The sequence below is a fragment of the Cryobacterium sp. N22 genome (assembly GCF_002929555.1).
In the GTDB taxonomy this organism is placed as follows: Bacteria; Actinomycetota; Actinomycetes; order Actinomycetales; family Microbacteriaceae; genus Cryobacterium.
This window is the reverse complement of sequence record NZ_PJJP01000037.1, coordinates 115,344-228,048: the sequence shown is the minus strand read 5'-3', so window position 1 is coordinate 228,048 and position 112,705 is coordinate 115,344. Positions and strand designations below refer to the sequence as shown.

The following is a 112,705-nucleotide window of genomic DNA, read 5'->3' as shown; positions in this document are numbered from 1 at the left end:
AACCCGCCTCGCCCAGCGCCGAGCGGCTACGCCTGCTGGCCAGTTGGGCGGCCACCAGCGTCACCGCCGGCTGACGCCGGGCGTCGGCAGCGCAGCCCGCGCCGGCTCAGCCCTCGATGGTGAGGTGCGGCATCCGCTTCTCGAGCCAGGCCGGCAGCCACCAGTTGGCCCCGCCGAGCACCGTCATCACGGCGGGCACCAGCACCCCGCGCACCAGCGTCGCGTCGACGAGCACCGCCACCGCCAGGCCCACGCCGAACATCTTCACCACGGGGTCGGGGTTGGGCACGAACGAGATGAACACGCTGACCATGATCAGAGCCGCCGAGGTGATCACCCGGCCAGTGCTGCCGATGCCGTGCACCACGGCGCGGCGGTTGTCGCCGAAGCTGTGCCAGGACTCCTGGATGGCGCTGAGCAGGAACACCTCGTAGTCCATCGACAGCCCGAACAGCACGGCGAACAGCAGCAGCGGTACGTACGCCTCGATGGGCACGGGCGCGTCAAGGCCGGTGAGCTGGATGCCGTTGCCCTCCTGGAAGACGAACACGAGCACCCCATAGGCCACCAGGATCGACACCACGTTCATGGCCGCCGCCGTGAGCGGGATGGCCACCGAGCGGAACGCGAAGAACAGCAGCACCGCGCTGGCCGCGATGACGGCGATGATCACCGTGAGCAGGCTTGAGTCGATGATGCCGGCGAAGTCGGCCTTCGCCGCCGTCTGGCCGCCGACGAGCGGATCCAGGTCACCCTGGGCGCCGGGGATCACGGTGTTGCGCAGTTTCTCGACCAGTTTCGCGGTTTTGGGGTCGCTGGGGGCCGTCGTGGGGATCACCGACCACTGCGCGGCCGTGCCGTCCTCGCTCACCGTCGCCCCGACCACGCTGGCCACGCCGTCGGTGGAGCCGAACGCCGTGGTGAGATTCGCCAGGGCCGGGTCGGCGGGTACCGACTGGCCGCTCGGCTCCGGCGTCGGCAGGGTGGCGATCACCAGCAGCGGGCCGTTGACCCCGGCCCCGAAGGCGTCGCTGAGCACGTCGTAGCTCTGCCGGGTCACTTGGCTCGTCGGCGCGTTGCCGTCGTCGGTCTGGCCGAGCTGCAGGGCGGTGACCGGGAACGCCAACGCCGCGAGCACCACCAGACTTCCGGCCAGGGAGAGCCAGGGCCGCTTCGAGGTGGCCGCGCCGATCCGGTGCCAGACGCCCGGCTTCTCCCGCCGTGCGGAACGTTTGGGCAGCGCCAGACGCTCGATCCGGTCGCCGAGCAGACCCAGCACGGCTGGCAACAGGAACAGGCAGGTGAGCATGGCGCAGGCGACCCCGGTGGCGGCGACCCAGGCCAGCGAATTGAGGTACGGCACCCCAGCGAGAACGAGGCCGGCCAGGGCGACCATCACCGTGACCCCGGCGAACACGATGGCGGAGCCGGAGCTGGCCATGGCGCGGCCGGCCGCGACCGGAACCGGCGCTCCCGTGGCCCGCACCGAGCGGAACTTGGTGACCAGGAAGAGGGAGTAGTCGATGCCCACGCCGAGGCTGAGCATCGCCGCGATGGTTCCCGACACCGTCGGGATGGCATCCACCAGGCTGAGCAGGGCGATGGCACCGAGCCCGAACACCAAGCCGAGGAGCGCCGACAGGATCGGCAGTGCCATCGCCACGGCGGTGCCCAGCGACAGCAGCAGGATGATCGCGGCGGCGATCAGGCCCACCACTTCGGCACCGTGGGTGGGCTCGGCCGCGAGGGTCTTGGCGATCTGGCCGCCGGGCAGCACCGTCGCCCCGGACGGCGCCCCCTTGGTGGCGGTGTCCAGCACCGGCTGGGCGATCGCCGGCGTGACCTCCCGCGTTTCCACGTCGAACGACACGCTGATGTAGGCCACACTGCCGTCGGAGCTGATGGCCGTGGGCAGCAGCACTGCCTGGGTCACATGCTTGTCGGCGGCGATGCTGGTGGCCAGGGACTGCACGGCCGCGGTGCCGTCCGGTGAGGAGAACGCCCCGGCGTCGCCGGAGAGCACGATCGTGCCTGATCCCTTCGCGGTGTCGGGGAACGCCGACTGGAGCAGGTCCTGCGCCGCGGTGCTCTCACTGTTGGGCAGGGTCACCGTGTCGTCGGTGGATTGCCCGATGCCGAGACCGAACCCGGCCACGAGGGCGATGGCCGCGAGGCAGAGCGCGATGACCCGCCATGCATGGCTGGCCGCGAAGACTCCGTACCGCTCGAGCAACGTGTGCATGTCGACGGCCTCTCCCGACCGGCTGATGGATGCCGCTGGCGACGGTACGCGCGTCCGGCACGACCGGCAACCCGCAAGCCCCGGCGACGGTCAAGCCGGCGGGAGCGGAGCCTCGGGCGCCGCGGCATCCGCTTGCACGGTCTTGGTGTCGGCCGGGTCGTTCTGGCGCCGGCTGGCGAGCATGATCGGCACACCGATGAGCTCCACCAGGCCGCCGATCATCAGGGAGGCCCCGTAACCCCAGAGGTCGGCGGATCGGCCCAGCGCCGGCTGGATGAACACGCCGCCCAGGCTGCCGAACAGCGAGTCGAACGAGAGCACCGTGGCGCGCTGCTTGGACGGGATCATGTCGTTGAGGTAGGCCTGCCGCACCGGTTCGGCGACCGCGAACACGAACCCCCAGACCATCAGGAACACCACCGCGAGCCAGAACAGGCTGTTCAGGCCGAGGACGACGAGCGAAATGACGCTGAGCAGCGAGGCGCCGATCACGGTGCTGGTGCGCTTGGCGAACAGGGTGCGGATGCGGGGCGCGACGACACCGCCGACAATCTGCGCCAGCGAGAGGATCGCGGCCGCCAGCCCGGCGATGGAATACGCCGACGGGTCGCCGTACAGCTCGAGCAGGTAGGGCTGCAGCGCGTAGAAGGCGTAGATGCCCACGCCGGAGGCGAACGGTGCGGAGAGGATCATGTAGCGCACCGACCGCCGTTTCAGCCCGTGTTCGATCGACTCCGACAGCACGAGCCGGGTCGCCTTCACCGGGCCCCGTGAGCGGTCAGGGGTGAAACCGAGGTCCCTCATCACGACGAACGCGTAGATGAACATGACCACGAGCACCCCGGCGCGCACGAGGAACGGCACGCCGAGATTGGTGGCCTGGGCGATCACACCGCCGAGCACCGAACCGGCGAACATGGCGATCCCGGTCACCACGAGCCCGCGGCCGAAGACGGCCTCCAGGCTGCCGGTGTACCCGGTCGACGTGAGCGCGTCGACCAGCCAGGCCTCCACCGCGCCGGAGAAGAAGGTGAAGCCCAGGCCCAGCAGTACCGACACGACGGCCCACCAGACGAACGGCGAGTGCCAGACCCAGAGCATCCAGTACAGCGCGGTGGTGACGGACAGGGTGATGGTGCCCAGCAGGTAGGAGGCCTTGCGTCCCACGGTGTCGGCGACCACGCCGGTGGGGATCTCGAAGATCACCATGCCCGCGGTGAAGAACGCGTTCGCGGCGAACGCCTCGAAGTTGCTCAGCCCGGCGTCGAGCAGGAACAGCGTGTTGATCCCCCAGATGAACGAGGCCGCCAGGGTGTTGCCGAGCAGCAGGATCAGGTAGATGCGCTGCACGCGCCGGGACGCCGGGTTCACGACCCGGGTCCGATCAGCGCGCCCCATCCCGTCACGATGCAATCATCGACCCGGGCGGGGCGGATGGCTAGGTCGGAAGTGCCGGACCGGGCCACCCTGGTCGTACCTCGCACGGGGACACCCCGCCATGGACTGTGCCGGCGGTACTCGCCCGCCGCGTTGACCGGGCGGCGGCCCCGGGCAACACTGGGCAGCACATGCCCGAAAGGGCGCTCGACGAGGAGGCCCCGTGGGCGACAAAAAGAAGGACCCAGAGACGAAGAGGAACGCAGACAAGCCCGGCGACGGCAAGCTGGGCCGCAAGGAGTACGAGGCCGAGCTCGCCACGCTGCAGGGTGAGCTGGTCGCCCTGCAGGAGTGGGTGAAGCGCACCGGCGCCAAAATCTGCATCGTTTTCGAGGGTCGCGACACCGCCGGCAAGGGCGGCACGATCAAACGCATCGTCGAGCGGGTCAGCCCCCGGGTGTTCCGGGTGGTGGCGTTGCCCTCCCCCACCGAGCGGGAGAAGACCCAAATGTACATCCAGCGCTACCTGGCGCATTTCCCCGCGGCCGGCGAGGTGGTCATCTTCGACCGCAGCTGGTACAACCGGGCCGGCGTCGAACGGGTGATGGGCTTTTGCACTCCCCAACAGACCGAGGAATTTCTCCGGATGGCACCGCTCGTCGAGCGGGCCATGGCCGACTCCGGCATCATCCTGCTCAAGTACTGGCTCGAGGTGAGCGAAGCGGAGCAGACCCGGCGTCTGGAGAGCCGCATCAACGATCCGCGGAAGACCTGGAAGCTCTCGCCCATGGACGTGGAGTCCTACGGTCGCTGGTACGACTATTCCCGGGCCAGGGATGTCATGTTCCAGGCCACGGATGTCGGCGGGGCGCCCTGGTACATCGCCAACACCGACAACAAAAAACGCGGCCGCCTCAACATCATCAGCCACCTGCTCGGCCAGGTGCCCTACGAGCCGCAAGCCGCACCCGACGTCAAGCTGCCCAAACGCCAGGAGCCTGGCGACTACCAGGAACCGAAGCTGACCCTGCGGCACATCCCCACCCCGTTCTAAGGCTTGACCACGTGATGAGGAGAACGTCATGACCGGCAGCTCCCCCGCATCCCACGCATCCGCCGCCCCCGCCACGCCTGAGGCCTGGTACGCGCTGCCCGTCGCGGAGGTCGCGATCCGGCTGGGCGTGCGCCCGGCCGAGGGCCTCAGCACCGCCGAGGCCGGGCAGCGGCTGCAGCAATACGGCCCGAACGCCCTGGACGACACCAAGGCCGAGCCCACCTGGAAACGATTCCTCAAGCACTACCGCGACTACATGCAGATCGTGCTCGTGGTCGCCGCCGGGGTGAGCCTGCTCATCGGCGAGACCGGCACCGCGATCGGGCTCTTCCTGCTCACGCTGTTCAACGCCTGGCTGGGCTACCACCAGGAGAGCAAGGCCGAGGCCGCCGCGGCCACCCTGGGCAGCATGATGCGCTCGGTGGCCAAGGTTCGCCGTGGCGGCGACATCGCCGAGATCTCCGCCGATGAGATCGTGCCCGGCGACATCGTGGTGGTGGATGCCGGTGACCGGGTGCCCGCGGACGGGAGGGTGATCCTGGCCGCGACACTGCAGATCGAGGAGGGTGCCCTCACCGGCGAGAGCGTGGCGGTGGAGAAGGACACCGAGACCATCGACCGGCCAGACGTCGCCCTCGGCGACCGGGCCAACATGGTGTTCATGAACACCAACGTCACGCGTGGCCACGGCGAGGTCCTGGTGACCACCACCGGGATGGGCTCGGAGGTGGGCCACATCGCGAACCTGTTGTCTGAGCAGAAGATCGAGAAGACGCCGCTCACCAAACAGGTCGACCGGCTCACCCTCTTCATCATCTTCGCGGCCCTGTTCGCGTTCCTCGTCATCGTGGTGCTGGGCCTGATCCAGGGCGAATCGTTCACGGTGCTGTTCGGCATCGGTGTGGCGCTCGCCGTGGGCTCGATCCCCGACGCCCTGCCCGCCGTCGTCACCACGATCCTGTCGGTGGGGTCGGTGAACATGGCCAAGAAGAACGCGATCATGAAGGTGTTGCCCGCCGTGGAGACGCTGGGTTCCACCTCGGCGATCAACTCCGACAAGACCGGCACCCTCACCCTCAATCAGATGACGGTGCGGGAGATCAGCACCGTCGCGCACCGCTACACCGTCACCGGCGAGGGGTACAGCTTCGACGGCCAGGTGCACCGCACCTCCGGCGACGCCGAACGCGACCTGGACTACGTGATGTTCTCCTGCGCGCTGTGCAACGACTCCGACATCCAGAACGGTGAGGTGATCGGCGACCCCACCGAGGCGGCGCTGTATGTGCTCGCGCAGAAGGGCGGTGTCGACGTTCGGGAGTTTCGCCGGAACAACCCGCGGGTGGCGTCGGTGCCGTTCGACTCCGACTACAAGTTCATGGCCACCTTCCACCGCATGCCCGGCGCCGACGGCGTTCCCGTCATCCGGGCCTACGTGAAGGGGGCACCCGACGTGCTCCTGGGCCGGTCGGCCACCGCTCGGATGGCCGGCGGCCGCGCCGAACCGCTCACCGACGAGGGCCGCGCCACGGTGCTCGCCGAGAACGAGCGCATCGCCGGTCAGGGCCGGCGGGTGCTGGCCCTGGCGCAGCGGGAGTTCGATCCGGCCACCTTCGACCCGGAGGGCGATCTGATGGCCCTGATGCGGGATCTGGAACTGTGCGCGCTGATCGGCGAGGTCGACCCGCCCCGCGCCGAGGCCGTCGCCGCGATCGCGACGGCGCAGCACGCCGGCATCCGGGTGCGGATGATCACCGGTGACCACGCCGTCACCGCCGCGGCGATAGCCGACGAGCTGGGCATCCCGGGCAAGGCGGTGACCGGGGCCGAGTTTGCGGCGATGAGCGACGCAGAGGCCGACAGCCGGGTGGACGGAATCGGCGTGATCGCCCGGGTGGCGCCCGAGCACAAGGTGCGGCTGGTGCAGGTACTCAAACGCACCGGCAACATCGTGGCGATGACCGGCGACGGCGTGAACGACGCGCCCGCTATCGCCGCCGCCGACATCGGCATCGCCATGGGCATCACCGGCACCGACGTGGCCAAGGGCGCGGCAAAGATGATCCTCGCCGACGACAACTTCGCCACCATCGTCAGCGCCGTGGAGCAGGGCCGGCTGGTCTACGACAACCTGCAGAAGTTCATTCGCATCCAGGTCGCCAACCTGTACATGTTCATCCTCGCGTTCATCGGCTCGTCGGTGTTCGCCATCGCCGGCACCGCACTGCTCAGCCCGGCCCAGGTGCTCTGGATCCACATGGCGATCGTCGCGCCGATCGGCGCGGTGATGGGCCTGGACCTCTCCACGCCCGGGATCATGGACAAGAAGCCCCGCCCGTTCAACCAGCCGATCATCGTGCGGTCGATGATGGTGCGCCTGTTCATCACCGGCCTCTACATGGCCGCCGCGACCCTCATCCTGGTGCAGATCGGCAAGACCGGCTACGACTCCCTCGTGCTCGGCCAGAGCATGGCCGTGGTGGGTCTGGGCCTGATGAACATCAGCGTGGCACTCAACCTGCGCTACCCCACCGAAAGCGCCTTCGGGCCCTCCACGTTCTCCAACCCCAAGCTGCTCTGGGCCTTCGCCTGGGCCGTGGTGGGGTCGATGTTGGTCACCCAGCTCGGTGTGCTGCAGGACCTGTTCGGCACCGTCCCGCTCACCGGCATCCAGTGGGCGATATGCCTGGTGCCGGCCGTGCTGCTGCTGATACTCGGCGAGCTGGTGAAGCTGGTGCTCAGACGGATGCGTTCTCGGCGAGAACCATCGCCCCGGTTTGTCGAAGGAACACGATCAGCCAGCTGAAGATCATCAGAAATGCCACAAGTTCGACGGCGGTGAGCGTGTAATAGCCGGTCAGGAACCACACGGCCAGAACGACCAGGACTCCCACGTAGACGTAGCCGAGGATCAGGAACACGCTCGCCATGGTGGGGATCCACGATCGGAGGCGGATGACGACGGTTATGAAGACCACGAGCATTCCGGTCGCGGACACATTGTGGGCCGCCATGTTTTGATCAAGCGGGAAGATTCCCACGCAGGCCAGAAGCACGCCGATCAGAACCAGCGCCCCCCGCACGAGCGCGCGGCCCCGTACTGCATCTGGCGTGGTGGCCGGGATGGCCGCGGTCGCGTAATGAGCGAGCGTTGTGACGATGATCCCCGCGATCAGGACGGTGAGGTTGAAGGCCAGCGCCGAAATGTCGTCGGAAATGCCCAGGGTGCTGAGGTTCTCCTGCCACCACAACGGGTCGCTGGCGCTCAACATGCTCGCAAAAGTTCCCACCACCACGAACACGGCGAGGATGACCGACATCAGGATCGGGGTCAGGCCGACAGCGGAGAGGAAGACGCTGTACGCCGTGACTGCGATGGCCACCGCCGCCAGCAGCGTCGCGGGAACGGGGAAGACGACGGCGCCGATGAAACTGCGACTCAATAGGCTCGCAACCGCGAGCCACGCCAACAGGGAGATCACTCCGTGCGCCAGCGCAATCGCACCGATGTCATACCACCGGAGCTGCCCGCTGCGGCCGGGTGGCCCAGGGTCCAGCAGCGTGCCTGCTGCCCGGCTGGCGTGCATGACGACACGCGTTGCCACGAAGATCACGACCGCCGCCGCGGCGCTCGCCAGAGCGACGAACTGCCCGACCGAGCCGGGGCCCGCGATAGGCACGTCGTGACCCCGAAAGGTGATCGCCGACACCAGGGCGCCCACCGGGAACACGGCCGCACCCACCAGCAGCGCAGCTGATTCCCGCGACTCCGCGTTGGCGACCGGGTGGCGAAGCAACCAGCTGATGGGTGCGGGCCGGCTCATCCGAGGTCTCCTGTCGCTGCGCCACCGGACCGGTGATCGAGTCGGTGGCAGCGACAATATCTCGTCTGCACCGATCCCGAAACCAACAACCCCCTGAGATCGAAAACGGCACTACGCTGCCGCTGAACGCCGCGAGGTTCGCCGGCCGGAATCCCCGATGAAGGGTCACAGCATGAGCAATGTTGACAGGGCAACACTCGAGAAGGCCGCCGCGGTGTCGATCGACGGCCGGCATTTCCAGTTCGTCGGCGCCACCGGCTCCCGGTTCGAGCCCGGCAGCCTGGTGGTCCTGCGGTCCACCGATGAAGGCGAAGAGGAGACGGACCAGCTGGGCCAGGTTGAGGAGGTCACGATCACGATCGGCGGCGCCCCGCACGGTTCCGGCCGCATCCTGGGTCTGCTCAATGGGGATGGCCGGCACCTCGATGTTCGGCGCTCCGTCGCGTTCGGGTCGGCCACGCTGCAACCGGCGGATGCCCGCACGACCGAACTGCTCTACGGCGACACCACGGCCTCCCTGCCCATCGGCTCCTTCCTGGCCTCCCAGCACATCCCGGCCCGGCTGATCGCGAATCGCTTCAACCGGCACACCTTCTGGTGCGGGCAGAGCGGATCGGGCAAGACTTACGCCCTGGGCGTGGTGCTGGAACAGCTGCTGATCCACACGGCCCTGCCCATGGTGATCTTCGACCCGAACGCGGATTTCGTGCACATACGGCAGGCCCATCCGGCGGCTGCCGCCACGGAGGAGCAGCGGGCGCTGGCGGAGCGGGACATCCGGGTTCTGCGCTCGTCGACGTCGAGCCCGGATGCGCTCCGGGTGCGATTCCTGGACCTGTCATTGCGTGCCAAGGCGGCCGTCCTTCGGCTTGATCCGCTCGCCGATCGGTCCGAACACAACGAACTGATGCACATCGAAGAAACCGTGGGGCTCGTCAGTCCCGAAAAGATCGTCCCCGGCCTGCTGGACCGGGGTACCCCGGCGGCGCGGGACCTGGCGGCGCGAACCGAGAGCCTCCGGGTCACCGATTGGCGTGTCTGGGCGCAGGGGCTGCCGGCCGTCACCGAAATCCTGGAGACCCGGCCCGACGCGACGGTGCTCGACCTCGGTGGCTTCGCCGATCCGGAGGAGTCGCTGGTCGTGGCGTTGGCGGTACTCGACGACCTCTGGGACAAGCGGGAGCAGCGCCGTCCGCTCCTGATCGTGATCGACGAGGCGCACAACTTCTGCTCACCCGATCAGACCAGCCCGTTGCACGTGGCGGTACGGGAGAGGATCGTGCAGATCGCGGCGGAAGGACGCAAATTCGGTCTCTGGCTGCTGCTGTCGACCCAACGGCCGTCCCGGGTGCACCCCAGCATCATCTCGCAGTGCGACAACCTGGCGCTGATGAAGATGACGTCACCGGTGGACCTCGACGAGCTCGCCACCATCTTCGGTTTCGTGCCGCCCGCCATGCTCGCCCGGGCGTCGCGGTTCACGCAGGGCGAGGCCCTGTTCGCCGGCGGTTTCGTGCCCGCCCCCACCATGGTCAGGATGGGTCCGCGGCTCACCCGGGAGGGCGGGGCCGACGTCGGCGTGCCCCTGCGCCCACCCCGCGAACTGTGAGAAAAGCCCCAGAAACTCGAAGTTTTTGGGGCTTTTCTCACAGTTCGCGGGCCAGGTAGTGGGCTCTTTGGGGTTTGTCGAGCTTTTCGGTGGCGGCACGGAGCGTCAGCTTGGGTAGGCCGGCAGCGTTTTCGTCGAGGAAGCCGAGGAGCGCGTCCCGGTCGATGTCGCCGAGGTAGCGCAGCATCCAGCCGGTGGCCTTCTGCACGAAGTCGTTCTCGTCGTCGCCGAGCAACCGCGCAAGCTGCAGGGTGTCGGTGATGTCGCCCCGGCGGAGGAACGCGGCGGTCGCGACCATGGCGGTGCGGCGCTCCGGCCAGAACGACGATGCCGCGAGGGCGTAGAGCGGGTCACGCGGTTTGTCGACGAGCCAGCCGCCGACCACCTGGTGCGCGCCCAGGTCCACGAGGTCCCAGGTGTCGATCCGGTCGTGGCGGCGCAGGTACAGCTCGTAGAGCTCCTCACGCCGTTCGACGCCGGTCTTGCGCTGCGTCGCCGCCTTGCCCATGATCGAGCAGGCGCCGGCCCGTACCTCGTGGATCGGGCTCTCCAGCAGGGTCTCGATGTCGCGCAACGGCATGGCGAGCGCCCGGCCGGCCAGGGCGAACACGTCGCCCATTCGTACGCCGATGAACGAGTCGTCGCCCGGGAAGTACCGAGTGTACTTCTGCCGCTGCTCCGGGGTGGCCAGGGCCACCAGGCTCCGCTGAAAGTGGGCAGCGGTTCTCTCGTCCGTCATGCAGTCAGGATGCCACCGGCCTCGGCGGGCCTCAACGCTCGCGTTTGGCCCGGCGGCGTTCCCGCCAGGTCATGGCGGCGAGCGCCGCCGCATGGCGTTCCCTTTCCGCGTCCCGCTCGATCCGTGCGGCGTCGCGGCGTTCTTTCCAACGGGCGACCTCCGCGTCGACATCGCGGAGCGCCGTGACGACGGGCGGGCCGCCGCGCAGCTGTCGGCGGGCCTCGATGACCCGCCGGTTGAAATCGTCGAGGATCTCGCGCACCGCTCGCTCGGAGACCACCTCATCGAGGCGGGCGTCGAGCCCGGCGCCCTCGGAGCGCAGGGTGAGGGCAGCCGGTCCCAGTCCGGTGATCTGCTCGCGCTCGATCTTCTGGCGGATCCACCAATCCGGGTCGTACGGGGCGGTGAGCCCCGGGATCGGCTTTCCCGTGCCGGGCAGGTTGTCGAAGTCGCCGCGACGCATGGCCTGCTGAATGGAGATCTCCACGTTCTGCGCGCGGGCATCCATCATCGCCTGGCCGGCCTCGTTGGTGTCCGGCTCGACCTCCGCGCGCTCGGATGCGGGAGTCTCACGGTTGATCTTGTACCGCGCGACGTTGAGCGGCGTATCGCTGGGTTCACGTGGGCCAGTCATAACACCAGCCTAGGTTCACCCCCACGGTGACGGGCCGCTCCGCGTACACTGACCGGCATGTTCCGACACCCGCACCGCGCGCTCGAACGCGGACCACTGTGAAGGCCGTCGTCTACGACCGGTACGGGCAGCCCGACGTGCTCAGGGTCGAGGAGATCCCGAAGCCCTCGCCCGGCGCCAACCAGGTGCTGATCGAGGTCGCCGCGACCTCCCTCAACCTCTCCGACTGGGAGGGACTGACCGGAAGCCCCGGGTACGCCCGGATCGGCGGGCTACGCGCCCCGAGGCGCCGGGTGTTGGGCTCCGACATCGCCGGACGGGTCGCCGCCGTCGGCTCCGGCGTGACCCGGTTCCGCGTGAATGATGAGGTGTACGGCGACAACATGGGCCTGTTGGGCGGGTTCGCCGAGTTCGCCGTGGCGCCCGTCACGGCTCTCGCCCACAAGCCCGCTGAGCTGACCTTCGCCCAGGCGTCGACGCTGCCCCAAGCTGGAGCGATCGCGCTACAGGGCACCGCCCGCGCTCGCCGCGGGCAGCGCGTGCTGATCAACGGCGCGGGCGGCGGGTCGGGATCGTTCGCGATTCAGCTGGCCAAACGCTCCGGTGCTCACGTGACCGGCGTCGACAACGCGGCAAAACTCGACTTCATGCGCGGGCTCGGCGCCGACGAGGTCGTCGACTACACCACCTCAGACTTCACCCGGCTCGAACCATTCGACCTGATCCTCGACCTCGTGGCACACCGGTCGGTATTCGCCTACCGGCGTGCGCTGGCCCGCGGCGGCCGCTACCTCTGCGTCGGCGGCACTGTGCGCAGCGTCCTGAGGGTCGTGACCGTCGGTGCTGCGCTCGGCCTGGTCACCGGGCGCCGGCTGGGACTGCTCATCGCCAGGGAAGGCCCGGCCTACTTCCAGCCCGTCGCCGAGCGTTGTGCCACGGGCGAGCTGAGCATCAACATCGACCGCACCTTTCCGCTGCACGAGGCGGCGCGGGCGCTCACCTACCTCGGTGAGGGACGTGCGCTCGGCAAGGTTGTCGTCACCGGATAGGGAGGCCGCATGGAATCGTCGGAGAGCATTCGTATCGTGGTCGAGGACGGCACGGTGTCGGGAGCGTTCGCCCGGCCGGCAGACGCGTTCGCCACGCTGGTGGTGGCGCCGGGCGCTGGGTCCAGCTACGACCATCCGTTCCTCGTCGGGTTCAGCGAAGCGCTGAACGCGGCCGGGGTGGCGACCCTGCGGTTCAATTTCCCGTACCGGGAGGCCGGCCGGCGGCTCCCCGACCGGGCTCCCCGGGCGATCGCCACCTGGCGGGCGGTCATGGACGCTGCGGCCGCCCGCTCCCCCGGTCGGCCCGTCTGGGCGGCCGGTAAGTCCTTCGGCGGGCGGATGGCCTCCATGGCCGTTGCTGCCGGCATGCCGGCAGCGGGCCTGGTCTTTCTCGGCTACCCGCTGCATCCGCCCGGCAAGCCGGACACGCTACGCGACGAGCACCTCTACGGGATCGACCTGCCGATGCTCTTCGTGCAGGGGACGCGCGACCCGTTCGCCGCCCCGCACGAACTCACGCCGGTGGTGGAGAGAATCGGCGCGGCGACGCTCCGCTGGATCGACGAGGGGAACCATTCCTTCGAGGTTCGGGGAGCAAAACGCCCGCCCGCCGAGGTGGGCGGTGCGCTTGCCGAGATCGTCGCCGGGTTCGTGCGCGCCAGCGTGGCGTAACCGGCGCTACTCAGCGGATGGCCGCTGCCGTTGCGCCTTCGTCGCCGAGCGCTGCTGCTTGGCGGCGAGGTGCCGCCGGCCGGAGCCCTTGGTGGGTTTGGTCGCCCGGCGGCGCGGCCCGTCGGGGGCGAGGCCCTCGGCCACGAGCTCCGCGAGCTTGGTCAGGGCGATCTCACGATTACGCAGTTGGGAGCGCTGTTCGGAAGCGGCCATGGTGACCACCCCGTTGGTCAGGCGACGGTCGAGTCGGCTGAGCAGCAGCATGCGCTGCTCGTCGGTGAGAACCGCAGACTCGACGACGCTCCAGGACACCTGCACGCGGCTGTCCGAGGTGTTCACGTGTTGCCCGCCGGGGCCGGACGACCGGGAAAACCGCCAGCCGAGTTCCGTCGCCGGAATCGTGAGCGCGGGCGATACCTCTAGATCCATTCCTCAAGGGTCCCACGATGTGGGCGCGGCCGGTGCCGTTCTGCGGGAATCGGTGACCGGGACCGTCAGAACAACGGCCAGGGCACCGCGGGCATCTGACCCTCCGGGGCCGGGAAACGGCCAACGGTGCGCAACCGGTCGCAGCGGGCAGCCAGGGCGACGAGCTCGGCAGGAGTGAGCAGGCCGGCGAGCTCGGGCCCGAGCCCGGCGGCGAGGCCGGCGCTGACCCGGTCGATCCCGGCCAGCTCGTCCATGCTGAGGTCCTCGCCCAGCCAGCCCCAGAGCACGGTGCGCAGCTTGTGGTCGGCGTGGAAGGTGAGCCCGTGGTCGACGCCGTGCCGGTGCCCGTCGGGCATGGCCAGGATGTGGTCGCCCTTGCGGTCGGCGTTGTTCACGATGATGTCGAACACGGCCATCCGGCGCAGCGCCACGGAGTCCTCGTGGATGAGCGACACCAGCCGGTCCCGCTCGTCCTGGCCGTCGAGCACGTGCCGCCAGCCCTGCTCGGGCATGGCCTCGGCGGGGATCAGGTCGACGGCATCTTGGTCGGGGTCCCGCTCCTGCCAGAGTTGCGCCATCCCGGGGCCCATCGGGCCGTCTCGCAACCAGGTGCGGGGCACGACGTTCCAGCCGAACGCCTCAGAGACCAGGTACGCCGCGGCCTCCCGGCTGGCCAGATTGCCGTCCGGGAAGTCCCACAGCGGGTTCTCCCCCGCGATCGGCTTGTAGACCACCGTGACACCGTCGATGGTGCCCAGGAACGTCGCGTTGGACGCCGTCGTGATCCGCCCGGTGAGTTCGAGGTCACCGTCGAGAAGGTCGGCGTCCGGCACGATCACGCGCCGGGGAGGGTGCAGGTGTGCCCGTCTGCGTCAATGGGATGACCGCAGAGCGGGCAGATGGGCCGGCCGGCGCCCACCACCTCGCGGGTGCGGGTGGCGAACGCCCGCGCGGTGCCGACGGGCATCCGCACCAGCAGCATTTCGGCCGGTTCGATGACGGCCACCTCGAGCAGCTCGTCGTCGTCCTCGTCCACGAGAGGGAAGGCCTCGAGCACGATCTGCACGGTCGTCGGGTCCCAGCCGAGGCTCATCGAGCCGGTGCGGAACTCCTCGTCGACGGGCTCCAGCGGGTCGTTGTCGACCAGTTCGATGGGGGTGACGGTGGGGATGCTGAACGGGTTGCCCTCGTAGGCGATCAGCTGGTCGAGGATCTCATCGATCTTCTCGGCGAGCAGCGCCGATTGTTGCTTCTCCAGGGCGATACTGACGATCTGGGCGCCGGTGCGCACCTGCAGGTAGAAGGTGCGGGAGCCGGGCAGGCCAACGGTGCCGACGACGACCCGATCCGGCCAGGCGAACTCATGGACGATTGTAGGCATGCAGGTATTTTAGGCGCGCGATGCGTGTGGCGCCTGATGACCCGCGCCGCCGCCGACCGAAGCGTCCGCCGAGAGAGCGCTCGCCGCGAGCCAGGAGAGGTCCCCGGCGTCGGTGTTGGTGGCGTGCACGCTGGGCCGGCTGGCGCCGTACCGCACGATCGAGACGGATGCCGGGCCCACGTCGATGCGCTGGAACAGGTCCAGATGCATGCCGAAAGCATCAGCCAGGATCGACTTGATGATGTCGCCGTGGCTCACCGCCACCCAGACGGCAGCGGGGCCGTGCTCGGCTTCGAAGGCGGCGTCAAGGCGGCGGATGGCGGCGACCGACCTGGCCTGCATCGCGGCCATCGCCTCGCCACCCGGGAAGGTCACGGCGGACGGCTGCGCCTGCACCACCGACCACAGTTTCTCTTTCGACAGCTCTGCGAGCGTGCGGCCCTGCCAGTCGCCGTAGTCGCATTCGGAGAGTTCGTCCTCGATCGGCGTCAGCACGGTGCCGGTCTGGCGGTCGATGATGTGCTGCGCGGTTTCCCGGCAGCGCTCCAGCGGGCTGGAGACCACCCCGACCAGCGGTACCGCGGCGAGCCGCTCCCCCGTGACGACGGCCTGGTCCCGGCCGGTCTGGTCGAGCAGAACGCCGGGCGTGCGCCCGGCCAGCAGGCCGGTCGCGTTGGCGGTGGTGCGGCCGTGCCGCACAAGAAGAACTGTGGCCATGGCTACAGCCTAGACAGCGGGCAGGGTGGGCGGGGTGGGCACGGCGCCCGGCCAGTCGCCGAGATAGTCCGCCGGCGCATCCAGGTAGGCGCTGAACGGGTTCACCGATTCCAGGTTTGCGCCCCCGGTGAGTTCCTGTGCCTGGGACTGCAGGTCAAGGGTGGTGCCGTTGTTCCGCACGGTCAGGCTGAGGATGGTGGGCTCGTTGGGCAACTCGGTAGCCCAACCGACCCGCAAGACGTAGTCCAGCACCCCGGGGGCCAGAATCGACGCAGCGTCGTCAACGGAAACCTCCACGATGACCTCATAGCTCAGACCGGAGATTACCGACCCGACAGTGCCCGTCTGGAGTCCCGGTACGGCGTTGAGGAGCTCCCCGGCGGCTTCGCGGCTGATGCCGGGCTCCGCCGGCGGCTCGGAGGCCTGGGGCCTGTTTGCGGGGAGGAAACACGAGGACAACATCGTCGCCACGCCCAGCGCCATGCCGACGGCGACCAGCGAACGCCGCATAGCTGTTCTGCGCTGTCGTCTCGCCCCTGATGTTGCTTCCGACTCCATGCGTTCCCCCGTATGTTGACCCACAGCCTACCGAGGCTCGCCGCCTCACCTTTGCGGCCGGGCGAGATGCAGGCCCTGGGCCATGGCTTGGAGGATCTCGGCCTCGACGCGTGGCCAGTCGAAGAGGATCTGTCGGTAGTCGTAGCGCAGAACCGTGTAGCCCAGCAGTGCGAGCCGCCGATCGTGAGCGATGTCCGCACGCCGCTGCTCGGCCGAGGAGTGGAAGCTGAATCCATCGGTCTGAAGCACCAGCCGGTCCCCGATCAGCCCGTCGACTCGGTGGCCGTCGAGCATGACCTGCTGGTCGACCCGGATGCCGCTGGCCGCCAGCCGGGACACGGGCAGCGTCTCCAGGCCAGAATCGGCGAGCCCCGACGCTACCGCTCGCACGGCGCGGGCCGCGGCGCTACGCAGGGGAAGCCTGGCGAGCGAGCCGAATGTCACCAGCTTCTTGTTCAGGGCGGAGTCCCAGACGACGAGGGCGTTTTCGAAGGGTTGGCACCCGGCAATATGCACGAGGGCGTTCTCAATCGGTTCGACGAGGGCGAACCGGGCAACCGCAACCGGCCCGGCACCCCAGTGCACCCGCAGGGTGTTCGATGCCGGTACCACTGCATTCCTCACCACGCTGACGTGGTTCATCCCATCGGCGAGGTGCCACAGTTCACGTCGCCGGGCCAGGCTCAGGCACGCCACCCGTCCGCCGAGCGCAGCCGCAGCGCGCAGATCGGCCGGGGCCGTCGGCAGAGCCAGCCAGTTCCGCCGCACACGGGCGCACTCACCTCTGGCGATACTGTGCCGAATCGCATAGCGGGTGAATCCAGCGCGCTCGGCCTGCTCGGAGTGCGCGATGCCACCGTGCTGGGCGAGCCAGGTGCCAAGTTCCATGCGCCCAGTGTTGTAGCCCGCATCCCCCCGCCCGCCCGGAAAGTCCTCCCCTGTACACAACTACCCGCGCGGCGCCCCTGTGCACACCGCCTCGCGGCCGACGCCCGCACCTCGAAATAAGGAAAAAGTGAGGTAAAAAGGACAGAATTTGGCTTATCGTCCTTATTTGGGCACTTTGTCCTTAGTTCCGTGCGGCACGGCGCTGGATCTGCCGTGACCGGGGCCGTCGGCTGCGGCTGAGATTCTCGGCCGGTGGCGTCTATCCGGAAACCATGAACCCGCGTACGGTCGCTCCATGGCGAACCTCATCGAGAAATTGGCGGAATCGGTGCCCTCCTGGGGCGCAAAGTTGGCGTACGGCGAGAAGAGCACGTTGGGCGGGCACGACCTGATCCCCGTCGCGCTCGTCGGCTTCGGCTTCGGCGGCGGCGAGGGCTCCAGCGAGATGCCCGACGGTGGCCTGGGTCCGGCGGGCATGGGCGTCGGCGAGGGCCGGGGCGGCGGTGGCGGTGGCTACGCGGTGCCGATCGGCGCCTATGTCGGCGGGCCGGACGGCCTGGAATTCCGGCCCAACCGCATCGCCCTGATGGTGGTCGCCGTTCCCGTGGTCACTGCGGTGGGGCTGGCACTCGCGCAGATCATCCGCGCGTTCCGCGGCAGCACGCAGAGCTGAGACGCTCCGGTGTTGAAACCACATCACCGCGTGTACCGTCACCGTTAACGGGAGGCCCGGTCGAGTCGTGAGGTAAGAGCGGAAGCACAGGGTTTCAGGCGGCTTTGTCCAAGGTTGCGCCAAGCAGACCGCGACTGGTCCCGTCCGCCGCCGAGCGCCCCGGAACGATAAGACCACATCGCCCAAACGGTCACACCTGGGCGGCCTATCCGGTCATAGCTCTGTGACGGCCGCGGAACACCCGCGCCGCACCGACGGAAGGTTTCGCTCATGTCCAAGATCGTCGTCATCGGAGGCACCGGCCTCATCGGCTCCAAGGTCGTCGCCAAGCTCACCGCCCACGGCCACGAAGCGATCCCGGCCTCGCCGAACTCCGGAGTGAACACCCTCACCGGTGAGGGCCTGGCCGAAGTCCTCGCCGGCGCCGACACGGTGCTCGACGTGTCGAACTCACCCTCGTTCGCCGACGACGACGTGATGACCTTCTTCACCACCGCGACCACCAACATCATCAGCTACGCCAAAGAGGCCGGCGTCGGCCACTACGTCGCCCTTTCCGTGGTGGGCGCCGAACTGATGACCGACAGCGGCTACCAGCGCGCCAAGGTCGCCCAGGAGAAACTGATCAAATCCAGCGGTATCCCCTACTCGATCATTCACGCCACTCAGTTCTTCGAGTTTGTGAAGAGCATTGCCGCGACCGCGACGGTCGGCGACGAGGTGCGCCTGTCCCACGCGCTGATCCAGCCGATGGCGGCGGAAGACGTGGCGACCGCGGTCGCGCGCGCAACGGCGGGCAAACCGTTGAACGGCACCATCGAAGTGGCGGGCCCCGAAGAGCTCGGCCTCGACGACCTCATCCGCACCGGCCTGGCCTTCGCCGGCGACCCACGCACGGTGGTGACCGACCCCGAATCCACGTACTTCGGCCAGAAGCTGGGCGAGCGGATGCTGTTGCCTGGCACCGGCGCCGTCATCTTCGACACCCGGTTCGACGAGTGGCTGACCACCGCCGCGTCCACCCCCGCGAGGTAGACCCTCCAACGAGAGAAGAGACACCATGACCGAACCACTCGTCATCGTCGGCGGCGGGCTCGCCACAGCCGGCGCGGTCCGGGCCATCCGGGAGGCGGGCCACGACGGTGACCTCGTGGTGTTCGGCTCCGAACCGCACCACCCTTACGAGCGCCCGCCACTGTCCAAGGACTACCTGCGTCGGGAGGTCGACCGCACGAGCCTGTTCACCCTCGCCCCGTCCTGGTACGCCGAACACGGCGTCGAGGTGCGCACGGCGACGACCGCGGTTGGACTGAACGTGGCGGATCACCGCCTCACGCTCGCCGACGGCCGGCAGCAGCTCTACTCCCGGCTGCTCCTGGCGACCGGATCCTCGCCGCGCTCCGCCGGCATCCCGGGTGAGGACTTACTCGGGGTCCTCGCCCTGCGCACAGTGGAGAGTTCCGACCTGCTGCAGGCCACTCTCGACGCGGCCCGGACCGCGGGCGGAGGGCAGCTCGTGGTGGTCGGCGACGGCTGGATCGGCCTTGAGGTCGCCGCCTCGGCGCAGAGCTTCGGGCTTGATGTCACGGTGCTCGGCCACGGCCGGCAGCCGCTCGGGAAGGTTCTCGGCGACACGATGGGCGCGTTCTACGCCGAGGCCCACCGCGAGCACGGCGTCACCCTCCTGGAACAGGTGGAGGTCGCGTCGATCGACGGCCTGGCGGGCAGGGTCACCGGGGTCACCGTGCAGGATGGCCGCGTGCTGCCGGCCGATGTGGTCCTGATCGCGGTGGGTGCCGCACCGAATACCGGGCTCGCTGCATCAGCGGGAATCGCCCTGCGCGCCCGGGAACTCGGCGGTGGCATCGCCGTGAACGGCAGCCTCGCCACCAGCGCGCCCGACGTCTTTGCGGCCGGCGACGTGGCGAGCATCCCCTCCCCCGTCTACGACCGTCCGCTCCGGGTCGAACACTGGGACACCGCCCTGAGAACCGGCCCGCACGCCGGCGCCGGCATGCTCGGCGCGACGGCTGCCTACGACCACCTGCCCTATTTCTACAGCGACCAGTACGACATCGGCATGGAGTACACCGGGTTCGTCGCCGGGCCAGGCGACTACGACGACCTCGTGGTCAGCGGATCGCTGGAGACGCGCGAATTCGTGGCGTTCTGGACCTCCGGCGGCCGGGTACGGGCCGGAATGGCGGTGAACAGCTGGGACCGGATGCCCGACATCGAGGCCTTCATCCGGTCCGGCGCCGTCGTGGTCGCGGAGGAGCTCGTCGCCTTCCACGGGTAGACCGCCCGCCGCCTGACCTGCGCACGACGGGGCCGAGCCGGTTTTCGGGTCAGTCAGCGTTCCAGTGCCGGAGCTTGTCGGGGTTGAGGACGATCCAGACGTCCCGAATCGTCCCGGTCCGCACGCTCACACTCATCACGCCCACCACTCTCTGGTCCCGGCGGAAGACCAGCCCGGCCTGGCCGTTGACCGATTGCTCGGTGACCGCCAGGGCCGGGACCCCCGAAATCACGCGAATGAGCAGCCGGGCGGCCTGTTCCACCCCCCGCGTCGGGGAGGGCGCCGCGCTCACCTTGCCCCCGCCGTCGATGATCACGGCGATGTCGGGGTGCAGTCTCGACCGCACCTGGGCTTCGTCCTGAGCCGCGCAGCCGGCGAGGAAATCGAGCACGAGCGCTCGATGACGCTCCCCGGGCGCGTCGTGTTCCCGGCGATGGTGAATCTCCCGGCGGGCGGAGCGAGCCAGCTCCCGGGTGGCCTCGGGAGAGCGCCCCACGACGTCGGCGATCCCGCCGAAGGGCACACCGAACACGTCGTGCAGGATGAAGGCCACGCGTGCCTCAGGCGTGAGCGATTCCAGCACCACGAGCAACAGCATGTTCAGGGACTCGTCCAGGGAGATCCGGTCGACCGGATCCGTGCCGCCTGGCGTGCGGGGCGCACCCAGGTGGGGAAGGGGTTCCGGCAGCCAGTCGCCGACGTACTGGCCGCGGTCGAGCCTGGCCTGCCGTAGGGCGTCGACACAGGTGCGCGCGAGGATTTCCGTCAACTGATCCCGCAGCGAGACGCCCGCGTCCCGCTCGGCCGCCGGCGCCTCGCGCCACAGGGTGAACGTGCGCTCCACTGCCCGGTCGGCCTCCGCGATGGATCCCAGGATGCGCAGGGCGATGTCCAGGAGTCGTGGGCGCTCGGCCGACAGCGCGTCGGAGGCCGGCTCGCCGGATGTCAATCCACCCCAGCGGACACGCGACCGAGCTTGTCGGGATTCATCATCCACATCAGCTGCTGGATGCCGTCGTCGCCGACGGTCAGCGTGAGCGCGGTGGTCACCGTTCGGGCCTCGGTCAAAGTCACGGCGTGCTGACCGTTCAGCTCGACCCAGTCGATGGTCTTGCCGGCCCAGAAGTGGCCGGAGAACGCGGCGACGAACGTCGCCACCCTGCTGCGGCCGTTCACGGGGATGCGGGCGGCCAGTTTGACGCCGTTTCCGTCGGAGTAACTGACGACATCGGAGGCGAAAAGATCTTCAAGCGCGGTGACATCGCCGCTCTGGGCGGCCTGCAGGAACGCGGCGAGCAGACGGCGTTGTTCGGCGGACACCACGGGCGCCCGGCGCTCGGTGGCCAGCTTCTTGCGAGCCCGGCTGACGAGCTGACGGGTGGCGGGTTCCTTGAGCTGCACGATTTGGGCGATCTGCTCGTAGGGATAGTCGAAGGCCTCGCGCAGGACGTAGGCGGCGCGTTCGGTGGGGGTCAGTTTTTCAAGCAGCAGGAGCATCGCGAACCCGAGGGCTTCACCGCGCTCGGCACCGAGCGCCGGGTCGTCGCTGGTATTGACCGGCTCGGGCAGCCAGGGACCGATGTAGGTCTCGCGGCGGGAGTGGGCGGACTGGAGGACATTGATCGACAGGCGGGTGGCCGCCGTGGCGAGAAACGCGGCCGGGTCACGCACCGCGCTGCGGTCACAGGTCTGCCACCGCACCCAGACATCCTGCACGATGTCCTCGGCTTCCGACGCGGTGCCGAGCATCCGGTAGGCAATGCCGAAGAGGCGCCGTCTGACGGCGGAGAACACGGCCACCGCGTCATCCAGGCCGTCACTCATCGATCTCCACCATAAAAAATCCTCCTGCGGGGTTCATAGTCAAAAGACGATCCATTGAGAACTATGACCGCACAGAACCCCGATCTGTGACACGGTGTCACAAAATCGCGTCGAAATCGGTCCTAGCTGATCAGACGCTGCTCACCGAGCCGCGCGCCAGGAGAGGAACACCATGAGAATCGTCGTCGTCGGAGGCACCGGCCTGATCGGCACCAAGGTTGTAGACCGGCTCCGCCGTGCCGGGCACGATGTGGTGGTCGCTGCGCGGGGCACCGGGGTCAACTCGTACACCGCTGAGGGTTTGGACGAGGCGCTCGACGGCGCCGAAACCGTCGTCGATCTCTCGAATTCGTCGTACACCGACCAAGCCGGCGCCCTCGACTTCTTCTACGCGTCCACCCTCAATCTGCTCACCTTCGGGAAGGCGGCCGGGGTGCGCCACCACGTCGCCCTGTCCGTGGTCGGCACCGATCGCCTCGCCCAGACCGAGCGGGGATATTTCTTCGCCAAGGACGCTCAAGAGACCCTGATCCGCCGGTCCGCCCTGCCCTATTCCCTGGTGCACGCCACCCAGTTCTTCGAATTCGTGCGCAGCATCGGCGATGCCGCCGCCCGGGACAACCTCATCCACCTTGCTCGGGCTTCCGTGCAGCCGATCGCCGGCAACGACGTGGCCGCCGCCGTCGTGCAGACCACGTTGGGTGAGCCGACGATGTCGACCACGGAGTTCGCGGGTCCAGAGGTCTTCGCGATGACCGACCTGGTGCAGCTTGAGCTCCACTCGCGCAACGACCCGCGCCAGGTGGTGGCCGATCCGCTCGCACGCTATTTCGGGACGACCTTGACGGCCGACGAACTCCTGCCCGGCGCGGATGCGTTCCGCTTTCCCACCCGCTTCGAGGATTGGCTGCAGCAGCAGACCGAAGCCGACTGATGGAAGGTCTGAACGCACGGGACTAATTCCTGAGGTCGACAGGCATCCTCTTCGGGCCGGAGGCCAGTATCAACGATCCGGGCCGGATCCGCTCTCGTCGGGGCGAACCGGTCGCGAGGAATGTGCAGACGAATTCCTTCACCATCGCCCCGGGCCGACCGGTGATGCGGATCGCCAGCGGCCGGTCCGCCTTTGTGAGGAGCTGGATGATCCCGCTCTTGCGGCCGATGCTGATGCACTGGGCGCTGAAACCGACGTCGAGCTTCGTCAGGCCTCCTCCGCGCAAGACGGCCAGAACGTTATCCGCCGCGTGGCCGCCGAGGGGCATGGCGATTGCACAGCCCATCCGCAGGTGCGATCCGACGGAGGAGGGCGGATGCACGGCGTCGCCGGCACCGAAGATTTCAGGGTAGCCAAGCGCACGGAGTTCCTCGTCGACCAGCAACCGGCCGATCGGGTCGACGTCGAGCCCGCTGCGACGGGCGAGATCGGGGACGGCGAAAGAGGCGGTCCAGACGGTGACGTCGCTGGGAAGAAGCGCGCCGTCCAGGAGCTCAACGGCATCGGCCAGGACCCGGCCGGCGCCGCTGCCCTCCATCACATTGACGCCGAGCTTCTTCAGCGAACGGAGGACGGACTTGCGGGACGCCGCGGGGAGATGCGCGAGCACGGCGCCTCTCGACACCAGGGTGACCGACGCGCCCGGGTGCTGTTCCGCGAACTCAGCGGCGGCCTCCACACCCGTCGCCCCGCCCCCGACCACCACGATGCGCTGCTCGTCCGGGCCGGTGGCGAGCGCACGGCGCGCGGTCTCCGCCCCGTCAGCGTTGCTGAGCAGGTGCGCGAACTCGTCCGCACCGGGCGCTCCAAGCGCGGCCGTGCTCCCCACGGCGTAGACGAGAGTGTCATAGGGCTCCTCCGTGATCCCGCTGCGTGTCGCGACGGAGAGCACACGGGCAGGAGCGTCGATCCGCAGCACCGTGCCCAGGACGATCTCGATGCGGTCATGCAGCATGTCGCCCAAAGGAATCGCGGCGTGCGTGCGCACCCCCGCGGCCACCTCGTGCAGGCGCACACGCTCGATGAAATCGGAGGTGGGATTCACCATCACGACGCGCACGCGTCGGCTTTCGTCAGCCGTCAAGGACGCTTGCACCCGGTTTGCCGCGAGGATTCCGGCATAGCCGGCCCCGATGACGACAACCCTGTGCTCGGAACGTGTGCTCATGCGGTCTCCTTATCGAAAATGGGCGGTTCATAAGTAATGACCGCCGCCTCCGCCGAAACGTGACACCACCTCGCGCGCGGCCTGTCACGAATCACCATCCGCACCGGGCGACGGTAAGTTGAAGCCGGATCGTACAGCGAGCAACGCCGACCAGAGGATGCCGATGGGAGTTCCCAGTCGCGAGGTGACCGCAGCAGAACTGGATGAGCTGGCGGCAGGGTTCGAGTCGATGCGCCCACGGCTCTTCGGTATCGCCTACCGCATGCTCGGCAGCGCAGTGGAGGCAGAGGATGTCGTGCAGGACGCCTGGGTCAAGTGGCAGACGACCGACCGATCGGGCATCCGCAGCCATGGTGCATTTTTGACGACGATGACGACCCGCCTCACAATCAACGTGGCGACGTCGTCGCGCCTGCGCCGGGAGACCTACATCGGCCCGTGGCTACCGGAACCGGTCTTCACCGCCGCCGATCCGGAACTGGGTGCGGAAAACACCGAGGCCCTCGAGGTCGGGCTCCTGCTGCTGATGGAACGACTGACACCTCAGGAGCGTGCCGTCTATCTGCTCCACGAGGCCTTCGGCTACACCTTCGGTGATATCGCCGCGGTCGTCGAGACCACGGAGGCCAACGCCCGCCAACTCGCCCGGCGTGCCCGCCTGCACCTCAAGGAGCACAGCGACAACCGCGTGACCGTCGCGCAGAAGAACCGTCTGCTCCGCTCCTTTCTCGCCGCCGCTCAAGCCGGCGACCTGGAGGGCCTACAGGCTCTGCTCGCCGACGACATCGTCCTGTACTCGGATGGTGGCGGCAACGTGACCGCCGCCCGCCGGCCCGTCGAAGGTCGCGACAACGTGGCACGGTTCCTCCTCGGTACAGTCCAGAAGCTGCAGGTGCAGGTCGAGCTGAACGTCGCCGCAGTCAACGGTTCCGACGCCTTCGTACTCCGGATGGATGGCGAGCCGTTCCTGGTCGGCGCCATCGGGGTCAGCAGCCGCGGCATCAACCGGATCTTCTTCATCATGAACCCGGTGAAGCTCGGCGCCGTGCGCGCCGTCCCACCCGAGGGTCACGCGTCGTAGGCTGATTTCACGGGATGGACAGGAGGCGGCGATGGCCCAGACGACAGCGACAGCGACAGTGACGGCAGCGGCAGAGGTGATGGCCGAGTTGACCGCCCTTGAGGATCCGCAGATCCGCGCGGTGAACGCCAACCACGGTGACGACCACGGCGTGAACCTCACCAAGCTGCGGGCGGTTGCCAAGCGGCTCAAGACCCAGCAGGAGCTGGCCCGCGAGCTGTGGGCGACCGGGGACACCGCGGCGCGTCTACTCGCGGTGCTGATCTGCCGGCCCAAGGCATTCGAGCGCGATGAGTTGGATGCCATGTTGCGCGAGGCGGGCACGCCCAAGGTGCAGGACTGGCTCGTGAACTACGTCGTGAAGAAGAGCCCGCACGTCGAGGACCTGCGCGTGGCTTGGTTCGCCGACCCGGACCCTGTGGTCGCCAGCGCCGGTTGGGCGCTGACCACCGATCGGGTGGCGAAGAGACCTGACGGGCTCGACCTCCCCGGGCTGCTGGACATCATCGAGGCTGAGATGAAGGATGCCCCGGAGCGCTTGCAGTGGGCGATGAACCACTGCCTGGCCCAGGTCGGGATTGACCATCCCGAGTGCCGCGCTCGCGCCCTGGCCATCGGCGAGCGCCTGGAGGTGCTCAAGGACTACCCGACTCCCCCGGGCTGCACCTCGCCGTTCGCGCCCATTTGGATCACGGAGATGGTGAGCCGCCAGCAGCCGGAGTGACCCGGAGCCCTAGTGCGAACGGTCGCGCCGGTCACCGTCCCGTACTGTCGTTCTCATGAGTGTCGAACACAATGACGTCCTACTCCCCTGGCGGCACGCCGACCGGCGCGCGACACTGATCGCCGTCATCGCCGTGGCGTCCGCGCTGGCCGCGATGCTCATCGCCGCCACGCTGCCCCTGTGGGCGGGCGACGATCCGATCCGCACGGTTCTGCTCGCGGCCTACAACCACAACCAGGTGGACTGGATCTGGGAGTTCTCCCCCCGCGACGCGTGGTGGGCGGTCGGGCTGGTCCTTGTCGTGCCGGTGCTCAGCACCGTCATCGGGGCATACAGATCACGACGGCGTCTGGCCGACGCCACGCGCCGGATGCCCGGGGCCGCAGGGCTGTCGACCATCGGTCGGGCATTGTCCGAGGGCCAGCGGAATGCCCAGATGCGCAGCCGGGAGGTGGACCTGGCGGCGAGGCAGCGCCGCTTCACCGAGCAGAACCGTTCCCGGCTGTCCCCCTGGAGTTCCCTCGGGGCGACGTTCGCGTACATCCTGGGTGGCTGGTTTCTCATCGGGATCGCCCTCGACGTGACCGGCGCGACGGCCGCTCCGGTCGGCGTGTGGATCGCTGCGCAGTCGTGGTGGTTGCTGATCGCGGCCCTGGTCGTGTGGGGTGCCATCCTCAACCTCGCCGACCGCCGCCGGGGCTCGCTCGCTCGGTAGGCTTGCGGGCATGTTAGTCAGGTGGCATTCGAACCCCGTTATCGCCGTTGTCTTGATCGTCGGCGGCTTCCTCATCCTCTTCACTCAACATGAAGACACGGTGACGGATGTGCTCGCGGCCATGTTCATTCTCATCGGCGGTAACTTCGGCGGCTTCTACTCGGGGTACATGATCGGGAAACGAGCTGGCGGCAAGTGACCGACCTAGGCTGCCCCGGGCGGGGTCACCCCACCAGCGGCGCATCGTTTCGGACCGCCCAGACCACGTCGAGGATGGCCTGAGTCGTCACGGCGGCATCGCCTTCGTCCGAGATCAGGGACGAGTGGGTGGCACCGTCGACGACACGGTGTGCGCTGTTCGTCGACAGGGCCGCCATGGCCGCTTGTTTTGCGGGCCAGCCGGGAGCACTTCCGCTGCCGGCTTCCAGAACGATCACGGGCTTGTCGGCGAAGCTCTCCAGAGTGGCAGCCTGCTCCATCGAGGAATTGGCCAGGAGGTACTCCTCAATCGTGCTCCCCAGTTGGCCGCCTTTCGCGACGCTGGCGCGCGCCTGGGCCCGGGATGCCGGCGGGAGGCTGTCGTAGTCGAACTGACCGTAGAGGCGGCCAACGCCGAGGCGGGCTGAGGCCGAAACCAGCGCGGACACGCGATCCATGAGGGACGAGTCCCCCGCAGCCGAGGATGCCGCGCTCGGTTGCGTCGTCGGTACCGGGGCGGTGGAGTCGATCAACACCATTCCGGACACCTCGTCGGGGTACAGGGCTGCGAAGGTTTGCACATAGAGCCCGCCGAACGAGTGTCCGGCCATCACATAGGGTCCGGCGACCCCTCCGCGCTGCAGCAACGTGTGCAGGTCAGTCGCAATCTGGGTCGCGTCCTGGGGCGCATCCGCGGGTTCACTCCAGCCACGCCCGGCCCGGTCGTAGACGCAGACCCGGGTGTCGGCGGCCACGGCCGGCTCGATCCACCCGAGCACGGCGGACATTTCGCCTCCGCCTGGTTCCAGAACGACAGTCGGGCTTTCGGAACCTGTGCAGCTCAGGTGCAGACGATGTCCGCCGACGTCGACCAGGTCGCCCGCCATCGGGTAGGCGCGCGTGTCCACCGCTTCCATCACGGTTTCGTAGCCACCACCGATCGAGGCAATGGCCAGCAGCGCGATCACCGGGTAGAGCAGCCATCGTCCGCTCCGGCTCCGTAGCTGTGCGTGCACACGGACGGCCATCCAGATTGCCAACAGCAGCACGACCGGCGGCCACACCCAGTTGAGCACCCCCTGCACCGAGGAGCCGAACACCACCAGAAGCAGACCGCCCAGTCCCAGCACCGCCGCGGGGACCGCAGCCCACCGCTGCGGCTGATCGGTGAATCGGCTCGTGAGCACGGCCAACATCGCCCAGCCCAGCCCGAAACCCAGGAGGACGGCCCCGGTGAGTTCGCTTTCCCCAGGCCGGATGAACGGAGCCGCGGACAGGAGCAGAGCGGCGACGAGTCCGAAGGCCAGTGAGGCGAGGACGATCAGGCCCATGCGGCGCCCCGGGCCGGGATCGGGGCGGGGTGGAAGGTCTGTGTCTGTGCGAGAGGGGGTGGTGGTCACGATGAACTCGATTCCAAACACTGCTGGCGTGGCGCGACTGCAGCCGCTCTGCACCCGTGGCACCTGCTGTTGACAGGGACGTTACCACCCGATCTGCATGATGCGGAGCCCGCGGCCCTGGCATGCAATGAACCGAGAAGAGTCGCGCTGGCAGCCACATCGTGATCCAGACCAAGGAGGAATCTGATGAGTCCACACCCAGACGTATCCGTGCCGTCGGTGACGTCGATTTCGACGCCGGACCGTATCGAAAGTCGCCTCGGCCCGCTGCAGTTTCAGGATGGAGCGCCGACGAATGAGACGGCCGACCTGCTCTACGACCACCTCGACTTCCTCCACGGAGTCGAGGCATTCATCAATGCCTATCGTGGCGCATCGACCACCGCCGTCCGGCGCGGATTCACGTCGATCGGCGTCGAGGACAACACCGTCCTGATCTTCTCCGACCTGATGGACTCGGCGTCGCTGTTCCTCACCGCCAATTGCGACACCATCTACGTTCTGAGCTTCCTCGACCTGAGCGATGGACCCATGGTGGTCGAGGTGCCCGCGCTCCCGGCACCGTCGGGCATCCTGGGCACCGCCGATGACATGTGGTTCCGCTGGGTGACCGACATCGGCCTGCCCGGCCCGGACCGGGGCACCGGCGGGCACTACCTCTTCGTCGGGCCAGGCTATGAGGGCGAACTGCCCGACAGCGGCTTCCACGTGTCGCACTCCCGCACAACCCGGGTGATCCTGCTGCTGCGCGCATTCATGATCGACAACGACCCGACGGTGCCGGTGCAAGTGATTCGCGATCAGCTGCGCATCCATCCCTATGCTCCCGGTGGCCCCGGAACGGCTGTGGCCAGCTTCCTGGCCGGCCGGGCAACCCTCGCCGGACCAGCAGCGGCCCCGGAGACTCATTTCGTTGAGGGGTCCGGTGTGGCGTTCAACACCATCCCGCCCGTCGACTTCGGCTACTGGGACCTCGTCAACGAGCTCGTGCAGAACGAACCTGTCGGCGCCGGCGATCCGGAAGTGCTCGGCCTGTTGGCGGCGGTGGGCATCGTCAAGGGACAGCCGTTCGCCCCCGACCAACGGATGCGAAAGGTACTCGAGGAGGCTGCCGTGGTCGGCAATGCCACCGCACGGACCGTGTCCATCGCGCCGCGCGAGGAAGAAGGCTGGGCCTACTACCCAGGTTCGGGCTGGATGAACCCGCTGTTCACGGCGGGATACGACTTTCTTGCGCCGCCGCCGCACATCACCGGGGCGGGCGCCGTTCAGAGCCCACAGGATGGCGCGCTCAAGCTCAACGCCAGGATCGCCTGGTTCTACCCGTACACCGGTGTCACGCCGGCGATGTGCATGCGCCTCACCGGGATCGGGTCCCAGTACATCTTCACCATGCGCGACGGCGACGGGGCGTTCCTCGACGGCGGCCTGAACTACCGTTTGTCGCTCCCGCCCGACATCCCCCAGAGCCGCTTCTGGTCGGTGATGGTCTACGACCGGCAAACGCGGTCGATGCTGCAGACGGATCAGCCCAAGCCCGATCTCGGCAGTCAGTCCGGCACGGTGCGGCAGAACCCCGACGGATCAACCGAGATCTATTTCGGACCGGCGGAACCCGACGGGCACGCCACCAACTGGCTGCAAACGCTCCCTGGCAAGGGCTACTTCGTCATCCTCCGCCTGTATAACCCCCTGCAGCCGTTCTTCGAAAAGTCCTGGCGGCCGAGCGAGATCGGACGGGATTGAGCGCTCAGCGGCCGCGGGCCCCTGCGAACAGCGCATGGATCAGCGGAATGACCGACCCGATCATCAGCACCGCGCCGAGAACCGCATCGTCCGCGCGGAGGACCGCGCCGGCGATGAGCAGGGCACCGAACAGGACCGCCGACACGACGCGTGCCGTGCTGCGCTCCAGCCGGGCGACCCGCCGCTCGAGGCCGGGGTTCGCCACCGCCACGGTGCCGTCCTCGAGGCGGGTGACGAGCCCGTCCAACCGCTTCGGCAACCCCCAGGCGATGCCGGCGTTCTCGAGCGCCTGCTTGCCGAGGTCTTGTGCCACGTTGCCGCGCTCGTCGCGCAGCAGCTGTGACGCGTACGGCTCGATGGAGTCCCAGAGATTGAACGCGGGATCCAGCGAGCTGCAGACCCCGGAGGTGAGCGACATCGCCCGGATGATCAGCAGGAAGTTCTCCGGCAGCTGGAACGGCAGCGACCGCACCACATCGCCGAACTGCAGGGCGAAGTCGCGGAACTCCCGTGGATCCACCTCGCGCAACTCGGCGAAGCCCATGCCGCCGAAGCGGGCGAAGAGCTGGGTCATCGCCCGCTCCAGCTCGGTGGTGTCTGAGGAGGGAAGCAGTACTCCCACGTCGCGCGCCGCCTCCACCAGCCCCTTGCCGTCCCGCGAGGCGGCAGCGATCAGCATCTTGCGCAAGCCGCGGCGAGTGCTTGTCGGAACCTCACCCATCATGCCGAAGTCGATGAACGTCAGTCTCCACCCGCGGCCGCTCGGATCGTTCGGTGTGGGGGTGACGAAGATGTTGCCGGGGTGCGGGTCGGCGTGGAAGAAGCCGTTGGTGAACAGCTGGTCGAACATCACGGCGGCGAAGACCGGGGCCACCTGCGCCGGGTCGATGCCCGCCGTGGCCAGCGCATCCGCGTCGGTGATCTTGATCGCCGTCACGTCCTCGAGCGTGAGCACGCGTCTGGTGGTGCGCTCCCAGACGATTTCAGGCACGCTCACCCGCTCGTCGTCGGCGAAGTCCTCCGCGAAGCGCACGGCGCTCGCCGCCTCGTGCAGGTAGTCGATCTCCTCCAGGCAGGTCTGCGCGAACTCCTCGACCAGCGCCGGTGCATCCACGCGGTCGGACACGAGCCGCACGTGGCTGAGCCAGCCGCTCACCCTGCGCAAAGCCGCCAGGTCCACGTCGACGATGGCGTCGATGCCGGGCCGTTGAACCTTGATCACCACGCCGTGCAGCCCGGTGTCGGCGGCATCGAGCGGGGCGAGCCGAGCGCGATGGGCCTGACCGAGGGATGCCGCCGCCACCGGCGTCTCGTCGACCGACGTGAACGCCCGCTCCAGCGGCATGCCCAGCTCGGCCTCGGCGCGCGCCCGGATCGCCGCGAAGGCAACCGGCGGCACCTCGTCCTGCAGCCCCTCGAGTTCGGACGTGATCTCGGGCGGCAGCACGTCAAGCCGGGAGGACAGGAACTGGCCGACCTTGATCATCAGCCCGCCCAGCTCCACGGCGAGCACGTGGAAGCGTTGCGCGAAGCGGCGCATCCGCTTCGCCCGGGTGCGTTCCGCAACCCTCGCGAGCCCGATCCGCGGTAGAAGCAGCTCGTAGAACCACGTGACGGCGAGGTTCCAACCGGCGAATCGCAGGATGCGGCGGTACCGAGCGCGGGTGTCCCCAGCGGCGGGGTTCACGCGCATTCGGCTCCGGCGACCCGGCGACACCCGTTAGTCCTGGGCGAGGATCGAGTAAATCCGGCGACGTGCCTCGTCGATGGCCGCCACGGCCTGCTGGATTTGCTCCGGGCTGCCGGTGCGGCCGACCTGGGCGGCTGCCTGCGCGAGCTCGAATCCGGCCTTGGGCAGAGCGGTGAACCCGGGGTCGTCCGTCGAGCCGTCCGGCGACCACGGGGTCGATCCGCCGGACTTGGCGACCTCGTCACGGCCCGCGTCGGTCAGTGAATAGGTCTTGCGGCCGTTCGACTCTTCGGCGCTGATGAGGCCCTCGTCGGCCAACAGCTGCAGCGTCGGGTAGACCGAGCCGGCGCTGGGCTTCCAGCTGCCGCCGCTGCGTTCCTCGATCTCGTGGATGATCTGGTAGCCGTGCATCGGCTGCTCCGCGAGCAGAGCGAGCACCGCCGCACGCACGTCGCCGCGGCCCATGCGGGTGCCCACGCGTTTCTCGAACTTGGAGCGCAGCTGCTCCATCGCCTGCCACATGCCGTCGACGGGATTGCCGCCGCCGAACCCGCCGGCCGGGAATGAATTGCCCATGATGACCTCCTCAGTGAATCGCTAACGATACTCAACGATATAGTCCGGCGCGGCCAACCGGAAGAGATCGAGGGCTCCGAAACCCGACTCTCAGCGAACTCCCGCACTGGCGCAGAATCTAGGATGGTCGGATGCAGCTTTCCCTGTGGGTGGCCCTTGTCGGCGCGGGCACCTTGATCAGCTTCACGCCTGGTGCGGGGGCCATCAACACCATGAGCAACGCCCTGAACGCGGGCTTTCGACGTTCGATCTGGGGAATCCTCGGCCAGCAGGCCGCGTTGCTCATCCACATCGTCATCGTGGCGCTCGGACTCGGTCTGCTCGTAGCTAGCTCGCCGATCGCGTTCAACGTCATTCGCTACGCGGGTGCCGCCTACCTCGTGTATCTGGGCATCCGGCAGTTTCTGGCCAAGCCGGAGCTCGATGGCGAGCGTGCCGGCGCTCTGCGCGATGAGCCGCGCTGGTCGATGTTCCGGCGCGGACTGTGGGTGAACATGCTGAACCCGAAGGCGATTGTGTTCTTTCTCGCGTTCCTGCCCCAGTTCATCCGGGTCGACCGACCGTTGCCGGCCCAGTATCTGATTGTCGCCGCCACCGTCGTCGCGATCGACATTGTGGTGATGTGGTTCTTCTTCGCCGTGACGGCGCGCTCATTCCAGCGATTCACCCGCGACGCTCGGGGGCAGCAGGTGTTGAACCGCGTCTTCGGCGTGCTTTTCGTGGCCGTCGGCGTGCTGCTCGCGGTCATCCACTGAGTCCTCGGGCGGGCGGCGGCTGATACTACCCACCGTTAGGGTGAGCACATGCGATGGGGTCGAACATATTTCGCCGCGCAGGCGATTGCCGGTGCCGCGTGGTGGGTCGCGGTATTCGCGTCTCCCCTGGTGCGCGAGGTGACCCTGGGCGGCCTCAACCCGATCGTTGTCGCGGCGTTCGACATCCCTCTCTTCGTGGGGGCGTCGGCCTTGGCGGCGCTGGGCGTGAAGGGCGCCGCGGTTGTGAGCACCTGCTGGACGGGCGTCGTCGCCATCGCCCTGGCGGGGTATGCCACGGTCACCGCCGAAGCGGGCTGGGGGGTCGTCATCATGGCCGCGGCCGCCGCCGGGTCGGCGTTGGCGCTGTGCCTCGTGATGCTCGGGCGCATTCCCACCGACTGGATGATTCGGGGTCCGTTCGCCTTCCGCCCCGCGACCGTTCGACCTGTCGCTTCGGCCCACGTGGTCTCGACCTTCACACAGATCGCCGTCTTCTGGGGCCTGTTCCTCGTGGTCATCCCGCTGATCGCCGCCGTTCTCGAGCAGCGCTGGGCAGTTGCGCTCCCGTTCCCGGTGTTCGCCGGCCCCGTCGGCGTTGCGGTGCTCGTGGCCGCCAGCGCCCTGGGCATCTGGTCGGCCGTCGTGATGTCGACGCTGGGAAACGGCACACCGTTGCCCTCGGCGATGCCCAACAGCCTGGTCATCGCCGGACCGTACCGTTGGGTGCGCAACCCGATGGCCGTCTCCGGCATCGTGCAGGGTGTCGCGGTCGGCCTCATCCTCTCGTCCTGGCTCGTCGTCGTCTACGCGGTAGCCGGCTCGCTGCTCTGGAACTACGCCATCAGACCGCACGAAGAGGCCGACCTCGAACGCCGCTTCGGCGCCGAATTCCGACGGTATCGCGACGCGGTGCGGTGCTGGCTACCGCGAGTGCCGCTGGCGCCGTCCAGTCCGTGAGCTAGGAGGGGCGGGCCGAGAGAACGCAGAACTCGTTGCCCTCGGGGTCCGCAAGGACCACCCAGGGAACATCAACCTGACCGACATCGGCACGGCTCGCACCCATCGCGATCAACCGCTCGACCTCAACGCCCTGGTCGTCGGGGACGAAGTCGAGATGGAGGCGGTTCTTCACCCGCTTCTCTTCGGGCACCGAACCGAACAGCAGTGTCGGATGGGCGCCCTCCGCGGGCGCAATCTCCAACTCGTCGTCGCTCTCGCCGACCACGACCCAGCCCAACGCATCCCGCCACCACAGGCCGAGCACCCTCGGATCGCGGCTGTCGATGACGACTTCTTCCCACATCAGTGACATGCCCACACAGTACCGGGCCGTCGCTCGCTGGTCAGACTGAAAACACCGTGCGCGGATCCTGCAGCAGCGCCGGATATGGAAAGGAACGGCGCGCCAGCTCGCCCCGAAAGTCGACCGGCAGCCGCAGAACCAGCTCACCGTCCTCATCCGCCGCGGTCACAACTGAACCGGTCACGGTTCCGCGAACCAGGCTGTCGCCCGCAACGGTGAGGACCGCAATCGGCGTGCCGGGTTCGAGCGCCGCGAAGGCATCCAGCTGGGCCTCCCACTTCGCGGTGCGCTTACCGAGCGGGGACAGACCCCGCATTGAGACGGCTCCCCCGGTCATCCACTCCTCGAACTCGCCGGCATTGCGTGGGCGCAGGATCCACAACGGCGACAGGGCCTCTCCCGCCGTGCGGCTTGCAGTGCCCGGGATGCGCCCGGAAACGCCCGGGTCGGTGCCCGGCCAGACGTAGGGAAGGTCGTCCGGCACCCCGGGAAACAGCGGCGCGTAGAACTCCGGTGCCTTCCGCACGAGGTTGGAGCGGTGGCTCAGGTGCAGGGCCTCGTTGCCGAGCCAGGAGGGCGCGGGAAACGTTGCACCGTCGGTGGCCGCGGCCGGGGCGAACTCCGTGATGAGCGGGCGGGTGCTGTCGGCGTTGCCCCGATTGGTCCACTCGTCCACCATCGCCAGCGCGTAGCGAGTGAGTTCAGGTACGTACCCGCGCCACATCTGCATCGCGGGATGGCTCTGCCAGCCGTAGGCCGGCAGCACTATCGCACGGAGCACCTGCAGGGCCTCGACCCGCTGCTTGCCCAGTCGCGCGGAGTCCAGGATCTGCGCGCTCTCGTCAAAGTCGGCAAAGGGAAGAAATGTCTGCACTCCCCCACGGTACTGTGGACTCCGTTGCCGTCGCCCTCCACCAGGACGACACCCCGATTCCAAGGAGATCCAGATGTCGGTCGGCTTGCTCGCCGTGGTCGATGACATTCTTACCGCCGCCCTCAAGGCGAGCGCTAAGACCGCCGGTGTCGTCATCGACGACGCGGCCGTCACCCCGCAATACGTTCAAGGACTGACGCCGGCGCGCGAACTCCACGTGGTCTGGCGGATCGCCCTGGGCAGCCTGTTCAACAAGTTCATCATCATCATCCCGCTCGCGCTGCTGTTGTCCGCCTTCGCGCCCGTGGTGTTGCCGTTTCTGTTGATCCTCGGCGGCACCTATCTGTGCTTCGAGGGTGCGGAGAAGGTCACCGAGTGGTTCGGCGTGCATCACGCCGTTGCCGAGACCGAGTCGCGGGATGAGAAGAAGCTCGTCTTCGGCGCCATCCGCACCGACCTCATCCTCAGCACCGAAATCATGCTCATCGCCCTGGCCAGTCTGGATCCCGATTTTGGCGTCTGGATGACGCTCGGCGCCTTGGTGGTCATCGGCCTCGGCATGACGGCGCTCGTTTACGGCGCGGTTGCCCTGCTGGTGAAGATCGACGACATCGGGCTGTCCATGATGAAGAATTCAGCGCGCCAGGTGCGCCGCACCGGCGCGCGCATCGTGGCATCGATGCCCGCCGTGTTCAAGGTGATCAGCATCATCGGAACCGTCGCCATGCTGTGGGTGGGTGGTCACCTGGTGATTACCAACCTGGCCGAAACGTTCTGGCACGGCCCCCACGACGTGCTGCACGCCGTGACGCACGCGGTCGACGCCGCCGGACCGGTCGTCGTCTGGGTCACCGACACGGCGATGTCGGCCGTGTTCGGTCTCATCCTGGGCATGGCCGTTGTCGGGATCGTTCTCGGAGCGTCGCGCCTGCTCAAGCGGAACCAGCCGGAGAGCGTCGCGCACTGAGGCGTCTCGTCAGGCGAAACACTTCACGTCTCAAGCGCCGTTTTCACCCGCTGCAGGTGGTCACCGTCTTCCTTCTTCAGGACCGCAACGACCATGGGGAGCATTAACTTCTTTGCTCCACTGGCCGTGACCTCACAGACCAGCTCCACGCGCGTGCCCGTCGATTCCGGTCGAAACGCATATCGGTAGACGGTTTCGATTCCCTCGGTCAGGTTCTTCACGCCATACTCTCGACTCGGTTCGTAGGCAACGACCTCGAGCTCAACCTGTTCTTCCTTACCCCTCATCACGCGAGTCTCACGGAGCAGGGTTCCGACACGGGTGGGGCCGTCCGTGATCTTGACCATGCTGGTGACTGACTGAACAATCTGGGGTGCGTTGTCGGGCGAGGTGACAAAGTCAAAGACGTCTTGCGGTGGACGAGAAATCCATTCACTCAGCTTGAATCCGGCCATTTTCTTCTCCTCTGTAGGGTCGATGGTAACGAGCGGGAAGGCCGGCCGCTACGAGGGTCAGCGGGACGGGAGGCGGCGGCCCATGATCAGCAGCCAGAAGATGATGACCACTTCGCCCACAAAGAGGAACTGGGCGAAGACGGCGGTGAAGCCCGGGATGACGGCCATGCCGATGGCGTCCGCCAGATAGCCCACGCCTGCGACGACCAGCAGGATGCCGAAAATCCTCGCCATGAACCCGGACCGGAACGCAAGGTAGCCGACCAGGAGCAGTGAGGTGCCGAACAGGCCCAGGCTGATAACCCAGATAGTGCTGAATGACTCCAGCACCGGCAGCGCAGCCACGGGATCTTCGAGGAGCGAGAACCCGATCACCAGCTGGCTGACGGCCACCAGGAGCAGCAGCGCGTAGACGGTTCTCAACCAGCCGGCCGCCGCCGAAACCCGACGGTTCACGGGTCTGAGCAGTACGTACAGGGCGCCCGCCACGAGGACGTCGAGCAGGGCCACAATAACGAAACTCACGACACCCGCCCAGAACAGCAGCGGGGTGGCGGAGATGTTCTGGGCGGTAAGAGTGGCGTCCCCTGGAATGATCAGGGCGATGGCTCCGAAGTTGGCGAAGCCTCCGAGCACCGCCATGACGGCGAGGCCGGATCCGGCGACCAGTGCCGCGGTGCGCGGCGACCAGGTGGTGAAACGCAACCCGTGCCGGGGAACGACAGTCTCCGTGGAGGCGATTACTGTCGCGTTCATGAGGTCTCCTTACGTCGTAAGTTTATGATGTAAGTAACCTACGACTACGGAGTAAGGTTGTCAACGGAACAGTGAGGGACATCATGGGGAAGCCGGCGGGCAAGGCGGACAGGTCTTCACGGGGACGACTGAGCCGCGACAAGGTACTGAGCACGGCCATCGCGCTCGCCGACAACGGCGGCATCGAGTCACTGACCATGCGCAGGCTCGGTGACGAGCTCGGGGTCGAGGCCATGTCGCTGTACAACCATGTGGCCAACAAGGAAGACCTGCTCAACGCCATGGTCGATGCCGTGTTCAGCGAGATCGAGCTGCCCTCGCACAGCGAGGGTTGGAAGTCTGCGATGCGCAAGCGATCGGTCTCTTTCCGCGCCGCCCTGTCACGCCATCCCTGGGCTACGGGGTTGACGGACTCCGGGACGAACCCCGGGCCCGCAACGCTGCGGCATCACGACCGTGTCATCGGCACTTTTCGGAACGCCGGATTCTCCGTGGCCATGGCCGCCCACGCGTTCGCCGCTCTGGACAGCTATATCTACGGTTTTGCGATGCAGGAGAAAAGCCTGCCCTTCACGACGGAGGAGGAGACGGCCGCGATGGCGCAGATCATGCTCGCCCAACTCCCTGCCAATGAATATCCGTATCTCGCCGAGCTGACCGCCGACCACGTCCTGAGGCCGGGTTACAACTACGGCAACGAATTCCCGCTCGGCCTCGATCTCATCCTCGACGGGCTGGAACGCTGGCTAACGCAGCCTCACGGTGACCTGCCCGCTCCGTAGACGTCTCGCGCGCTTCGTCCGAGCGTGAACGGTGCAAACGCCCGGTCAAGACGCACGCGCAGGTCGATGGCATCGGCCGCCAGGCTGGAGATCAGCGCGGCGTGCTCCGAAAGCTGAAGCACGGCGGTGTCCGGGCAATCGACGAGGGTCGCACGGCCGAATGGGTCCATGGCATTTGGCGCGGAATCTACGACCACGACCGAGCCCAGTGCCTGACGTCCCCCGGTGATGGCAGCGCTCTGCCAGCCGGGGGCATCCGGCCCTACCGAAAGTTCTTGGTCGAAGATCGCCACGTCCCGGTGCGTCACGCGGAGCCGCTGCCGAAAGTCGCCGGGCATCTCGCCGTGCCGTCCCAGCATGAATTCCTCCCGCGCGTACAGCCGAGCGCCGTCGGCCAGGTCGATTCGGGCGACTGTCGTGTGTCGGCAACGCGAGGCAGCGATCTGCACACCGGGACGCCACACCAGGGTGCCGCCCGCCGCGACGGAGACGTTGACCTCGCTGAGGGACTCGTCTCCGTGAGTTCCGGGGAGCACGAGCGTCGCGGCGACGGAACCGAGCAAGAGGGTGGCGCCTTCGCCCACGCGCACGTCCAGACGCCAGTGGTCTCCGCCCAGCGGACCTGCCGCTCCCGCCACCACCCGCACGCTGACCGCCTCTCGAGGAGGGATATCCCAGCGGTCGGCCCATCGTGGCAGCGTCTCCCGGGTCGGGCGCAGCACAATAGCTCCCTCCGACCGCAGCCGGCGGATGCGCGCGCGCACGCCTCCCCCGCCCGCTGCCTCCAGGTCGACATCCAGACCGGCATGCGCGCGCATCAGATCAACGGGCGTGGTCAATCAGCATCTCGCGCACCCATTCGGCGACGGATGCTGCGGTCGGATCGTCGGTGAGCGAGGTGAACAGGATGGGCAGATCCTTGCGTTTCGCCTTCGCGTCGCGATCCATCACCGCGAGGTCGGCATGAACATAGGAGGCGAGATCGGTCTTGTTGATGACGAGCAGGTCGGAGGTGGACACTCCTGGTCCACCCTTCCGCGGCACCTTGTCCCCACCGGCGACGTCGAGCACGAAGATCTGGCGGTGCACAAGACCCCGACTGAATGTCGCGGTCAGGTTGTCGCCACCGCTCTCGACGAGAATCAGATCGAGCGGGGTGAGCTTCTCCTCCAGCTCCTCAATCGCTTCCAGGTTGGTGGAGATGTCGTCCCTGATGGCGGTGTGCGGGCATGCACCGGTTTCCACCGCCGTCACGCGCTCGGTGGAGATCACACCGTTGCGGAGCAGGAAGTCGGCATCCTCCGTGGTGTAGATGTCGTTGGTGACGACCGCCAATTGCAGCTCATTTCCCAGCGTGCGGCACAACGCCGCGACCAGGGCGGTCTTGCCGGAGCCGACCGGTCCTCCGATCCCGATCCTCAGCGCGTGTTCCGCACGTCTGACGAGCGGCGCCTGTTCGTCCTGGTGGATGTGGTCGGGAGTGGCCAGGAGGGTGTTCGCGCCCTCGCTGCTCGCTTCCCGCACCGGCGAAGCACCATGGCCGTGGTGGTCGCTGCCGTGGTGATCGAGTCCGTGGCTTCCGTCGTGCTTGTGTTCGTGGCTGTGATCGTTAGCTGGCAAATCGTTAGCTGGCAAAGAGACGCACCTCCCAGGTCGCATGGACTTCGGCTGAAATATCGAGAAGGTATCCCCCGCGTGACGGCAGGTCCGCCAACGGAAATCGCGCGCACGCAGCCGCCTCTGCGGCTACCCGTGAGACCTCCGGGGCGAGGCGGGCGAGGGCAGCGTTGACATCGAAGGGGTCCAGCCCGAGGAGGCGAACGGACGCCGTCGCGGGTCCGGCGATCGATTCCTGAGCGGCCGCAATGGCAACACATTCCGGCGGCTGGCCTGCGGCGGCGGCGACCGCGCCGAAGGCCACCGGTTGGTGCAAGCCTTGCGATGGAACGCTGGCCAGCTGCTCGAGGGAGGAGTTCGGCCAGATCCTCCGCCCGGCGCGCACGAGCTGACGTCCGAGCCGGCGAGAAACGGTGCGGAGCACCGGAGACGGCGTTCGTGCGTTGAACTCCGCGTCGAGTGGGGAGAGCAACTCGTGCAGGTTACCGCCCTCGGTGTCCGCGCCGGTCTCTGCGCCGCCGGCGGCAAACCGGCCGTCCATGGAACGGAGCGCGACCTCGCATGCTGCCGCGGCGAAGGCGGCGGCCACGAGTCCTACGGTGTGGAGACGACCGAGCAGGAACTGTTCCATCGTGGCGAGGGTCCGGGTCCCCTCGTTCTCGGCTGCCGCCTCGAAACCGCCGGAGTGCGCGTGCCCTCCCGCGGGGAATCGCCCGTCGGTCAGGAGCAGGAGCGCTGGTAGGTTGCGCGAGACGTTGGTCATGTGAGGCAGCCGGTCATCAGAAGAGGAAGTAGCGTTGCGCCATCGGCACCACGTCTGCTGGCTCGTGCTCGATGAGCTCTCCATCCACCGTGACGGAGTAGGTGTCAGGATCCACCTCGATCCTGGGCAGCGCCGAATTCTCCGGCATGTCTTCCTTGGTCCGCCCGCGGCAGTTCTCGATGGCGACGAGTTTTCGGTCGATGTTCAGCCTGTCGGCCAATCCATCGTCGATCGCGGTCTGTGACACGAATGCCACGCTTGTCGCGGCGGCAGCGGGGCTGAAGGCGCTGAATCCCGGGCGCTGGAGCACGGGCTGAGGTGTGGGGATGGAGGCGTTGGGGTCGCCGAGCGCGGCGACGGCAGCCACTCCGCCTTTGAAGACCGCCGTCGGCCGTACGCCGAAGAGGGCCGGCTGCCAGAGCACAAAATCGGCCATCTTTCCTGCCTCTATCGACCCGATCTCGCGTTCCAGGCCGTGGGCGATCGCCGGGCAGATCGTATACTTCGCCACGTAGCGGCGAGCTCGATGGTTGTCGGCTCGTCCGTCGCCGGGCAGGGGCCCGCGAAGCTTTTTCATCTGGTGCGCGGTCTGCCAGGTGCGCATGACGACTTCACCGATTCTGCCCATGGCCTGCGCGTCGGAAGACATGATCGAAATCGCCCCGAGGTCCTGCAGGACATCCTCGGCAGCGATGGTTCCCGCGCGTACCCGGCTCTCGGCGAAGGCGAGGTCGTTCGGGACCAGCGGATTCAGGTGATGGGCCACCATCACCATGTCCAGGTGCTCGTCCACCGTATTGACGGTGAACGGCCGGGTGGGGTTCGTTGAGGCTGGGAGCACATTGCGTTCACCAGCGATTCGTATGATGTCGGGGGCATGGCCGCCACCGGCGCCCTCGGTGTGAAACGAGTGAAACGTGCGTCCGTTCACCGCCCGGAGCATGTCCTCGACGAAACCAGCCTCGTTGAGGGTGTCCGAGTGGATGGCGACCTGGACGCCGGATTCGTCGGCCACCCGGAGTGAGGCGTCGATGACCGCGGGAGTCGCTCCCCAGTCCTCATGGACCTTGAATCCGCCGACGCCACCGCGAAGCTGTTCCCACAACGCTTCCGTCGACACCGTGTTCCCGCGTCCGAGGAACAGCACGTTCAACGGCCACGGGTCGAAACCCTCCAGCATCCGCGCCATCCACCACGAACCCGGTGTGGTGAGGGTAGCTTTCGACCCCTCCGTCGGGCCAGTCCCTCCTCCCACCACCGTCGTCGTGCCGGTGGACAGTGCGACCCTGAGCATGTCCGGGCCTACGAAGTGCACGTGCGTGTCGACGGTACCCGCCGTCATGATCAAGCCGTTGCCGGCCATGATTTCAGTCGAGGGGCCGATGACCAGATCCGGGTGGACGCCGTTCATGGTGTCGGGGTTGCCGGCCTTGCCCAGCGCGACGATGCGACCGTCGCGGATTCCCACGTCAGCTTTGACGACACCCCAGTGATCCAGCACCACGACCCCGGTGATCACCAGGTCGGGTGTGCCCTCGGCTCTGGTCGCCCGCGATTGGCCCATGGACTCCCGGATTGATTTCCCCCCTCCGAACACCGCTTCGTCGCCGCCCACACACATGTCTTTCTCGACCTCGATCAGCAGATTCGTGTCTGCGAGACGAATACGGTCCCCGGCGGTCGGCCCGAACGAACTCACGTATTCAGATCTGGCAATGTCAGCCATCGAGTTTCCCTCCACAGAGACCACGAAGCCCCTCGACGATGCGCCTGCCCTGGATCGGGACCAACTCCACCACTTCCGCGGCGCCGGGCTCGAATCGGGCCGACCCTCCCGACAGGACGTTGAGTCGCTTTCCCCACGCCGCGTCCCGGTCAAAGCTGAGACCTGCGTTCACCTCAGCGAAGTGATAGTGGGAACCGACCTGAATCGGCCGGTCCGCCGTGTTCTCCACCCGGATCGTGGTGACCTCCATCCCGGCATTGATCTCTACGTCTCCGGCAGCGAGGATGATCTCGCCGGGGATGAGGAGGTCGGCTTCGGCGACCTCTGGATCAGGAAGGCGGCGGGGAGCCTGGCGCAGGTTGGTTCCCGGCCGTCTCGGTTCGCTGCCGGCCCCGACGCCCGAGGAGAGATGCCGGTCCGCGCCCGCGGCCGGATCGGGTTGTTCCTGATCGGGATAGTCGCGACCGGGATCATCGGACGGATGGAACCGAACCGTGAGGATCGGCGCGCTCTCGGTATATGGCGTGGCGAATGGGTTGCCCTTGCGAATCATCAGAGCAAGGGTCCAGTCACGGTCACGAGTTTCGTGCCATCGGGAAAGGTCGCTTCGACCTGCACCTGCGCAAGCATCTCCGGGACCCCGTCCATGACATCGTCACGTTTCAGAATGTGCCGCCCGGCCTCCATCAGGTCAGCCACCGAGTCACCGTCACGCGCACCCTCAAGAAGAAACGCGGTGATGATAGCCGTGGCCTCAGGGAGATTCAGTTTCAGGCCCCGCGCCTGACGCTCCATGGCAAGCTTGGCGGCGGTGTAGATCATCAGCCGCTCCTGCTCGTGATTAGTCAGAAACACAGGCTGCTCCATCCAGCGGATGAGTCGATTAAATGCTCAACGTAGCACCCGACACCACGCCGGACAACGGTTCTGTGACCCGACAGAAGCTGCCTCAACGTGGGCTGGTGTAGCGCGCTTCCACGCGGGCGAGCTTCCAATAGGCGAATGATCCCAGCCACGTGGCAAGGAGCACGGCGACGATGATGAAGCCAAAGTTTTCCAAGTCCAGTGACCCCACCCAGGCCAGCGGACCGCTGCGCACCTTCAATTGATCCGCCAGCAGCCCGATCAGCCCGACGCCGCCGACGAGAAAGGCCACCGCCACTGACATCGCGGTCACCGTGAGGTTGTAATAGACCTTGCGCACCGGACGCGCATAGGCCCAGGCGTAGGCGCGCTTCATCACAACACCGTCCAGTGTGTCGAACAGAGTCATACCGGCGGTGAAGAGAATGGGAAGCACCAGGACGACGTACCAGGGCGCGGTCAATGCTGCACTCCCCCCGACGACGAACAGCCCAATGGTGGTTGCTGTGTCGAAGCCCAGCCCGAAGAGGACGCCGATGGGATACATCTTCCATGGCGCATCCACCCTGCGCGAGAGCGGGCCGAGAATCCGGTTGAGCACGCCGCGGGCAGCGAGCTCCTTGTCAAGCTGGGCTTCATCGAATTCGCCGCCTCGCATGCGGTGAAAAACCTGCCAGATGCCGCGGAGCGTGACGAAATTGACGGCACCGATGACGACCAGGAACACCCCGGACACAACCACGCCCCAGACCCCGGCGAGCGTTGTGAAGGTCGAGCCGTCGTCAGAGATTTCGGCCGCGAGAACGTTCGAACCGGCCGCAAGAAGGCTGACGGCGACAACAACGACCGTCGAGTGTCCCAGGGCGAACCAGAATCCGACAGAGACCGGTTCCTGGCCGTCCGCGGCGAGCTTTCGCGTGGTGTTGTCGATCGCCGCGATGTGGTCCGCGTCGAAGGCATGACGAATGCCCAGGGTGAACGCCGTGATGGCCAGTCCGAGTCCAAACAGGGAGTGGTCGCCCAAGACATAGTTGCCGGGCAGAACGACGACAAAGAACATGCCCCAACCCAGGCCCAGGAGAAGCATGACTGCGGCTCCCATGCCGATCAGTGAGCGTCTGTTCTTTCCGCTCCGTGACCGCGCCATCCGCAACACCCAACTCCTCCGTGAGCGATTTTGCAGACACTGTACATCGTCGGCCGACGGTTATGGCCGCTGGCTACCGTGGCTCATCCATCTCGGCATAGAGACGTGTTGTGTGCAGAGCGAGGTAGGAGATTTCGTCTTTGGTGATGACTCGATTGATCGCCTGGCCGATCAGCGCGGCGATATCCCAGGCAGCCTCGGCGGCTTCGGGATAGGCCTGCTGCACCGCACTGAGCACGTCCAGGCGGGACGTGTTCAGCTGCTTGTCGCTCGCGGCCCGGGCGAACACGTAACGCAGATGCGTCACAAACCGCGCGGCACTGCTCGCGTTCTCATCGATCGGCCGGCCCCAGCGTTCCGCCAGGCGCAGGAACACCCGGCTGATGGTTTCGGTCATGGCGACGGTTTTCGAGAAGTCACCCTTCGTCCACTGCTGGTTGACGAAGTGCAGCGCGAACGCGACCCACTCATCATCCTGCAGCCGCACCCCGAGCCTCTCGTTCACCAGGGTCACAACCTGCCGCCCCAATGCCGCTTCGGCAGGGTAGAGCTGGGCCACTTCCCACCGGAGCGGGAAGTCGATCTGAGTGCCTTCTCGCGCCCGGTGCACCGCAAAGGTGAGGTGGTCAAGGACCGGGATCATAAGCGACTGTCGCGGCTCCAGGCCCAGAGTCGCATGGCCCAACTCGGTGATCGTCTGGGCCAGCGTGATGTGGTCAGAGGGCGCGTCGCTGAGCAATCCCGCCAGCTGAGGGGCCCGGTAGAGCCCCTCAGCCACAAAACGTTGATCGGCCAGGGAAATATCGACGGTTTCTCCCGGGCGGCGCTGGAAACCGATCCCCTTGCCCAGCAACACCACCTCGGTGCTGTCTGGCTCGATGGCGAGCACCACGTTGTTGTTATAGACGCGCTTAATACAGGCCTGCCTCGAAGACGTCAGGTCAGATTCCCCGGAGTGTCCGCTTCCGGCAGTTACCTCCACGGCCAGCCCCTCATTTCCGGCGCACCGTGATCACGGATGCGCCGTTGGCCTGAAGGTCAGGCGGGCTCATGGAGAATTTGGCCCCATTGGTCAGGAGGACGGGAGTGGCCATGGATGGCACCTTGGTCTTGATGTCGACCAGGTCGCAACTGATGATGACGTCACCGCGGGACACCGTCTCGCCGGCCTTCCGGTGACCGGTGAATCCTTCGCCCTTGAGGGTGACGGTGTCTATTCCGATGTGGACCAGGATCTCCGCCCCGTCGTGGGTGCGGACGGCGAACGCATGCAGCGTTTTTGCGACCAGGACCAGTTCCCCGTCCACCGGGCTGCGGAAGAATCCGCTCGTCGGCATGACGGCGAACCCGTCGCCGACGGAGCGCTGTGCGAAGACGGGATCCGGAACCTCGTCGAGGGAGACGATTCGCCCTGACACGGGGCTGAATACGGACTCGCTCTTTTTCTTGAATGGGTTAAGCATGTGCGTGTTCCTTTAGTCGTCGAGGCCGAGGCTCTCATTAATTGCGCTCTTGTACAAAATGGCTTTACCGCCGTAAACCGCCTGAACGCCGCCCCGGACTTCGAACACGTCCGTAGCTCCCAACTTTCGCAGAGCGGGCTTGTCAACTTTGGCGGGGTCCTTCACTGAGACGCGCAGTCGGGTGATGCAGGCGTCCACCTCTTCGAGGTTGGTCGCACCGCCCAGGGCTTCCAGGATCTGTGCGGCTTCCTTCTGAATTGTGCTTTCGCCACGGCCACCGACCAGAGCCGGCACGAGGGCGGGGTCGTCCTGGGCTTCGGGCTCGGCAACCCCGATCGTGTCCTCCAGGTGACCTGGAGTGCCGATCTTGAACCGTTTGATGGCGAAGCGGAAGGAGAAGTAGTACAGCGCGAACCAGACCGCGCCGATGGGCAGGACGAGCAGCCAGTTGGTCTGGTCATTGCCTTGCAGGATGCCGAAGAGCGTGAAGTCGATCGCGCCGCCGGAAAAGGTGTTGCCCAGCCGGATATCCAGGATGTCGGCGAGGAAGAAGGAGACACCGTCCAGGAAGGCATGGAACACGTACAGCAGAGGCGCGACGAACAGGAACATGAACTCGATGGGTTCGGTGATGCCTGTGATGAATGACGTCAACGCCACGGAGAGGAACAGCCCCGTGTACTTGGCACGACGCCCCTTGGGGATGCAGTGCCACATGGCGAGGCAGGCGGCCGGCAGACCGAACATCATGGTCGCGAAGCGGCCGGAGAAGTAGCGGGTGCCCTCGGTGTACAGACCGACGTGGTTGGGGTCGGCCAGCTGTGCGAAGAAGATCTTCTGAGCGCCCTCGACCATGGTCCCGTTGACCAACTCGGTTCCGCCCAGCGGGGTGTACCAGAACAGCGGATAGATCATGTGGTGCAGGCCGACGGCGCCGCTGAGGCGCATCCCGAACCCGTAGAAGAACGTGCCCAGCGGCCCGAGGCCGGCCATCCAGGTGCCGGCGGAGAGCATTCCCTGCTGGATGGGCGGCCAGGTGAGGAAGAAGAAGATGCCCACGAAGATCGCGGCGAAGGCTGTCACGATCGGCACAAAACGGGATCCGCCGAAGAAGCCGAGAACGGCCGGCAGCTCGATGTTGCGGTAACGGTTGTGCAAGAAAACGGCCGTTGCGCCGATGACCAGTGCGCCGACGACACCGGTGTCGACAGGTTCGGCGTCGGGCTTGAAGATGTCCAGCATCGCTGTGATGGTGGCGGTCATGACCAGGTACCCGACGATTCCGGCCAGGGCGGCAGTGCCCTTGTCGCGCTTCGCCAGGCCGATGCAGAGACCGATCGACAGCAGCAAGGCCAAGTTGGTGAAGATGGTCGAGCCGGCGGCGGACATGACGCCGAAGATTCCCTGAAGAATCGTGTTGTCCAACGCCGGGAAGGCCTTGACGGTGTTGGGGTTGGACAGCGCACCGCCGATGCCGAGCAGGAGCCCGGCCGCCGGAAGGATCGCAATCGGCAGCATGAACGCCTTGCCGATCTTCTGGAATTGCTTGAACATGATTGCTGCTCTCATTTCAGGCGCGACGACGTGGGCGCGCAGGAAGGAAGGGGTGAGGTTGAGGGAGAGGTTTTAGGCGAGGGCTTCGACGAACTCGGTGGCGATTTCCAGTGGCCGGGTGATCGCTCCGCCGACCACCACGCAGAAGGCGCCGAGATCGATCATCTGGCGGGCTTGCTCCGGAGTGCGGATCCGGCCCTCGGCGATGATCGGTACCGCGGTCTGGGCCGCCAGCTGTTCGACCAGGCCGAAGTTCGGCGCCGGTGCCGTTAGGGACTGTGGCGTGTAGCCGCTGAGGGTTGTGCCCACGAAGTCGACCCCGGCCTCTGCCGCGGCCAGGCCTTCGTCGAGGGTGGCGATGTCGGCCATCAGGGCCAGTCCCGGGTGTTCAGCCCGGATCTGCGAGATGAAGGCGGCCGGGCTGAGACCGTCGACGCGCTCGCGGTGGGTGAGATCCACTGCCACGATGTCCGCGCCCGCTGTGACGAGGGCATCCACCTCGGTCATCGTCGCGGTGATGTAGGGCTCAAACGGCGGGTACTGCTTCTTGATCAGCCCGATCACCGGAAGCCCGACGGCTGCCTTGATCTCGCGGACATCACGGGTGGAGTTGCTGCGAATCGCCACCGCACCTGCCTGGGCAGCCGCTGCGGCCAGGAGTGGCATCACGCCGCCTTCGTCGACGAAGAGCGGCTCGCCTGGCAGCGCCTGGCAGGACACGATAAGACCGCCGCGTAGGCGGTTCACGAGAAGGGGGCTGGTCATGGACGTACCTCGGTCACTGGAAGACGTGTTAGTTCATGCACAGAGCAGTGCATGGACTTTCGTCTCAGGTTTTGCCGTAAGTTACAATCCCGATGACTCTCGCGAAACGATCGCGCTCGTATAACGTACATGGTTTTTCGCCGGTTCGTCGAGAGCACTCCTCTACCCCGTGATCTCGTACCCCGTGATCCCGTCGCGCATGGCGCAGGGTCAGCGCGCGCCCTCGAGGGGCCGGTTCGGGCTGTCGTGGTGTTCGTCAACGACAGGAATTGTGCGCTCGGCGGCGGGGCGACGCTGGCGCAGGCAGAGCACGAGCATCACCGCACAGGACACAACGTAGAAGGTGTGAAGCCCCCAGATCGGGCCGCACGGCAGCGTGAACACGTAAAGCGAATACACCATGTTCGCGGCGTTGATCATGACCAGACTGGACAGGCTGTACGACGAGACATCCCGTGTGCGCAGTGCTTTGCGCAGCATTGGCAGGTTGCTCACCGCGAAGACCACGGTGGAGATCGTGCCTGCGACGATCGGGATGTCCATGTGTTCAACGGTAGGCGTGGCCTTCATCGGTCGCTTCGAACAAATCGCTCATTTTGGCGCGACCCCGCGATGGGAAGAATTATGTAGAGAGGGGCTCGGAGCCGGCGCGAACGGCATGGGTATCGACAGAACCGCGGGCCTTTAGATGAGTCCGTTTTCGTACGCGTACGCGGTCGCGGCAGCCCGTGAGGAGAGTCCGAGCTTGCCGAAGATATTGCTGAGATGTCGCGCGACGGTCTTCTCACTCAGCGACAGCCGGCCCGCGATCCCCCGGTTGGTGAGCCCCGTCGACACCAGGCGCAGGACCTCGACTTCACGGTCGGTGAGGGTCCCGGTCGGGCGTTGGCCGGTCAGCGTGGTGAGCCCGGTCAGTTCGGACTGAGCGCCGAGCTCGAGGAACACCGCGCGCGCCGCCTCGAATTCCGCAGTCGCGGCGTCGGACTTGTCGAGCGCGCGAAGCGCCTGTCCTCGTACTACACCGCACCTCGCCACCTCGTAGGGGACATCGAGCGCCGACCAGGCTGTACTCGCCGTCCTGACCCGTTCGAGCGCCACCGAGGGGTCGCCCTCTGCGAGCAGCACTCGAGCCTCAGCGAACCCAGCGATCGCCGCGAGCATGGTTGTCGGCGCCGATCTGCTCAGCGCGATCAGTTCAGCCGCGGCCCGTCGCGCTGCAGTGACATCGCCGGCGACGAGTTCGATCTCAACCACCGCTGGCAGCAGGCGGCGGCGGGTGGCTGGTTCTGCGCCTGCGACGGCGCTGCGGATCATGGACTGTGCGGTCGTATACTCGCCCTCGGCGAGACGGAGCAGCGCGATACCCGGTTGTGGGTCCCATCCTGTCTCGGCGGCACGCCGATAGTGCTCCCCCGCGCGACGGAGCTCGCCGCGCAGGCGATGCAACTCGGCGAGCTGGTAGTTCGCGACGTAGGCCGCAGTGAAATCACCAGCTCGGAATCGTTCTTCCGCTGTCGTGGCAGCCGCGGATGCCTCCGCCCATTCGCCGTGGAGCAGGAGCTGTTGGGCGCGATAGGCATGACACTGACCGCTGTACGCCACGAGGTCGGGCTGCTCGCGGCACCACTGATCGAAGGCCGCGGTCCACACCTGCGCGCGCTCCAGGTCGAATGCCTCATGACTAACGTCGAGGAGCACTCGGTAGAGAATGCACGTCATGACCGGCGACACCTCGTTCGCGGTCACCGCCGCCACCGCTCGGTCAAGGCTTTCGAAGCCCTCAGCGGGCCGTCCCATCGTTGTCAGGCACTTTCCTCGGCCGAGTGCCGCGAACGCGGAAAGTTCCCGGTCGCCAGTGCGTTCGGCGACCGTGGCTATCGCTTCGAATCGCTGTTTGGCATCCTCGACGTCTCCGACGAACAACGGCGCGAGGGCGGCGGGCACCAGTGCCACACGCCCGCCGACCGAGTCCGCATCGTCGAGGCGCTCCATGAGGTGTTGTCCGCGAGCGATCCAGTTCAGGCTCGGGGACAGCTCGTCGGCTTCGAGGAGTTCGAGCGCGATCCATCCCGCTGTGCGCGCCGCTCCCACCGTGTCACCGCCCGCCAAATACCGTTCGTGGGCATCCATCAGCGCCTCGAACGCGGACTCGTGGCGACCTCGAAGGAACAGCGCCGTGGCCATCAACTCAAGGTCCAGCGGGGCGAGACCTTCAGCGAGCGTCGATTGTGCTTCAGCGAACTGCTCGCACGCCTCGCGCCAGCGGCGCCCGGCCACGGCGGAACGGCCGAGCTCCAGTGCACGCGACGAGACCATTGCGCTCCCACCCGAGCGCACACTCGACGGGGCGGCGCTCGCATCGTGTGGGAACAGTAGCGCCGACGTCATCCCGGTCGCAAGGCTTCGCGCACCACGCGGCAGGAGCGACGTGGGCAATGCAGGGTCATGGTGACTCGAATGAAGCCTGGCCTGCGCAGAACTCTCACCTCGATATAAGGAAAAAGTGACTATATAAGGACGGTATCGGACCTACGGTCCTTATTTCCGACCGTTGTCCTTATTAACGCTCGTCGCTCGCCGCCCGCTCATCGCCCGCGTTCGCTCGCTTTGGGGCGAGCTGCTGAAGTTGCCATTGATGCACGTCGGCCAGCCACTCCAACGGGGCCGATGGGCCCACCCGAAAGTCGTCGGGATCAACGCCGTCACGCAGAGCCTGCACGTACGCGCGATCCTGTTCGATCCGCGCCAGTACCTGATCAGCTTCGCCGACCGACCCGTGACCGGGGATGACAACATCAACGTCCTCCGCCACGCCCTCGAACAGCCGGAGCGCGTCGAGGTAGTCTTCGATCGGATTCGACGCCGCCAGGTCGAGGAACGGCATCAGGATGTCCGAGAGCATGTCGCCGGCAACAAGAACGCCGCGCTCCTTGATCAACAGCGCCGCATGGCCGGTGGCATGCGCCTGATGCTCGATGATACGAACCTCGGGGCCGTCCCAGGGCACCTGCGCGGCTCCGGCGGGCAGACCGGTGATGAAACCGAGTAGTTCCATCGGGATCTCGTCGGCGTACTCCGGCGGGAGCCCCTCGGCCACGCGGGCCTTCCAGTCCGCGTTCGACAACACATCCCGGATAGACGCCGCGCAGCGGGCTGTGCCGTAACGGGGCACCACACCGAAGCCTGCGTGCCAGAGCACATGATCCCAGTCCGGATGCGTCGAGAAGCCGGCCACCACGGGCTGGCCTAACTCGCGAAGGTCGTTCGCGAGTTCGGCCATTTCATCCCGGGTGATGCCGGGGTCGATGAGCAACACGCCCGCCCGGCCCTGCACGACAACGGAATTACTCTGGATGAACTCGCTCTCGTGAACCAGCACACCGTCCGCGACCTGCTTCAGCATGGGAGTCCTTCCGCTTGTGGTTTGCGATCGATGTCGAAACGGTACTACCGGCCGGAGTAGAGCACCACGGACGAAGCAGTGAGCCGTGACATGTTCACGGGGTCTCCTTACAATGAGGTTCAGCGGTCTCCGATCTGCTGAGACCGTCGATTCGAGCGGCGGCCGTTCGAACTCACGACGCGACTCCGAGCGCACCCGGGGAGGACGATCACATGGGCAGCACGGACGACGCACCAGCCGCATCCCCAACTCGCACGGAACCGTCACCCGGTGGTGCCCGCACCTTCGCGCAAGTGCTGGTGAACACGGCGGTCGCGAACGTCACGACGAGTTTCCTCTGGTTCGCCCTCACCTTCTGGGTCTATCTGGAGACGCGCTCGGTGCTCGCTACCGGCATCATCGGCGGAGCGTACATGCTGCTCGTCGCCGTATTCTCGATGGCGTTCGGCACGATCGTGGACCGGCACCGCAAGCATCTCGTGATGGTGTTCGCGGGCCTGGTCACCCTGATCGCCTTCGGCATCGGCGGCGGGTTGTATTTCCTGTTCCCGGAGTCCACGCTGCTCGACATCAGCGGGCCGATGTTCTGGCTGTTCAGCGGAATCATCCTCTTCGGGGCGGTCATCGAGAACCTGCGCAACATCGCACTGTCCACCGTCGTCACGTTGCTGATCCCCACCGAGCGGCACGCGAACGCGAACGGGCTGGTGGGCACGGTGCAGGGGCTCGCCTTCATGGTGACGAGCGTCTTCAGCGGGCTCGCGATCGGGCTGTTGGGCATGGGGTGGACGCTCATCATCGCGATCATTCTGTCGGCGGCGGCCCTGCTGCACCTGCTGTTCCTGCGCATCCCAGAAGAACAACCGAAGCAGGATGGCGAGCGGCGTCCGCTGATCGACCTGCGCGGCAGCATCACGGCGGTGAGGGCGGCGACGGGGCTCTTCGCGCTCATCATCTTCTCGACGTTCAACAACTTCATCGGCGGCGTGTATATGGCGCTCATGGACCCCTACGGCCTCGAGCTCTTCCCTGTGGAGGTGTGGGGCATCGTGCTCGGTGTCTCGTCAACCGGGTTCATCATCGGTGGCCTGCTGATCGCGAAGTTCGGGCTCGGTCGCAACCCGGTGCGCACGATGCTGCTGCTCGTGATCCTGATGGGTGTGCTCGGGGCACTGTTCACGATCCGTGACTGGTGGTGGCTATACGCGGCGGGCATCTGGCTCTACATGACGCTCATCCCCGCCGTGGAGGCGTCAGAGCAGACGGTCATCCAGAAGGTGGTGCCGTTCCACGTGCAGGGGCGCGTGTTCGGGTTCGCTGCGGCGTTCGAGTCGGCGGCGGCCCCCGTCACCGCGTTCCTCATCGCGCCGATCGCCGAGTTCATCATCATCCCGTTCATGAACTCGGATGCCGGGCGCGACGGCCTCGGCTGGCTCCTGGGCGATGGCGAGGCTCGAGGCATCGCGCTCGTGTTCCTCATCGCCGGGATCGTGATGGTCCTCGCGGCCATCGCTGCGTTCTTCACCACGTCGTACCGCCGCATCTCGGCGCAGTACCTCGACCAGGCCGAGTCGGTTTCTGCTGAGGGCGCTCAGGATCCGACGGCGGAGGCGCAGCTGCGGCACTGAAACGACCGCCACCGTCGCCGCGTGTCCCGGCATCCGCTGCCCGTAGGCTGAGTGGATGGAGAGTGGTCGGGCGCCGGGTAACAGGCGTGCACGCGTGAGCGACGTCGCTGCGGCTGCCGGGGTGTCGCCTACCACGGTGTCGCACGCGCTCAGCGGTGCCCGCACAGTCAACGTCGCGACACGCGAGCGGATCCTGTCGGTCGCCCGCGAGCTCGGGTATGTGCCCGACCGCGTGGCGAGCGGGCTGCGCCGTCGCCGCACGGGCGTGGTTGGCCTCATCGGAGACAACATTGCAGAGACACCGTTCGCGGGACGCATCATCGAGGGTGCGCGCCGAGCGGGACTCGAGCACGATGTGCTTCTGATGGTGGGTGAGAGCGGCGGTGACCCCGAGGCTGAGGGCCACCTCATCGAGCTCTTCCGAGCTCAGCGGGTCGACGGCCTGCTTATCGCGCGCATGTACCACCAGTGCGTCCCTCGCCCGTTGGTGCCCGACGACCTGCCGGTCGTGCTCGTCGACGCCGTCCCCGAACCGGACTGGCTGGTGGACGCCGTCGTTCCGAATGAGACCCAGATCGCCGCCCTCGCCTGCGAGCGCCTCACCCGGGCCGGGCACCGCGACATCGCTTATGTCGGCACGACGGACGAGTCGCGTGCGGCGCATGGCCGGCTGCTCGGGGTGCGCTTGGCGCTCGACAACGCCGGCATTGCGCTCAGCGACCGGCGGGTGGCCTTCTGCACGTCGGACGCGTGGGGTGGTCGGCGGGCGGGCGGCGAACTACTCGAGCAGGATAATCGCCCCACGGCGATCATTTGCTTCAACGACCAGATCGCGATGGGGGTGATGCAGGCGGCGGCTCGGCGAGGTATCTCGGTCCCGGAGGGGCTGTCTGTGGTGGGCATCGATGACCTGCATCCGGTCGCCGACGCTCTCGACCCGGGCCTGACCACCGTGGCGCTACCTCACTCGGAAATGGGGCGATGGGGCATGGCGCGATTGATCGAACGCATCGGGGGCGCCCCACTTGGCGCCGACCAGGCTGTGGAGCAGTTGCCGGGCTGGCTCGTCGAACGCGGCTCGGTCGCAGCGCCCGTTCGCTGAGCGACCGTGCCTGCGGGCGCATCCCCCCGACCGCGTTGCCTCAGTCCGAGGCGGACGCCCGCACGACCGGCGCCACACGCAGCGGGGTGATCGTCCCGCCGATGACCTCGACGGGGCCGCGGGGAGCGTCCACACGCAGCTGCCGCTCGCTGGGCGAGCCGTAGGTCGCCATGGTGAGGCTGGCCGCGCCGGCGCCCGCGAAAACTTCGATCGAAGCGACGTCTACGACAATGTCCAGCTGCACGCGGCCGTCGCTTTCGGGTACGGGTGCTGTGCGCACGGCGCGGTATTCCGCGGGCATCTCCGAGGCGATGGCATCGGCATCGCGCGCGACGAACGCGACCTGAGTATCGAAGTCGTACCCGACCGTCGCGAAACGGCCGTCACCGTCGAGCACCTTCACCTGCACCTCGCCGGTCCCATCCGCGCTCGCGACGTCAAGTCTCAGTCGGTACGCATCGGATGCGGGCGCCGCGAGTTCCGTCTCACTCCCGGCATCGAGGTGCACGTCGTCGATGCGCTCGGGGTCGCCCTCGAGCGTTCGCAGCTCGTCCGCCGGCGTCGAGTACAGCTGTGCGCTGTCGCCCTCCGCGCCGAGCCGGATGCTGCGCACGACGGAGTTGGACCCGCCGTGCCAGTCCTCGGTCGGGAAACGGTCGGCGTAGGCCCAGTTGTTCATCCACGCGATGCTGTAGCGCGAGTCCAGGCGCTCTTCTGCCGGCAGCCGGGTGTCGTCCCACGTGACGGCGGCGTAGTAGTCCGCGCCGTGGTCGAGCCACCGGTGGCCCGATCCGTCGGCGGTGAAGCGCTCGCCGTCCCACTCCCCTACCCAGTACGCCGTACCGGTGGTCTTGCCCTCGGCGGCGCCGTTCGCGCCGGCGAGTAGCACCCAGCGCACATCGTTCGGGTCTCCGTCGACCGCCATCGGAAAGAGATCCGGGCATTCCAGCACGCCGAGACCTGTCGTGACGAAGTCGGATGCGAAGGTCCACTCGCGCAAATTCGGCGAGGTGTAGAAGCCGATGCGATCATGCTCGGCAAGGGCCATCACCCAGTGGCCGGCGCCTTCGTCCCAGAACACCCGCGGGTCACGCCAATCGGCAACGCCCGGGTTCTCCATGACGGGATTGCCCTCATAGGACTCGAACGAGTACCCGCCATCGGTCGAGGCGAACAGTGACTGACGCTGCACGCCGTCGACTTGCTGGGTCACCAGGGCGACGACCGCGCCCGCCCCGAAACCGGCGGTGTTGTCGGTGTCAACGACGGCGGTGCCTGTCCAGATGTCGCCGAGCCCGTTGGCGTACTTATCGATCGCAACGCCCTGGTCTTCCCAATGCACGAGGTCGGTCGAGGTCGAGTGGTACCACGCGGTGCCGTTCCCGTCGGGGTAGTCGGCGTTGTAGAGGTAGTAGTAGTGCCACACTCCGTCGAGGAAGATCGGCTTCTGCGGGTCGTTCATCCAGTCCTTCTCCGGAGTGAAGTGCACCGCCGGGCGCTGCGGTGACCAGTCGGCCGGGCGCTCGTACGGATTGGATGCCGCCGGCGGGGTCGCGGTCGGGTCCGGCGCCGGGTCAGCGTCGCTCCCCCGCACAAGTGTGAGGATCACCGCCGTGGCGACCGCCGCAAAGGCGACCGCGACGAGGGCGGCGATGACGCGCGTGCGGGTCCGCGGCCGGCGCCGGACGACGACGACCGGGTTGGGGGCATCCTGATCGATCACGTGGAGAGTCCTTCGGTAGGGCGACGCAGGTGGGAGCCCCGGAACGAGGGTGTTCCGGGGCTCCCACTGCAGGGCGGATCGGATCAGCGCAGCGGCTTTTCCTTGCCACCCGGGTTGATGTTGATGTTCGCCGGCACATCGGCCCAGCCGCCGAGCCCGCCGGCGCCGTATGAGTAGTCGACACTCGTCGTGTCGCCGGTGATGTCCATCTTCACCGTGGGGGCGAGGGTGCCGCCGCGGACGAAGTCATCGGACGTGCCGATGGTGTCTATGAACGACTGCACGAGGCCGCCGGGCATCACGTAGTGCGAGTAGGCCTGGAATGCGCCCGGGTGCTGGTCGGCGTTCGGCGTGAAGGGCTTGCCCTGCGGGTAATTCAGGTTGGTCGGGTTGCCCAGCGCCAGCCCCGAACCGCCGTTGAGCGGCTGGAAGTCCGACCGGATGCCGTCACCGACGAATCCGTAGACGCCCTCCGGTCCGTCGATTCCCTGTGCGAAGGTGCCGCGGTGGGAGATCGTGAACAGGTACGCCTTGCCGTCCTTGAAAATGAACTGCGGGCGCTCGGTCTGGTCGGTGACGCAGTTGGCCGACAGGATCGGCGGGAGGAACTCCCACTCGGTCAGGTCGTCGTTCGTCGCCTTCGCGAGACCGATGTTGCCGATCTGGTACGTCGCACCCGAGGCGTTGACCTCTTCCGCCGTCTCAGCGAACGGGTCGCCTGGCGCGTAGCCCAGGTCTTCGTCAGTGCAATATGCTTCCTCGCGCGGCATGGCGGAGTTGCCTTCGAAGACCATGTAGGTCTCGCCCGGGTGGGCGGGGTCTTCGAACGTGAACGGGTCGCGGAAGTTGTAGGACCCGTTCTGGGCGCCGGTCTGGTAGTACTCGCCGTCGGCCTCCAGGAGGTTTTGGACCTTGTCGAAACCGGTCAGCTTCACGTCCTTGCCGGTGACGTGCACCTTGCCGATACTCAGCGCGAGACGCGGGTCGTACGGCTTGACGTCGTTGCCCTCCGCGTCGCGGTAGAACGCGACATCTGTGAAGAACAGCTTGACCTCGCCGCCCTTGAACACGCGGGCCGAGCCCGACCACTGGGTCTGGTGGCTGAACGACTTGTCCGCGAAGATCTCGCCGGTCACGCCTTCGTCGAAGACGAGGCCGCCGTACGTCCAGCCGCCGTTCTCGGGGCGCTCGTCTGCGGGCACGCCCGCCGGCCGGTGGAAGTAGCCGATCTTCGCGAACTGGTGGCGCTCGTCGAAGCCGAGGCTGCGGTCCGCGACCAGGGAGAAGATGATCTCCTGGCCCTTGATCGAGTACTGGTTGCCGTCTTCGTCGGTCAGCGGCCAGGTGTCCCACACCCACACCTGCTCGTTCGACATGTCGGGGAAGTCCTGGGGCACCTCGGGCATGGTCAGCGATGCCGGCATCGAGTTCTCACGCGAGGGCGTCGCGGGGTCGGACAGGCGCTGCAGCTGGCGCGCGTCCGCACGGGTCCACTTGGCCGTGAAGTCGTCCTCGGGGCTATAGGCATCCTGGGTGTGGACAGTGGGCTCGGGGCCGTCCGGCAGGTCGGGCAGCGCCACAGCGGCGGAAGGCAGGCCGAGCATCGCGGCGGCCGTCAGGGCGGCCGCCGATCCCGCGGTGACCAAGGCGCGCCGGGCGCGCTTCTGGGGAGAGTGCATGTTCGATTGCTCCTTGAAGTGAATGATGCAAATCGATTTGCATTCGTTACATGGTTGCACGCCCGCTCGAATAAAGCATATTTATTCCGTTGACTGACCCGGGGACCGCGGGCGGTCCCGGTTTGCGCTCCCGTGATGCCCCCTTGGAACGGCAACGACTCCCGGCTATCGTGCTTCCAGCGTCTGGCCCAGCACAGGACGTGACCCCAAACACATGACGTCGCCACCGCGACCCTACGGATTGGAAGTCAGATGCCAGAGAGCAGCAAACCAACCATTGTCCTTGTTCACGGCGCCTGGGCCGACGCGTCCAGCTGGAATGCAGTGAGCGCACCCCTTCAGGCCGAGGGATTCACGGTCTTGGCCCCGCCCAATGAGTTGCGTGGACTGACCTCGGATGCGGCCTACATCGCATCCTTTCTCGCCCAGCGCACCAGCGGCCCGGTGGTGCTCGTCGGGCACTCGTACGGCGGCGCGGTGATCACCAACGCCGCCGCGCACGGAGGTGACGTGCGGGCGCTCGTCTACGTCGATGCCTTCATTCCCGACGAGGGTGAGACCGTTGTCCAAATCCTCGACGGTTCGGGCTCCGCGCTCGCGGTCGCCGACCCGACGACGGTTTTCGATGTCGCGGGCTATCCGGGTGCCCCGGAAGGTGCGGCAGAGGCGTTTCTCAAGCCCGAAACCGTGCACAACGCCTTTGCTCAAGACCTCCCCGAAGCGGATCGGTGGACGATAGTGGCCACGCAGCGCCCGGCCTCGTTCGTCGCCAACGTGACCCCGTCGGGACCTCCGGCGTGGAAGACGATCCCCAGCTGGGCGGTGCTGGGCACCGACGACAGGGTGATTCCGATCGGCACCCAACGCCGGATGGCGGAGCGTGCCAATGCGACGATCACCGAGGTCGATGCATCACACGTCTCGATGGTTTCGCATCCGGAGGCCACTCTCGCCGCGATTCACGCAGCGGTAGAGACCAGCGTGGCCCCGGCCGGAGTTGAAGCCGGCCGGGCACGCTAGCCTGCTAGGCCAGCGTCGGCTGCAACAGCCCCTCGAGACGCTGGTAACTCGTCTCCATGCCGTCGGTCATGCCGGTGGCCAGCACCGCGTCGCGTTGCTCGGCGTTCGCGTAGGTGACGACGAGGGAGAGCAGGGTTCCGCCCTCGACATCGGTGAGGGTCAGCTCGTTGAGCGTTGCCGGGAAGTCCATCCCGATCATCGCCTCGGTGGTGACCGACCGGTGCGGCTCCTCCACCTCGAGCAGTTCGCCGGTGAAGCCGAATCGCTCGTCGCCACCATCCCGCTGCCACTCATAGCGGTAGCTGTCGCCCACGGCGGTCGCGATCTCGCAGACGGGCATGGACCAGCCGTCCGGTCCGAGCAACCACCGCTTCATGAGGGCGGCATCGTTGTGGGCGCGCCACACCTGCTCGACGGTGCCGCGGATGACCCGGGCCACGCGCACCTGGGTGTCGCTGAGGATGTGCGCCTCCGCCCCGCGGTCCGTGGCGAATGATGCCAGGTCGGCCAGCACCTGATCGATCTGAGCCATTGCCTCACGGGCACCTTCGAGCATGCCCATCTCAAGGAGCTGCTGCATCTGCTCGAGTGAGTCGAAATGCGATGTCGTCTTCAGGCGGCTACCGTCGTTCGTCTCCTCGAACGCGAAGTCCATCCGGGTGGCCGGGAGGTCGGTGTTCGGCGCACCCGCTGCATCCGAGAACCTGTCGACCACTTCGAAGGAGTGGGGAGCGTCGGCTGAGGTCCAGTCCCAGCAGCCGTAGTGCGTGTCTCCCTCTGGTCCGGTCATGGCGTACACACTGCGTCCGCCAGTCAGGGCGTCGTGCCGGAGGAACGTTGCCGGATAGGTCGGCGGACCCCAGAACCGCTCGATCTGGCGCGGGTCGGTGTACGCATCCCAGAGCCGGCGGAGTGGCGCCGCGAAGTCGGCGACGATCGTGATGGTGAGCTGGTCGAGGTCTTTCTCGACAGAGGTGACGGGCATGATGTTCCCTTCGGTTAGGTGTCGGGTGGAGCCGGATCGTCTTCAGCGAGCAGGACGTCGAGGCGGTCGATGCGCGATCGCCAGATTTCTTCGAAGCGGTCCAGGAGGCGCTGCGCCTCGCGGATGCGATCGGGGTTTCCCCGCACCATCCGCTCACGACCACGTGGTTCTTTGGTCACGAGCCCGGCCTCCTCCAAAACTGCGACGTGTTTCTGGACTGCCGCGAACGACATGTCGTAGGAATCCGCCAACTGCGATACCGAGACATCGGCGACCAGCGTGCGCCGCACGACATCCCGCCGCGTCGCGTCCGCGAGAGCACGGAAGAGGCGGTTGACGTCCTGATCGGAAAACTCTAATACAACCATTTGATTGTATGATATTCGACGAAAACGAATCGCGCAAGCAATCGGACCTGCTTAGAGGTTGCGGTCGGCGTACACCGCCATCGCGTCGCGCACGAAAGTCGCGCCCTCGAGCCCGCCGTAGTTCTTTGCGAGGCGTTCGTCAGCGACGTACGTCGCACCCATCCACATGAAGTATTCCTTCGTCGGGTGCCCATCGGGCGTCCGCGGAGTGCCGGGGATGCCGTCCAGCCAGGCGAAGTGGCGCTGCGCGAGCGCCTGGGCTTCATCGGAGTCGGTAGCGACCTCTTTCTGAGCAGCGGCGACCCAGTCGGCACCGAGTTCGGCTGCCGCGATGAGAAAGTCATCCTTCTGGTCTTGCGACAGCGACTGGTACCACGAATCACTCTGCGTGTAGGCGTCCGTGCCCCAGAGCCGCTCGACCTCATCCTTGTATTCGGTGTGGTCGAAGCCGTCGAACATCTTCTCAGCCATCGGTTTCTCTCCTCTTTCCAGTTTTGTGACGGTGCGCTCGATGCTGGCCATTTGCCTGCCGAGTCGCTGCTGTTCGTGAGCCAGCCACTCGAGGTGCGAACGCAGCGCAGCGATGTCGTCGCGCTGCCCGGCCAGCACGTCGCCGATGTCGGGAAGGCCGAGTCCGAGCTGGCGCAGCAGTAGCACCCGTTGCAGTCGCACCAGGGCGTCGGCGTCGTAGTAGCGGTATCCGTTGTCGCCGATCCGGCTCGGCGTCACGAGGCCTATGGCGTGGTAGTGACGCAGCGTGCGTCGTGTAGTGCCGGCCAGCCGTGCGATTTCCTGAATGCTCCACTCGTTTTCTGGGCTCATCCCGTCCCCTTCCACGATCGACGGTATGGGGTGACGTTACGTCCACGTCAACCGGATGCGCCAATATTTCTGGATCTCCTTCACGGCTGCCGATATCGGGGCGATACCGGCCGATCGACGGCGATATCCCTCTGATAGCAGCAGGTCCTTCACTGATTAGGTAGCCATCGCGCTGCATGAAGAGCTGATCCGAAACGAAAGGACGCACTGATGAACGAGTCAACATTCCCGACGAAGGGCCGCGAGCTTGACCCGACAGCGCTCGATGCGATGGGCAGGGAGCCCCCGGGGGCGCTCGAGACCAAACCAGGAGATCCAAACCCGGGGCGGGTCCGACGCATCCTGCCATGGGTCATCGCCGCGGTTGCGGTGCTGGTGGCAGCGATCGCCACCGGTGTCCTCGTCGTCAACGAGTCGAGCGAGCCCCGGCCGGTTGCACAACTCACTGCGCAGTCCGATCCCACCCCGGCAGCCGTTCCAATCGACAAGGAAGTCGCCCAGGAGTGGGGCGTGACAAACGCCCACTTCGTCTCGTACGGCTCGTACGGCGCGGCGGAGATATGGAGCACGACAACGCCGGGAGCAAAACGGTGCCTCGCGGTCGTCGTCGAGGATCACACCTGGATGTTCCGCTGCACACCACCGACTTTCGACACCATTGCCGAGATCGACATCGACCCCGTCCTGGTCCCACCCGCGCCGACCGGTGAGCCGGCGGCAAACGTGCAGTTTGTCCTCCACGACGATGTCGTCGACGTGTACCTGGCACCGAATCCTGAGGGCGGGTTCTACTAAGCCGGGACACCGGCGGTGACTTCCGCTAGGCCACGCGACGGTCAGCGTCGGACGCTGTACTGGTGCTCCGGGCGGCCTGTCGATCCGTAGCGGAGGGTCACTTCCACATCGCCGCGGGTCGCCAGAGCGGCGAGGTGCCTTTGCGCCGTCGCGCGAGACAGACCGGCGCGGCCGGCGATCACGCTGGAGGACGATTCACCGTCTTGGAGCATTTCGATGATCAGCTTCTCGGTCGTGGACCGCGACGCGGATGCGACGCCACCGTCCCGACCGTGCAGCACCCGCTGGGCCCGTTCGATGGTGTCCTGGTCGAGTAGGCGGTCTTCTGCGGCCAGGTTGCGGAACCGGCGATAGGCATCCAGCCGCTCATTCAGCCGCGCGGGTTCGAACGGTTTGATGAGGTAGTCCAACGCGCCTGCGCGGAACGCACGGCGCACGGTGGCGCCATCCGACGCCGCGCTGATCATTACCGCGTCAACGTCGATCTCGGCGACGAGGGCGATCCCGTCGCCGTCGGGAAGGTAGACATCGCAGAGGACCAGGTCGGGGCGAAAATCGCGCATCGCCGCGCGGGCGGCGCGCACGCCCCGAACCGGCTCAAGGGCGGTGTAGCCGGGGCGCGCCGCAACAATGTCGCGGTGGAGGCCACCGACGTGGAAGTCGTCGTCGACGACGAGCACGTGAATTGTATCGGGCATCAGTCTTCTCCTTGTGGTGGGCGGGTCGGCGCCCGCATGACCCCGGGCAGTCGGGCGCAGAACACGGCACCGCTTCCGTCGCGACCGCCGGCGTCGGCAAGCCACACCTCTCCGCCGAGGCGCGCGGCGATGTCGCGGACCAGCGGCAGACCGATGCCCCGCCCATGTACAGCGTCCGGGTCGAGGTCGGTTCTCGGCACATCGCTGAACACCAGAGCCCCGGCCGCCACGCCCTGCCCGGAATCGGACACTGTCATGACGAGTGTGTCGGCGTCGTCGAGCAGTTCCACGTCTACCCACCGCGGCTGGTGACCGTACACAGCCGCGCTCACCGCGTTGTCCACGAGGTTGGCGAGCACCGTGGCCACATCCTCGGGCGCAGAGACGACTCCCCGCACCAACGAGTCCGCGCCCACGGCCAGGTGAACGCCACGTTCCCCGGCCTGCGCGGCCTTTGCTTCCAGAAGCGACACCAGGAACGGCTCGGTCAGGTGCTCACCGGCGGATGGGCCGCCGGCGGTGTGTGACGCCTCCAGCACGTCGTCGAGGTAGTCCCGTGCGTCGGGCATCCGGCCCGCATCCATCAGGCCGGCCGTCACGTGCAGGCGGTTCGCGAACTCGTGGCGCTGCACCCGAAGGGCATCCGTTGTTGACGCCACGGTTGCCAGGCGATCCGTGAGGGTCACGATGTCGGTACGGTCGCGGATCACCGCGATCAGGCCCAGGTCCCGATTCGCGCGCGACACCGGGTGGGTGTCGATGTAGACCACATGGTCGGCGAGCACGACCGGTTCGGCCGCATCCGGTCCGCGTGCACCCGTCGAGAGCAGCTTCCGTTCCCCGGCCAGGGCCGCGATCACCGGCCCGGGCAGCGCGAGGTCGTGGATGCGGCGTCCGACCAGGTCGGGGATGCCGAGCAATCGAGCGGCCGTTGTGTTGGCGACGGTCACGACGTCGTCCGGTCCGTAAGCGAGCACCCCTTCCCCGACGCCATCGAGCACCGCCGCCTGGTTCTGTACCAGCGCGGACAGCTCCTCGGGCTGCAGGCCGAGGGTGAGGTGCTCGAGGCGGCGGCGGAGGACGAACGACACGACAGCGCCGAGTGCGAGGGCAACGACGGCGGCCAACGCGACGCCCCCGAGTAGCAGGGGAAGCTCCTTGAAAACACTGCTGGGAGCGAACCCGACGCTCACCTCACCGGTCGGTTCATCGGTGATGGGGTCGCGGACGGGGACTTTGGCGCGAGCGGACTCACCGAGGGTGCCCGATTCCCACGACACCGTCTCGCGTCCGGCCAGAGCGTCGGCGAAGCCGGTGCTGACCTCCGCTCCGAGCAGTTGCGGATCGGGGTGCGCGAGTCGGATGCCGTGATCGTCGGTGATCACGATGAACAGCGCGCCGGTGTTGGCCTCCGCCGCCGCCGCCAGAACGGAGAGCGGTCCGCCGCGGAGGCTGGCGTTCGTCGGCGTACCGCTGTCGGCGGACGCGCGGGCGACATCGGCGCGCACGTCGGAGTCGGCGGCGACCGTGCGTGCGATCGACAACGCGGAGGTCTCGGCCTCGGCCCGGAGCTGTTGCACGCCGATGGAGACGAACACACCGGTGCAGATCGCGACGATGACGGTCACGCAGGCGAGCTGCCACAACAGCATCTGCGTCGAGAACCGCATCTTCGCCTCCTTGCGACGCATCGAGCACAATGCGCAGAACTAACGATATGCGCAATACGTGCAGCAAAGCGAGTTAGGGCGCGTGGCGCCGGCGGCCTGCCTAAGCTTCACACTCATCGTCATACGCTTCGGCAATGACCGCCGAGTGGGATTCGCCCGACTCGGCCGCACAATTCAGACAAAGGAGTCGATGTGCTCGTCATCCTCGGATTCACCATGATCCTGACCTTCATGGTGCTCATCATGACCAGGCGGCTCACGCCGATGGTCGCCCTCATCATCGTCCCGACGATCTTCGGCCTCTTTGCCGGCGCCGGTCTGGGTCTCGGTGACATGATCATCGAGTCGATCGGGGATCTGGCCCCGACGGCGGCGCTGCTCATGTTCGCGATCATGTTCTTCGGCATCATGATCGATGTCGGGCTGTTCGATCCCCTTATCCGGTTCATCACCCGCTTCCTCGGCAATGACCCGGCCAAGGTCGTTCTGGGCACGGCGATCCTGGCCGGCGCGGTGTCGCTCGACGGCGACGGGTCGACGACCTTCATCATCACCACCTCGGCGATGCTGCCGATCTACCTGCGGATGGGCATGAGCCCGGTGGTGCTCACCTGCGTGGCGGGGCTGATGAACGGCACACTCAACATCGTGCCGTGGGGTGGCCCCACCGTGCGGGCCGCCTCGGCGCTTGGCGTTTCGCCGACCGACATCTTCGTGCCGATGCTGCCCTCGCTGGCGACGGGCCTCATCATCGCGCTGTCGTTCGCCTGGTTCCTCGGGCTGAGCGAGCGCAAGCGCATCGGCTCACTCGAGTACTCCCCCGCCGCTATGACGGATGCCGCACCGACGGCGGGGCCGGGTTTCTGGCGCGGGCTCTTCGGCGGCAACCGCATCGTGCGCGGCACGGACGTGCGGCCGGGAGCAGCTGCCACGCTCTCAACCACCGGCATCCTCACGGTGCGCCCGGGCCAGCGGATGCCGGCCGGGCACACGGCCCTGGCCGAGCAGAAGGTGCTCGAAGAGGACGAGCGCGACACGGCGATGGCCGACACCATGCTCAGCGCGGATCGGCCGACGCTGCGGCCCAAGCTGATCTGGGTGAACTTCGCGCTGACCGTGGCCGTCATGGTGCTGCTCGTGCTCGATGTCATGCCACTGGCCTACATCTTCATGGTCGGCACGGGCGTGGCCCTCATGATCAACTTTCCGAAGCTGCGCAGCCAGGCCGACGAGATCGTCGCGCACGCTCCCAGCATCGTCGGTGTCGTCTCGATGGTGCTCGCCGCCGGTGTTCTGGTGGGTGTGCTGAACGGTACCGGCATGGTCACGGCCATGGCCGACTGGGTCGTTCAGGTGGTGCCGGCCTCGATGGGTGAGTACCTGGCGGTCATCACCGGAGTGCTCTCCATTCCGATGACGTTCTTCATGTCCAACGACGCGTTCTACTTCGGCATCCTCCCCGTGCTCGCCGAGAGCGCCGCGACCTACGGCATCGACCCGGTGGAGATGGCCCGCGCCTCGATCATCGGTCAGCCCGTTCACCTGCAGAGCCCGCTGGTGCCGGCCATCCTGCTGCTCGTCTCGCTCGCAAACGTGAACCTCGGCGACCACCACAAGAAGGTGCTCTGGCGAGCATGCGTGGTCTCGCTGGTGATGCTGCTCGTCGGCGTGCTTGTCGGCGCCGTCCCGTTCGGCTAGCGCGATTCCCTGCGATAGGGGCTCCCAGCGTCAGCGCCAGAACTCGGGGAACTGGGCGGCGAAGGCCGAGCCTTGGCCGTAACCGGCGCGGGCGGCGGGCGGGCGCAGCGACAGGTCCATCGCGTTGGCGCCGAACAGGTGTTCGGCGCTTAGGGGCGGGAAGATCGTCTCTACTCTGCTGCCGCCGGCGCGAAGGTTCTCGACCTGGGTGGCGAGGTGCAGGCCCCAGTCCGCCGGGGTGCGTGTTCTGCCGCCGAATGGTGACAACACCAGCACCCGCGCATATCCGGCGGCCAGATCGGCGTTGTCGGCGTTGGTCCGGTAGCCGCCGTCGATGTAGCGGCGGCTACCGATGCCGTAGGCGAAACCGCTGGCGCAGCTCGCGGCAACAGCATCCGCCAGGTCGACCCCGCTGTGGCGGTCGAACACGACCGGTGCCCCGGTGTCGGCGTCGACGGCGGTGAGGAGCAGCGGTCGGTCTGGCCAGCGCTGGTTGGACAACCGGGAGGCGACCGTCGCGCGCCACCGGGTTTGCCCGGACTCACCCGACACGGCAGCCAGGTCGAGCGCTGCCGCACCCATTCGGCGTCGCATGTCGGCCGCATCAACGGATGCGGCGATGATCCGGTCGGTGCGCTCCAGGTGGTCACCTACCGGCCGCGTCGGTCGGCGCCCAGCGGCGGGTGAGGCCGGGCCCGACCGGAGCTGGGGTGCGGCCGAAATGACGTCGGCCAGCTGGTGAGCCGGGCTCGCGCCAGTGATCTGGGCGGCGGCCGTCGCTCCGGCAGATGTCCCGACGATGAGGTCGGCCCCGGTCACATCCGTGCCGGCCTCGACCAGGCCGGCGATCACGCCGATCAGCCAGGCGTTGCCGGTCGAACCGCCTCCGCCCAGAACCAGCGCGGTTCGGGTGGGAGGCTCCGGGGTCAGGTGGGCCGTGCCGTGCGGGTCGAACTGAGATGAGTTGGTCATGGTCGTAGCTTTCTGGGAGGTCGTGCGGCGCTCCCGGTGGGCGGGGCCGCCGTCGCAGTCAGCGCTCGTGGGTCAGCGCCCAGGCTGCCGCGGCGGCGCGCGACGGGACACCGAGCTTGGTGCGCGCGTTGGCGATGTGCCGGTGCACGGTGTGGGAGCTGAGGAACAACCGGTCGGCGATTTGAGCATCGGTAAGTCCCTGGGCGACCAGCATCAGCACCTCGCGCTCACGGACCGTGAGAGCAACCGTGGTGTGCGGCTCGACCGGCGCGTGAGGCGGCAGCCCGTCAAGGAACCGATCGATCGCATCGACCACGGCGAGACTATCTCCCAACCACGGGAAGTGGTCGTCGCCGTCAAGTGCCACGAATGTCGCGCCGGGCACGGTGTCGGCCACCTCGCGGCCCAGTGCGAACGGGATGGCACGGTCGTCGTGCCGATGCAGCACCAGGGTCGGTACGCGCACGCGCACGAGGTAGCCGGCCGAGTCCATCTCGTACACCGCGCGCAGGGCCCTCGAGGCCGTCTCCCGTGACGCGGACCGGCGCTGGAACCGGGCAAATTCCGTGCGCTCTCCGGCTGTCGCGTTCGGAAGGAACACATCGGCCAGGACGCGCGCCCCGAGCCCCCACTGATTTTCGACGATCGACGCCATCAGCTCCCGCGCGGCAGGAGGGGCGATGTCCGCACCGCGTGGATAGCTGCCGTACAGCACGAGCCGGTCCACACGCTCGGGATGCTCGGCGGCGTAGGCCGACGCCACCGCCGATCCCGACGACGCCCCCATCAGCGAGACGCGAGGATACTCGATCGCTTCGAGGAAACCGGCCAGGATCACCAACTCCTCACCGAGGCTTACCGGAGGCGGCCCGTCCCGATCGGACAGGCCCGTGCCGGGGCGGTCGTAGCGGATGACGGTGTGCCGGCGAGCCAGGGCACGCACAAACCTCTGGAACGCCGGATCTTCCCAGTTCAGCGCCAGGTGGCTGGCCCACCAGCCCCCGATCACGAGCGGCGAACCCGCACCGGCGGAACTCCATGCCACGGTGCGGTCTCCGACCTGCGCGTGCCGCACAACCTGGTGTTCCGCCGTCATATCCGGATTCTAAGAAGCGGCCGCGAGATGTCAAGCACAGGCGTCTCATCATCCGTGTCACCGGACCCGCAGCCCGGGCGCCGGTGCTATGGCCCGTTCGGGCCACGCCGAGTTGGCCGTTTCCGGCGATGAGCAGAGCGGGCCTGTCGCTGTTGGCTAGCGGTATGAAAACAATGACAAGCACCCTGCGTATCGACGCTCGCCTCAATGGCCCACCCCGCAGCGCCAACGGCGGATTCGCCTGCGGCACAATCGCTCAGCCTCTGGGCGGCACGGCGAGCGTCCGACTCATCCGTCCGATCCCCCTTGAGACGCCATTGGAGGTGGAAGTGGATGTCAACGGGGACTTCGGCCAGGTGGTCGACTCACACCGCCGCCTCGTTGCCGAGGTCCGACAGGTAGATCCGTTCACGATGATCCCTCCCGTCAGGCCAGGGTTCGGTGCCGCCGAGGCGGCCCGTGCCGCAAGTCCACTCCACGGTGCCCACCACCTGCTGTCCAACTGCGTGGTGTGCGGGCCCGAGCGTCGCGACGGTCTGCATGTCACGCCCGGACCGCTGGCTGACCGCAGCGACGTTCTCGCTGCCCCGTTCGTGCCACTCGAGCGGGACGCCACCGACGGAGTCGTGCATCCCGCAGCCATTTGGGGCGCTCTCGACTGTCCCAGCTACCCGGCGACGTCCTTGCGCGACGGCCGGATCGGACTTCTCGGCACGCTGGCAGCACACCGGAACCGCGACGTGTTCCTCGGTGAACGACTCGTGGCGGTCGGGTGGACGGCGGAGCACCACGGTCGATCGACTCAAACGGCCAGTGCGCTCCTCGATGAGAGCGGCGAAGTGGTCGCGTCCGCTCGTGCCGTGTGGATCGAGCTCAGGCATCAAGGTTGGGTGCGGCTGGCGGGCCGATTAAGCCACTTCTTCCGAATGTCCCAGCCCTAGCCACATTCGGCGCATTTACGTGAACTCACTGCTCGGCCGCCCGCTGGGCGCCGAGGACGGCGGAACTTCCGAGGTCGTCCATCGCCAGCGCGGAACCGTCAGCGACAGCATCGGCCCAGGTTTCCGTGGTGGCGACCGCGGCGAAGTTCGAGTGCAACAGTGCCATGAGGGTCGTGTGCACGGTCTTCGCGTCGGCGAAGCCCGCATCGTTGGCGATGTTGATGGATCCGGTCGCGTCCGAGAGCACCTCGGCGGTCAGCCCGTGGGTCTCGGACTCGGCGGCCGAGGCGATGATGCAGTTGTTGGTCATGTAGCCCACGAGGGTGATCGTGTCGACCTCGTGCGCCCGCAGCCATTCGAGAACATCCGTGCCGGCGAAGACCGTGCCGAACTGCTTCGTCACGGACTTCCACTCGGGGCTCTGGCGCTTCGCGATCTCGGGATGCAGCGCGAAGCCGGCCATCGTCGGGTTGAAGACAGGTGCGTCGTCTCCGGAGGTGTGCTGGATGACAGCGATCGGAATTCCTGCGGAGGTCGCTGCGTCGATGGCCGCGGTGATCTTCGGCAACGAGTCAGTGTGAGCCGGGTACTGGATCTCCAGCGGTCCGCTGAAGTACTCCTGCTGCACGTCAACGATGATCAGTGCGCGACGGGGTGTGTTCACAGTCATAAGGTCCAGACGTTCGGGCAGCGTCAACTGCGTGTCCTCCATGATCACCTGCTGCGCCCCTGCGCGCCATTGGCTCAAATGACGCAATACGATGGATTTAGGCCAACGGTTGGAGGATTCGTGAAGATCGCCATTTATGCGTTCGACGGCGTGACGATGTTCCATCTGTCGACGCCTCAACTCGTCTTTGACGAGGTCACCCGGCGGGGACTCGCAGAGTGGACGACGGTGCTGTTCTCCGATCGCGCCGGCTCCATCCGCACCGCCGAGGGCTATCAACTGAGCGGGATCAGTGGGGCGGGGACCGCAGCGGACGCAGACGTTGTGGTCGTACCGTCGTGGGCAGATGACGGGCGGGACTTGAGCCCGGTTCTGCGCCGAGCACTGCATGCAGCGCATGATCGTGGAGCGGTCGTTGTCGGGCTCTGCCTGGGAGCGATTGCCGTTGCCGACGCCGGGCTGCTCAGCGGCCGATCCGCGGTGACGCATTGGCAGGCGGTAGACGACCTCGCCGCTCGGCACCCCGACGTGACGGTCAACGCCTCGGCGCTGTACGTCGATCTCGGCGACGTGCTCACCTCAGCCGGCACCGCATCCGGCCTGGACGCCTGCCTCCATTTCGTTCGCTCGCGCCTTGGTATGGACGCGGCCAACAGGGTTGCCCGCTCACTCGTCGTTGCGCCTCACCGCGAGGGCGGGCAAGCCCAGTACATCGAGCGCCCCGTCGCCCAACGCGTCACCAATGATCCGATCGCGCAGGCCGCCGAATGGGCACTTGAGCATCTCAATGGTGACCTCGGAGTCGATCAGCTTGCAGCAGCGGCTCACATGAGCCGTCGGTCCTTTGTGCGGGCGTTCCGCGCGTCGACCGGAGCCACTCCAGCCGCATGGGTGCGCTCACGGCGCCTCGACGAGGCGCGGCGACTGCTCGAAACGACCAGCCTCTCCATCGACCACGTCTCGGAGTCGTGCGGCTTCGGCAACACCGTTACGCTCCGACAGAATTTCCTCACGGCGTTTGGGTGCACACCGTCCAACTACCGGCGCCGCTTCGACGCCCGCTCCTGACGGGCGGGGCCAGGCGGCGCCGCAAGCAAAGATGTCACACGCTCGCGGGCCTCCGGTCGAAGGCGTCCCTGGCATCAAGCACTTCTTCAATGTGCTGCTCGGCCCAGAGGCCCAACGCGGTCAGCGGTTCCCTCAAGGTGCGCCCCAGAGCAGTGAGTTCGTATTCCACTCGAGGAGGCATCTCGTCGTAGGCGGTCCTGGTGAGAACCCCGTCCCGCTCCAGGTCGCGAAGGGTGCCCGCAAGCACCTTGCCGCTGATTCCCTCGACCGTCTGGCGAATGGTCCCGAACCGGGCCGGACCGTCACTCAGCGATATGACGATCATCGCGGTCCACTTGTTTGCGATCTTGGCCAACGAGGTCCGGGATGGACAGGACGCCAACATCACGTTCCAGACCGGGGTTGCGTTTGACATTCATCTCCATAGTTACCTTGAGGTAACAAGTTACCTTCTGAAACCATGGTCACACATACCCACAAAGGAGACAAAAATGACCGAACCCACCCCCGCACTGGTTGCTGAGACCTACTTCGCTGCCCTCGGCCGTGGTGACATCCCCACGGTGATGGCCCAGTTCAGCGACAACGTGCTGTGGCACCAGCCCGGCGCCAACCAGTTTTCAGGAGACCACCTCGGCGTAGCCGGGGTCGGCGCCCTGCTCGGCGGGATGATGGAAGCCAGCGCGGGGAGCTTCCAACTCGTTGTCACCGGACCAGCCATGGTCAATGGCGAGATGGTCGCAGTGCCGGTCCGGTTCACCGGAAACCGCGCGGACGCGACGATGGACATGGCCGGCATCGACCTACTGACCGTTCGTGACGGCAAGATCGTCGAAGTGCGTCTCTTCTCCGAGGACGGCCACGCCGAGGACTTCTTCTGGGGACTGAAGTAGTCAAGTGCCTGCGCACTAGACGGCAACGAAGCATCTCAGCCGGCACGGCGGATCCTGGGCGTGCACCTGCGCGTCGAAGTCCCGGCGGGCAGGAGCCGCGCCCGAGCACCCCGAACGGATGGGTGAGTTCCTAGTCCCGTTTCCGGGCATAGGCGCGGTTCGCCCGCTGCCTGGCGCCGCAGCGTTCCGAGCACCACTGCCGCCTTGCGTGCGTTCGAACCATGAACCGATCACACGGTGCGGATGCGCACTGCGCGATGCGGTGCGCATCCGTGCCAGTCAACAACGCGGCGGCATCTTCGGCGATTTGGGCCATGGCGTGATCGACGAGCTGGGTCGTTGGGTGGCTCGGAACCCGGAGCAGCCCTTCGTCGGGGTCGTATCGCAGCAACGCCGCGCTGGGCACTGCGGTCAGCGCGCGATTGATGCCGCTCAATGAGTCGGCATTCGGCGCGACGCCTTCGGTGCGCGACTCCAGCGCGTTCCGCAGGTTCGCTCTCAGGTCCGTGAGTCGAAGTTGGCAATAGGCCAACAATCCAGTGTCAGCCGGTGCGAGGGCGTGCATGACGAGCCACGCGGTGGCGCTTTCCGGACTGTTGAGCTCATCGACCCTCTGCCCGCCCGGGAGCGTGACGATGCTGTTGGCCAACGCCAAGCACGGATGCTCGGCGGTGCCCGGAGCGAGGGGCAATGGAACCTTTGTCATAGCACTCACGGTATCAGTTGCATTTTGACGTGATAAGCCCATACAGTGGCTCGTCACGTCAAAACCAATATTATTCCGTGACAAGTTAGGCATTACATGAACAATCCGAGCCCTTCCGGCACCGCCCCCTTCGTTCTGTCGATACTCGACAATGCATTCACCGGGGTTGGCCACCCGGTAGAGGAAACCTTCCACGAGATGATCTCGCTCGCGCAGCTGGCCGACCGGCGCGGTTACCAGCGGTTCTGGATGTCCGAACATCATGCAATGCCCGGTGCCGCCATCCCGTCCCCGCAGCTGATGGTGGCTCGGCTCACCGGCGAGACCGAGCGCATCAGGCTCGGCGTGGGCGGGATCATGCTGCCCAACCACGTGCCCCTGGTGGTCGCCGAACAAATCGGCATGCTCGACGCGCTGGCTCCAGGACGGATCGATCTCGGCCTCGGTCGGGCTCCGGGCACCGACGGAGCAACCGCTGCGGCCCTGCGCCGTCACCACACGGCGAACGACGAATTCCCCGAGCAAATCGACGAACTGCTCGGATTCCTGGGCAATGACTTTCCGCAGGATCACCCCTATCGTGATGTGCCCGCCGTGCCGGGCCCGTGGCAGGCGGAGCAGAACCGGGTCCCACGATCGGAGACCAGCGCTGATATCTGGATTCTGGGATCGTCGACCTACTCCGCGCACGTTGCCGCCCGGCTCGGTCGGCCCTATGCCTTCGCTCTGCAGTTCGGAAGCGCCGACATCCTGAATGCCCTGCGGATCTACCGCGAGAACTTTCAGCCGTCTTCGTTCCTCGCGGAGCCATACAGCCTGGTCAGCATCGGGGCGATTGCTGATGAGAATCCCGCCGAGGCGCGGCGCCAGTCGACGTCCACCGCCATGGCAATGCTGAGAGTGTTCCAGCGCAAGCCCTTCGCGCTGCTTCCTCCCGAGGAAGTGGAGGCCTTCCGGGCCGACGTGCACGAGCGACAGGTCATCGAGGAATACACCGATCGGACCCTGCATGGAACCGCCGCCCAGGTGGCCGCGGGCCTGGAGGAGCTACAGGCACAAACCGGTGTCGACGAGGTGATGCTGGTTGTCACGGGCTACTCGCGCCGCGCCCAGGCGCAGACAGTGGAACTGATCGCAGACCACTACGGCATGCCTGCTCTTCCGCTGCACCCTGACCACGATCGCGGTGGGGACACTGTGGATCTTGCACGCCGTCTTTGACGTCAGTCACAAAGACGAACTAGTCCAAGATCTTCAGCGACCTGCACTCGGGGCGTGCCGCTTTGACCTGGCGCGACGGAGCCCGAGGCGCGCAGATCGACGATCTGCTAACAGCAAGCACTTGGACACCGAGCTACTTCTGCGAAGAGGCCGATCGGTTCGCATCCATCGATGAAAGGTCGGCCGTCGGGGATGCCCATTGACTGAGCTTGCGCAGCGCTTGGTCGGCCGGCGATCCCGGATTTGCAGTGTAAACGTGCAGCATCTGACCGGAGGTGGCCGGAAGAGGGAGGGCTTCGTAGTCGAGATCAAGACGGCCGGTCACCGGATGATAGAAGGACTTCCGGCCGTAGGTGCATTCGAAGACATGGTGGTCGTTCCAGGCCTGACGGAATTCAGCGCTCTTGAGCGACAGCATCCCGACAATCGCCGCAAGCTGGGGATCATCTGGCGCCGACGCCGCATCCAGCCGCAGAATGGCCGCATTGTCTGCGGCGACTGCCGGCCAGTTGACGTAGCGCGTGCGCGCTTCGGGATCAAGGAACGTCCATACGGTCAGATTTCTCTGTGCGACCGGGCGAGCATCCGCATCGAAGAGCAGAGCTCGCGCGAGATCGTTCATGGCGAGGATGGCGGTGCCGCGTCCCAGGATAAAAGCAGGCGAGTTGTCGAACGCGTCCAGCAGGCGACGGGCACCCGGCCTGACTCGCTGCGGATGCTGGACCGAAGCGGCGGGTGCGATGGCCTGCGGTTCAACCAGCGCGAACAGATAATCGCGCTCCGTGTCATTCAGTTGCAATGCGTTGGCGACGGCTGCGAGTACCGAGCGAGACGCTTGCTTGGTTCTGCCCTGCTCGAGCTTGGCGTAGTAATCGGCGCTGACGCCCGCGAGCCGGGCGACTTCTTCGCGTCTGAGACCCGGAACTCGTCGACTATGCGCGGGAAGCTCCACCGGGACGCTCAGGCCGACCTGTTCTGGTGACACTCGCGCCCTCGACGTTCGCAGGAAATCTCCCAGCTCCGCATTACGAGTCATCCCACTATTCTGCTCCCCCGCCCGGCAGCGCGTCGTGCCCTGGGTAGTTCTCTGCGTCCTAGGCAGCAGAGGGCGCGCTTGGGCGGAAGCACAGACCACATAAGGCGGTTTAGTCATTAGGTGGCACCGAGCCACGTCGACAAGAGAGGCGATCATGCGAGTATTCCAAATCGGCGCGGCCGGAAACGTCGGCCGTCGACTATCCGTCTTGCTGAGCCAGCGCGGCGACGACATCACCGGCATGCACCGCTCCCCAGGGCAGGCGGAGGTGATCTTGGCTGCAGGTGCCAAGCCCGTGCGCGGCGATCTCATCTCTGACTCCGTTCAGGACCTCGCCGCGCAGATGGCAGGGCACGATGCGGTGGTCTTCTCAGCCGGAGCCCACGGCGCAGGGCAGTCGATGACCACTCAGATCGATGGCCTGGGATTGGAGAAGGCGGTCGATGCGGCACGATCCGCGGGCATTTCACGCTTCGTTCTCGTCTCGGCTTTTCCCGAGTCCGAGCGGGCACAGGGCCTCGGGGACGATTTCGAACACTACATGCGAACGAAAAAGACCGCAGATGTGTACCTTGCCTCATCCGGTCTCGACTGGGTCATCGTGCGCCCCGGGCTGTTGACCGATGGCCCCGGCGACGGTCTTGTCTCCGCGGGGATGGCCGTCGAGTACGGCGAAGTCAGCCGCGTCCACGTGGCCATGTTCATCGAAGCTGCTCTGCATGAACCCGAGTTGAATCACATCATCGTCGAGCTCACCGATGGTCCCGAACCGCTCGAACAGGCCGTCGCGCGCCTCGTCTCGGCTTGCTGACCACTACCCGTTTCACCCCAACGAAAGGCACCACCATGACCACGATCGATACCTACAGCCACAACGTGTCGGGAGAGAAGGAATTCGGATTCGCCCAGGCCATCAAAGCCGGCGACACCATCTACATCTCCGGTCAGCTTTCCCATGACGACCAGGGCGAATTCCTGTTCGCCGACGATCTCGGCAGCCAATTCCACCAGGTCTGGGCGAACCTCAACAAGGTGCTTGCCCACTTCGGCGCGTCGCGCAACCAGATCGTTCAGGACGGCGTTTTCGTCGTGAACCTGCCAGACAACGCCGCCGCCGTGGCCGCAGCCCACTTGGCGTATTTCGGCGACCACCGCCCCACGAGCACCACCGTCGGCGTGAATGCCCTGTTCTTCCCGGGCCAGCTGCTGGAGATCAACTTCATCGTTGACACCCGCCTGCCCGCCTGAGCGCCATCCGGCCGGCGCCCAGACAGCCGCCACCACCACCCATCGACTTCGGCCACACCGCCAGAAAAGCGCAAGCAATGAACCATCTCAAGAACAAGACCGTCATCGTCACCGGGGCCTCCTCCGGCATCGGCGCCGCCACTGCAACAGCTCTCGCCCGTCAGGGCGCACACGTGGTCCTCGCGGCCCGAAGCCAGGAGCGCCTTGACGCGGTCGTCGAGCAGATCGTCAGAGATGGCGGGACAGCGATTGCCCGCGTTTCGGACGTCACCGATCGCAACGACGCAGCAGCACTCGCCCGCTTCCCGAAAGACACGTATGGCTCGGTCGACATTCTCGTGAACAACGCCGGCCTGATGCTGTTCTCGTACTGGTCCGATCTCGCCGTGGACGATTGGGAGGCGATGATCGACACGAACATCAAGGGTTACCTCTACTCGATCGCCGGCGTCTTGCCGATCATGCTCGAGCAGGGCGCCGGCCAGATCCTCAATATGGACTCGGTCGCCGGGCACCAAGTCGACCCGGCCGCGGGCGTCTACAGCTCCACGAAGTTCTTCGTGCAGGCTATGACCGAATCCATGCGCAAAGACCTCGGAGTCAACCACAACATCCGGGTGAACACCGTCAGTCCCGGCGTCATCGACACCGGCTGGGCAGACAAGGTGAACGACCTGGAAGGCCGCAGAACCGCGAAGAAACTCAACGAAATCGCCATCGCCTCCGATGACGTCGCCAACGCGGTGGTCTACGCCCTCAACCAACCCGAGAATGTCACCGTCAACGACCTCATCATCTCGCCCACTAAGCAGAACTGGTAGACCCATGACAGCCACCTCACCCCCAGAATCCGGTCGGCTCCGTGTCGTCGCTGAAGCAACCGTCCTCGACGGCCGGGCCGACGATCTCCTCCCTCTGATGGCGGACCTGGCCTCCGCGACGCGAGCCGAAGTCGGCAACATCTCCTACGTCGTCCACCGCGATACAACCGAGCCCACCCGCTTCGTCTTCATCGAGGAATGGGCGAACCAAGCAGCGTTTGACGGGCATCTCCGTTCCTCGCATTTCGCCCGTTACCTCACCGCCAGCGAACCGCTGCTGCTGGAACCGCCCCGGATCCTCGTCGCCGCACCGCTCCCCCTCTAATACCAAGCAACCCGCGCATCCGCGCCCACCGAGAAGGACCCATGCCCACACCATTCACCACCCTCCGAATCCGCGACCTCGACATCCCCAACCGCCTCTGGATGTCACCGATGTGCACCTACAGCGCCGACTGGGACGGAGCCGCCACCGGGAGCCCGAATGATTTCCACTTCGCGCACTACACCGCGCGCGCAGCCGGGGGCGCCGGCCTCGTCATGATAGAAGCAACCGGCGTGCGTGCCGACGGACGCATTTCGCCCTACGACCTCGGGCTCTGGAACGACACCCAGACGACCTCCTTTGGCCGCCTGGCCCTGGCCATCAGTGCCAGCGGAGCCGTTCCCGGCATCCAGCTCGCGCACGCCGGCCGGAAGGCCTCGGTCGACAAGCCCTGGCTGGGCGGAGACTCTCTGCCCGAGGACTCACGAGGCTGGCAAAGTGTCGGCCCCAGCACGCACCCGTTCCCCGGCTACACCGCCCCCGCAGAGCTCTCTCACGCTGAAATCGCCGCCCTGGTCACGGCATTCGCCGAGGCAGCCGTGCGTGCTCTCGCCGCCGGCTTCCAAGTCGTCGAGGTTCACGCGGCGCACGGCTACCTGCTGCACTCGTTCCTTTCCCCGGTCTCGAACACCAGAGACGATTCTTACGGGGGCGACTTTGAAGGCCGCACTCGATTCCCGCTCCAGGTCATCGACGCCGTCCGCAAGGTCTGGCCCGAGGACCTTCCCGTGTTCCTGCGCGTCTCCACCACCGACTGGATCGCCGAGAACCCCGCCGACGACCGCCCAAGCTGGACCGTCGAGGACACCATCGAGTTCGCAAGACTCGCGACCGAGCACGGTGTGGACCTCGTCGACTGCTCGAGCGGGGGGACAGCGCCCGTACCGATCCCGCGCGACCGCGACTACCAAACGCGGAACGCGGCACGGATCCGGTCCGAAGTCGCGGTCAAAGTAGCCGCGGTTGGACGCATCAGCGACCCGGAATGGGCCGCTGAACTCATCTCCACGGGCCACGCAGATGCCCTCTTCCTCGGCCGCCCGCTGCTGCGCGACGCGTCGTGGATCAACAATGCCGCTACGACGCTCGGGGAACGACCGCGATTTGTCGAGCAGTACGACTACGCCCTCTGATTCCTCTAGTCGCCAGCGCGCGCGGTGCTCGCGGGCCGAAGGAAGGTGAGTGTGGACGCGATCCAATCGCTCGGTGACATCACCATCGCCATCGCGATCTTGATGTTGTTTGCCGCTCTGGCCGCGGGCTGGATAGATGCCGTCGTCGGCGGCGGCGGTCTTCTCCAGCTCCCGGCACTCCTCTTAGTGCCCGGGATCACCCCGGTGGAGGCGCTGGCCACCAACAAGCTCGCCTCTCTCTTCGGCACGACAACGAGCGCCGTCACCTGGACCCGTCGAGCGCATCCCGATCTGGGCACCGCCCTGCCCATGGCGGCCGTCGCTCTCATTGGCAGCTACGGAGGCGCCAACTTGGCGGCCCTGTTACCCGCAGCCGTCTTCAAGCCAGTCATTGTGGCCGCGCTGGTGATCGTTGCCACCATCACCATCGCTTTCCCAACACTAGGCAGCATCAGCGCTCTACGTCATAGGCACGGCACACACCACCCCATCGCAGGGCTCCTGGGAGCGGTCATCGGGTTTTACGACGGACTAATCGGCCCCGGGACCGGCACGTTTCTCATCATCACCATCATCACCGCGCTCGGCTACGACTTCGTCCTCGCCAGCGCCAAAGCGAAAATCGTCAACGTCGCCACGAACGTCGGCGCACTGCTCTTCTTCATACCGCACGGACACGTTCTCTGGGCCCTCGCGCTGGGGATGGGACTCGCCAATATGGCCGGCGGCTACCTTGGATCGCGCATGGCGATCGCACGCGGCAACCGCTTCATCCGAATCGCGTTCCTCGCCGTGGTCGCGGTCCTCATCGTCAAGCTCGGGTACGACGTGTGGGCCGAGAACATTTCCACGTAGCGTTACCGATTCAGGACCAGTGGCTCTGCGATTCGCACTGGTGGCGCCACGAGTCGAGTCACTTTCAGGCAGGCGGCGGCGGTCCCCCTGCTGGCGTACAGCGACAGACGGGTGCTGTCTGGCCCGGGGAATATAAGGCCGGTCATGGTGACTTGGCCACCTTGGGCGAAGACTTCCACTGAGCAATAGTCGATGAAGAGGGTGAGAGTGTACGACCCGTCTGAGGCCGGTTTCAGTGGAGCCGTGTCGGTGGATGCAAAGGCGTCATGGAAATCCGTGTTGCCGGAGCGTGTCCGGTCCATGATGAGCAGGTTGGCGGCGGGGCGGATGCCGATGCGTGTGCCCTCGGTGCCGTTGCCTCGAATGATGAGTCCGAATTCCTCTGCGGATTCCGGGATGAAGGTCACCTCGATCATCTCCACCGGCGCTCCGGAGTGCAGGTGGAGTACTCCTTCATCTAGTGCAAGTGCAGACCAGGTCTTCACCGAAAGTGAGTTGCCTGTTCGATATTCGTCGGCGGCCTGTTGGGACAGTCGGGGCTGGCCCTGGTCTGACACGAGGGATATTTCCCGGACGAGTGACATGGGACTTCGCCACGGCCAGGTTGGGATGGCGGCCCCGTATTGCCAATTGTTCATCCAGCCGACCATGAGACGGCGACCGTCTGGGGCGTTGTGAAAAGACACGGCCGCGTAGTAGTCGCGTCCCCAATCCAGCCAATGATAGGTGTCGAGTTCCGTCGTTCGACTCATGCCGTCGTTGACGGTTGTTTCGGATGTGAAGGCGACGCCGTCGAAGTTGCCGACGAAGTATTGGCCCCCTGACCCGCCATTGGGCCCACCGGGGTTGAGATTCACGATGAGAACCCACTTGGTCTGCTCAGCATCGCCGTCCAGTGGCAAGGGGAAAAGGTCAGGGCACTCCCAGACGCCGCCGGTGGCGTTGGCGGGTCCGAAGCTGCTGAGGTAGCGCCAGTCCCGAAGGTTGTCGGAGCCATAGATGACCACTGTGTGCTCGTTGGCTTCAACGGCCACCATGACCCAATAGCTGCCGATGGGTCCGTCGTAGCGGAACACCTTCGGATCGCGGAAGTCTGCGGAGCTCCTGTCGAGGACGGGGTTGCCTTGGTGCTTCGTCCAGGTGTAGCCGCCGTCGGAGCTCCAAGCCAGGGACTGGGCCTGTGTGCCCCGGCGGGTTGAGCTGTCTTTGTAGGCGCTCGTGTAAATTGCCACCAGTGGGGCGGTCTGTCCGTTGCCGAGGCCGCTGGTGTTGTCCTGGTCGATGACGATGCTTCCGGAGAAGATGTCTTCTTCGGCATCGCAGAGAATGGCCACAGGCTTCTCGTCCCAGTTGACCAGGTCCACCGAGGTGGCGTGGCCCCAGGACATGTTGCCCCAAACGTTCCCGAAGGGGTTGCTCTGGTAATAGAGGTGAAAAATCCCCTCGTGGTAGACGAGTCCGTTCGGGTCGTTCAGCCAGGTGTTTTTGGCTGTGTAGTGGATCGCAGGCCTGAAGATGTCGTACTCGCGAGCGGCAATAGCATTCATGACGTTGGGTGCCTTAGTTGTTGATCAGTTGGCCGCCAGGTGGCTTACGGGCAACACGGACACGCAATCGCGGGTGGGCGGTTGCGGGCAGGTTGCCGCCTGGAGCTCAGCCAGGGAGGCTGTGCGTGTTAGTGGCAGCCGCAGGAAGTGCGCAGTACGAGTTCGGCGGGGAAGATGTTGGTCTGAGGTTCTTTCCCGGGCGCCGCCAGGAGGGCTTCCAGGGCGGCCTGTGCCAGGTCGGTAATGGGCTGGGCGACTGTACTGAGCCGGGGCCAGGTGTACTCAGATTCGGGTGAGCCGTCGAAGGCGAACACCGCAAGGTCCTCCGGTATTCGCAGGCCACCCTCCTGGAGGGCGCAGAGCAGTGCAACAGCCTGCTGGTCGGAGCTGACGAAGACCGCGGTCGGCCGCTCGCTGTGGGCCAGCAGTTCCTGCCCGGCACGGTACCCGCCTTCGCGGGTGAACGGGACCCGGATGATCGGGCCAGCGGTGAGGCCGGCGTCCTGGATGCCCTGGCGCCATCCGACCTCGCGGGAGTCGACGTCGCCGCCGGGGTTGGTGCCCATGACCAGCCCGATGCGTTCGTGGCCGTGGCTGATGAGGTGCTCGACCGCCATCCGCGCTCCGTCCCGGAAGGCCACGCCCACGGAGTTGGCGCCGGGGTCCCCCGCGCCGTGTTTCAGGATCGCGGGGCTGCCGGCGGTGGCGCGGTCGGTGCTGTGGTTCAGGAGCACTACGGGAATGTCTGCCTGTTCAAAGTCCATGAGATCGGGATCGGACAGTTCGCTCCAGAGGAACAGTCCGTCCACCCTCCGTGCGGCGAAGTTCTTGATCAGCCGGCGCTCGGTGCGCAGCGAAGCCTGCGAGTCGGCCAGCAGGAGGGTGTAGCCCCGCTCGGCCGCGGCGTTTTCGACCGCGCGGGAGAGCGAGGCGAAAAATGGATTCATGGCATCGGGGATGATCATGGCGAGCATCTCACTGGAACCCAAAGCAAGTGCCCTGGCTGCCGCGTTGGGCCGGTAGCCCAGCGCCCTGATTGCCTGCCGAACCCTGGCCTCGTTCCCAGGAGAAACTGCCCGGGGCCCGCCGTTGACCACGTAGCTGACGACGGCACTGCTGACGCCTGCCATCCGTGCGACGTCGTCGCGTGTGATGGTCTTGGCGTGCGAGGTCGGGTTCGACATGGCAACCATGCTATCGGCGTTTCATTTGGCGGGCTCGCGAAGTACCGGGCGGAGCATCTCTGCCGGGGCGTCGCCGAAATCGGGAACCGGCAGGCGTTCGCCGCCGCGCAGGGCCGACTGGTGGGCAACGATGCCGGGAAGCGTGTAGCGGGCCGCCTCCCAGGCGTTGACCGGCGGCACGGTGCCGGTGTTGATGGCGGTGACGAAGTCGTCCACGAGGAAGTGGTGGCTGCCCTCGTGCCCGTTGGGCAGACCCCGGAACTCTGTCGGCAGTCTCTCGGCGTCGTGCACCGCTGCCATGCCGGAAACAAAGGCATCGCGTAATGCCGGCGCCACGTCGGCCAACATGGGGTCATCCGCGTCCATGGTGGCCTGGGTTTCGAGCTGGTCGCTGACGTCGGTCACGGCGTGCTTGTCCTGCCAGACGCTGACCAGCGCGAGCTGTTCGAAACTGGCCTCGGTACCGAAGTAGCGGAAGCGGCTCTCGCGCAGGTGGGAAGGGTAGCCCGCCCGGCGGAACTCGTTGATGCGCATCGACCCGCCGCCGGCAAGTTCGAACAGGGCGCTGGCGTTGGAGAAGTCATTGGCAAACATGCTGATCTCGCGATCGAAGACGCCATCGCCGCGCTCGTCCCGCACCCCGATACAGCTGACGCTGACGGCGTGGGAGCCGGTTGCTCCGAGCACCCCGCCCACGGAGTGAGTCGGGTAGAGCATGGGCGGGTAGCTGGCGGTGCGCTTCCAGTGTTCTCCGCCGCTGTACTCGTAGGCGTCGTAGAAGCCGAGGTCCATGTCATGGACATAATCACCCTCGGCGTAGAAGATCCGACCGAAGGCGCCCTCGGCAACCTTCTTGCGGGCAAAGACGGTTGCCGGGTTGTAGTAGCTGGTCTCCCCCATCATGTACGTCAGCCCGGTCTCCCGGACGGCGTCAATAATTTGCGCGATCTCCTCTTCGGAGATTGCCATCGGCACAGCGGAGTAGACGTGCTTGCCGGCCCGCAGCGCCTGCAGCACCAGCGGGCCATGGGTCCAGCGCTGGGTGAAGATCGCCACGGCGTCTACGTCGCTTTCAAGCAATGCTTCGAAGCTGTCGAATGTTCCTGCCGCACCTGCGCTGGTGCTTTGGGCCTCCGCACGCTCACTGATGAGGTCGGTGAAATAGATGTCTGAGATGCCGGGGTGGGCAGCGAAGAGCTTGGCGAATACGCCTGCGAACTGTCCCGCGCCAACGATTCCAATTGAAGAAGTCATGGGAAAGAGTATGCGTGAGAAATCTACGCGCGTCAATCTCGATTTCGTCGGTCACTCCACGGCGTCTGATTTTCAAGAAATCTATTGCGCTTTTCGAAACTACGCGCGTAGAGTGACGGTCACTTGCTGTCTACCTCATAGGAGAGGGAACGAAGATGACCACCCTTACCAAGCACCCACCCGCCCCAACATTCAAGGCGCCGCAGCTTTCTAAGCGGGGTCGTGGCCCATCCAAACTGCGTGAGCTCAGGATCGCGCTGCTGTTCATCTTCCCGGCGATGATCGGCCTTGTTGCCTTTTCCCTGGTCCCGACCATCCGCGGCATTTACCTCAGCTTCACCGAGTACAACATCCTCGGTGAACCGAAGTGGATTGGAATCGACAACTACACGGCGATTTTCGCGGACGAGCTGTTCTGGAACGCCATGGCGGTGACCATCCAGTACGTCGCAATCAACATCGTCTTCCAGATCGTCATTGCCATCGGCCTGGCGCTGCTGATGCAGAGCGTGGCGAAATCCACGTTCATCCGTGCCGCGTTGCTGCTCCCCTTCCTGGTGGCCAACGTGATCGTCGCCCTGCTGTGGTTCTGGATGCTCGACTACCAGATCGGCATCGTCAACGAGGTCATCAGCTGGTTGGGCCTTCCCCGCGTTGCGTTCTTCGGCAGCGAGCAGTGGGCCATCCCCACCATCGCCTTCGTCAACGTCTGGCGCCACATGGGCTACACCGCGCTGCTCGTCTTCGCCGGCCTCCAGGCCATCCCCCACCACGTCTACGAAGTGGCCTCCCTGGACGGAGCTTCCCGCACCCGGACGTTCTGGAGCATCACCATGCCGCTCCTGCGCCCAGTCCTGGCACTGGTCCTGGTGGTCACCGTCATCGGGTCCTTCCAGGTCTTCGACACTGTCGCGGTCACCACCGGCGGCGGTCCGGTCAATGCCACCCGCGTCATCCAGATGTACATCTACCAAAAAGCATTCGGCGAATCGGACTTCGGTTACGCCTCCGCCCTGTCCGTCGTTCTCTTCGTGATCCTCGCACTCGTGGCCTTCATCCAAATGAAGTTCCTCAGGGGCAACGAATCGGATCTGGACTAAGGAGCCCCAGCCATGAGCACTCAAACACTGACCACCCGCAAACCCGTCGACTGGCACCGCGTCGGCGCGTGGACCCTCATTGTCCTGGCGTTGGTCGTCACCATCTTCCCGTTCCTGTGGATGCTCCGCACGGCCCTCTCCAGCAACCATTCGCTGGCATCCAACACCGCGAACCTCCTGCCGGCGGACTTTTCCTTGGGCGCCTTCAAGCGGGTTTTTGGACTGCAAACCACGGAAGAGGCCATCGCCGATGGAGGTTCCGGAGGAGCCATCGACTTCTGGCTGTACCTGCGCAACTCGATACTCTTTGCCACTGTGACGACCGCATGCCAGGTCTTTTTCAGCGCACTTGCCGCCTATGCTTTCGCCCGGCTCCGCTGGCCCGGACGCAACAAGGTCTTTGCCGTTTTCCTGGCCACCTTGATGATTCCGGGGATCTTCACCGCGCTGCCCAACTTCCTCATGATCAAGAACCTGGGTCTGCTGAACACGTTCGCCGGCCTGACACTGCCCTTCCTGTTCATGTCCGCATTCGCCATCTTCTTCCTCAGGCAGTTCTTCATGAGCATGTCCCGCGAAGTGGAGGAGGCGGCCATGCTCGACGGCGCCAAGAGCCTACGTATCTTCTTTCAAATCGTTCTGCCCAACGCCGTCGCACCCATGACCACGCTCGCGCTCCTGACATTCATCGGGCAGTGGAACGAGTATTTCTGGCCACTGCTGGTCGGAAACGACGAGAGCATCCGGGTACTCACCCTGGGCCTGAGCATCTTCAAGTCCCAGTCTCCCCAGGGCGCCCCGGACTGGACCGGGCTCATGGCCGCCACCCTCGTTGCGGCAGTGCCCATCCTCATCCTGTTCCTCGCCTTCGGAAAGAAGGTGGTGAACTCCATCGGATTCTCCGGCATCAAATAGACCGCTAGTCCCGCTGCTCACCCTCCTCACCCAATCCGGGCAACCTCATGCCCTTTTCGAAAGGTCCATCATGAAAAAAACCCTCGGCGCCGTCGCTGCCGCCGCAGCCGTCGCGCTTACCCTCTCCCTCTCCGCCTGCGCCGCCACCCCCGGTGAAACCAGTGGGGAAATCAACTACTGGCTGTGGGATTCCAACCAGCTCCCCGCCTATAAGCAGTGCGCCACTGACTTCACCAAGGCCAACCCGGACATCAAAGTCAAGATCACCCAACGTGGCTGGGGCGACTACTGGACCACCCTGAGCAACGGCTTCGTGGCCGGGAACGCCCCCGACGTCTTCGTCAACCACCTGTCGAAGTACCCGGAATACGCCGCCAATGATCAGCTCCTGCCCCTCGACGACGCCGTCAAAAAGGACGGGATCGACCTGGACATCTACAACGAGGGTCTCGCTGACCTGTGGGTGGGCCAGGACGACCACCGTTATGGGCTGCCCAAGGACTGGGACACCGTAGCCATGTTCTACAACAAGAACCTTGTCGAGGACGCCGGCTACACCGAGGAACAGCTCGGGAACCTGGATTGGAACCCGCAGGACGGTGGAAGCTACGAAAAGGCCATCGCGCACCTCACCGTGGACAAGAGCGGCAAGCGCGGCGACGAGGCCGGCTTCGACAAGAACCAGGTGGCCGTTTACGGCCTCGGCCTGGAAAGCTCCGGTAGTGGCCAGGGCCAGACCCAGTGGAGCTTCCTCACCGGCACCACCGGCTGGACCCACACGGACAAAAATCCGTGGGGCACGAAGTTCAACTACGACGATCCCCGGTTCCAGGACACCATCGCGTGGTGGGCGGGCCTCGCCGACAAGGGCTACATGCCCAAGCTCGAGACCACCGTGGGCGCCAGCGTTGCCGATGCATTCGGCGCCGGGAAAGCCGCCATCAATACCCAGGGATCCTGGATGATCGGCCAGTACACCAGCTACAAGGGCATCGAAACCGGAATCGCCCCCACCCCGACGGGACCAGACGGCAAGCGCGCCAGCATGTTCAACGGCCTGGCCGACTCCATCTACGCCGGCACGAAGAACCCTGAGGCATCCTTGAAGTGGGTCGAACACCTCGCCTCGGCCGACTGCCAGGACGTCGTCGCCTCCACGGGGGTCGTCTTCCCCGCCATCAAGTCCTCTTCCGAGAAGGCCGCCGCCGCCTTCGAAGCCAAGGGCATCGACGTCAGCGCCTTCACCACCCATGTGGAGAACGGCACGACCATCCTCTTCCCCATCTCCGAGAACGCGGCGAAGGTCGATGGCCTCATGGTCCCGGCAATGGACGCTGTGCTGTCGGGCAAAAAGGACGCCAGCAGCCTGACCGAGGTCAACAAGAAGGTCAACGCCCTCTTCGAGTAGGACCATCCGCTTACCGGCTGCGCGCCACGGGCATCATCACATCCCCGCGGCGCGCAGCCCATCCTCTAAATACATACCCGCAGAAGGACATCATTAATGGAACCGCTCCACCTCCGGTCCGCCGGCACCAGCCTGGTGATTAGCTTCGACACTGGAGAGGCCGAGGTCCTCCACTGGGGCGCAGATCTAGGCAGCACACTGCCGGACCTCGCTATCCTCACAGCCGCTATCCCGCCGTCATCCATCGACGCCACAGTGCCAGCGGGCCTCCTGCCGCAGGCCTCATCGGGCTGGCGTGGCCGACCTGCCCTGCGGGGCCACCGGATGACCGACGGTGTCTCCGGCCTGGACTTCTCGGCCCGCCTCCGCGTCGAAACTGTAAGCACCGAGGGCAACTCCGCTGTCATCGTCCAGTCCGATCCCGGCGCCGGCCTCACTGTCTCCTCCGCCCTCACCCTGCATGACGGCGGCCTGTTGGAGCTGCGCCACACCGTCACCAACTCCGGCACGTCGCCCTACCAGCTCGACGAACTGGCAACCGTCCTCCCGGTGGCACCCAACGCCACCGAACTCCTTGACCTCACCGGACGCTGGTGCCGGGAGCGCCACCCGCAGCGCCGCGCCATCCAGCAGGGCACCTGGGTCCGCACCGGTCGCCACGGCCGCACCGGGCACGACTCCTCACTGCTCTTCGCCGCCGGCACCGCCGGATTCGGCAACCGCCACGGACAGGTCTGGGCCACGCACCTGGCTTGGAGCGGCAACCACGAGCAGTTCGCGGACAGCATCGGCGACGGCCGCACCATGATCGGCGGCTCCGAACTCCTCGGTCCCGCCGAAGTCATCCTCGCACCCGGCGGCAGCTACACCACCCCGGCGCTCTTCGCGGCGTACTCCGGCCGCGGCATCGATGGAATCAGCGAGGCCTTCTACAGTTGGTTCCGCTCCCGTCCGCACCACGTGCTGCCCGCCGCCGCCACCGGCCTGCCCGCCGGTAAACCGCGACCGGTGGTGCTGAATGTCTGGGAAGCGGTCTACTTCGACCACAACCTGCCCACCCTCCTGGACCTGGCCGAGTCAGCCGCCGAACTCGGCGTTGAACGCTTCGTCCTCGACGACGGCTGGTTCCGCGGACGCCGCGACGACCGCGCCGGCCTGGGCGACTGGTACGTGGACGAGGACCTCTGGCCGGATGGCCTCACGCCACTGATCGAGGCCGTCACCTCCCGTGGCATGGAATTTGGTCTCTGGGTGGAACCGGAAATGGTCAACCTCGACTCCGATCTTGTCCGAGCCCATCCGGAATGGATCGCCGGGCCCTCGATTCACAGCTACAAGGACGGCGGCCGGCTGCCGCTGGAGTGGCGGCAACAGCACATCCTCGACCTCGTCAATCCGGATGCGTGGCAGTACATCTACGACCGCATGGATGCGCTGCTGCGGGAGAACGACATCAGCTACCTCAAGTGGGACCAGAATCGCGATCTGCTGGAACACGGTCATGTCGGCCGCTCCTCCGTCCACGAACAGACCCTCGCCGCCTACCGTTTGTTTGACGAACTCCGCAAGGTGCATCCCGGAGTCGAGATTGAGAGCTGCTCCTCAGGCGGCGCCCGCGTGGACCTGGGCATCCTGGAACGCACCGACCGGATCTGGGGATCCGATTGCAACGACGCGCTGGAACGCCAGACCATCCAACGCTGGACCGGCGTGGTGGTTCCTCCGGAACTGGTGGGTGGGCACATCGGCCCCACCACATCGCACACCACCGCGCGTACGCACGACCTGTCATTCCGCGCCATCACAGCCCTGTTCGGCCACTTCGGCATGGAATGGGACGTCCGCAGCGTTCAGGGCGCAGAACGGGAGGAACTCAAGCGCTTCATCGCCCTCTACAAAAAGCATCGGAACCTCATCCACTCCGGACACATGGTCCGCGCCGACGTTGCCGACGACTCCCTCATGCTCCACGGCGTGGTGGCCCCAGACGAGACGGATCACGACACGGCTGCGTTGTTCGCTCTGGTCAGCACACGCACCGCCTTCGCGGAACAACCGGGACGGATCTCCATCCCCGGCCTGGAACCGGACCGGGAGTACCGGGTGGAGGCCGTCTTCCCAACTCCGAGTGACGCCGACTATTCGCACACGTTCACGCAGGTCCGCGCCCCGGCCTGGCTGGCCGACGGCGCCGTTGCGAGCGGCCGTTTCCTGGCCGAGGTAGGACTGCCCATGCCCGCCCTTAACCCGGAACACGCATTACTGCTGGAATTCACCGCGCTGTAGGACCTGGGAAGTCTGCCCCGCCGTTCCCACGCTCTCTGCAGCGGTGAAACGGCGGGGCACAGCTCCGCGCTACAGCGCGGTGAATCCTACGCAGCGACCGTGTCGCCGAGCGGGGCTGCGGGCAGCGGAGGCTGGGTGCGCTGCCAGACAGAGCCGTACCGGGTGTATTGCGCGGGTGGTTGGATCGGACGCCGGAGGTCATCGGCGGCAGTGCGGGCCCAAAACGGGTCCTTGAGCATCTCGCGGCCGATGAACACCAAGTCAGCACGTCCATTGCGGAGGATGTCCTCGGCCTGCTGGCCAGTCTCGATACGCCCCACGGCGCCTGTGAGAACACCGACCTCTCGTCGGATGAACTCCGCAGCGGGAACTTGGAATCCTGGGAACGAAGACACCTTGACGGGTGCGGTGCCGCCGGAGGAGGCATCGATGAGGTCCACCCCCTGCTCCTTCATCCACGTGCCGAAGATGACGAAGTCCTCCGGGGTATTGCCACCCTCGACGTAGTCCGTCGAGGAGATCCGGACGAAGAGCGGACCACTCCACACGGCGCGGACGGCGTGCAGGACTTCGCGGACGATGCGATATCGCCCGGCATGGTCTCCCCCATACTCGTCGGTGCGCTTGTTCGAGATCGGGGAGAGGAACTCATTCAGCAGGTAACCGTGGGCTGCATGCACCTCGATGACGTCGAACCCCGCCTCCGTCGCGCGCGCAGCGCCGGCCCGGAACGCTTCGACGATCTCCGCGATACCTTCCTGGGTCAGTTCTTCGGGGACACGGGAGTCCGGTCCCCAAGCGATCGCGGACGGGGCGACGGCGGTCAGCTCGGGGAGGCCGAGCTGACGGCCGGCATGGCCGATCTGTATACCCATCCGGCCGCCGACCAGGTGGACGGCGTCGACGATGCGGCGGAGGTTCGGGATGTGCGCGTCATCCCAGATCCCGAGGTCGCCCGGACCGATCGCGCCGTTCGGGGCGACCGCTGCGGTCTCGGTCATCACCAGTCCAGCACCCCCGAGGGCACGGGATCCATAGTGCATGACGTGGAAGTCGGTGGCGACTCCCGCGGCGGTCGCGGAGTGCATGCACATCGGCGACATGGCGATGCGATTCCGGAAGGACACCCCACGGATCGTGAATGGCTCGAGAAGGGTTGCAGACAAGAGAGCTCCTTAAAAACTGCTAGCGAAAAGCTGATGGTGTGTTGGTGCGACTAGCTCGTAGGGGTGGAGTGCGTGTAGAAGGTCTTCGCCACGATCTGCCACTCACCGTTCGCCTTGAGCAGGTGGAAGAAGTCGCTGAAACGGAACCCGTCGAGGTCGTCGGTGTCGACCCGCGCACTGGCAACGTCGCCCACGATGTCCACTGTCATGACCGCCGAGTTCGGGTTCGACGGCTTGAAGTCGTTGTCGATTCCGTCGAACAACGCATCGTGAGCGGGCACACGCGTCACTGCGGAGTCGGCAGTAGTGAACATCACCGCGTCGGCGTGGAAGGCCGGCCGCATGATCGAGCTGTCGGCTTTCGCGCAGCCCTCGATGTACTTGGACAGTGTGTCCAGCACCGCGTTGTATTCCTGCACGTAGGTCTTCTCGGACATCTGCACTCCTTGCGTTCAACACATTCTGTAGCGGTCGCTACAAATGTTACTGTAGTGATCGCTACAGTAAATAGTCAACTCTTCGGAAGGTGCCCATGTCCAACACGATGCCGCGAGACACCACCCGCGGGCGACGCCGTGGCTTCGACGAACAACAGGCCCTTGAGACCGCAATGGACGTGTTCTGGGAGCATGGCTACGAGGCAACCTCGGTGAGCCAGCTGTGCTCGGGCATCGGGATCAACCCGCCGAGCCTGTACGCGGCGTTCGGCAGTAAAGCGCAATTGTTCCTCGACGTCGTCGACTACTACGAGCGCACCTACTGGCAACCAGTGTGGGACGCCTTCGAACGGGAAACGCACGTGTTAACCGCGTTCCGTCGATTCTTCGACGACACCGTTGACGTGATCTCGGCGCCGGGGACCCATCTCGGATGTCTGGTCACCCTGTCCAGCGTCAGCTTGAAAGAGCGCGACACCGATGTCGCGCGCGCGCTTGCAGCTATCGGCGAGGACGGAGTGCGCTGCATTCAAACCAAACTCGAATTCGGCATCCGAGATGGGCAGATCCCCGCCGGCACCGACACGCTCGCGCTCGCCCACGCCGTCACTGTGGTCGTCGACGGTCTCGCAATACGGGCGCACGACGGCGTTCCACCGGACACCTTGCGGCGACTGGTGGTTGCGGCGATGCAGATGATCCCAGATAAGTAAATGATGACCGTTTGAACCGCTTTGGAGCCAAGTCGAGACCACGAAGAGTGCCGCACGGTGACTAGGGCGATGCGGGCAAGCTTCGGCGAGACTCGATCCGGCAAGGGACTCGATCCCGAACTGGCTTCGACCCACCCGGTGCGTCGCCCGCTGTGAAGCTCGAGTCCGCCGAGGAGGTCCTCGGTCGCGAATCGACCGAGGCGGCGCCCTCCCGACCGCGCGGTGGTGCCCGCCGCGCTCGGCGACGCGCATCTTCTCCTCACGGGCAACACCTCCCCCGTCGCCGGTGCCGCGCGTAGCATCGCCATCATGAACGCGGCCAAGGACGACGCGACCACCCTCGACATCGACGGACGGGAGGTGCGGGTGAGTCATCCCGGCAAGCTCGTCTTCCCTGAGCCCGGGCTCACCAAGCTCGACCTCGTGAACTACTACCTCGCGGTGGCCGACGGCGCGCTGCGCGGTGCGGCCGACCGCCCCATGGTGCTCAAGCGCTTCGTGAAGGGCATCGACCGGGAGGCGTTCTTCCAGAAGCGGGCACCCGAGTCGCGGCCGTCGTGGATCGAGACGACCACCCTGCACTACGCATCCGGCACCTCGGCGGAGGAGGTCGTGGTGACGGATGCCGCCGCGCTCGCCTGGGTAATCAACCTCGGCTGCATCGACCTCAACCCGCATCCCGTGCGCGCGTGGGACCTCGATCACCCCGACGAACTGCGCGTGGACCTGGACCCCATGCCCGGTGTCGACTGGCCGCAGATCGTCGACGTCGCGTTCGTGGTGCGCGACGTGCTCACCGACCACGGCCTCGTCGGCTGGCCGAAGACCAGCGGCTCACGCGGCCTCCACATCAACGTGCGGATCGAACCCCGCTGGGACTACCGCGCAGTGCGGCTCGCGGCGGAGGCCCTCGCCCGCGAGGTCGAGAACCGGGCGCCCGGGCTGGCGAGCGCACACTGGTGGAAGGAGGAGCGCGGCGAAAGCGTGTTCGTCGACTTCAACCAGAACGCCAAGGACCGCACCGTCGCCTCCGCCTACTCGGTGCGCGCCCTGCCGGATGCCCGCGTATCGACCCCGCTCGGCTGGGATGAGGTGCGCACCCGCCGCCCCGAGGAGTTCACGGTCGCGACCGTGCTGCAGAGGTTCGCCGACCAGGGCGATGTCGCCGCCGGCATCGACGACGCAGCAGGCAGTCTCGATGCGCTGCTGGCTCTCGCCGAGCGGCTCGGGCCCGCCGAGAAGGCGCCGTCGGCACCCGACGGATCCGGTCGCCGCCGCTCGAGCATGCCGCTCGTCGAGATCGCCCGGGCCAAGACCAAGGAGGAGGCCATCGCCGGCCTCGACGCCTGGAGATCACGGCATCCGGATGTCGTCGCGTCCCTCGAGCCCGCAGACGTGCTCGTCGACAGCATGCGCGGCGCGAGCTCGCTCTGGTACCGGATACGCATCAACCTGCAGCACGTGCCTGAGGCGCTCCGCCCCGTCCAGGGCCCCTTGGAAGTCGACTACGACCCGTGGGCCGGCCGCGGCTGAAGAGCGCTGACCGGACCTATCTCGCGGCTCTGTGAATCTCAGTGCTTGCTGGCGACTCTTGCGCGGCTCAACGGAATGCTCGGCTGATCGCGCTGCCCGTCTGGAATAGGGTGATCCATACGAGGAACTTCTGGGCGGGTCGCAGCGGCAATCCGACGAGCCGCCGCCAACCCGAGTATCGAAACCACGATGTCGTGATCGTGATCTGGGTGCCACCCGCCGTTGCTGCCAGGATGAACTCCGTCAGGATCGGACGGCTCCGGGAAGTATCGGGATAGGTGAAGCGCCATGCGATCCGATCCGGTCGGTGAGTTTGGACAAGCTCAACGGACCGGCGACGGAACTCTGGCCTCACCTTCACCGGCTTCCCGTCCGGGCGACGTGTGGGGGCGTGCCCCTGCCAGACCATGCCAAGCACCGCGTCCTGTCCAGAGTGATCGATGGAGCCAACGCTCATCTCCCACTTGTGGATGTGCGTCGGGTCTGCGAGGAACTCCCACACCTCCTCGACCGGCGCGGGGACAAACGTCTCCGTCGACCCGGAGACTGATCCCTTCGCCCTCGCTGCGGTGGGCGCGGTCTGCTCGTCAAGTTCGTCGATCTGTGTGAGACCTTCGAGTAGAGCGTCGGATGTCGTGCCGAGGCGGTGCAGGATGCCGGTGATGAGTCCGCTGGGCTCTGCGACGAGCTCCCGGAGCACGGCGGCGGCGTCGCCATTCTTGTTTTTGCCACCGGAGCGGGCAATGAGGTCATAGGCCCGCTTGCTCCACTCATACCCGCCGGTCTCATGGAACACGATCCGTCCGGCCCCCGGGAATGACGCGTCGACGCCGAGCAAGGCCAGTTGCGCCTCGTGCTGTTCCTCGACAGCACGACGGGCGACATCAAGGTTGATACCCATGCTGCGCAGGGCGCGTCCGGCAGTTTGGTCACTAATGACGAGGGCGAGGAACAGATGCTCGATGTCCGCTTCGCGAAGCCCCAGCCGGGACGCTTCTTCCATCGCGGCAAGGGAGAGGGTTTGACTGGTCTGAGCGGCGCCAACCAACTTCTTCATGCGTTTCTCCGGAGGATCGGGATCGTGGGGTCAACGCGTTTGGCGTGCTTCTTGTGGGCGGCCTGCCTGGATACCCCGAGCGCGTCAGCGATGTCCTGCCACTTCATACCCGCGCGTAGTGCGGCCTCAACTTGCCGAAGTTCTAAGGTGTCCGCGAGCAAGCGCAACGACGCCACTGCCCGCAGCCCCGCTCTCGGGTCGCTGGTGTCGGCTGCCACCGTCGCGATCTGTGAAGACTCCATGTTGTCAACCTACGTTGCTATTCGACATTCCGTCAACCGGAGTTGCTCCCTAGTTGCGTCGGCGAGTGTGAGCATCTTCTTCTCATGATCCTGTGCACGAGCACGTTCGCGCCCTCGGAGTCAGTGAACCTAAAGCTCGGCACTTCTGCGTCAATACTGTCGCGCCGCGACATCCGGGCGATGCGAAACGGCCAGCAGCTCACGCAGGCGATCGACCGGAACAGGGGCGCCGCGGTCGGCGAGATAATCGCTTCTGAACCCGTCCGCGCTGGCGGCGTAGATCTCCGTGTAGGCGCCGGACTCCGGTTCGAAGCGCCAGGAATCGGCGAGTGTGCCGGCGTCGACGGTGTCGAAACCGAGCGTGTTCACGATGCTCGAGACACGCGCCTTCGCCTCGCTGTCGTCACCGGCGACCAACAGTGCTGTGCGCCGGAGGGAATCGGCGAGGAGAGGGATGTGGTGGGCGACAATGTTATTGAACGCCTTCACGATCACCGTGTTGGGGAGGAGTTCCTGCTCGTACTCGGCCGTCGTGATCTCGAGCGTGTCCAGTTGCAGGATGCGACCGTCCCGGTACGGGTAGTAGTTCCCCGTGGAGAGGATCGTCCTGCCGGCGAACGCATCCTTGGGGAGGTTCGTGTAAGCGGTCAGTGGTACGGCCAGTACCGGGATGTCGCCGAAGGCGGCTGCAGCACGTACATCGCCGGCCTGTGCCCGGGAGCCGAGCTCGTCGATAAGATCCGTGAGCGACTCGGGTCCCCGCGAATTCGCGATCATGACTTCGTAGTCGGCCGCGATGGCCAGCCGAGCGATCGCTGCCCCGATCGCTCCGCTGCCGATGATTCCAATGCGCTTCATATTGCTCCCTTTTCTGATGGTTAGTCCCCCGCCGCCCGCTGGAGGCGGGTATGTCTCGGCGCTACAACTCCCACCCGTTTCTGGTGAGAGCGGCCAGCGCAGCGGCAGATGCGTCGTCAGCCATGGCCGCACCCCGCACCCAGCTGGTGGCCAGCGCGGCGAGGAAAAGATCCCTGGCTCGGACCTCGCCGCGGGCGCTTCCTTCGTTCTGGGCGGCCTGCAGGAATTCATCCGTTGTCGTGATGAATCCCTGGCAGGTCACTGCCAATGGGGACGGACTGGTCGTCGTCGCAGCTCGCAGCGGCTCGGGTAGTCCATCGAATGCACCGGCCCACTCGCTAACGGCGTCGAGCCAGCCCGCGAGCGCGTCAGCGGCGTTCTCCGATCGGTTGCGGAGGTCGTCCCGTCGGGACACGAGCGCATCGTCGCGGGCAATGAGCAATGCGGCGAGTAAGGCCTCCCGGTTCGGGAAGTGCCGGTACAGCGTGCCCGCGCCGACGCCGGCCTGCTTCGCGATCGCATCGAGCGAACCGGCGACTCCGTGCTCGGAGAAATACTGCTCGGCGATGCCAAGGATGTGATCCCTGTTGCGCCGAGCATCGGCCCGCGGGGCACGAACCCTGCTTGTTTCGATCTTGGGCATTGCGTTCACCTCACTGGGACAAGACGGAGAGTGTCTCCATATTGCCGCTAAGAGGAGACTATCTCCTTCTAGCTGGGTGCCATCACCCGAAGGCCTTGAACCGCGTGCGCCCTACTCCTTGGACCCAATGGGCGCTAGCTCATCGATTCGCTGGCAGACCAGGGTGTGCGCAGCGCACGCTCTGCGAGCATTCGCCGCTCGCCGACGATAGTCACCTCGGCTGTCACGGCGGCCTCGGCGGCCGACGGGCCGGCGATGAGAAGCAGCGGGCCGGGGTCGACCCCAAGCGCGCCGTCTGCTCCGGTGATCGCCAGTCGGGCCGCGTCCAGGTGGAAGTGCACCGTCTGTGTGGCACCGGACCGGATACGAATCCGGGCGTAAGCGATGAGCTGTACGGCCGGGCGAACCACCGGCGCCGACGGGAAGGACGCGTAGAGCTGGACCACCTCGACGGTGTTTTCGCCGTCGTTACGGATCGTCACGGCCGCGTCCAATGTGCCATCAGTCCGCAGGTTCGCGGCGGCGATGAGTGCTTCGTAGACAATCGCGCCACGAGTGAGCCCGAACCCGAACGGGTACAGCGGCGTGTTGTCCAGCGCGGTGATCCCGGGGTTCGAGAGCCCGAGGGTCGGCTGCAGGTACGTCGTCGAGGCCGATGAGTCACGCGGGATCTGCACGGGGAGACGTCCTGTCGTCGCGACGCGACCGGAGAGCACTCCTGCCACCGCGGCGGCACCGTCAGCTCCGGGAAAGAATGCCTGGACGATGCCACGCGCCTTCTCATAGGCGCCGAGGGCATACGGGCGGCCGGACAAGACGACCAGGATGGTCGGCACTCCCGTGTCGAGGACGGCAGTGACGAGCGCGTCCTGACCCCCGGGCAAACAAAGGTCCGCAGCATCGCAGCCTTCACCTGAGGTACCGTCGCCGAACAGCCCGGCGATGTCGCCGACGACTACGACGGCCACGTCGCTGTCGCGAGCGAGCGCGACGGCGGCAGCGACGGCATCGGTGCGCCCGGAGGTGATTTCAGCACCGGCTTCGAATCGTATGCGGTCAGCGCCGAACTCTTCGCGGATCGCTGCCAACACCGTCGGAATTCTGATGCCGAGGTCGTGCCCGGGGTGTTTCGATAGCACGTGGTTGGGGAACGCGTAGCATCCGACGAGGCTGCGGAACTGATCCGCCGCCGGGCCGAGGACCGCGATCTTCCCAGAGCCGAGAAGCGCCAGCGCCTCCTCGTCGCGCAGCAGCACCACGGACTCCTCGGCGATGCGGGAGGAGATGTCCCGATTGCGCGGGCTGTCGAGATCGACGCTCTCGGCATCGAGGGGCACAAGCGGCGCGCCATCGAGCAATCCCACCTCGAACTTGTGCTGCAGGTGACGCTGCACCGAGCGGTCGAGATCACCCTCGTCCACGACGCCCTCGCGGATCAAGCGCGGCAACTCGCTGTAGGCCACTGTCCGCGGCAGCTCGACGTCGACCCCTGCGCGTAGGGCCAGTCGGCCTGCGTCGGCAGTGTCCACCGCCACGTGATGCATACCGGAAAGGAAAGGCACGGCCCAGTAGTCGGCGACCACTGTGCCCTCGAAACCCCACCGCTCGCGCAGCAGCGTCGTCAGCAGGTGCCGGTTGGAGGCGCACGGCACCCCATCGACATCCGTATAGGAGGTCATGACACTGCGGGCGCCTCCGTGTCGGAGAGCGGCCTCGAATGGCGGCAGCACGGTATCGGCGAACTCGCGCGCACCCATGCTGACGGGGCCGTGGTTGCGGGCCCCGCGGGATGCCGCGTAGCCGGCGAAGTGCTTCAGCGTCGCAATGATCCCCGTGCTTTCCAGTCCCGCAACGTAGGCGGCACCGAGTTGCGAAACGACGTAGGGGTCTTCGCCGAGGGTCTCCTCCACACGGCCCCAGCGGTAGTCCTTGACAACGTCAACCACGGGGGCGAGACCCTGGTGGATGCCCAAGGCGCGCATGTCGGAACCGATCGCTTCCGCCATTTGGCGGACGAGATCCTCGTCAAAGGTCGCCGCCCAGGCGAGGGGCGTCGGGAACGCGGTCGCGCCGTAGGCCGCGAGACCGGTGAGGCACTCTTCGTGCGCGATGGCCGGGATTCCGAAGCGGTTGGCGGCGACGACGCGCTCCTGTAACTCGCGAAGGCGGCGCACTCCCTCGGCGACAGTGACCGGTTCCGTGCCGAACACGCGGGTGAGCTGGCCGAGCCCACCTTCGAAGGGATTGGACGCGATGCCGGGGTTATCCTCCAGCTTTGGCGCGAAATCGTCCGCCGAGTCGGTGAGCCAGACGGACCCGAGTTGGCCTGCCTTTTCTTCTAGGGTCAGTTCGGCGGCGAGTAGGCGAGCCCGTTCCACGGCAGGGAGCGACCGATCCCGCCAACTCTCACCGGGGGTTACGGAAGGACTACCCCCTGACAGGGCAGTTGTGGGTGAAATATCGTGCAGCATCAGCCCTTGAACGCCCCGTCCATGATCCCCGACACCATGCGGCGGCCGACGAAGAAGAACACGATCAGCAGCGGCAGGGTCGCGAGGAACGATCCGCCCATGGCCAGCGCCACATCAATCGTGCGGTTGGCCTGCAGTTGCTTGAGCGCGATCTGCACGGTGAACAACTCCGGCGATTTCAGGACGATGAATGGCCACATGAAGTCGTTCCACACTCCGGTGAACGTGATCAGTCCGAGCACGAACGCGGCCGGGCGCACCACCGGAAAGGCGATCCCCCAAAACATCTGCCACGAATTGGCGCCGTCGAGGACGGCGGCCTGGATGAGCTCGTCGCTGACTGTGGTGGACATGTGTTGGCGCATCCAGAAGATACCGAACGCGCTCGCCAGCCCGGGCACGATGATGGCCTGCAGCGTATCGACCCAGCCGAGCTGGGAAATGATCAAGTACTGCGGGATCACGCTGAGCTGAGCCGGTACGGTCATCGTCATGATCACGATGAGGAACAACAGGTTCCGGCCGGGGAAGTGCAGCTTCGCGAAGGCGAAGCCCGCCATCGCGCACATGATCGCAGACACGATGGCGACGGTGAGCGAGACGAACACGCTGTTCATCAGGGCGGCGAAGAACGGGACGGTGTCGAACACTTTCGCGGCGATTTCGAAGAATTGTGTGCCCGGATACAGCCGTGGCGGGATCGAGGTCACGGCCGTAGCGCCGGCGGACGCGATGACGAACATGTAGTACAGCGGGAACACGGATATGACGACGGCAATGCCGAGGAACACGTACGCGGTCCGGCTGACCCCGCCGCCGGTGCCGCGCCGTTTGGGCAGTCGGGCCGGCTTGGCTTCTGGTGTGGCCGGCACCTGCGGGATGACCTGATCGATCACATCTGACATCAGTTCGCCTTTCTCGTGCGCGTGGACAGGTAGAAGTTGAGCAGAGACACGAGAACGACGATCACGAACAGAACGACACCGATGGCCGAGCCGTAACCAAACTGGAATTGGCCGAAGCCCTGCTCATAGAGGAAGAGCGCCAACGTCTGACATTGCCGGCCAGCGCCGCAGGTGAGGCCCGACTCGGGCGACACAAGCAGCGGTTCAGTGAAGATCTGCAAGCCGCCGATGGTGGACATGATGACGGTGAAGACGATGACAGGGCGGAGTGCGGGGATCGTCAGGTACCGGAATTGCTGCCAGCTCGACGCGCCGTCGACGGAAGCCGCTTCGAACATCTCGCGGGGCAGTGATTGCAGCCCCGCCAGATATAGCAGGGTGTTGTAGCCGAACCAGCGCCACATGACCATCGCCGAGATGAGGATCCAGGACCCGTAGTTCGTGGCCAAGAAGTTCACCGACGGGAGCCCGACCAACCCCAGCAGCCAGTTGACGAAGCCGAAATTCTTGTCAAAGATCTGCGCGAAGACGATCGCGGTCGCCGCAACTGAGGTGATGTAGGGCACCAGAAGGGCCATTCGGAAGAAGTTCGCCCAGCGCAGACGGGCGTGGTTGAGCAAGTGCGCGAGAAAGAGCGCCAACAGCAGCTGCGGGATCGTCGAGATCAGGAAGATCCCGAATGTGTTGAGGAGCGCATTCCAGAACCGTCCGTCGTCGAACAGCCGCTCAAAGTTCCCGAATCCGATGAACGTCTGCTCTCCGATGGGGTTCCACTCGAACAGCGAGACGTAGAAGGTGAAGAGAAGGGGAAAGAGTCCGAAGATGAGGAAGATGATGAAGAAGGGCGCGATGTACGCGTAGGGGGCGATCCGCTCGGAGAGCGAGTTGCGGATTCGAATGGTTTTCTGCAGTGGGGCTTTGCGCTTGATGCGAGAGAGAGTGGCTGTCGCCGATGACACAGGGATACCTCCGTCGAAAGGGTGGCCCGGCGCGATTCACGCGCCGGGCCACTCGGGTTGGTGGGACGATCAGCCGCCGATGGCTTGCTTGGCCGTATCGAGGGCGGTCTTCCAGGCCTCGCCCGAAGAGACGTTGCCCGATTCCACCTCCACGAGAGTGTTGAGGAGGGCACCATTGATAGGAGTGGTGTCAGGGCCGTTGTAGAACGAAGGGAACTGCTGGACAGAGTTGGCCATGACCTCGCCGATCTTCGAATCGCCGAAGAACGGGTCGGTGTAGTCAAGGACCGCCTGGCTTTCCACGGCCGACGTCGCGGCTGGGAAGGTACCGGACTCCGCGAAGTGCTCTTCCTGGCCCTCGGACGACAGCATCGTCTTGATGTACTGCCACGCGGCCTCGGGGTTCTTCGCGCGGGCCGGGATGGCGATGACGCTGCCGCCCCAGTTGCCGCCGACACCGGGCACGCTGGCGATCCGCCAGTCACCCGCGGTGTCGGGGGCGTCAGTCTTGATGCCCGAGAGTATCCAAGACGGGGCGACGGTCACGGCAAAGGTCCCGTTCGCGCGGCCCGGAGCCCAGCCGGAGGACCATGCAGCGATGCCCGCGCTGATGCCCGCGTCGTAGGTATCCACGGCGACGTCGAAGGCGTCCTTCACCTGTGGGTTCGTGTCGTAGACGAGGTCGCCCTCTGGCGAGTAGTACTTCTCACTGACCTGATTGACGGTTGAAAAGAAGACGCTGGTCTCGATGTTGTCGATGAAGGGCTTGCCGGTGGCAGCCGTGTACTTCTCACCCATCGCAATAAAAGAGGGCCAGTCTTTCCACATGGCGGCGACCTCGTCGGGCTCTGTCGGCAGGCCGGCCTCCGCGAAGAGGTCGGCGCGGTACGCGAAGCCCAACCCTCCGACGTCGGTCGGGATACCGATAACGGAGCCATCCTCTGCGGTGGCCGCACTGGCCGCCCAGCCGAGGTAGTCGTCGGCGATGTCGTCGCCGCCCAGGGTGCGCAGGTCGAGGAAGTTGGAACTGCTCTCGACAAACTTAGGCAGATCGTCATTCTGGATCATGATGAGGTCGGGCACCTTGCCGCCCGCCAGTGCGGCCGTGAGCGCGGTAGCGGTCTCCGTGGTGCTGCCGACCTCCGTCAGCTTGACCTTCGCGTCGGGCATCTTTTCAAGGTAATTCGTAACGTTATCCTTCGCGTTGATCCCGGTGAAGGACCAGAAGGCGACCTCCGCATTCGGGTCATCCGATGTTCCGCCACCGCCTCCGGACGAGCATCCGGCCAGGGCGACGGTGAGCGCTGCTGCTGTGGCGACTATCGCCGTCAAGCTTCTTTTCACGACAATTCCTCTTCGTTGGGGACTTGCAGGGGATCTCGGAGTGTCACGCTCCGGCCTAGAGAACGATCTCTGGGCATAAACGTAGCTTGCGGTTTGATGCGGTGCAAGAGCGGATTCACAATCCCTGCCTCGGTCCGGAGATATCGATCTCTCCCTTACGCCACAGAAAAGTTTCGCAAATATCCCAATATCCACTCTCCGGTCGTGAGTAACGTGGGAGCCTAGAGATCGAAGTCTGAAGGCGCCTGCACCAGCCGTTCACCATCCAATCCTGAAAGAGATGCACAATGACACGACCCACCTTGGTGGATGTTGCTCGGCTTGCGAGTGTCTCCCGCGCCACCGCTGCGCGAGTACTGGCGGGCGAGACGAACGTGGACAGCAGAATGACGGCGGCGGTCCAGCAGGCTGCAAAGCAGCTGGGCTACGAAGCAAACAGCGCCGCTCGGGTGTTACGCGGCGGACGTGCGGGGGCAATCGCGCTCATCGTCGCCTTCAACGAGCTGGACAGCCTGACGGGAACGTTTTTCACCTCGGTGCTCAAAGGCGCCGCGAAGGGCCTCTACGCCGACGAGATCCAACCAGTGCTGCTGCCGGCCGACAACGACGACGGAGACCGCATCCCCAAATTCCTGCGATCGGGGGCGGTGGACGGTGCGATCATCATCCTGCAGCACGAGATCACGCACCTCGCGCAGTCACTCGCCGACTCCCCCGTGCCGATCGCCTGGGTGGGCCGTCCGCGCGTCCCGCTCGCCCCCGACGCCATCGTCGTCGACTCCGACAACTATGGCGGCGGCCGGCTTGCGGCGCGCGCCCTGGTCGAGGCGGGGCGGCGCCGGCTGGGCATCATTGCCGGTCCGCAGGATATGGAGCCCGCTCGTGACCGTGTCAGGGGATGGCGTGACGAGCTCACCGAGCTCGGCATCGACCAGAGCCCGATTGTGCACGGCGAGTTCACCCTTGTCAGCGGTTCGGCGGCCATGGCACGCTTGCTCCAACGGCACCCGGACCTCGACGGCGTCTTCGCTTCCTCGGACCTGATGGCCAGCGGGGCGATCCGGGTACTCCAGGCCGCCGGTCGCGAGGTTCCGACCGACGTCGCCGTGATCGGCTTCGACGACGTCGTCATCGCGGGCACGATGAATCCGACACTCACGACCGTGCGCCAGCCACTGGAAGACATGGGGCGTGTTGCCGCGGAAACTCTCCTCGCGGTTCTGAATGGGCGCTCGGTCGACCGCCGGCCCATCCTCACAACCACCCTCGTGCAGCGAGAGTCGGCATAACCGTGAAAACGCCTCCGTCTCCGCATCGGCTGATCGTCAGCACGGATGCGGCGAACGAGGCCGACGACCAATTCGCGATCGTGCAGGCCCTCCTCAGCCCGACGCTCGACATCCGTGGCCTGGTGGCCGCGCACTTCGGCCGGGCGGGCAGCATGGCCGACTCCCGGCTCGAGATCGAACGCGTCGTGGCCCTCGCCGGTTCTGCCGTGCGCATTCTCGACGGGTCGCCCGACGCTTTGGCCGACGAGTCCACACCAGCACCATCTCCGGGCTCGTCCCTGATCGTGGCGGAAGCCCGACGCGACGCCGGAAGGCTATGGGTCGCCGTCCTCGGCCCCCTGACCGATGTCGCCACCGCGCTCCTCGAGGCTCCGGAGATCGCGTCCCGCGATGTTGTCGTCGTCTGGGTCGGCGGTCCACCCTACGAGGAGATCGCGGCGTACCATCCTGAGTTCAACCTCATCAACGACGTCGCTGCGGCGAACGTCGTAATGGAGTCCGGGATTGCAGTGTGGCAGATCCCGATGCCGGTCTATTCCATGGTCGGCGTCGGCCATGCCGAGCTGCGGACACGCTTGCGTGGAACCAGCCCACTCGGGGATTACCTTGTTGATCAGCTCATTGCGTTCAACGCCACCATCGAGTACGGCCCACTCGATTTCCGGTCTCTCGGCGACAGCCCCGCGATCGGCGCTGTCATCAACCCGGCCGGCGCCCGGTGGCGAGCGCGCCCGGCCCCGCGGTTCTCGGCGGGTGGCGATCTCAAGCCGGGTCGGGTTGATCGTTCGATCCGGGTCTGCGACGCCGTCGACACCCGCTGGCTGATCGAGGACATGTTCGCCAAACTGCGCGAGTTCGGGGCGTGAACTACCGCAGGCCGCCGGATCCTTGCTGTCCCGATCCCGTAGGGGCGGGGGCGACCGATTGGCGCCGGATCAGACGGGTCTCTAGCTCGATCCTCGACGCTGTCCGTTCCGACGACGGCAAGCTCGTCGCGGGGGAAGCCTGCTGCAGCATCCGGAAGGCAGCGGCGCCCATCTCGGCGATGGGCTGTTGGACCGTCGTCATCGGCGGGGCCGCCCACGCGGACTCCTGGACATCGTCGAAGCCGACGACGCTGAGGTCATCCGGAATGCGCAGGCCCGCGTCGCCGGCCGCATCGTAAACGCCGAGAGCCATCATGTCCGAGCAGGCGAAGACGGCCGTCGGCCGTCCAGGTCCGTCGGCCAGCAAAACGCTGGCGGCCGCCCGCGCGCCCTCCCGGTCCCAATCGCAGTACACCAGATTGCCGGGAGGTAAATCGATGCCGGCGGTGCGGAGGGCCGTCGTGAAGCCGTCGATTCTGGCGCCGTTGTACAGATGCGACCGGGTGCCGGCGACGATCCCGAGTCGCGTGTGGCCGAGGCCGAGCAGATGCTCAGCGGCCATTCGCCCACCGTCCCAGTTGGTGGCACCGACACTGGCGACGTCGGCCGGCGGACGACTACTGGGATCGACCACCACCACGGGCACCCCGGCAGCCGTCAGCAGGTGCAGTTGTGGCGCCGAGGCCTCGACGAGAACCAGGATGACTCCGAGAGACGGGCGCCGGAGCAGGCGACCCACCCAACCACCGTCCGGTCGTGCCCGGGTGAGGACCAGGTCGATTCCGGCCCTCTCGGCCTCGTCCTCGATGCCACCGAGGACCGGGCCGATCCAGCTTCCGCCGATGTGCCCCACCACGACATCCACGATTCGCGCGCCGCGCGGATCCTCGGCGACCGGACCGAGCCGGGGGCGTCGGCGGTAACCCAGCTCGTGAGCGGCCTGCATCACCCTCGCCCGCGTGGCTTCCGAGACGTCGGTGCCCCCGCTGAGCACCTTGGAAACCGTCGGAACGCTTGTTCCGGCGCGCTCGGCGATCCGGGCCATCGTGGGCTTCGCTGACGCATCGGTTGGGACCATGTGGCCATCTTAGCGCCCTCGACTTGCGCAACTTTTAGGGTGATGCGATCAGCCAACACTCTTGTTTTACCAAGATTGGCCGATATAAGCTAACTCCGAATTCTTCGTGACATAAGAACTTGCGCAACTTCTGTCGATTGGATGTCGACACGAACGCCAGATCCGCCCAGCACACCAAGGACAATGATGACCAACAAGCCCCCTGCTGCCCCCGCAAAAAAAGCGCTCGTCGTCAGAGGAGGGTGGGATGGGCACCAGCCAGTCGAAGCGACCGAACTGTTCATCCCGTTCCTGCTGGAGAACGGCTTCGAAGTACGCGTCGAGGGGTCCACCGCCGTCTACGCCGACGAGGAATACCTGCGTACGGTCGACCTGATCGTCCAAGCGAACACCATGACCTCCATCGAGTGGCCTGAATTCCTGGGCCTTCGCGCCGCCATCGAAAACGGGACCGGCCTCGCCGGGTGGCACGGGGGTATCGCCGACGCCTACCGAAACAACTCTGACTATCTGCAGCTCATCGGTGGCCAATTCGCCGCGCACCCCGGCAGGCATCCGGACGAGCGTTCCGGCGAGCAGTCGGACAATTACGTCCCTCACCTCATCCAGATGACCGCAGCCGCGGCGGAGCACCCCATCACGCAGGGCATCACCGATTTCGAACTCATCACCGAGCAGTACTGGGTGCTGCACGACGACTACAACGATGTGCTCGCCACCACCACTCAGGCGGTCCGCCCCTGGGACCCGTGGACCCGCCCCGTCACCTCCCCGGCAATCTGGACTCGTCAGTGGGGCGCAGGACGCATTTTCGTTTCGACCCCGGGTCACCGCGTCGAGATTCTCCAGGACACCAACGTGAAGACCATCATCGAAAGGGGACTGCTGTGGGCATCCCGCTGAACGTCGGAATCGTCGGAGTCGGCAAGATCAGCGAGCAGTACCTCGCGAACTTCCCGACATTTCCCGGACTGCGCCTCGTCGCCGTGGCCGATCTCAACCAGGAGCGCGCCCGGCAGGTCGCAGAGGAGTACGGCGTCCGTGCACTCACGGTCGACGAGCTCCTCACCGACCCCGAGGTCGACGCGGTGCTCAACCTGACGATCCCCGCAGCCCACGTCGAGATCAGCACCCGGGCCCTGCGCTCCGGCAAACACGTCTTCACGGAAAAGCCGCTCGGCCTCACCCCCGCGGAGGCAGCGCCCATGGTCGAGCTCGCCGAGCAGCTCGGCCTCCGCTTGGGCAGCGCCCCGGACACGGTTCTCGGCACCGGTATCCAGACGGCCAGGCAGACACTCGATTCGGGAATCATCGGCGAACCGATCGCCGCACAGGTGCAGTGGACCGCTCCTGGGCACGAGCGTTGGCATCCCGCGCCTGACTTCTACTACCAGCCCGGCGGCGGCCCGCTGCTGGACATGGGCCCCTATTACCTCAGCGCGCTTATCCACTTCTTCGGATCCGTCACCCGGGTGACCGGTATCGCCACCCGCTCGTCCCGAGTGCGCACGATCGAAACCGGCCCCCGCGCCGGTGCGCCACTTCCGGTGTCGATCGACACCCACGTCAGCGCTCTGCTCGAACACGCCAACGGAGTCACGTCCACGGTCACCGTGAGCTTCGAGGTGTGGAAGAGCCGCGCGTCCAAGTTCGAGGTATACGGCACGGAGGGCACCATCGCCGTGCCCGACCCCAACATGTTCTCGGATCCGGTCGAAGCCGCCATCCGCGATCAGGACTGGGAACGCGTCCCGGACTCCGCCGGCTACATCGACACCGGCCGCGGAATCGGCCTCGCCGACATTGCCGAAGCGATCCAGGAGAACCGTCCACACCGCGCCTCCGGCCGCCTCGCGCTGCACGTCCTCGAGATCATGGACGCCATCCTGCGCTCCAGCCGGGAGAAAGCGGTCATTAAGATCGACAGCACCGCGGACCGTCCCGAAATCGTGCCGTTGCAGACCACAACCGACAAGACACCGACAGCGACCACCGCTGGACGAGGTGCCTGACGTGACAGCCGCCAACTCTGCCCCTGGCACTCCCCCGCAGCAACAGACGAGCGTTCCCGCACGTTCCCGCCTTCGAGTGGCGCTGATCGGTCACGCCTTCATGGGCCGCGCACACGCCCAGGCCTGGCGGACCGCGCCCCACTTCTTTGATCTCCCACTGCAGCCGGAACTCGCGGTAGTAGTCGGTCGCGACGAGGACCGGGCCAGGGCGGCCGCCGAGAACTTCGGTGCCGAGGAGTGGTCGATCCACTGGCGGGAAGTGATCGCCCGCGACGACATCGACCTCGTCGACATCTGCACACCGGGTGACCAGCACGCCGAGATCGCCATCGCGGCCCTGCGTGCCGGAAAACACGTTCTCTGCGAAAAACCGTTGGCGCGCTCGGTGCCCGAAGCACGTGAAATGGCGGACGCGGCCGCCACCGCGGCCGAATCGGGCGTCTTCGCGATGTGCGGCTTCAGCTACCGCCGCACCCCGGCGTTGGCGCTGGCCAAGCGGTTCATCGATGAAGGCCGGCTCGGGCAGATTCGGCACGTGCGCGCTCAGTACCTCCAGGACTGGCTCAGCTCCTCCGAAGCCCCGCTCACCTGGCGCCTGGATAAAGAGAGGGCCGGGTCGGGTGCCCTGGGCGATATCGGAGCGCACAGCATCGACACCGCCCAGTGGCTGACCGGGCAGAGCATCGAGGGCGTCTCGGCGATGCTCCGCACCTTCGTCGCCGATCGCCCCGTCATGGCGCATCAGTCCGGTCTGGGCGGTCACGCCGAGGAGGGAGCGGCACGCGGACCGGTCACGGTCGACGACGCCGCCGCATTCACCGCATCGTTCAGCGGCGGGGCGATGGGCGTCTTCGAGTCCACGCGGATGGCGCTGGGGCACCGAAACGCCAACCGGATCGAAGTCAACGGCGAGCGCGGCTCCGTGGCATTCGACTTCGAGCGGATGAACGAGCTGGATTTCTATGACGGCTCCGACCCCGACGATGCGCAGGGCTTCCGACGCATCCAGGTCACCGAGCCGTCCCACCCCTATACCGGCGCCTGGTGGCCGACCGGCCATGGTCTCGGCTATGAGCACCTGTTCACCCACCAGGTCGTCGACCTCGTCACCGCGATTGCTGAAGGAACTCAGCCGTCGCCGACATTCGCCGAGGCCGTGCAGATTCAGCAAGTGTTGGACGCCGTCGAGCGCAGCTCGGCCGACGATAGCCGGTTCACCGCGACGTCAGAGCCGGCCACCGATGGCTCGCACACCCTTTCCTCCCAACCAAAGAAGGACCCGTCATGACAACATCCGAATCCCCCGTACGCGTTCTCGTCTGGGGCGAGAACCGCCACGAGCAGATCGAGGAGAAGGTCCGCGCGATCTATCCCGACGGCATGCACACCACAATCGCCGAGGGCATCGTCGAGAACCTGGGCGATCGCGCCCAGGTCACGACCACCACGCTGGACGAGCCTGAGCACGGGCTCACCGAAGAGGTCCTCGCCGCCACCGACGTGCTCGTCTGGTGGGGCCACGCCGCCCACGGGGAAGTCACCGACGAGGTCGTCGAGCGCGTGCACCGGCACGTTCTCGCAGGCATGGGCCTGCTCGTGCTGCACTCCGGCCATTGGTCGAAGATCTTCGGCAAGCTGATGGGTACAACGTGCACACTGCGGTGGCGCTCGGAACAGGACCGTGAACTCGTGTGGACCGTCGACCCCACACACCCCATCGCTCAAGGCGTGCCGCAACCGTTCGTGATTCCGCAGCAAGAGATGTACGGCGAGTTCTTCGACGTCCCGGCACCCGATGAGCTGGTCTTCCTCTCCACCTTCTCGGGTGGCGAGGTCTTCCGCTCCGGCATGACTTACAAGCGGGGCCACGGCCGCATCTTCTTCTTCTCCCCCGGCGACCAGGACTATCCCGTCTACCACCACGAGCATGTGCGTCGAGTGATCGCGAACGGCGTGGAGTGGGCGCGCACGTCGTTGCCACAGCGCCGGCTTCCCATCTTGCAGCGCTACGAGACCGAGGACTTCTATAGCGGCCAGGACTATGAAGGAGCGCTCGTCCGATGACCGCCCCCGTGCGCATCGTGCAGGTCGGTGCCGGTGCGATGGGACGTGCTTGGATCCGCACCATCCGCGACTCCCCCGAGGCCGAGCTGGTCGGTCTTGTTGACCTGGATGTAGCACTCGCCCAGCGCGCCGCCGAAGAAGAGGGTGTTCTGCCGATCGCCGTCGGAACGTCGGTCGCCGAGGTGGCCGCACGGGTCGGCGCCGAGGCTGTTATCAATGTGACCGTTCCTCGCGCACACCTACCGGTCAGTTCCGAGGCCCTGTTCGCGGGGCTGCCGGTGCTGTCCGAGAAGCCGATCGCACCTACCGTCGCGGAGGCGCTCATCCTGGCGGCGACGGCGGAGGTCGCCGGGCGCCTTCTCATGACCAGCCAGTCGCGCCGCTACTATGCGTCGATCGCGGCGTTCCGTGATCAGGTCGCCGGCCTCGGGCAGGTGGGCACCGCCTCCGTCGAATTCGCCAAGGCACCCCGGTTTGGCGGCTTCCGCGACGAGATGGCGCATGTGCTTCTCCTCGACATGGCGGTGCACGCGTTTGACGCCGCGCGCTACGTCCTCGACCGCGACCCTGTCGCCGTCTACTGCGAGGAATACAACCCAGGCTGGAGCTGGTACGCGAGCGACGCCGCGGCGGTCGCCGTCTTCGAGTTCGCCGATGGCGTGCGCTTCACCTACACGGGGAGCTGGTGCGCGGACGGACTGGAAACTTCCTGGAATGGTGCGTGGCGCGTCAACGGCGCCGGCGGAACCGCCCGATGGGATGGCGACGGCGCCCCGGAATGGCAAGCCCGGGAATCCAGCGAGGTTCTGCGTGCCCAACTGGAGCCGGTACCGCAGGAAATCGCGGGCTCACTCGCTGAGTTCATCGACGCCCTTCGCACCGGCCGGGTGCCGTCAGGCGAAGTTCACGGCAACGTGCTCAGCCTGGCGATGGTGGAGGCGGCGGTACGCTCCTCCGCACAGGGCAGGCGGGTGCGAATCGATGATGTGCTGGAGGATGCGTACTCGGAGGCCCTGGGTGCGGTGCGCGACCACCGGGTACGTGAGGCACTCGTGTCTTGGGGCACGGTCCACGCGGGCCTCGCCCGCTGACCTGCGACGGGCACCCACCGATGACTGACCTCGTCTTCGTGACGTCAACCGCCGCTCACTCCTGGGAGGACGGCCTGATCGTCGGCAGCGGTCGGGTCGGTGCCGTCGTTTACGGTCCGGCCGACGCGATCAGCGTTTCTCTCGCCCACGAGCGCTACTTCCTCCCCGTCAATCCGCGCCCCGATGCGCCCGATCTCGCTCGAGTGCGGGAGAGACTGCGGAACGCCCTCCTTGGCGGTGACGCCGACGCCGCGAGCGCAGCGCTGGGCCGGGGAGCCCGCGCAGCCGGGTTCGACGACGGTCTGATCTGGACCGATCCGCTCGGCCTCTGCGCGACTCTGACCATCCGCACGTCAGGCGGCGTCATGGAGTCGCGGCGGGTCATCGACCCGCTCCGTGGTGAGGTCGCGGTGGAGTGGACCGATCTCGAACGCAGACAGCACGCGCTTCGGCTCATCGCCCCGTACGGTAGCGAGTCCGTGCTGGTATCACTCGAGGCGGACTCCGCGAGTACGAGCACCATCGAACTCGGTCTGGGCGCCGGCGGCGCCACGTCCCTGGACACCGGCGTTCCCGACGGCTCCGCTGCGGTCGCGGCAAGTGTGGATGGCGGGGATCGTGGCAGCCTCGAGGCCGCCGCGGGCCACGGTCCGACCGCCGTCCGCACCACCGTGACGGTCCTCACCGGCACGCCGTGGCAGGTCGATGGAGACGTCACACGATCGAACGTAGCGGCCGGGCCCGACACGGCACTGGTGTTCCGGGTCGATGTCACGATGCCGACCGGTGCCCTCAGCGTTGGAACGGCCCGCAGCCTGCCGGCTTCATGGCATGGCGCCCGCGTGGCCGAGGGTCGCACCAGGGGGCCTCTGACCGGCGCCTCTCTGCTGGATCTGGGTGGCGCCTCGTCCGCGACGCGTACAGAAGACCTCTGGGCCGCGGCCCGCGCCGGCGACGACGGCGCTCGCCGCCGCGTAATCGAGGCGGCCTATCTGAGCGGCCGGGCGAACATCATCGCCTCGACGGGCGCACTACCGCCGACTCTGCAGGGTGTCTGGCAGGGCACCTGGCGCCCGGCCTGGTCTGCCGATTACACCCTGAACGGCAACGTGCAGAACGGCTCGATGGCCGGTATGACCGCGACCGGCACACCAGAGCTGGCCCTCTCCCTCCTGAACCTCGTTCTCCCCCACCTCGACGATTACCGCGATAACGCACGTCTCATCTTCGGAGCCGAGGGGATGCTCTTACCGTCCCGCATGTCGACTCACGGTCGGGCCAACCACTTCTCCGAGGACTACCCCCACCTGTTCTGGACCGGATGCGGCGGCTGGGTTCTGCGGGTCGTGGCCGACGCTGTCGCCACGACTGGCGACAGATCGATCGTCGATGACAGGGTGTGGGAGCTGGCCGAAGGCGTGCTCCGTTTTGCCGAGACCGCGTTGATCGATGTCGACGGCGTCCGCCGGATCGTTCCGTCGTACTCGCCTGAGAATACGCCGGGCGGTGCTCGGGTGCCCCTCGCCACGGACGCAACGATCGATGTCGCCATCCTCCGCGATGCCGCGCGGGCGACGGCGCTGCTCGGCCGGGCCCGCGGTGATGACTCCCTGGACGAACGCTGGGCACGTGTTCTCGACGATCTGCCGCCCTACCGTGTCGCGGGCGACGGAACACTCGCGGAGTGGGTCACCGGGCCCTGGCGTGAGAACATCGCGCACCGTCACGCCTCGCAGCTCTACCCGCTGTGGTACGAGATTGATCCGGCCTTCGACGGTAACGGAGAAGAGGCGAGGCGCTTGCGCGCAGCGGCCGATGCGACGGTGCGTGACAAGATCGCGTGGCGTGCGAATGCGCCGTCGGCACCGCCCGGCCGCATGGAGATGGCCTTTGGCCTTGTGCAGATCGGCATGGCGGCTGCAGCACTCGGGAATGCGGCGGCGGCCGAAGCGTGTGTCAACTGGCTCGCTGTGGAGCACTGGAGTCCCACCCTGACAACGACGCACGATGCGGGCAGAATATTCAACCTGGATGCGAGCGGGGGGCTCCCCGGCCTCGTTGCCTCGATGTTGCTGGCGTCCGGCGCCGACTCGCTGTCAGTGCTTCCTGCCGTGCCGTCCGCCTGGCCGCGTGGAGGCGTTACGGGACTCCGCGCTCGTGGCGGCCTCGTCGTCGACCGGCTGGAGTGGAATCCGCACGGTGCCACGTTCACGGTTCGTCGCCTTCCCGCGGCGGGATGGCTGGCGCCCCCAGAGGGTACGTTGATTCAACTTCCCCGCGCCGCGACGCTCTTCGTTGACGGCGCTCCCACCGTCATCGGCCGGCTCGACATCGGCGAGCGGCCCATCCAGGTCGACGTGACATGGTTACCCAATTAGGCAGTCACCATCCGACGGTGCTGCGGCGCGAGCGTAGCCAGAATAGGAGGGCGACGACACCCTCGATGACCGCCGCAACGAGCACCAGAATCCCGAACGGAACGAGTGACACTTCCGCGTAGCCGCCCATGACCGGCATGACGAGGCCTGCCGCGGTGAAACTGACGGTGCCCAGGATGGCTGTGACGCTCCCGGCCTCGCTCGCCGGACCCTGCAGCGAGAGGTATTGCACCGCCGGCGCGCCGATCGACCGCCCGGCGAGCGCGAAGGTGAGGGTACCCGCCACGACGAGTAGCGGTTGGGTCCCGAGGAGGGCGAGGACCACGACGACAACGGCACCGAAAGCGGTGACGATAGCCGACGCCGTCAGCGCGAACTGGGCGCCACGTCGCGGGATGAGCACCCGACCGGTCAGCTGACCCACCGCGATCGTCACGACGGACGTACCGAGGAAGAGAAGTCCATAGCCATCCGCGTTCACCTCGTAAACCCGGGTATAGAGGAACGGCGCGGTCGCCAGGTAGCCGAATCCGACCGACCACCCCGCGGCGGATGCGGCAGCGAGGGCGAGAATTCGCGGCCGGCGGAGCAGTCCGAAGGAGTTCCGCAGCGAGGGCAGGAGCCCGCCCTTGTGCCGACGCTCGGGCGGCAGCGTCTCGGGCAGCACGATCAACGCGGCGGCAGTCGCCAGCGCACCCCAGACGGCAACGATAAGGAAGGACGCACGCCAATCGATGATTTTCGTCAGCTGTGCTCCCAGCGAGGGGACGAGAAGGGGGAAGACACTGATGATGACCGCGAGGTTCGCAAGCATCGTCACGAGCCTTTTCCCGCTGTACAGGTCGCGCACGATCGCGATGACCACGACTCCCGCGGCGGTACAGGCGGCGCCCTGCACGAAACGGGCCGCCAGGAGGACGGCCGTGTCGGATGTCGTCGCCGCGACAACGCTGGCCACGATATGCAGAACTGCGGCGACGCCAAGCGGCCACCGCCGTCCTATCGCATCGCTGAGAGGGCCGGCGAGGAGCTGACCGGCGGCGAAGCCGAAGGTAGCCCCGGTCACCACGAGCTGAGCGGTAGACGCCGTGATGTCGAGATCGGTTGTCAGCGTGGGGAGGAACGGCAACACGAGGTCGATGGTCAGCGGCCCGAACCCGACGAGCATCGCGAACACCGGCAATAGCAGCCGGGCGGACGGTGGTGCGGCATCGGCGGCGGCAGTCATAGGCGTACCGGTCGGGAGGGCATGCGGAGTAGGTCCTGTCCTTCAGCTG

112 protein-coding genes (2 of these 112 only partly in view) are annotated in these 112,705 nt (G+C 66.3%); 47 read left to right on the top strand and 65 right to left on the bottom strand.

The features are described 5' to 3' along the window. Positions 1-74 carry the end of a helix-turn-helix transcriptional regulator gene (locus CXY76_RS13715; protein WP_104165412.1) on the top strand. It extends 793 nt beyond the left edge of the window, so the window shows 74 of its 867 coding nt (coding positions 794-867); the start codon falls outside the window, past its left edge; the stop codon is at positions 72-74. A gap of 32 nt (positions 75-106) precedes the next feature. Here CXY76_RS13715 and CXY76_RS13710 read toward each other — a convergent pair whose 3' ends face one another. Further along, on the bottom strand, positions 107-2,242 hold the full coding sequence (locus tag CXY76_RS13710; protein WP_104165409.1) for an MMPL family transporter: 2,136 nt from the start codon (positions 2,240-2,242) through the stop codon (positions 107-109). Positions 2,243-2,332: 90 nt separating this feature from the next. Beyond that, positions 2,333-3,613: an MFS transporter gene (locus CXY76_RS13705; protein WP_104165559.1), complete on the bottom strand. Its 1,281-nt coding sequence runs from the start codon at positions 3,611-3,613 to the stop codon at positions 2,333-2,335. Positions 3,614-3,842: 229 nt separating this feature from the next. On the opposite strand from CXY76_RS13705, the gene ppk2 reads away from it, so the two are divergent. Together ppk2 and CXY76_RS13695 are read left to right on the top strand one after the other, a co-directional pair. Beyond that, complete coding sequence (gene ppk2 / locus CXY76_RS13700) at positions 3,843-4,673, top strand: polyphosphate kinase 2 (protein WP_104165407.1); 831 nt, start codon at positions 3,843-3,845, stop codon at positions 4,671-4,673. 28 nt (positions 4,674-4,701) lie between these two features. After that, entirely contained in the window at positions 4,702-7,479 is a 2,778-nt protein-coding gene (locus tag CXY76_RS13695) for an HAD-IC family P-type ATPase (RefSeq protein WP_104165405.1), read from the top strand. Here the strand turns inward: CXY76_RS13695 and CXY76_RS13690 are convergent. Further along, positions 7,412-8,497 carry a hypothetical protein gene (locus CXY76_RS13690; RefSeq protein ID WP_104165403.1) on the bottom strand — a complete coding sequence of 362 codons (1,086 nt, stop codon included), beginning with the start codon at positions 8,495-8,497 and terminating at the stop codon, positions 7,412-7,414. The two genes, CXY76_RS13695 and CXY76_RS13690, sit on opposite strands and share 68 nt — an antisense overlap. Positions 8,498-8,669: 172 nt before the next feature. Between CXY76_RS13690 and CXY76_RS13685 the strand changes: the two genes are divergently transcribed. After that, positions 8,670-10,106 (top strand): ATP-binding protein, encoded by a 1,437-nt coding sequence (locus CXY76_RS13685; protein WP_104165557.1) that lies wholly within the window; start codon positions 8,670-8,672, stop codon positions 10,104-10,106. Between the two features lie 37 nt (positions 10,107-10,143). On the opposite strand, the gene CXY76_RS13680 is transcribed toward CXY76_RS13685, so the two are convergent. Both CXY76_RS13680 and CXY76_RS13675 read right to left on the bottom strand, forming a co-directional pair. Further along, positions 10,144-10,845, bottom strand: coding sequence for a DNA alkylation repair protein (locus CXY76_RS13680; protein ID WP_104165400.1), 702 nt, complete (start codon positions 10,843-10,845; stop codon positions 10,144-10,146). 31 nt (positions 10,846-10,876) lie between these two features. Beyond that, the gene (locus CXY76_RS13675) at positions 10,877-11,479 is read right to left on the bottom strand and encodes a DUF1992 domain-containing protein (protein WP_104165398.1); all 603 of its coding nucleotides are present in this window, start codon (positions 11,477-11,479) and stop codon (positions 10,877-10,879) included. A 98-nt stretch (positions 11,480-11,577) separates the two neighbouring features. Between CXY76_RS13675 and CXY76_RS13670 the strand changes: the two genes are divergently transcribed. Together CXY76_RS13670 and CXY76_RS13665 are read left to right on the top strand one after the other, a co-directional pair. Next, entirely contained in the window at positions 11,578-12,528 is a 951-nt protein-coding gene (locus CXY76_RS13670) for an NAD(P)-dependent alcohol dehydrogenase (protein ID WP_104165396.1), read from the top strand. Positions 12,529-12,537: 9 nt separating this feature from the next. Next, positions 12,538-13,200: an alpha/beta family hydrolase gene (locus CXY76_RS13665; protein ID WP_104165393.1), complete on the top strand. Its 663-nt coding sequence runs from the start codon at positions 12,538-12,540 to the stop codon at positions 13,198-13,200. A gap of 6 nt (positions 13,201-13,206) precedes the next feature. On the opposite strand, the gene arfB is transcribed toward CXY76_RS13665, so the two are convergent. The 6 genes from arfB to CXY76_RS13635 all read right to left on the bottom strand — a co-directional run bounded on the left by arfB (position 13,207) and on the right by CXY76_RS13635 (position 17,173). Next, the gene (arfB, locus tag CXY76_RS13660) at positions 13,207-13,629 is read right to left on the bottom strand and encodes an alternative ribosome rescue aminoacyl-tRNA hydrolase ArfB (RefSeq protein ID WP_104165391.1); all 423 of its coding nucleotides are present in this window, start codon (positions 13,627-13,629) and stop codon (positions 13,207-13,209) included. Positions 13,630-13,694: 65 nt separating this feature from the next. Next, positions 13,695-14,462 carry an SCO1664 family protein gene (locus CXY76_RS13655; RefSeq protein WP_104165555.1) on the bottom strand — a complete coding sequence of 256 codons (768 nt, stop codon included), beginning with the start codon at positions 14,460-14,462 and terminating at the stop codon, positions 13,695-13,697. 2 nt (positions 14,463-14,464) lie between these two features. Next, complete coding sequence (locus CXY76_RS13650; protein ID WP_104165389.1) at positions 14,465-15,010, bottom strand: DUF3090 domain-containing protein; 546 nt, start codon at positions 15,008-15,010, stop codon at positions 14,465-14,467. 9 nt (positions 15,011-15,019) lie between these two features. Beyond that, on the bottom strand, positions 15,020-15,727 hold the full coding sequence (locus tag CXY76_RS13645; protein ID WP_104165387.1) for a histidine phosphatase family protein: 708 nt from the start codon (positions 15,725-15,727) through the stop codon (positions 15,020-15,022). Positions 15,728-15,736: 9 nt separating this feature from the next. Next, complete coding sequence (locus CXY76_RS13640; RefSeq protein WP_104165385.1) at positions 15,737-16,237, bottom strand: hypothetical protein; 501 nt, start codon at positions 16,235-16,237, stop codon at positions 15,737-15,739. A 93-nt stretch (positions 16,238-16,330) separates the two neighbouring features. Further along, entirely contained in the window at positions 16,331-17,173 is an 843-nt protein-coding gene (locus CXY76_RS13635; RefSeq protein ID WP_104165383.1) for an endonuclease domain-containing protein, read from the bottom strand. A gap of 295 nt (positions 17,174-17,468) precedes the next feature. Between CXY76_RS13635 and CXY76_RS13630 the strand changes: the two genes are divergently transcribed. From CXY76_RS13630 to CXY76_RS13620, 3 genes are all read left to right on the top strand, one after another. Continuing rightward, entirely contained in the window at positions 17,469-17,846 is a 378-nt protein-coding gene (locus CXY76_RS13630) for a hypothetical protein (protein WP_104165380.1), read from the top strand. A gap of 270 nt (positions 17,847-18,116) precedes the next feature. Continuing rightward, positions 18,117-18,881: an SDR family oxidoreductase gene (locus CXY76_RS13625; RefSeq protein ID WP_104165378.1), complete on the top strand. Its 765-nt coding sequence runs from the start codon at positions 18,117-18,119 to the stop codon at positions 18,879-18,881. Positions 18,882-18,906: 25 nt separating this feature from the next. Beyond that, on the top strand, positions 18,907-20,145 hold the full coding sequence (locus CXY76_RS13620) for an NAD(P)/FAD-dependent oxidoreductase (RefSeq protein ID WP_104165376.1): 1,239 nt from the start codon (positions 18,907-18,909) through the stop codon (positions 20,143-20,145). 49 nt (positions 20,146-20,194) lie between these two features. Here the strand turns inward: CXY76_RS13620 and CXY76_RS13615 are convergent, their stop codons facing one another. Both CXY76_RS13615 and CXY76_RS13610 read right to left on the bottom strand, forming a co-directional pair. Then, positions 20,195-21,094 (bottom strand): RNA polymerase subunit sigma-24, encoded by a 900-nt coding sequence (locus CXY76_RS13615; RefSeq protein ID WP_104165374.1) that lies wholly within the window; start codon positions 21,092-21,094, stop codon positions 20,195-20,197. Next, positions 21,091-21,969 carry an RNA polymerase sigma-70 factor gene (locus CXY76_RS13610; protein WP_104165372.1) on the bottom strand — a complete coding sequence of 293 codons (879 nt, stop codon included), beginning with the start codon at positions 21,967-21,969 and terminating at the stop codon, positions 21,091-21,093. Before CXY76_RS13610 ends, CXY76_RS13615 begins: the two co-directional genes overlap by 4 nt. A gap of 172 nt (positions 21,970-22,141) precedes the next feature. On the opposite strand from CXY76_RS13610, the gene CXY76_RS13605 reads away from it, so the two are divergent. Then, on the top strand, positions 22,142-22,903 hold the full coding sequence (locus tag CXY76_RS13605; protein ID WP_104165369.1) for an SDR family oxidoreductase: 762 nt from the start codon (positions 22,142-22,144) through the stop codon (positions 22,901-22,903). Positions 22,904-22,925: 22 nt separating this feature from the next. On the opposite strand, the gene CXY76_RS13600 is transcribed toward CXY76_RS13605, so the two are convergent. Continuing rightward, positions 22,926-24,131, bottom strand: a complete 1,206-nt coding sequence (locus CXY76_RS13600) for an NAD(P)/FAD-dependent oxidoreductase (protein ID WP_104165367.1) — start codon at positions 24,129-24,131, stop codon at positions 22,926-22,928. A 163-nt stretch (positions 24,132-24,294) separates the two neighbouring features. Between CXY76_RS13600 and CXY76_RS13595 the strand changes: the two genes are divergently transcribed. From CXY76_RS13595 to CXY76_RS13580, 4 genes are read left to right on the top strand one after another with little or no spacing between them, the layout of a single operon-like run. Then, positions 24,295-25,212: an RNA polymerase sigma-70 factor gene (locus tag CXY76_RS13595; RefSeq protein ID WP_104165364.1), complete on the top strand. Its 918-nt coding sequence runs from the start codon at positions 24,295-24,297 to the stop codon at positions 25,210-25,212. A gap of 31 nt (positions 25,213-25,243) precedes the next feature. Next, on the top strand, positions 25,244-25,936 hold the full coding sequence (locus tag CXY76_RS13590) for a DNA alkylation repair protein (RefSeq protein ID WP_104165362.1): 693 nt from the start codon (positions 25,244-25,246) through the stop codon (positions 25,934-25,936). Positions 25,937-25,991: 55 nt separating this feature from the next. Next, positions 25,992-26,651: a hypothetical protein gene (locus CXY76_RS13585; RefSeq protein ID WP_104165360.1), complete on the top strand. Its 660-nt coding sequence runs from the start codon at positions 25,992-25,994 to the stop codon at positions 26,649-26,651. A 10-nt stretch (positions 26,652-26,661) separates the two neighbouring features. Next, positions 26,662-26,850, top strand: a complete 189-nt coding sequence (locus tag CXY76_RS13580) for a hypothetical protein (protein ID WP_104165357.1) — start codon at positions 26,662-26,664, stop codon at positions 26,848-26,850. A gap of 25 nt (positions 26,851-26,875) precedes the next feature. Here CXY76_RS13580 and CXY76_RS13575 read toward each other — a convergent pair whose 3' ends face one another. Then, positions 26,876-28,249 (bottom strand): alpha/beta hydrolase, encoded by a 1,374-nt coding sequence (locus tag CXY76_RS13575; RefSeq protein WP_199190307.1) that lies wholly within the window; start codon positions 28,247-28,249, stop codon positions 26,876-26,878. A 186-nt stretch (positions 28,250-28,435) separates the two neighbouring features. Between CXY76_RS13575 and CXY76_RS13570 the strand changes: the two genes are divergently transcribed. Continuing rightward, the gene (locus tag CXY76_RS13570; protein ID WP_104165352.1) at positions 28,436-29,995 is read left to right on the top strand and encodes a DUF1254 domain-containing protein; all 1,560 of its coding nucleotides are present in this window, start codon (positions 28,436-28,438) and stop codon (positions 29,993-29,995) included. A gap of 4 nt (positions 29,996-29,999) precedes the next feature. On the opposite strand, the gene CXY76_RS13565 is transcribed toward CXY76_RS13570, so the two are convergent. Both CXY76_RS13565 and CXY76_RS13560 read right to left on the bottom strand, forming a co-directional pair. After that, positions 30,000-31,688 carry an AarF/ABC1/UbiB kinase family protein gene (locus CXY76_RS13565; RefSeq protein WP_104165350.1) on the bottom strand — a complete coding sequence of 563 codons (1,689 nt, stop codon included), beginning with the start codon at positions 31,686-31,688 and terminating at the stop codon, positions 30,000-30,002. A 27-nt stretch (positions 31,689-31,715) separates the two neighbouring features. Continuing rightward, complete coding sequence (locus tag CXY76_RS13560) at positions 31,716-32,261, bottom strand: PadR family transcriptional regulator (protein ID WP_104165348.1); 546 nt, start codon at positions 32,259-32,261, stop codon at positions 31,716-31,718. A gap of 131 nt (positions 32,262-32,392) precedes the next feature. On the opposite strand from CXY76_RS13560, the gene CXY76_RS13555 reads away from it, so the two are divergent. Further along, entirely contained in the window at positions 32,393-33,016 is a 624-nt protein-coding gene (locus CXY76_RS13555; RefSeq protein ID WP_104165346.1) for a LysE family transporter, read from the top strand. 48 nt (positions 33,017-33,064) lie between these two features. Continuing rightward, entirely contained in the window at positions 33,065-33,973 is a 909-nt protein-coding gene (locus tag CXY76_RS13550; RefSeq protein WP_104165344.1) for an isoprenylcysteine carboxylmethyltransferase family protein, read from the top strand. A 1-nt stretch (position 33,974) separates the two neighbouring features. Here CXY76_RS13550 and CXY76_RS13545 read toward each other — a convergent pair whose 3' ends face one another. Both CXY76_RS13545 and CXY76_RS13540 read right to left on the bottom strand, forming a co-directional pair. Beyond that, positions 33,975-34,328, bottom strand: a complete 354-nt coding sequence (locus CXY76_RS13545) for a VOC family protein (RefSeq protein WP_104165341.1) — start codon at positions 34,326-34,328, stop codon at positions 33,975-33,977. Between the two features lie 31 nt (positions 34,329-34,359). Next, entirely contained in the window at positions 34,360-35,193 is an 834-nt protein-coding gene (locus CXY76_RS13540; protein WP_104165338.1) for an MSMEG_6728 family protein, read from the bottom strand. Between the two features lie 73 nt (positions 35,194-35,266). On the opposite strand from CXY76_RS13540, the gene CXY76_RS13535 reads away from it, so the two are divergent. After that, entirely contained in the window at positions 35,267-36,160 is an 894-nt protein-coding gene (locus tag CXY76_RS13535; RefSeq protein WP_104165336.1) for a DUF808 domain-containing protein, read from the top strand. A gap of 23 nt (positions 36,161-36,183) precedes the next feature. Here CXY76_RS13535 and CXY76_RS13530 read toward each other — a convergent pair whose 3' ends face one another. Then, positions 36,184-36,615, bottom strand: a complete 432-nt coding sequence (locus CXY76_RS13530) for an SRPBCC family protein (protein ID WP_104165334.1) — start codon at positions 36,613-36,615, stop codon at positions 36,184-36,186. A gap of 57 nt (positions 36,616-36,672) precedes the next feature. Further along, positions 36,673-37,371, bottom strand: a complete 699-nt coding sequence (locus tag CXY76_RS13525) for a DUF4386 domain-containing protein (protein ID WP_104165332.1) — start codon at positions 37,369-37,371, stop codon at positions 36,673-36,675. Positions 37,372-37,442: 71 nt separating this feature from the next. Here CXY76_RS13525 and CXY76_RS13520 point away from each other — a divergent pair, with 71 nt between their 5' ends. Next, positions 37,443-38,153: a TetR/AcrR family transcriptional regulator C-terminal domain-containing protein gene (locus CXY76_RS13520; RefSeq protein WP_369826149.1), complete on the top strand. Its 711-nt coding sequence runs from the start codon at positions 37,443-37,445 to the stop codon at positions 38,151-38,153. Here the strand turns inward: CXY76_RS13520 and CXY76_RS13515 are convergent. From CXY76_RS13515 to CXY76_RS13450, 14 genes are all read right to left on the bottom strand, one after another. Then, the gene (locus tag CXY76_RS13515) at positions 38,129-38,992 is read right to left on the bottom strand and encodes an urease accessory protein UreD (RefSeq protein WP_146073461.1); all 864 of its coding nucleotides are present in this window, start codon (positions 38,990-38,992) and stop codon (positions 38,129-38,131) included. The two genes, CXY76_RS13520 and CXY76_RS13515, sit on opposite strands and share 25 nt — an antisense overlap. Then, positions 38,976-39,788, bottom strand: a complete 813-nt coding sequence (gene ureG, locus CXY76_RS13510; protein ID WP_233199840.1) for an urease accessory protein UreG — start codon at positions 39,786-39,788, stop codon at positions 38,976-38,978. Before ureG ends, CXY76_RS13515 begins: the two co-directional genes overlap by 17 nt. Further along, on the bottom strand, positions 39,778-40,533 hold the full coding sequence (locus tag CXY76_RS13505) for an urease accessory protein UreF (protein ID WP_104165326.1): 756 nt from the start codon (positions 40,531-40,533) through the stop codon (positions 39,778-39,780). Before CXY76_RS13505 ends, ureG begins: the two co-directional genes overlap by 11 nt. Positions 40,534-40,549: 16 nt before the next feature. Then, entirely contained in the window at positions 40,550-42,259 is a 1,710-nt protein-coding gene (locus tag CXY76_RS13500) for an urease subunit alpha (RefSeq protein WP_104165324.1), read from the bottom strand. Next, positions 42,252-42,812: an urease subunit beta gene (locus tag CXY76_RS13495; RefSeq protein WP_104165322.1), complete on the bottom strand. Its 561-nt coding sequence runs from the start codon at positions 42,810-42,812 to the stop codon at positions 42,252-42,254. Before CXY76_RS13495 ends, CXY76_RS13500 begins: the two co-directional genes overlap by 8 nt. After that, entirely contained in the window at positions 42,812-43,126 is a 315-nt protein-coding gene (locus tag CXY76_RS13490) for an urease subunit gamma (RefSeq protein WP_199190306.1), read from the bottom strand. The genes CXY76_RS13495 and CXY76_RS13490 overlap by 1 nt, the downstream gene beginning before the upstream one ends. 82 nt (positions 43,127-43,208) lie before the next feature. Then, the gene (locus CXY76_RS13485; protein WP_233199839.1) at positions 43,209-44,210 is read right to left on the bottom strand and encodes a HoxN/HupN/NixA family nickel/cobalt transporter; all 1,002 of its coding nucleotides are present in this window, start codon (positions 44,208-44,210) and stop codon (positions 43,209-43,211) included. Between the two features lie 133 nt (positions 44,211-44,343). Then, positions 44,344-45,252, bottom strand: a complete 909-nt coding sequence (locus CXY76_RS13480) for a PRD domain-containing protein (RefSeq protein ID WP_255408477.1) — start codon at positions 45,250-45,252, stop codon at positions 44,344-44,346. A gap of 10 nt (positions 45,253-45,262) precedes the next feature. Further along, on the bottom strand, positions 45,263-45,733 hold the full coding sequence (locus CXY76_RS13475) for a PTS glucose transporter subunit IIA (protein WP_104165315.1): 471 nt from the start codon (positions 45,731-45,733) through the stop codon (positions 45,263-45,265). Positions 45,734-45,745: 12 nt separating this feature from the next. After that, complete coding sequence (locus CXY76_RS13470; RefSeq protein ID WP_104165313.1) at positions 45,746-47,287, bottom strand: PTS transporter subunit EIIC; 1,542 nt, start codon at positions 47,285-47,287, stop codon at positions 45,746-45,748. Between the two features lie 72 nt (positions 47,288-47,359). Then, positions 47,360-48,052 (bottom strand): N-acetylmannosamine-6-phosphate 2-epimerase, encoded by a 693-nt coding sequence (locus tag CXY76_RS13465; protein ID WP_104165310.1) that lies wholly within the window; start codon positions 48,050-48,052, stop codon positions 47,360-47,362. A gap of 210 nt (positions 48,053-48,262) precedes the next feature. Then, the gene (locus tag CXY76_RS13460) at positions 48,263-48,595 is read right to left on the bottom strand and encodes a hypothetical protein (protein ID WP_199190304.1); all 333 of its coding nucleotides are present in this window, start codon (positions 48,593-48,595) and stop codon (positions 48,263-48,265) included. 141 nt (positions 48,596-48,736) lie between these two features. Then, positions 48,737-50,368 (bottom strand): helix-turn-helix transcriptional regulator, encoded by a 1,632-nt coding sequence (locus CXY76_RS13455; RefSeq protein ID WP_158253907.1) that lies wholly within the window; start codon positions 50,366-50,368, stop codon positions 48,737-48,739. A 244-nt stretch (positions 50,369-50,612) separates the two neighbouring features. Beyond that, positions 50,613-51,455, bottom strand: a complete 843-nt coding sequence (locus tag CXY76_RS13450; protein ID WP_104165305.1) for an MBL fold metallo-hydrolase — start codon at positions 51,453-51,455, stop codon at positions 50,613-50,615. A 212-nt stretch (positions 51,456-51,667) separates the two neighbouring features. Here CXY76_RS13450 and CXY76_RS13445 point away from each other — a divergent pair, with 212 nt between their 5' ends. Together CXY76_RS13445 and CXY76_RS13440 are read left to right on the top strand one after the other, a co-directional pair. Continuing rightward, positions 51,668-53,083: an MFS transporter gene (locus tag CXY76_RS13445; RefSeq protein WP_104165303.1), complete on the top strand. Its 1,416-nt coding sequence runs from the start codon at positions 51,668-51,670 to the stop codon at positions 53,081-53,083. 94 nt (positions 53,084-53,177) lie between these two features. Continuing rightward, on the top strand, positions 53,178-54,185 hold the full coding sequence (locus CXY76_RS13440; protein ID WP_158253906.1) for a LacI family DNA-binding transcriptional regulator: 1,008 nt from the start codon (positions 53,178-53,180) through the stop codon (positions 54,183-54,185). A gap of 40 nt (positions 54,186-54,225) precedes the next feature. Here the strand turns inward: CXY76_RS13440 and CXY76_RS13435 are convergent, their stop codons facing one another. Both CXY76_RS13435 and CXY76_RS13430 read right to left on the bottom strand, forming a co-directional pair. Beyond that, entirely contained in the window at positions 54,226-55,908 is a 1,683-nt protein-coding gene (locus CXY76_RS13435; protein WP_233199838.1) for a glycoside hydrolase family 32 protein, read from the bottom strand. Between the two features lie 83 nt (positions 55,909-55,991). Continuing rightward, a complete protein-coding gene (locus CXY76_RS13430; protein WP_104165299.1) occupies positions 55,992-57,587 on the bottom strand; it encodes a glycoside hydrolase family 68 protein in 1,596 nt (531 codons plus the stop codon). Positions 57,588-57,839: 252 nt separating this feature from the next. Between CXY76_RS13430 and CXY76_RS13425 the strand changes: the two genes are divergently transcribed. Next, a complete protein-coding gene (locus CXY76_RS13425) occupies positions 57,840-58,607 on the top strand; it encodes an alpha/beta fold hydrolase (protein WP_104165296.1) in 768 nt (255 codons plus the stop codon). 4 nt (positions 58,608-58,611) lie between these two features. Here CXY76_RS13425 and CXY76_RS13420 read toward each other — a convergent pair whose 3' ends face one another. From CXY76_RS13420 to CXY76_RS13410, 3 genes are read right to left on the bottom strand one after another with little or no spacing between them, the layout of a single operon-like run. Next, positions 58,612-59,592: an SRPBCC family protein gene (locus tag CXY76_RS13420; RefSeq protein WP_104165294.1), complete on the bottom strand. Its 981-nt coding sequence runs from the start codon at positions 59,590-59,592 to the stop codon at positions 58,612-58,614. Between the two features lie 14 nt (positions 59,593-59,606). Then, positions 59,607-59,960 (bottom strand): helix-turn-helix transcriptional regulator, encoded by a 354-nt coding sequence (locus tag CXY76_RS13415; RefSeq protein ID WP_104165291.1) that lies wholly within the window; start codon positions 59,958-59,960, stop codon positions 59,607-59,609. Between the two features lie 51 nt (positions 59,961-60,011). Further along, entirely contained in the window at positions 60,012-60,782 is a 771-nt protein-coding gene (locus tag CXY76_RS13410; protein ID WP_104165289.1) for a MerR family transcriptional regulator, read from the bottom strand. Between the two features lie 210 nt (positions 60,783-60,992). Between CXY76_RS13410 and CXY76_RS13405 the strand changes: the two genes are divergently transcribed. Continuing rightward, positions 60,993-61,577: a hypothetical protein gene (locus CXY76_RS13405; protein WP_104165287.1), complete on the top strand. Its 585-nt coding sequence runs from the start codon at positions 60,993-60,995 to the stop codon at positions 61,575-61,577. A 41-nt stretch (positions 61,578-61,618) separates the two neighbouring features. Here CXY76_RS13405 and CXY76_RS13400 read toward each other — a convergent pair whose 3' ends face one another. Both CXY76_RS13400 and CXY76_RS13395 read right to left on the bottom strand, forming a co-directional pair. Next, a complete protein-coding gene (locus CXY76_RS13400) occupies positions 61,619-62,275 on the bottom strand; it encodes a response regulator (protein WP_104165285.1) in 657 nt (218 codons plus the stop codon). Further along, positions 62,275-63,945 carry a sensor histidine kinase gene (locus tag CXY76_RS13395; protein ID WP_233199836.1) on the bottom strand — a complete coding sequence of 557 codons (1,671 nt, stop codon included), beginning with the start codon at positions 63,943-63,945 and terminating at the stop codon, positions 62,275-62,277. The genes CXY76_RS13400 and CXY76_RS13395 overlap by 1 nt, the downstream gene beginning before the upstream one ends. A gap of 216 nt (positions 63,946-64,161) precedes the next feature. Between CXY76_RS13395 and CXY76_RS13390 the strand changes: the two genes are divergently transcribed. Then, positions 64,162-65,643, top strand: coding sequence for a CitMHS family transporter (locus tag CXY76_RS13390; protein ID WP_104165545.1), 1,482 nt, complete (start codon positions 64,162-64,164; stop codon positions 65,641-65,643). A 30-nt stretch (positions 65,644-65,673) separates the two neighbouring features. On the opposite strand, the gene CXY76_RS13385 is transcribed toward CXY76_RS13390, so the two are convergent. From CXY76_RS13385 to CXY76_RS13370, 4 genes are all read right to left on the bottom strand, one after another. Beyond that, the gene (locus CXY76_RS13385; RefSeq protein ID WP_233199835.1) at positions 65,674-66,615 is read right to left on the bottom strand and encodes a patatin-like phospholipase family protein; all 942 of its coding nucleotides are present in this window, start codon (positions 66,613-66,615) and stop codon (positions 65,674-65,676) included. A 58-nt stretch (positions 66,616-66,673) separates the two neighbouring features. Then, a complete protein-coding gene (locus tag CXY76_RS13380; RefSeq protein ID WP_104165283.1) occupies positions 66,674-67,711 on the bottom strand; it encodes an alpha/beta fold hydrolase in 1,038 nt (345 codons plus the stop codon). A gap of 365 nt (positions 67,712-68,076) precedes the next feature. Continuing rightward, positions 68,077-68,592, bottom strand: a complete 516-nt coding sequence (locus CXY76_RS19425; protein ID WP_158253905.1) for a hypothetical protein — start codon at positions 68,590-68,592, stop codon at positions 68,077-68,079. An 85-nt stretch (positions 68,593-68,677) separates the two neighbouring features. Next, positions 68,678-69,322, bottom strand: a complete 645-nt coding sequence (locus tag CXY76_RS13370; protein WP_369826151.1) for an isochorismatase family protein — start codon at positions 69,320-69,322, stop codon at positions 68,678-68,680. Positions 69,323-69,442: 120 nt separating this feature from the next. On the opposite strand from CXY76_RS13370, the gene CXY76_RS13365 reads away from it, so the two are divergent. Further along, entirely contained in the window at positions 69,443-70,390 is a 948-nt protein-coding gene (locus tag CXY76_RS13365) for a GlxA family transcriptional regulator (RefSeq protein ID WP_199190303.1), read from the top strand. A gap of 34 nt (positions 70,391-70,424) precedes the next feature. Here the strand turns inward: CXY76_RS13365 and CXY76_RS13360 are convergent, their stop codons facing one another. Continuing rightward, a complete protein-coding gene (locus tag CXY76_RS13360; protein ID WP_104165279.1) occupies positions 70,425-70,805 on the bottom strand; it encodes a helix-turn-helix domain-containing protein in 381 nt (126 codons plus the stop codon). Between the two features lie 76 nt (positions 70,806-70,881). Here CXY76_RS13360 and CXY76_RS13355 point away from each other — a divergent pair, with 76 nt between their 5' ends. Beyond that, the gene (locus tag CXY76_RS13355; protein ID WP_104165277.1) at positions 70,882-71,283 is read left to right on the top strand and encodes a nuclear transport factor 2 family protein; all 402 of its coding nucleotides are present in this window, start codon (positions 70,882-70,884) and stop codon (positions 71,281-71,283) included. A gap of 130 nt (positions 71,284-71,413) precedes the next feature. On the opposite strand, the gene CXY76_RS13350 is transcribed toward CXY76_RS13355, so the two are convergent. After that, entirely contained in the window at positions 71,414-71,989 is a 576-nt protein-coding gene (locus CXY76_RS13350; protein ID WP_104165275.1) for an ABATE domain-containing protein, read from the bottom strand. A gap of 96 nt (positions 71,990-72,085) precedes the next feature. On the opposite strand from CXY76_RS13350, the gene CXY76_RS13345 reads away from it, so the two are divergent. Next, entirely contained in the window at positions 72,086-73,210 is a 1,125-nt protein-coding gene (locus tag CXY76_RS13345) for an LLM class flavin-dependent oxidoreductase (protein WP_104165272.1), read from the top strand. Positions 73,211-73,343: 133 nt separating this feature from the next. On the opposite strand, the gene CXY76_RS13340 is transcribed toward CXY76_RS13345, so the two are convergent. Then, positions 73,344-74,246, bottom strand: coding sequence for a helix-turn-helix transcriptional regulator (locus tag CXY76_RS13340; protein ID WP_104165270.1), 903 nt, complete (start codon positions 74,244-74,246; stop codon positions 73,344-73,346). 154 nt (positions 74,247-74,400) lie between these two features. Here CXY76_RS13340 and CXY76_RS13335 point away from each other — a divergent pair, with 154 nt between their 5' ends. The 6 genes from CXY76_RS13335 to CXY76_RS13310 all read left to right on the top strand — a co-directional run bounded on the left by CXY76_RS13335 (position 74,401) and on the right by CXY76_RS13310 (position 78,628). Next, positions 74,401-75,057: an NAD(P)-binding oxidoreductase gene (locus CXY76_RS13335; protein WP_104165268.1), complete on the top strand. Its 657-nt coding sequence runs from the start codon at positions 74,401-74,403 to the stop codon at positions 75,055-75,057. A 35-nt stretch (positions 75,058-75,092) separates the two neighbouring features. Next, complete coding sequence (locus tag CXY76_RS13330) at positions 75,093-75,494, top strand: RidA family protein (RefSeq protein ID WP_104165266.1); 402 nt, start codon at positions 75,093-75,095, stop codon at positions 75,492-75,494. Between the two features lie 77 nt (positions 75,495-75,571). After that, positions 75,572-76,315 carry an SDR family oxidoreductase gene (locus CXY76_RS13325; RefSeq protein ID WP_104165264.1) on the top strand — a complete coding sequence of 248 codons (744 nt, stop codon included), beginning with the start codon at positions 75,572-75,574 and terminating at the stop codon, positions 76,313-76,315. 4 nt (positions 76,316-76,319) lie between these two features. Continuing rightward, entirely contained in the window at positions 76,320-76,640 is a 321-nt protein-coding gene (locus CXY76_RS13320; RefSeq protein WP_158253904.1) for a putative quinol monooxygenase, read from the top strand. A 41-nt stretch (positions 76,641-76,681) separates the two neighbouring features. Then, a complete protein-coding gene (locus CXY76_RS13315; RefSeq protein WP_104165260.1) occupies positions 76,682-77,773 on the top strand; it encodes an NADH:flavin oxidoreductase/NADH oxidase in 1,092 nt (363 codons plus the stop codon). A gap of 51 nt (positions 77,774-77,824) precedes the next feature. Continuing rightward, positions 77,825-78,628 carry a TSUP family transporter gene (locus CXY76_RS13310; protein WP_104165257.1) on the top strand — a complete coding sequence of 268 codons (804 nt, stop codon included), beginning with the start codon at positions 77,825-77,827 and terminating at the stop codon, positions 78,626-78,628. 2 nt (positions 78,629-78,630) lie between these two features. On the opposite strand, the gene CXY76_RS13305 is transcribed toward CXY76_RS13310, so the two are convergent. The 3 genes from CXY76_RS13305 to CXY76_RS13295 form a co-directional block, all read right to left on the bottom strand. After that, positions 78,631-80,175: a glycoside hydrolase family 32 protein gene (locus CXY76_RS13305; protein ID WP_104165255.1), complete on the bottom strand. Its 1,545-nt coding sequence runs from the start codon at positions 80,173-80,175 to the stop codon at positions 78,631-78,633. Between the two features lie 128 nt (positions 80,176-80,303). After that, positions 80,304-81,359, bottom strand: coding sequence for a LacI family DNA-binding transcriptional regulator (locus CXY76_RS13300; protein ID WP_104165536.1), 1,056 nt, complete (start codon positions 81,357-81,359; stop codon positions 80,304-80,306). A 21-nt stretch (positions 81,360-81,380) separates the two neighbouring features. Beyond that, complete coding sequence (locus tag CXY76_RS13295) at positions 81,381-82,613, bottom strand: Gfo/Idh/MocA family protein (protein WP_104165254.1); 1,233 nt, start codon at positions 82,611-82,613, stop codon at positions 81,381-81,383. A gap of 155 nt (positions 82,614-82,768) precedes the next feature. On the opposite strand from CXY76_RS13295, the gene CXY76_RS13290 reads away from it, so the two are divergent. The 4 genes from CXY76_RS13290 (at position 82,769) to CXY76_RS13275 (ending at position 88,322) form a co-directional block, all read left to right on the top strand. Beyond that, a complete protein-coding gene (locus tag CXY76_RS13290; protein WP_104165252.1) occupies positions 82,769-83,713 on the top strand; it encodes a carbohydrate ABC transporter permease in 945 nt (314 codons plus the stop codon). A 12-nt stretch (positions 83,714-83,725) separates the two neighbouring features. Continuing rightward, positions 83,726-84,628 (top strand): carbohydrate ABC transporter permease, encoded by a 903-nt coding sequence (locus CXY76_RS13285; protein ID WP_104165250.1) that lies wholly within the window; start codon positions 83,726-83,728, stop codon positions 84,626-84,628. 70 nt (positions 84,629-84,698) lie between these two features. Further along, entirely contained in the window at positions 84,699-86,036 is a 1,338-nt protein-coding gene (locus tag CXY76_RS13280) for a sugar ABC transporter substrate-binding protein (protein ID WP_104165247.1), read from the top strand. Positions 86,037-86,132: 96 nt separating this feature from the next. Then, positions 86,133-88,322 carry an alpha-galactosidase gene (locus CXY76_RS13275; RefSeq protein WP_104165245.1) on the top strand — a complete coding sequence of 730 codons (2,190 nt, stop codon included), beginning with the start codon at positions 86,133-86,135 and terminating at the stop codon, positions 88,320-88,322. Positions 88,323-88,408: 86 nt separating this feature from the next. Here the strand turns inward: CXY76_RS13275 and namA are convergent, their stop codons facing one another. Together namA and CXY76_RS13265 are read right to left on the bottom strand one after the other, a co-directional pair. Then, on the bottom strand, positions 88,409-89,488 hold the full coding sequence (gene namA, locus CXY76_RS13270; protein WP_104165242.1) for an NADPH dehydrogenase NamA: 1,080 nt from the start codon (positions 89,486-89,488) through the stop codon (positions 88,409-88,411). Between the two features lie 50 nt (positions 89,489-89,538). Then, entirely contained in the window at positions 89,539-89,925 is a 387-nt protein-coding gene (locus CXY76_RS13265; protein ID WP_104165240.1) for a nuclear transport factor 2 family protein, read from the bottom strand. Positions 89,926-90,020: 95 nt separating this feature from the next. Between CXY76_RS13265 and CXY76_RS13260 the strand changes: the two genes are divergently transcribed. Together CXY76_RS13260 and CXY76_RS13255 are read left to right on the top strand one after the other, a co-directional pair. Continuing rightward, on the top strand, positions 90,021-90,638 hold the full coding sequence (locus CXY76_RS13260; RefSeq protein ID WP_104165237.1) for a TetR/AcrR family transcriptional regulator: 618 nt from the start codon (positions 90,021-90,023) through the stop codon (positions 90,636-90,638). A 309-nt stretch (positions 90,639-90,947) separates the two neighbouring features. Next, on the top strand, positions 90,948-92,171 hold the full coding sequence (locus CXY76_RS13255; protein WP_104165533.1) for a DNA polymerase domain-containing protein: 1,224 nt from the start codon (positions 90,948-90,950) through the stop codon (positions 92,169-92,171). 67 nt (positions 92,172-92,238) lie between these two features. Here CXY76_RS13255 and CXY76_RS13250 read toward each other — a convergent pair whose 3' ends face one another. The 8 genes from CXY76_RS13250 to CXY76_RS13215 form a co-directional block, all read right to left on the bottom strand. Continuing rightward, complete coding sequence (locus CXY76_RS13250; RefSeq protein ID WP_104165235.1) at positions 92,239-93,228, bottom strand: SRPBCC domain-containing protein; 990 nt, start codon at positions 93,226-93,228, stop codon at positions 92,239-92,241. Beyond that, positions 93,225-93,470, bottom strand: coding sequence for a hypothetical protein (locus tag CXY76_RS13245; protein ID WP_104165233.1), 246 nt, complete (start codon positions 93,468-93,470; stop codon positions 93,225-93,227). The genes CXY76_RS13250 and CXY76_RS13245 overlap by 4 nt, the downstream gene beginning before the upstream one ends. Positions 93,471-93,620: 150 nt before the next feature. Beyond that, positions 93,621-94,328 carry an NADPH-dependent F420 reductase gene (locus tag CXY76_RS13240; RefSeq protein ID WP_104165231.1) on the bottom strand — a complete coding sequence of 236 codons (708 nt, stop codon included), beginning with the start codon at positions 94,326-94,328 and terminating at the stop codon, positions 93,621-93,623. A 61-nt stretch (positions 94,329-94,389) separates the two neighbouring features. Then, a complete protein-coding gene (locus CXY76_RS13235; protein WP_104165229.1) occupies positions 94,390-94,971 on the bottom strand; it encodes a TetR/AcrR family transcriptional regulator in 582 nt (193 codons plus the stop codon). 134 nt (positions 94,972-95,105) lie between these two features. Further along, positions 95,106-97,349, bottom strand: a complete 2,244-nt coding sequence (locus tag CXY76_RS13230) for a beta-glucosidase (protein ID WP_233199834.1) — start codon at positions 97,347-97,349, stop codon at positions 95,106-95,108. Between the two features lie 92 nt (positions 97,350-97,441). After that, on the bottom strand, positions 97,442-98,347 hold the full coding sequence (locus CXY76_RS13225) for a carbohydrate ABC transporter permease (RefSeq protein ID WP_104165225.1): 906 nt from the start codon (positions 98,345-98,347) through the stop codon (positions 97,442-97,444). After that, the gene (locus tag CXY76_RS13220; RefSeq protein WP_233199833.1) at positions 98,347-99,306 is read right to left on the bottom strand and encodes a carbohydrate ABC transporter permease; all 960 of its coding nucleotides are present in this window, start codon (positions 99,304-99,306) and stop codon (positions 98,347-98,349) included. The genes CXY76_RS13225 and CXY76_RS13220 overlap by 1 nt, the downstream gene beginning before the upstream one ends. 69 nt (positions 99,307-99,375) lie before the next feature. Continuing rightward, on the bottom strand, positions 99,376-100,650 hold the full coding sequence (locus CXY76_RS13215; protein ID WP_146073460.1) for an extracellular solute-binding protein: 1,275 nt from the start codon (positions 100,648-100,650) through the stop codon (positions 99,376-99,378). A gap of 287 nt (positions 100,651-100,937) precedes the next feature. On the opposite strand from CXY76_RS13215, the gene CXY76_RS13210 reads away from it, so the two are divergent. Together CXY76_RS13210 and CXY76_RS13205 are read left to right on the top strand one after the other, a co-directional pair. After that, a complete protein-coding gene (locus CXY76_RS13210) occupies positions 100,938-101,939 on the top strand; it encodes a LacI family DNA-binding transcriptional regulator (protein WP_104165221.1) in 1,002 nt (333 codons plus the stop codon). Between the two features lie 2 nt (positions 101,940-101,941). Then, complete coding sequence (locus CXY76_RS13205) at positions 101,942-102,805, top strand: nucleoside hydrolase (RefSeq protein WP_104165218.1); 864 nt, start codon at positions 101,942-101,944, stop codon at positions 102,803-102,805. A 1-nt stretch (position 102,806) separates the two neighbouring features. Here CXY76_RS13205 and CXY76_RS13200 read toward each other — a convergent pair whose 3' ends face one another. Then, positions 102,807-103,883: a LacI family DNA-binding transcriptional regulator gene (locus CXY76_RS13200; protein WP_199190302.1), complete on the bottom strand. Its 1,077-nt coding sequence runs from the start codon at positions 103,881-103,883 to the stop codon at positions 102,807-102,809. A 183-nt stretch (positions 103,884-104,066) separates the two neighbouring features. Here CXY76_RS13200 and CXY76_RS13195 point away from each other — a divergent pair, with 183 nt between their 5' ends. The 6 genes from CXY76_RS13195 (at position 104,067) to CXY76_RS13170 (ending at position 111,428) form a co-directional block, all read left to right on the top strand. Beyond that, the gene (locus tag CXY76_RS13195) at positions 104,067-104,786 is read left to right on the top strand and encodes a ThuA domain-containing protein (protein WP_233199831.1); all 720 of its coding nucleotides are present in this window, start codon (positions 104,067-104,069) and stop codon (positions 104,784-104,786) included. Then, on the top strand, positions 104,771-105,895 hold the full coding sequence (locus CXY76_RS13190; RefSeq protein WP_104165213.1) for a Gfo/Idh/MocA family protein: 1,125 nt from the start codon (positions 104,771-104,773) through the stop codon (positions 105,893-105,895). The genes CXY76_RS13195 and CXY76_RS13190 overlap by 16 nt, the downstream gene beginning before the upstream one ends. Before the next feature lie 76 nt (positions 105,896-105,971). Further along, positions 105,972-107,183 (top strand): Gfo/Idh/MocA family protein, encoded by a 1,212-nt coding sequence (locus tag CXY76_RS13185; RefSeq protein WP_255408478.1) that lies wholly within the window; start codon positions 105,972-105,974, stop codon positions 107,181-107,183. Continuing rightward, on the top strand, positions 107,180-107,959 hold the full coding sequence (locus tag CXY76_RS13180) for a ThuA domain-containing protein (RefSeq protein WP_104165211.1): 780 nt from the start codon (positions 107,180-107,182) through the stop codon (positions 107,957-107,959). The genes CXY76_RS13185 and CXY76_RS13180 overlap by 4 nt, the downstream gene beginning before the upstream one ends. Beyond that, the gene (locus tag CXY76_RS13175; protein WP_104165209.1) at positions 107,956-109,050 is read left to right on the top strand and encodes a Gfo/Idh/MocA family protein; all 1,095 of its coding nucleotides are present in this window, start codon (positions 107,956-107,958) and stop codon (positions 109,048-109,050) included. Before CXY76_RS13180 ends, CXY76_RS13175 begins: the two co-directional genes overlap by 4 nt. Positions 109,051-109,070: 20 nt before the next feature. Continuing rightward, the gene (locus tag CXY76_RS13170; protein WP_104165206.1) at positions 109,071-111,428 is read left to right on the top strand and encodes a glycoside hydrolase family 95-like protein; all 2,358 of its coding nucleotides are present in this window, start codon (positions 109,071-109,073) and stop codon (positions 111,426-111,428) included. 4 nt (positions 111,429-111,432) lie between these two features. Here the strand turns inward: CXY76_RS13170 and CXY76_RS13165 are convergent, their stop codons facing one another. Next, positions 111,433-112,656 (bottom strand): Bcr/CflA family efflux MFS transporter, encoded by a 1,224-nt coding sequence (locus CXY76_RS13165; RefSeq protein ID WP_104165204.1) that lies wholly within the window; start codon positions 112,654-112,656, stop codon positions 111,433-111,435. A gap of 42 nt (positions 112,657-112,698) precedes the next feature. Next, on the bottom strand, positions 112,699-112,705 hold the end of the coding sequence (locus tag CXY76_RS13160) for a beta-L-arabinofuranosidase domain-containing protein (protein WP_104165202.1). 1,826 nt of this gene lie beyond the right edge of the window; 7 of the gene's 1,833 nt are visible here — the last part of the coding sequence; the start codon falls outside the window, past its right edge — the gene reads right to left on this strand; the stop codon is at positions 112,699-112,701.

Coding starts and splice junctions, on each gene's coding strand:
- CXY76_RS13330 (WP_104165266.1), top strand. CDS start 75,093: ATGACCACGATCGATACCTACAGCCACAACGTGTCGGGAGAGAAGGAA.
- CXY76_RS13635 (WP_104165383.1), bottom strand. CDS start 17,173: ATGGAACTTGGCACCTGGCTCGCCCAGCACGGTGGCATCGCGCACTCC.
- CXY76_RS13565 (WP_104165350.1), bottom strand. CDS start 31,688: ATGCGCGTGAACCCCGCCGCTGGGGACACCCGCGCTCGGTACCGCCGC.
- CXY76_RS13630 (WP_104165380.1), top strand. CDS start 17,469: ATGGCGAACCTCATCGAGAAATTGGCGGAATCGGTGCCCTCCTGGGGC.
- CXY76_RS13265 (WP_104165240.1), bottom strand. CDS start 89,925: ATGTCCGAGAAGACCTACGTGCAGGAATACAACGCGGTGCTGGACACA.
- CXY76_RS13405 (WP_104165287.1), top strand. CDS start 60,993: ATGAACGAGTCAACATTCCCGACGAAGGGCCGCGAGCTTGACCCGACA.
- CXY76_RS13460 (WP_199190304.1), bottom strand. CDS start 48,595: ATGGACATCCCGATCGTCGCAGGCACGATCTCCACCGTGGTCTTCGCG.
- CXY76_RS13380 (WP_104165283.1), bottom strand. CDS start 67,711: ATGACGGCGGAACACCAGGTTGTGCGGCACGCGCAGGTCGGAGACCGC.
- CXY76_RS13625 (WP_104165378.1), top strand. CDS start 18,117: ATGTCCAAGATCGTCGTCATCGGAGGCACCGGCCTCATCGGCTCCAAG.
- CXY76_RS13415 (WP_104165291.1), bottom strand. CDS start 59,960: ATGGTTGTATTAGAGTTTTCCGATCAGGACGTCAACCGCCTCTTCCGT.
- CXY76_RS13470 (WP_104165313.1), bottom strand. CDS start 47,287: ATGTTCAAGCAATTCCAGAAGATCGGCAAGGCGTTCATGCTGCCGATT.
- CXY76_RS19425 (WP_158253905.1), bottom strand. CDS start 68,592: ATGCCTGAGCTCGATCCACACGGCACGAGCGGACGCGACCACTTCGCC.
- CXY76_RS13710 (WP_104165409.1), bottom strand. CDS start 2,242: ATGCACACGTTGCTCGAGCGGTACGGAGTCTTCGCGGCCAGCCATGCA.
- CXY76_RS13225 (WP_104165225.1), bottom strand. CDS start 98,347: ATGTCAGATGTGATCGATCAGGTCATCCCGCAGGTGCCGGCCACACCA.
- CXY76_RS13250 (WP_104165235.1), bottom strand. CDS start 93,228: ATGAAGAAGTTGGTTGGCGCCGCTCAGACCAGTCAAACCCTCTCCCTT.
- CXY76_RS13340 (WP_104165270.1), bottom strand. CDS start 74,246: ATGACTCGTAATGCGGAGCTGGGAGATTTCCTGCGAACGTCGAGGGCG.
- CXY76_RS13610 (WP_104165372.1), bottom strand. CDS start 21,969: ATGAGTGACGGCCTGGATGACGCGGTGGCCGTGTTCTCCGCCGTCAGA.
- CXY76_RS13600 (WP_104165367.1), bottom strand. CDS start 24,131: ATGAGCACACGTTCCGAGCACAGGGTTGTCGTCATCGGGGCCGGCTAT.
- CXY76_RS13595 (WP_104165364.1), top strand. CDS start 24,295: ATGGGAGTTCCCAGTCGCGAGGTGACCGCAGCAGAACTGGATGAGCTG.
- CXY76_RS13200 (WP_199190302.1), bottom strand. CDS start 103,883: ATGGTCCCAACCGATGCGTCAGCGAAGCCCACGATGGCCCGGATCGCC.
- CXY76_RS13545 (WP_104165341.1), bottom strand. CDS start 34,328: ATGTCACTGATGTGGGAAGAAGTCGTCATCGACAGCCGCGATCCGAGG.
- CXY76_RS13550 (WP_104165344.1), top strand. CDS start 33,065: ATGCGATGGGGTCGAACATATTTCGCCGCGCAGGCGATTGCCGGTGCC.
- CXY76_RS13235 (WP_104165229.1), bottom strand. CDS start 94,971: ATGCCCAAGATCGAAACAAGCAGGGTTCGTGCCCCGCGGGCCGATGCT.
- CXY76_RS13350 (WP_104165275.1), bottom strand. CDS start 71,989: ATGACAAAGGTTCCATTGCCCCTCGCTCCGGGCACCGCCGAGCATCCG.
- CXY76_RS13605 (WP_104165369.1), top strand. CDS start 22,142: ATGAGAATCGTCGTCGTCGGAGGCACCGGCCTGATCGGCACCAAGGTT.
- CXY76_RS13290 (WP_104165252.1), top strand. CDS start 82,769: ATGACCACCCTTACCAAGCACCCACCCGCCCCAACATTCAAGGCGCCG.
- CXY76_RS13240 (WP_104165231.1), bottom strand. CDS start 94,328: ATGAAGCGCATTGGAATCATCGGCAGCGGAGCGATCGGGGCAGCGATC.
- CXY76_RS13170 (WP_104165206.1), top strand. CDS start 109,071: ATGACTGACCTCGTCTTCGTGACGTCAACCGCCGCTCACTCCTGGGAG.
- CXY76_RS13585 (WP_104165360.1), top strand. CDS start 25,992: ATGAGTGTCGAACACAATGACGTCCTACTCCCCTGGCGGCACGCCGAC.
- CXY76_RS13695 (WP_104165405.1), top strand. CDS start 4,702: ATGACCGGCAGCTCCCCCGCATCCCACGCATCCGCCGCCCCCGCCACG.
- CXY76_RS13210 (WP_104165221.1), top strand. CDS start 100,938: ATGACACGACCCACCTTGGTGGATGTTGCTCGGCTTGCGAGTGTCTCC.
- CXY76_RS13345 (WP_104165272.1), top strand. CDS start 72,086: ATGAACAATCCGAGCCCTTCCGGCACCGCCCCCTTCGTTCTGTCGATA.
- CXY76_RS13300 (WP_104165536.1), bottom strand. CDS start 81,359: ATGTCGAACCCGACCTCGCACGCCAAGACCATCACACGCGACGACGTC.
- CXY76_RS13485 (WP_233199839.1), bottom strand. CDS start 44,210: ATGCTTCTCCTGGGCCTGGGTTGGGGCATGTTCTTTGTCGTCGTTCTG.
- CXY76_RS13555 (WP_104165346.1), top strand. CDS start 32,393: ATGCAGCTTTCCCTGTGGGTGGCCCTTGTCGGCGCGGGCACCTTGATC.
- CXY76_RS13305 (WP_104165255.1), bottom strand. CDS start 80,175: ATGAATGCTATTGCCGCTCGCGAGTACGACATCTTCAGGCCTGCGATC.
- CXY76_RS13420 (WP_104165294.1), bottom strand. CDS start 59,592: ATGCCCGTCACCTCTGTCGAGAAAGACCTCGACCAGCTCACCATCACG.
- CXY76_RS13665 (WP_104165393.1), top strand. CDS start 12,538: ATGGAATCGTCGGAGAGCATTCGTATCGTGGTCGAGGACGGCACGGTG.
- CXY76_RS13675 (WP_104165398.1), bottom strand. CDS start 11,479: ATGACTGGCCCACGTGAACCCAGCGATACGCCGCTCAACGTCGCGCGG.
- CXY76_RS13245 (WP_104165233.1), bottom strand. CDS start 93,470: ATGGAGTCTTCACAGATCGCGACGGTGGCAGCCGACACCAGCGACCCG.
- CXY76_RS13690 (WP_104165403.1), bottom strand. CDS start 8,497: ATGAGCCGGCCCGCACCCATCAGCTGGTTGCTTCGCCACCCGGTCGCC.
- CXY76_RS13390 (WP_104165545.1), top strand. CDS start 64,162: ATGATCCTGACCTTCATGGTGCTCATCATGACCAGGCGGCTCACGCCG.
- CXY76_RS13535 (WP_104165336.1), top strand. CDS start 35,267: ATGTCGGTCGGCTTGCTCGCCGTGGTCGATGACATTCTTACCGCCGCC.
- CXY76_RS13335 (WP_104165268.1), top strand. CDS start 74,401: ATGCGAGTATTCCAAATCGGCGCGGCCGGAAACGTCGGCCGTCGACTA.
- CXY76_RS13580 (WP_104165357.1), top strand. CDS start 26,662: ATGTTAGTCAGGTGGCATTCGAACCCCGTTATCGCCGTTGTCTTGATC.
- CXY76_RS13295 (WP_104165254.1), bottom strand. CDS start 82,613: ATGACTTCTTCAATTGGAATCGTTGGCGCGGGACAGTTCGCAGGCGTA.
- CXY76_RS13570 (WP_104165352.1), top strand. CDS start 28,436: ATGAGTCCACACCCAGACGTATCCGTGCCGTCGGTGACGTCGATTTCG.
- CXY76_RS13165 (WP_104165204.1), bottom strand. CDS start 112,656: ATGACTGCCGCCGCCGATGCCGCACCACCGTCCGCCCGGCTGCTATTG.
- CXY76_RS13280 (WP_104165247.1), top strand. CDS start 84,699: ATGAAAAAAACCCTCGGCGCCGTCGCTGCCGCCGCAGCCGTCGCGCTT.
- CXY76_RS13530 (WP_104165334.1), bottom strand. CDS start 36,615: ATGGCCGGATTCAAGCTGAGTGAATGGATTTCTCGTCCACCGCAAGAC.
- CXY76_RS13370 (WP_369826151.1), bottom strand. CDS start 69,322: ATGACTGTGAACACACCCCGTCGCGCACTGATCATCGTTGACGTGCAG.
- CXY76_RS13620 (WP_104165376.1), top strand. CDS start 18,907: ATGACCGAACCACTCGTCATCGTCGGCGGCGGGCTCGCCACAGCCGGC.
- CXY76_RS13640 (WP_104165385.1), bottom strand. CDS start 16,237: ATGCGGCGTTCGCTGGTCGCCGTCGGCATGGCGCTGGGCGTGGCGACG.
- CXY76_RS13325 (WP_104165264.1), top strand. CDS start 75,572: ATGAACCATCTCAAGAACAAGACCGTCATCGTCACCGGGGCCTCCTCC.
- CXY76_RS13475 (WP_104165315.1), bottom strand. CDS start 45,733: ATGCTTAACCCATTCAAGAAAAAGAGCGAGTCCGTATTCAGCCCCGTG.
- CXY76_RS13490 (WP_199190306.1), bottom strand. CDS start 43,126: ATGGAGCAGCCTGTGTTTCTGACTAATCACGAGCAGGAGCGGCTGATG.
- CXY76_RS13355 (WP_104165277.1), top strand. CDS start 70,882: ATGACCGAACCCACCCCCGCACTGGTTGCTGAGACCTACTTCGCTGCC.
- CXY76_RS13650 (WP_104165389.1), bottom strand. CDS start 15,010: ATGCCTACAATCGTCCATGAGTTCGCCTGGCCGGATCGGGTCGTCGTC.
- CXY76_RS13430 (WP_104165299.1), bottom strand. CDS start 57,587: ATGCACTCTCCCCAGAAGCGCGCCCGGCGCGCCTTGGTCACCGCGGGA.
- CXY76_RS13260 (WP_104165237.1), top strand. CDS start 90,021: ATGTCCAACACGATGCCGCGAGACACCACCCGCGGGCGACGCCGTGGC.
- CXY76_RS13645 (WP_104165387.1), bottom strand. CDS start 15,727: ATGGCCACAGTTCTTCTTGTGCGGCACGGCCGCACCACCGCCAACGCG.
- CXY76_RS13455 (WP_158253907.1), bottom strand. CDS start 50,368: ATGGTCTCGTCGCGTGCACTGGAGCTCGGCCGTTCCGCCGTGGCCGGG.
- CXY76_RS13410 (WP_104165289.1), bottom strand. CDS start 60,782: ATGAGCCCAGAAAACGAGTGGAGCATTCAGGAAATCGCACGGCTGGCC.
- CXY76_RS13400 (WP_104165285.1), bottom strand. CDS start 62,275: ATGCCCGATACAATTCACGTGCTCGTCGTCGACGACGACTTCCACGTC.
- CXY76_RS13180 (WP_104165211.1), top strand. CDS start 107,180: ATGACAACATCCGAATCCCCCGTACGCGTTCTCGTCTGGGGCGAGAAC.
- CXY76_RS13450 (WP_104165305.1), bottom strand. CDS start 51,455: ATGCTGAAGCAGGTCGCGGACGGTGTGCTGGTTCACGAGAGCGAGTTC.
- CXY76_RS13385 (WP_233199835.1), bottom strand. CDS start 66,615: ATGACCAACTCATCTCAGTTCGACCCGCACGGCACGGCCCACCTGACC.
- CXY76_RS13360 (WP_104165279.1), bottom strand. CDS start 70,805: ATGTCAAACGCAACCCCGGTCTGGAACGTGATGTTGGCGTCCTGTCCA.
- CXY76_RS13680 (WP_104165400.1), bottom strand. CDS start 10,845: ATGACGGACGAGAGAACCGCTGCCCACTTTCAGCGGAGCCTGGTGGCC.
- CXY76_RS13500 (WP_104165324.1), bottom strand. CDS start 42,259: ATGGCTGACATTGCCAGATCTGAATACGTGAGTTCGTTCGGGCCGACC.
- CXY76_RS13525 (WP_104165332.1), bottom strand. CDS start 37,371: ATGAACGCGACAGTAATCGCCTCCACGGAGACTGTCGTTCCCCGGCAC.
- CXY76_RS13560 (WP_104165348.1), bottom strand. CDS start 32,261: ATGGGCAATTCATTCCCGGCCGGCGGGTTCGGCGGCGGCAATCCCGTC.
- arfB (WP_104165391.1), bottom strand. CDS start 13,629: ATGGATCTAGAGGTATCGCCCGCGCTCACGATTCCGGCGACGGAACTC.
- CXY76_RS13320 (WP_158253904.1), top strand. CDS start 76,320: ATGACAGCCACCTCACCCCCAGAATCCGGTCGGCTCCGTGTCGTCGCT.
- CXY76_RS13195 (WP_233199831.1), top strand. CDS start 104,067: ATGATGACCAACAAGCCCCCTGCTGCCCCCGCAAAAAAAGCGCTCGTC.
- CXY76_RS13175 (WP_104165209.1), top strand. CDS start 107,956: ATGACCGCCCCCGTGCGCATCGTGCAGGTCGGTGCCGGTGCGATGGGA.
- CXY76_RS13425 (WP_104165296.1), top strand. CDS start 57,840: ATGCCAGAGAGCAGCAAACCAACCATTGTCCTTGTTCACGGCGCCTGG.
- CXY76_RS13395 (WP_233199836.1), bottom strand. CDS start 63,945: ATGCGGTTCTCGACGCAGATGCTGTTGTGGCAGCTCGCCTGCGTGACC.
- CXY76_RS13465 (WP_104165310.1), bottom strand. CDS start 48,052: ATGACCAGCCCCCTTCTCGTGAACCGCCTACGCGGCGGTCTTATCGTG.
- CXY76_RS13590 (WP_104165362.1), top strand. CDS start 25,244: ATGGCCCAGACGACAGCGACAGCGACAGTGACGGCAGCGGCAGAGGTG.
- CXY76_RS13495 (WP_104165322.1), bottom strand. CDS start 42,812: ATGATTCGCAAGGGCAACCCATTCGCCACGCCATATACCGAGAGCGCG.
- CXY76_RS13505 (WP_104165326.1), bottom strand. CDS start 40,533: ATGACCAACGTCTCGCGCAACCTACCAGCGCTCCTGCTCCTGACCGAC.
- CXY76_RS13445 (WP_104165303.1), top strand. CDS start 51,668: ATGGGCAGCACGGACGACGCACCAGCCGCATCCCCAACTCGCACGGAA.
- CXY76_RS13275 (WP_104165245.1), top strand. CDS start 86,133: ATGGAACCGCTCCACCTCCGGTCCGCCGGCACCAGCCTGGTGATTAGC.
- CXY76_RS13255 (WP_104165533.1), top strand. CDS start 90,948: ATGAACGCGGCCAAGGACGACGCGACCACCCTCGACATCGACGGACGG.
- CXY76_RS13285 (WP_104165250.1), top strand. CDS start 83,726: ATGAGCACTCAAACACTGACCACCCGCAAACCCGTCGACTGGCACCGC.
- CXY76_RS13685 (WP_104165557.1), top strand. CDS start 8,670: ATGAGCAATGTTGACAGGGCAACACTCGAGAAGGCCGCCGCGGTGTCG.
- CXY76_RS13315 (WP_104165260.1), top strand. CDS start 76,682: ATGCCCACACCATTCACCACCCTCCGAATCCGCGACCTCGACATCCCC.